Here is a 115,343-nt window from a genome sequence, read left to right as displayed (position 1 = left end):
AATTGACGAGGAAAAAGCTGCCGACCGTTTTGCCGGGGCATTTTTGCTTCCAACTCATGCGATACGGCATGAGCTTGGGGAACATCGGAACTTTATAGAAATCCGTGAACTAGGGCTATTGAAAACCGAGTATGGGATCAGTATGTTGGGAGCAGTGATCCGAGCATATCAAACAGGGATCATCGAGAAGAAAACCTATTCGGCGGTGTGGGAGATGTTCAAGCGAAATGGATGGCTGAAAAAAGAGCCGGGTGATCAGTACCCATCCGAAAAACCTCATGTGTTTGAGCAACTTGTTTTTCATGCATTAGCTGAAGATTTTATCGGTGAATCTAAGGCAGCGCAGTTTATGGGAATCAGTACCATCGAATTTTATAATATACGTATGATGAGTGCGTAAACGTGCAGCTGCTTATCAGTGACAGCAATATCCTGATCGATATGATGGTAATTGGACACATCGAGACGATGTTTCGACTCCCTTATACATTTGCTGTCCCTGATATTTTGTATTTCGAGGAATTACAGGCACAACACAGTGAACTTCCGGATTATGGACTGGAAGTACTGGAGCTAAGCAGTGAAGCGGTAGGTTATGCGATGTCATTGTCTGGTCGTTATAATGGCCCTGGTATGAACGATTTGTTTGCCCTCGCGTTGGCACGAGAGCATACATGTCCATTACTGACGGGAGATAATGACCTTAGACGTGCAGCGGATGAAGAAGGGGTGGTCTTATATGGGACGATCTGGATCATCGAACATATGGTTCGGCATCGATTCGTGACCATCGCGGAAGCTCACAGATTGATCGAAGAATTGAAAGAAAAGAAACGGCGTTTGCCGTGGGATGTGGCCAGAGCGCATCTATATGAATTTGAGAGGGAATTGGGGCTGGAAACATGAGCTACACCGAAGATTCAATCGTTGAACAAAGCGCGCTAAGTATTTTTCATGAGATGCAATGGCAGAATCTAAATGTCTACAAAGAAGACTTCGGTGAAAACGGAACATTGGGACGTTTTAATCGTAGCGAAGTCGTTCTTCGTCCGCGACTCCTCCATGCTCTCGAAAAATTAAATCCTTCTATCTCTAAAACCTCCCTCTCTGAAGCTGCTGATATGATTATGCGGGATCGTTCCGCTATGAGCCCGATCGCAGCAAATCAAGAAGTCTATAAAATTATCAAAGATGGTTTAAAACTGGGTGTCCATAATGAAGAGGGAGAAAGCGAAGATGTGACCCTTCGAGTGATCGACTGGGAACAACCGGAAGAGAATGATTTTCTGCTGTGTTCACAGTTTTGGATTATGGGGGAAACGCAACCTAAACGGGCGGATCTGATCGGATTTGTGAACGGACTTCCACTCGTATTTATAGAACTTAAATCATCACACGCGAAACTCTCCAAAGCCTATAACGAAAATCTCAAAGACTACAAATCATCCATCCCTCAGCTTTTCTGGTACAACCAGCTCATTATCCTCTCAAACGGTATTGCTTCTAAGATAGGGACGGTTTCGAGCAGCTGGGATCATTTCAGTGAATGGAAAAAAATTGAACGTGAAGATGAGCCGCGACGGGTAAGTTTGGAAGTTATACTACGGGGAACCTGCGAGAAAAACCGCTTGCTTGATTTGATCGAAAATTTCACCCTCTATATCACGAAAAAAGAGACCGTAAAGATTGTTGCAAAATACCATCAGTTCCTCGGTGTCAACCAATCATTAAAAGGTATCGGACATATCAAGGAGATCGAAGGAAAGCTCGGGGTGTTCTGGCACACGCAGGGGAGCGGAAAGAGCTTTTCGATGACGTTTTTTGCTCAGAAAATCTTTCGTAAGCTTCCGGGTAACTGGACGTTTGTTATCGTGACCGATCGCAGTGATTTGGATGATCAGATATACAAAGGGTTTCACAGTGCAGGTGTATTGGCAGAAGAGTGCCAAGCAGATTCAGGGGATGATTTACGATGGCTACTCAGCGAAGATCACCGGTTTGTCTTTACCCTAATTCAAAAATTCCGTGCACCTCTTGGTGAGACATATCCGCTGCTATCAGAACGTGATGATGTCATTGTCATCACCGATGAAGCTCACCGTAGCCAGTACTCATCCATGGCGATGAATATGCGTTCTGCATTGCCTAAAGCATCTTTTATCGCGTTTACAGGAACACCATTACTTTCAGGGGAAGAGAGAACTAAAGAGGTATTCGGTGATTATGTCAGCGTCTATAACTTTTCAGATGCGGTTGAAGATGGTGCAACGTTACCACTCTATTATGAAAACCGTGTACCAGAAGTAGGATTGAAGCGTGATGATTTGGGCGATGCGATTCTCGAACTCCTAGATGAGGCTGATCTGAGTGATGAACAAGAATCGAAGATGGAGAGGGAGTTTGCAAGTGCCTACCATATCATCACTCGAAAAGAGCGTTTAGAGACGATTGCACATGATATCGTAGAGCATTTCATGGGGCGAGAGTATATGGGTAAAGCGATGATGGTTTCTATCGATAAACCAACTGCTGTCAAAATGTATGATTTGGTACAGACAGCGTGGAGAGTAAAAATAGAGCATCTTGAAGCCGAAGCAAAAACGGCAAGAGGCAGTGTATTATCCAAATTGCAAAACGATATCGAGTATATGCGTCAAACGGATATGGCAGTTGTCGTGTCGGGTGGTGTAGGTGAAGAAGATCGACTGCGTTCACGTGGTGTGGAAATCGCGCCGCATCGATACCGTATGGAACATGAAAAGCTTGATGAGAAATTCAAAGACCATGATGACCCGTTGCGTATCGTATTTGTATGCGCTATGTGGCTGACCGGATTTGATGCCCCTGCTGTTTCGACACTCTACCTTGATAAACCGCTTAAAAGTCATACCCTCATGCAAGCCATAGCAAGAGCCAATCGACTTTTCCCCGGCAAGCCTAATGGTCAGGTTGTCGATTACATCAGTATATTTGGAGCACTGAGAGAAGCTCTGGGGCTGTATGGAGCAACACTGGACGGATCAAAGATTGATCTGCCGGCTATTGATAAAGAACGTTTGTATGAAGCACTAATGGTTGCAATGTCCGAAACTAAAAACTTTTTAGACGGGCATGGTGTTTCGTTGCAGGCTATTATCAATGCAACGCAACTTGAAAAGCTTCGATTGCTCGATGCTGCCAGTGAAATGATGCAAGAGCCTTCTAATAAAGAAGCATTTACATCTTATCTGCGTCAAATCAATCGTATCTTCAAAGGAATCTTACCTGATGTACGCGCGGAAGCGTTTATAGCAGAGCGTGTAGCGATCAATGTCATCTATCAGCAAATGCGGTTGAAGGCTGGCGAAGACATCGATGATGAAGAGGTGTTGCAAGTTATTCGTGATCGAGTAAATATACTACTGGATGATGCCATTGAAACGGTAGAAATCAAATCGCATCTGCCTTCTCCGGTAAACATTTCGCAGATTGATTTTGAAGCATTAATGAAGATGTTAGAACAAATGGCTTCACCAACACGTTCAGACGCGGAACGACTCAAGAATATTATTGAGCGCAAATTGAATGTCATGATCGAGCAAAACAGTTCACGTTTGGATCTCAAAGAAAAGTTCCAAGAGTTGGTTGAGCGGTATAACCTCGGAGCGGCTAATGCCGAGGTATTTTTCGAAGAACTAAAACGCTTCATCAAAGAAGAACTCAATCCCGAAGAGAGACGTGCCGCGCGAGAAGAATTGAGTGAAGAAGAGTTGGCAATTTTCGATTTGATCGCGTCAGGTGTTGAACTGACCGAAAAAGAGCGTAAAGAGGTTAAAAAGGTTGCGCATGATTTGTTAGAGACTTTGAAACTACTTCTGGTTATCGATTGGCGTAAGAAGCAGCAGACTAAAGCAAAAGTACGTTTAACGATAGAAGAAGTGTTGGATCGATTGCCTCAAAAATACGATGAAGAGTTATGGCCGCGTTCGGTTGAACTGGTGTATCAGCATGTGTTTGATAGTTTTGGCGGATTGAGGGCGTCGTAATAATTACAATATTTTTTATTAAAGTCCTGAAATGTAGATATTTAATTTGGAATAATCATGACAAATTGTCATGTTTTATAAAATGAAATAATCAATGTGATATCGTATGATAAAAAGGAGTAGAAAATGGATCAAATTTTCAAGATATTAGAACAAGGAAATTACAAAGTAGCTATTATCATGATTTTAGTATTTGGATTGTTTAATATACGAAAAATCTATGATTTCTATGATTTTATTCGAATGAATAAATTAAAAAAGAATTTGGATCATATGTCAAACGAACATATAGAACTATCTATGAAAACTTTACTTCAAGATCAAATACATAATGAGCTTTTTCGATTAACTACTGGAATTAATGTCGAAAATTTTTTTAGACAACAACTGATGCAACTTCATGAAAATTCGAAAGGATTTATTACATATAGACAATTAAAACATGCTCTCCCATATTTAAAACTATATAAAAATGAGCTAGCTGTTTCAAGTAATATTGATCTATTCTTTTATGCAGTCATTAATATATTTTTCTTTTTTGTATTTCTTGCAATTGGTAGTGAAGTGATAAAAGTGCCTTTTTTGATGAAACCATTTTCATACTATAACTTGCTTGGCGGGTTTTTTGTAGGTTTTATTATTTATTTAATTGCATCGTATTATTTATTAAAAGCATATGCAGTGTTGGATGCAAAAAAGATTTCATTATATTTAAATAGCCCAAATCGTGTAAAAGAATAACGAAGATTTTACTCTAAAAACCCTCTTCACAAACTCCTTTTTAACTGCTAAAATTTTCCCAGTCGCGACTGAGAGCATTCTCACTATTGGAAAAGAGCCGTGTAATACAAACGCACTCTTTTCACCTTACAGGCAAAGATCTTGATCAGATGTTTGTAACTGTTGTATCCTAAAAAAATGGCCCAATCTTTCATATGGCATGAAAAATCAATTGATTGGTAACGGTGCATTTACTGCACCGCTATCTATAATTTTTGGAGAATAACAATGGAATTTCTAAAATGTCTTTTTAAATCAAACAAAGTATGTTTATCACACCAAGAGATATGTGATTTTATCGATGATCGTATCGCATTTCACACCCGAGGCGATGAGATGGAGCAAATTATTTTCGGTGGTCAGGATAGTGTTTGGAACGCTCCGCACTACGCCAAGCTCAAAGGTGAAGTGAACGAGCATCTTCGTGAAGCGGAACTGGATAGTGTCATAGTGTTGATCGAGCATCAGCGATTAAAAAGCCTTCAGATCGAGGAGTTAAAACTGCGCCTTGAACTGCATGAGAAAGGAGAACGATTATGAGTTTAGAGCACTTTTTCGTCTATTTAGTAGAAGTCAGTATGTTGATGCTTGGAAGCGTTATGCTATGGACTCATACCAAAAAGAAATCGCTTCTTGCGCTCTTTGTATTGCTTACCCTCACAACGGTAGCTATGGGGTGGTTTATGAACTATGCAGCTCATAAAACCATTCCACTCATCATGATTTATACCATTGTGGCAGTTGAGTACTCTATGGTTCAGATGGACCGACGTATCGATGCCTTGATAAGTACAGGAGTTAAGTCTGTGAAACCCCCATATAAACTGATTCTCTTTATCTTGGTAGTACTCAGCGGCGTTGTGGGAGGTTTATTGACGTCACCGCCATCGGCAATGCAATCACATATTGAATTGGTCATAGCCATTGTTCTTATCGCAGTGGCACTTGTGAGCAGAATCATCCGTATTATCTTAAGAGGGTATCAAGCAACCCCCAAAGAGAACCTATAAAACGGCTCATTATTTGGGGAGGATTCTACCTCCCCGCACTGGTGTTAGCATGGCGCGCTCAAACACTCACCGACTATCTGCAAAGCATTGTCGGCGTAGTGCTGGGAGCACTGCTGTGTTATATCCTCACCCATAGAAATACTCCGTGGGTGAGAAGTCTACTGGAGCGGTTTTAATCGCTCTAGCAATAAAAAGAAAGTTTTACAAACAATGAAACAAAAAAGGAAAAAAGATGCTAAAACTATTCGTATTGATCGCACTGGTCTATCTGTTTATTCGCATGCTCCTAAATTACAAAGCGTCACTATCTACTACGAAGACATGGGAGAAGAACAGCTGGAACTTTATCAGCGATTTCGATCTCTTCACCCCCAACGAGAATTCGTTTGGATCTCACCAGGACTGCCAAGGAATTGAGATTAACCCCGCAACCGGTTTGCCTATGATGGGGTGTGTTGATGTCTGCGGTAACCCTTATGGGTTTGATATGCACCACTGTGGCAGCAGTCATGGTTTTAGTGACCATGGAAGTAGTTTTGGAGGATATGGTCATGATGACTAAAGCCAAACGTATTGCCAGAGTATTGGTCCTGATAGATGTGATTGTATTTGGTTCAGGCTCTCTCTATGCACTATTCATGAACACCTATGGAGGATGAAATGAACATTGTCCTCACCCATCATGCTCTCAAGCGTTTAAAAAAACGGTTCGGGATTAAATCTAAACCAACGGCGGTGCGTTATGCCGAAACGATAGTTCGCGGAGGTAAGTCCTTTGTGTTGGAGAACGGATGTGTCCGCTATCTCTATCTGGGGCACAGCTATATTTTTACGAACACGACCAATAGTGAGGACGAGCCGGTATTACTGATGCTTACCGCGTGCAATGATGAAAAAAGCAGTGAATACTCTATTTATCGCCAAGGGGAGAGAAAGAAACACTCCACCCCAAAGAGGTCTCACTTACAGCGATACATCGCCTAAAGAGAAATCAATAGACTTTAAAAAAATCGGTGATGTCGCATTCGAGAATATGGGCGATCTGATAGAGGTGCTTGATATTAAAGTGCTGTTTATCGAGATAAAGTTCACTCTGAGAGATAAGACCCGGGGATTTGAGATTCATCGCAAATGAGAGATCAAGCTGAGTCAAACCGTTGAGTTCACGAAGCGCTTTGACATTTCTTCCGATACGTCGGTACAGCTCATCAACATCCTCTTGGGTAAGATCTTCCAGTGTTCTCAATACGGCTCCAAATAATTAGTAATTACTATTTAGAGTGTACTTATGTTATACTCCTTCACACAAATAGTAATAGCTATGCAAGCAGAAAAAGAAAGGAAAAAACTGCACTATGAATTCAAGAAATATACTTATAGCCTTAGCGCTAAGCAGCGCGTTATACGCCGATCAACAACCCATTTCTAATGCTTTTATCGCAGGGATGAAAGAGATGAAAATCGAAGTAAAAATGACTGATGCGTCCAATACCATTGAAGTAGTCACACCGATTGAAGAACTTCCCCTTATAGGAGGGGGAGTAACGTATAAAACCCGAAGTGAAGATGCTAAAGATATGCTGGAACGTCAATGCTTCGCATATGGGGGAGATGTCTATTTTACAATCAAGGACAGTTTCGGCGATACGGTAGAGGCACATAGTCTTGATCATGCTAAGGTCAAAGCGCTATCCGCAGAACAGCGAAATGAATACACCAAACTCAAACCCGAAGATAAATACTTCTTTGTTAAATCACGTAGTGACTTTCGAGAGTTCTTTACCGATCAGCGTCTCAAACGAGGTTTCATCGCCGATACTGATGCTCTACGACCTCAGAACTTTTATTACGATACGACATGTAAATCAATCGATACCGGTAAAACCATCTATACGGCTAAAACCAAACGCTATCCCGACACTATGGTTGTCACGTTTAGTGAAGCGGTAGCGGTGGATAACTTTGCAAAGCCGAAGATCTCTAAAACAATCGAGTCCCTATTTGCCGAATATGTAACGGAGCAAAAAGGGAATAAATACCTAATTAAGTACGCTCCATTCAAAAGTCAAACAGAAATGGCAAGAGCATTCTGTGAAGAGGCATCAGGTAAACTCATAGTCGATGGCGGTGAAACGAATATCTATAGCAAACCGGTGATAATGAAAAGAGAGATGGGATGTGCTGATATCGAACATCCGTTTGTATTTCGAATGATTGAACCGTTCAAATTTATGCTTCTTGCCGATACGACTCCAACCTATGCAAAAAACAACCTCGTCATTGATCAAAGTGACGTATCGAATATACAGATGCAAGGTCTTGCTCTCTCAACCTCAATGCTTCCACTTGGTGCTCAAAGTGAAAATAATATCGGCAACCGTAAACTGGTCTCTACACTCTACAGCGATAACGGTATGAGCAAGCTAGTGAATATCCAAGAGGTAGGTGGAAACAAGACCTACAGAAACTATAAAGTTCAAAACAATGAAGCACGAGATATTACCGATGAGCGGTTTGTTTATTCCAACCTAAAACACCCTCAATCGATCCAAAACGCTAAGAGCTCATTAGTTCAGCAATGCAGCCAATACGGTGCTGGTAAAGTATCGATTGATGGTTATACGGCAACGTGCAGCAGACAAGCCTATGGGAATCAATGCAGTGTCAATTTGATCTATATGCGTAATGATCAGTTTGCCGGGCGTGAAGTGTCTGGGTGTAAATAAAAGTTTTTTAAACAATAACATAAGGAGCTAAAAATGAAACTAAAAACTATCCTAGCAGCTATGCTGCTCACAACTACTTTTATCCATGCCGATCCTTCACCGTTTGGTTTAGAAATCGGCAAATCAACAATCGGTATGATGAAAGAAAAATATGATTCCAAGTTTGTTGGAATCAATAATATTAGTCAAGGTGACGTATATGATCTTGACCCGAGTGAATTAGGAATTGAAGGGATGCAATCAGCACGAGTAATTTACGATAAAAACGGAAAGTTGACGGGAGTCTTTACTACCTTTTCAAAGGAGAAATTTCAATACCTTTTCGGACAAATGAAAAGTAAATATAAACTGGTCACTTCTAATATTCCGTTTGTTGGAGATACTTCCGCCAAATTAACCAATGGTAATACCGAAATACAGCTCAATGCTCCACACATGAGCTTTGAAATGGAATTGAATTACGTCGATAAAAATTTGCTCAAAGCTGCAAAACAAAAAAGTTCGAGTGATACTCAACGTAAATCAAAACAAGAAGCATCGCATTTATAAGGAGAAAATAATCGTGGAGAAATTCTTTGCCATTATGGCGGTATTACCGTGTTGGCGATTATCACGAAAGCAGCATATTTTTATTTGTATAAGATGAATCAGACGAAACATTGATAGTATCATGTATTATATTTCGTAAATTTTACATGATTAGGCATAATAATGAAAATATCGGCGTCAAATGGGTATTATCTTCCTTCTTATTTTTTTATGAAAATTGAATCTAATGAAGACATTTTAACAGTTGTTGAAAATAACGAGCAAACTTTTGTCCATGAATATCTACACTTTCTTCAGGATTTGATACTCCCTTACAATATTCGAAATACGCTAGTCTCAAATAGGAATTTTGCCATTATCAACGCCACCGGTTTTCATGACAAAGAAATAACACGCCCATTTGATAAATGGGATGATGATGCTAAGTTAACTATGAAACAACTGCATTATACATGGGGTGGTAAAGAATTTAAAAATGAAAAGGAAAAAATAGCTTCTATAGATACCGAATATTTTGAAATTGAAACTGGCGCGAAAGTATACGGATATATTTTAACTACTGAAACAGGATATCAGTATCATGTTGGGTCTAGAGACTTTTTAGAATACATAGCGCATAAAATTGAGGCTAAGAATTGGAGTGTGTCACATCCTGTATTTCCATATGAAACAATTGATCTTATCTTTGAGTATTATTCTCTTCAGTGGATTACCGATGATGTTAAATTGTGTTTAGTAGAATTTTCATTATATAACGATAATCCCATGAATCAGCTGATATTTATAATAAAAAATTTGGTAATTGACCATCCTGACCAGTTTGATACTTATGCTAATTGTAAGGCTACTTTACTCAGTCTGCAATGGAACGCTAGTGGTGGTTTTCAAGAAACATTATTTACTAAAACAGAAAGAAGATTAATTGATTTAAAAATATCACTCTCTGAGAAATATGATAATAGCAATTTTAATAGTATCAAGATGTGGATTGATCATGTAATCCAATTTTCTAAAGTTGAGTTATCGAATAGATTTATATTTACTGAACTATATATACTGAATCATGCTGAATTCAAAGAAAAAATATCTTATTTTGTAAAGGAAATTGGAATTCCAATGGTGTTTAACCAAAAAGAAGAATCTATATCGTTATTGCCGGAAATCTATAATCACAATGATTTTATTCAGCTTTATGCAGCGAATAAATTTATCGAATTTACAGAATCAACTGCTAAGAAGTGTGGAATGTTGGAATTTTGTAACGTGAGTCGTCCTGAAATTGTTGATGACAAATGTGTAAATAATCCAATATTACGCGCTAGATGCACAGAATTATGTCCTTTTGGATTTTTTATCAAGAGTTATGGATTACATGAGATAGAGTGGAAGTGACTAAAACAAACTTTGAGTTAGACAATAATGTTTTTTACCTTTCTCCTGTACTCTAAAGTAAAAAATTTGTACTTCAATACTTTGATTTGTCAAAAACAAATATGCATTGATGGAAAATAAATGATTTTAGCATGATTCATCGATGGCAAACTTAATAGGTTAAAATGGACGATTTATACGTAACACTCCTCGTATAAAAGTTATTCAAAAATATTTTTTACGCCATAATTGCACAAAACATTACTAAATAAGAGATTATATGAGTTTTATTCCGGATCATGAAAAATTATTTTTATACTATAGATATATTTTATCAATCGAAAATATTTTGGCTGCGAAACCAAAGAAACACGAGATAAATGAACCAATAGATTTGTCCAAAAAAATTGAAAAGAAGTGGGACGAATATAGAAAAAAGCTTTTGAACAAGAGTGACACAGCGGATTTACCACGTTTCTATGAAAAAGATATGTCTCCGTCATTGTATTTACATAAAGATGCTTGTAAGTTTTTTGAAGAAATGAATTTTATCGAATGTTTTAGCAATTTGAAAAATAAAGGTGACTCGAAATTATTAAAAAAGCCTCTTGCACAGTCTATTAAAGATTTCGACGATTTTACGTATGGACAAGAATTTACATATGCGTATTGCATTATTGTAAATTTTGCGCGGTTAGATAAATCAGAAGCGACATATTTTCCAATGGCTGCCCTAATGTTGCCGTCACTTGATATGCAAAACAAGCCGATACCATTTAATAGATTGGCTGAACTTGCAAAATTTATTTTAGGCTTAGAGCCATTGTCTAAAGATTTTGACATCGAGCCACAGCCTATTGATGTAGTTGTAAATCCTAAGCTTCTCGAATTTAATTTGTCTCCAGATGAGCTATTCGATATCAAAGCTGAAAATGCAAAGGAGCTACAAGAAAAAGTTGCAGCAGTTATTAAAAAAATCAGAGAGAATCTTATTGATGGAGATAAACTTATTGAAGGAACATTTGTCGGAGCGGTTTCTCAAAATTATACTCGTGGCCTTTTGACGATGTATGATTCTCTACATGAAACAGGGTTCAACGATCTCTTAATACAATATTTTTCAATTCATGCAACTAAAGGTTTTGGGGGCATCAACAATATCAACGTTAAAGACATTATAACCTCCAAGCAGATTGTGGATTCGTTTGAAAGTCATTTTGGAAGTTTTGATAGTAAATTTTCCTTAATGAACTCGCAGCGAAAAGCCATGGCCTGTTATTTGCAAAATGAGAGATCTATTATTCCAGTTAATGGAGCACCAGGTACAGGTAAGACTGCACTTCTACGAGCTATCAGTGGTGACTACATAGTAAAATCAGCATTGGATGCATTTGAACATTTTCGAAAGACAAAAAGCGTTACATTCGCAACACCGATTCTTTGCTCTTCGACAAATAATCAAGCGTTATACAATATTTGCGAAGGTCTTGAATCGGGTTTCAAGGAAACACTTCAATTAAAACGATTGCAATTTGAGAATAAAGAAGCAATTCTATATGAACGGTGGATCAAGGCAACGTTCGAATTCAAAGATAAATCCAAATCTTCCAATGATGACATTGATGAAAGTGATGTGAATGAAGTTCCTGAGAGTGTTAAAAATGACAATGTAATTGACTTTTCAAAAACGCTTTATGCCCCTGTAGTTAAAAATTCATCCGACAATTACTTTGTTATGAGAAAAACTATAATGACTACTATATTGGCAAATGCATCAGAAGGATACGATTACTATCTGAATCAATTTGCCTTGTCATTTCCGGATATTAATATTGATGGTAAAACTGTTGTAGAACAATTACTGAAATGTGCTGAATATTTCAATGAATGTATCAAAAGTAATATTACCCAAATCAAAAAGAGACAACTTTCCCAAAAAGATTTGCAATCACTCGCGGACTGCGAGATAAATGCAATAATCAAAAATAAAACAATAGCTCCTGAATTACTAAAAAAGATTTTATCTTCAACAATAAGATCCGATCAAAAACTTCTTGAGGCTGTGAACAATATAGCGGTGAAAGATCCATTATATTTGCCAAATTTGCAATCTCAAATAGATGCTCTGACGAAAGACATTAACGCAATCATTTTTGATATCAATGAGAATCAAGTCAAAATTTTGTCATTGGAGATGATCATTGCCAAAAATAATGATCAGATTGACATTTTAAACGATATGGACCCATTAACACATTCTGAGTTTAAATCAAAAGAATCTTGGTTCATTCAAGAGATGTTGCGTAAAGAAATTAAGTTTATTGAAAGTGAACGAGATGAAGCGTTACGTAAAGAAATCATCGTAGCATGGTTTCTTGAGAAGCTTTTCTATAAATTTTTTAATATAGGTAGTCTCGCAAGATCATTGAACCGCATAAATAAACGGTTCGATGAGGATATCTTTGATTTAAAAAATAATTACGACAGACAATCAAAGTTAGTAAAAGATCAAGTTCTTGAAGCAATATATAAACTGATTGTGGCAGAAAAAGCTCAGATCAATGAGGAAAGTTTCAAAATTCAGCAGAAAATTAATGATCTTATCAACAAAAATCAGTCACTTTCAAATAGAATCAATAGCTTAGAAAAAGAAAAAAAATCAAATCAAGCTATTCATGCTGAAGGTACAAAAATACTTCAATTCGTGCATCAGTCAATAGATGAGATGGGAATAGTATTAGACGTTCAAAGTATTATTGATCTTTTACTATGTAACAAAACTATTTTGGAAATTCAGACTTATGAAGAGCAAAAAGGGCAATTAGACAAGTCCTTACGTACTGATAACTTTTATTATGCTTTACATTTACTTGAAGCACTTTTCTTTATCCATTTTTTTGATGAAGGCAAAGGAGATGTAGGTAGTTATAATTGCCCGGCTTGTGGCAAAGGCACAATGAACAAAAATAATCATGGCAATTTTATTTGCTCTAGTTGTAATGCAACCTGTGCAAAAGCGAATTACAGTTATTTTGAAGCATTACCATATCAGTCCGATAAATGGTTTGCAGGGTTATTTAAAAATAAAACAGCATTTTGTAAGTCAAGTAAAGAAAGCTATTCTCTTATTTTTAATATAGCTGACAGTAAGCAGACATATATTAATGTAGTACGTTCTAACAACGATTGGAATTTACTTTTACCAATTTTTCCAGTCATCAGTATGACTTGTAATTCCATGGGTAGTGTAATTGCTGAAAAAAAAGGAAATAAGAAAATTATTGAGCCCAGTTTGTTTGATTTTATGTTGATTGATGAAGCAGGCACAATTCCACCATCGAAAATGGTTATTTTGCAAGCAGCAAAAAGAGCAATGTTTTTTGGTGACGTAAAACAACTCAAACCTGTATTTGCCTTTGATGTTAACTTCGAGCATAAAGTGCTTGGACGATATTGGTCTGAAGAAAAACAGATTAATGAAATTGTTGATAACTTTAGTTGTGCAGCAGATATTTTTACTTTTAACTCTAAAAACAGTCCTCCAAAAAGAACTAATGATGCTATGAGCATTGCGAATGCATCAACTATTTTCTTTCTTCCATATAATCCAAGTAAGCTAGAAGGAGATATTTGGCTCAAAGAACATTTCAGATGTGCATTGCCTATTGCATCTATTGCTAATGAACTAACATATTTTAATGAAGTGATTCCAATGAAAAAACAGGAATCATATAAACACCTGTATTTTGTTGAACGAGACGGAGAAAGAAACGAAGACTACGTAAATACCATAGAAGCTGAAGCCATAGTAAAGTTTATAATAGATAAAAAAGAGATTTTTAAGGCGATGCTTAATATCCAAGTGGATAACGAATTTTATAAGGGTATTGGTATTGTTACTCCTTTTAGTAATCAACATTACTATATTGAAAAACTTTTGAACGAAACAGAAAAGAATTACAAAGGAATCAATCTAATAAAGGTTGGAACAGTGCATAAGTATCAAGGTTCAGAACGGCGAATTATTATTTTTGCATCAGTATATGGGATGAGGCATGCTGGTAAAACACCAATAATGTTTTTCAATCGAGATGAAACTGAAATGATAAATGTTGCTGTAACAAGAGCCAAGGATATTTTCGTTTGTTTCGGAAATAAAGAGGCTTTAAAGCAAGAAGGTACCTATTCTGGATTAATGTTGAACCATATTCTAATGCATAATCCCGATATTCTTAAGATGTGAATGTAGTGATCAGCAGAGTCTCTAGCGATTATTGTTGTGCTGTCGCCTACATTGCTATTCACCCAAATAATGTTCACTAATAGACGCGCGATTATGTTTCATTTCCCAGCTAACTGCTTGAAGACTTTGCTCATATGTGTAACTGGCACGAGCATATTCTATCATACGACGCTTCGCAAAATTCCATCTAAATGCATGGGATGATTCTGGCGGAATACCTAATTTTTGACAGGTTTTTCGAATGTCTGTAGAATATTTTTGACGATCAATTTTGAAGTGTTTGTGAATAGAAATATGTTCTTGAAGTTCTGCATAAATTTCATGAGAAATTAATATGTCTGATCCCTTCCCTCCTTTTTCTTTAGTAAAAATAGCTGCTTTGTTTGTAGAGGTGATTGGATCAAATTGAAAACCTTGCAACTGGTCAATTTTTATTAAGCTTACCCCTTCGAGTCTACAGCCTCCACTTAGTTGAATTTTTGCAGCTAAACGATGTAAAGGTTTGGATAGTGATTCGATCAAAAGTTCAGGATTTTCATAAGCGCGGTTGTGATAATTATCGGCTACTAAATCCAAATTTCTTGACTCGTTTAAGATGAATTGTCGTACTGAAAAATCGTATTCTTTTGCTGCGCCATATTTGTTTTGAGTATAAAATTTTAATGCTCTTTCTAAGGCACCTAAAGATGCTGATATTTTTTCTAAGTATTGCTTACTTGGATGATAACTTACCTTGTAATCCATATAGGAACCGACCATATCGCCTGTTATTATTTCAGGGTCTTTGACTAACCAATGTTCGCGTAAATAATGAAAAAAATTCTCCCAAACGTCGCGATAAGTTTTAGCCGTCCCATACGATGCAATCTTCTGAAAGTTTGGATGATTCGGATCGATACGTTCGGTCTTTTTTGCACCTTGAACTAGTAGAATTTTTATGAGTTCCGCTGATTGGTAATAAACACTTCCGCGCATATAACTTCCTCAATTTTAAAAAAATATAGTGATCGGATTAAGCCGCCGTCCGGCAAATGTGGATGAAAAGATTCCACTGAGTTAAGTCGATCTACGTTTTTGACGAGTTGCGCTGAACCTCGGCTCTTTTGATTACGATGGTGTGATTTCCCCGTAGGTAGATCTGAGCTCCACCGATTTTTCACATGTATATGTATAAAAACAAAAGATTATCGATGATTTTAAATTTAGGAGGTGAAATTTTTTTGAGGGCATATTTGCGACGTTTTCTACGGTTTCTATTTTTGCAGGTAAAGAGCTGAAAACCCCCGTAAAACGGGGTATATAGTATGCTGAAAATCTCTTTCGAGAAAACACTTCAAAAAACAAAATGAAAACATGCAAGAAAATGATTTCAAAACTATCTTACGCATGTTTTTTTGTTTTTTTTTCAAGAATTTGATATCTTTGTAGAAGTTTTTGAGCATTTTCTGTAGAAAAAATATACTTTTCATACAGCTTTTTTGAATCACTATCGGCGTAAACTCTACAAATATAATCGTGCAATTGTCCAAACATCTGAATCTCAGAATCTTTTATTTTTGACATGTCATGATTGCTATTTCTTGCCATTGAAAAAATATTATTTGTATCGGATAAACAGGAGGTGTCCCGAGCTTTTAATGCTTGATTCCAGTCCATAATCATTCCTACGATGTCCAATTCTTGCAAATAAATTGGCTTAACCGTATTAGGAAAAGTGCACTTCAAACCTCTAAAGGTTTTATCATTTTCAGTCTTTTCTACTATCTGATAATAATCAGTCGGATACTCTTTTTTCATTCGTCCTTGAGTATAATAATCCAGCCCGGATTTTATTTTATGTACCTGTGCTAAATTTTCCGAACAAAAAATGTCAGTGAGCTCTATCATCTCATTAATGATAAAACTATTGCCACGCATATCGTCAAGAGAAGCGATATGTAGTATCGTTTTTCCACTCTCGCCAAGAGGGTAGGAGTGCCATTTGAAAAGTGGTTTTTGAAGTCGCCAAAGTATTTTTATCGCATCCATTTATTTCTCCTGTTTTGTTTCATGTTTTAATTCAAGTTCGTGCCACAATTTTTGAATTGTGGAAGGTGCAAGTTTCTCTAATTGCAACTCTTTTTTTACAATCATGGCTAGCTTTTTATATGACAATGGTTTGTTGCTTTTTTTGACAGGAGTGTTGCGTAGTGACACTATCAAAGGCCATTTCTGAATAAGTTTTGAACGCACTGATTCTTGGTCGGTATGGTTATCAAAGAAGCGTCGTATTTTCATCTCTGAGAGTTTTTCAATCTCTTCCAAACTCATCTCTCCAAAGTTCTTTCGACGTATTGAATCACGATCATTCATGAGTGATCTTATTGCTTTTGTTAGAGCGATGTATGACAGTTCTTGAAGTGATAGCTGATCAACATTTGTTGATCGAAGTTTGTGAATCAATCTTCCATGTCTTTCCATGATTTCTATTTGATCCGCTATTGGACATCGTGCGTAAAACAGATACGTCTGTTTCAACTCTTCGTTTGATAATTTGAGATGTTTTATCATCTTTTACTCACTTCATGGTCTTTTAAAACTTGAAGAAGAATAGTATTTTGAACATCCATATTTTTTCCATCTTCAAAAAAAACACGACACATTGTCTCTCCTTTTACTACGTAATCAATTGTTCTGTGAACACCTTGTACGCTCACACCAAGCCCAATCAAACAATTCGCATCAAAATCAATAGTTATTGGATTCTGAAGTTGTTTTGTAAAATGATCATTCATGAAATCATCCCAGTTTTCTAGGGTTCGTTTATGCCCATTTTGTAGGCGCGAGAAAATAGTTTTTTTCCATAATCTTTCCGATTTTTTGGGAGTTAAACCATCCAATTTCAGCCATTTAATGAATTCATCAAAAAGTTCATTTTTAACATCCATTCTTCTTCCTCTTCTTTATTACTATCTATATTGTGTTAACTTTTTAAACAGTAAAAAATGTACTGTTATACAAGGTGTATAATTTCTTTACACCCTATGTTTCTTCAATTCGAACATTACAAAATGCTCGTACCATAACTGTGTAGTTCGTAAATAGTCAGTTTCAAGATTAATCTCAATCAAACCTTTTTTTTGGAGTTTTTTGACTATATTAATAACAGTCAATCTGCTTATTCCAAAAAATTTACCCAATGTTTCTCTGGATGCATAGCACCAACCAAATACAGCCCCATTTGGATTATGTGATAAGTGATATATGGCATCACATACACAATAGTCATTATTCGAAAGTTCAAATCGAATCCTCGGATCATGCTGAATCGTTGTAAATCCAAGCTTGACCTTTTTATCGTCACCATTTTTCATGCTGTTTGAATATTTGACTGCACAATAAATTCAGCTACCGCATCTATTGGATAGCGTATCTTTCCATTTTTCCCTGACTGACCATCTTTTTGATATTGGACTCCAACGCCATTTTGCTTCATTCGATCAAGTGAGGCAGTTGAGATATTAAGCACTTCAGCAACCTGCTCTCTTGTTAACAGTAGACTCCCATATTTTTGAAAAAGTAGCTGAATCAACTCTCTTTTACGTTCCATATTTAGCATGACATTTCCTCTTATTTGATATTCGAAGCGCTTCTTGTCGTTATTATTACTGGAAGAAATATTCATGTAAAGAGCCCATAAACTGGTATTTATGGAACCATATGGAACTATTTGGAATCATATGGAATAAGAAATATGTTAAAGATAGAAATTGAAAAATCGAAATATTGTTACTTTACGAAACATTTGTATAAATTTCTATACTTGTGCTAAAATTTCATTATCATCTAAATGGGATAGATGCGCTCTTGAGTGGATAAACCATAAGCAGAAAAAAATATGCATATTTACCAAATGCGTATTAAAGAAAGAACAATTTTATACTTGACATGAGCAGAAGTTTCCCATTTTAGGTAATCCGCTTTGTTGATAATATTCGACGTAAATGTCATCAATAATATTTGTTATAACAATAGATAAGTAGACGATTCATTCTTTTGTATTTCAGGGGAATGCATACGCTCTCTAAGCAAGATCTCTTGCTTAGATTTATTCGCAATAATTTTTACTGAATGATTTCGTTTAAAAAATTATTGCTAACCTAAAAAGTTGCGACAATGTGTTCAGCAACTGAATAACAATACAATAAATTGTATATTCTACCTGTTGAGAGCAATGCTTTCCGGGAAGCAATGCGATTCTATTTGCAAGAATGTACACATAAATACAAATTTTCAAAATACCTATGTATCGCTAGGTATAAATTATTTTGCAGTGTTTTTTTGAACAAAAAAAATGCACAAATTGAGAAAAAAAATGCTGGTCGTCCTCAAAAAAAACTTAAAGATAAAGTAGATAAATGCTTTTCAATTTCAGGAATAAATTTTTCTGGAAAAGATACATTAACCCGTAATGAAGTAATGATCTATCTTGATTGTGGACACGAATGGCTAAACCAGCAATACAAAGAAGGAGGTTTATTTATGCAATACCCAAAATGCTTTTATAAAGATAAACGCCGCGTTTTTTTTCTCAAAAATGAAATAGACAAAGCAATAAAAAGCTTAGCTTATTCAAAAGCTAAGTAATTTTTTATCATCCACTCATTCTTGCTCTATTTGAGCAAGAAAATTCTTTCTATAATTCACAATATTTCAACAATAATACAGCGTATGACAGAGAACCAACATGGAAGGTAATTTTAGTATTTTAAGTTTTTATTAATATAGATAATATGTTTTTATCATATTATTTGTTAACTATTTAACTGAATATTATAGAAATACGCAATCTTCTAACAAACACCATCTTTACTTATGACACACTAAGTAGTGTACAAGAGAATCATATTAAAAAATTTCAATATCACCATACAATTAAGTCATATTTGATTAAATATTAAATAAATAGTACAATATTAATCATATTTGATTAGAGGTTTCACCATGGACAGCTTCGAGCTTCATTCTTCCATAGAAATAGCGCATGAAATAGGTCGCAGAGCTAAAGCATTACGAAAAGCTACCAAAATGACCCAAAAAGAGTTTGCCGAATTTTCCGGTATACCCTTCGGAACCTATATGCGATTCGAACAAAGTGGAGAGATCTCGTTTCAAAATTTTATCATTATCATGCAAAGACTCGGACGCATCGAAGAACTTGAATCGATTCTTTTGCCTAGAAAGGCGATTAAATGGTAAATGATACACTTATAGTCAAAGCATGGGGTGAAACCGTAGCCAAAATTATCGAGAACGATAAGGGAACCTATGATTTCATCATGAATCCTACGAATACGCTTCCGTTCTCTCCGATTAAAATCACGAAGATGGGTGAACCGTATAATTTTTCTCATCTTGAGCACCAATACGGCCTACCTGGACTTATCAGTGACAGCTTACCGGGAAAATATGGGAACACTTTTTTGGAAGAGTTTTTTATCCGTCATTTTAAAAAGAGTCCGACAACTATTGAAAAATTACAAATTCTTGGCAGCAATACGATGGGAGCACTAACTTACGAGCCAGAAAAATTGCATGAGCGCTCCAAAAATACTCAAGCTATTTTTCAGATGGCAGAACTCTACGAAGAGACCAAAAAAGCACTCTTCGGTGAAAGTGAATTTGAGCTTGAAAAAATCATCGCCCTATCCAACTCGGCAGCCGGCGGTGCTCAACCCAAAGCGATCGTCGGATTGAATCCAAATCAAAAAAACATGTATGTCGGCAAAAAAAGTGACCCATTACCTAATGGATTCGTCCACGCGATCGTAAAATTTGATAATTTACTCTATACCCGTGAAGCGCAATCTAAAACGTTTTACGATGAACTTAATCTTTCGAAAACGGTAACGGAATATATATACGCCATCCTCGCGCGCAAATGCGGAATCACAATCTCTGATACCTACCTGATCGAAGACGGCAATGGCGGTATCCATTTTGCTGTAGAGAGATTCGACATTCTGAAACAAAATGACAATGTAGAACGATTGCATATGCATTCCCTCTCAGGGCTCATGCATCATAATCCCGCTGAAACGACATTTGATTATAGCAATCTTTTCCGAGTCGGATTGAAACTCAACATTCCCCATTCAGATATGGAAAATATGTATCGTATCATGATCTTTAACATTGTTTTCGCCAATAGAGATGATCATTCAAAAAACTTTTCGTATCTCATGGATAACAACGGTACATGGAGAGCGGCACCGGCCTATGATCTGACATTTGCCCCATCGGCAAAACATCAGATGCTGTTCGATTATAAACCAGTGAGTGAAATCAACCGCAAACATTTGATTAAAATCGCCGATGAGTTCAATATTCGAAATGCGGGTGACATTATCGATCAAACCATTGCTGTAAAAAATAATGATTTACCTCTTTTGAGTGCTGAATATCGAATTACATCTATATGGCATGAACGTATATTAACATTGACGAAAAGTGTCGATAAATCGATCAGTATATAAAATAATTAGTGGTAAGCATTTTAAAATTCTTTTAGTATCTAGACTACACAAGTCACTGTATTACTCTCAATTTTCGAACAAACAAATAGATATGGTGTAACATAGGTGTAACAAGAAGAATTTCTATTTACTAGAAGAAGCTTTAAAGTTCGTATTTTAGGGGATTTTTTGAATAAAAAAGTGGTACCAGTGGGCGGACTCGAACCGCCACGACTCGCGCCACCGGATTTTGAATCCGGCGTGTCTACCATTTCACCACACTGGCATGTCTTGTGAAGAGGTGGAATTATAGGGATACTTAGCTTAAAAATACGTAAAAGTGCTTTTACTCATGATTTTTTGATTTTTGCCGATATTAGAGTATGGAACTTTTCTTGCTTTATAACGCATAAGCTTACACAAAAGGATTTGAAGTGAGAGTTACTTCAGGATCGTATTACAATAATATTTATGGCGAAAACAACAAATTAAATAAACAGTTATTTGATGTCAACAAACAAATTGCATCCGGGATGAAAATCCAATACGCTCATGAAGATCCAAGTGTTTTTGTCGATACCCTTCGTTTGGACAATGAGATCACAATGCTTACACAAGTAAAAAACAGCGCGCAAAACGCCTATAAAATGTCTACCCAAACGGATACTACGATCGGTGAGCTCGTAAAAACGTTGGAATCGATGAAAGTCAAGATGATCAATGCCGCAAGCGACGCCCATTCCGATACTAGTATTCAAGCGATTGCAAAAGAGCTGCGCGGACTTCAAAATCATCTTTTTGCTCTAGCCAACACCTCAATTGGAGGGCAATATATCTTTTCAGGAACAGCGACATCCGTCAAACCGATCGGAAACGATGGAAGCTATCAAGGAAACGATAAAGATCTTCAAGCGTTTCTAGGCTCAGGCATAAAACAAAAATACAATATCAGCGGGTCACAGCTTTTTTTAGGCGAAGAAAGTAAAATTAACCGTACGGTAAGTTCCAATGTGGCGCAGATGAACTTAACCGATTTATACCCGGATATTATCCAAAATGCGGCAATGCCGCGTAGTACCTCGAAAGAGACCTACATTACGGGTTCCAATACGATACGCGATCTGATGGGGGATAACGATACCGACACGGCCAATGATGCCACGCGCCAATCATATTTTTACATTCAAGGTACCAAAAGTGACGGGGAAACTTTCAAAAGTAAAATTGCTCTGAATATGGACGCTACCGTAGATGATTTAATGCAGCAGATTGGTGATCTTTACGGCAATAATCAAGTCAATGTATCCCTTAATGCCCACGGACAAATTGAAATTGCCGATAAAAAAGCAGGGTCAAGCAAACTTGATTTTCACATGGTAGGGGCAGTTGATTTCAGCGCAGGAGGAGGTGCTAACGTAACCGATATTGACCTCTTGCAAAGCGGCAATATCGATTTTGAAACAGCAGCCGTTACAGCACCGGGCCTTTATGTCAAAGAATTTACAAAAAGCGGTTTTACCACCCCAATAAGTGTTCCCAATACGATTGAAGGAATTAATTACGATCGGACGAATTTTGAAACTGTTGGTGCGAAATTGTCCTCTAATATTTCGCAAATTGATAAAACAACTAACAGCTACGCGACGGCAAGTAGCAAACTTGTTGATGTAGCCGGTATCAGCAGCTTGAACGGTCAACGGCTTATCATCGAGGGAACAGATATCACAGGAACTGCATTCACCGCACAAATTAACTTAGCTTCGGGAGGATCGACTTTTTCGTTGAATGGCGGCACAAGCTACAGTATCTTCAACACGGATAGCACTCTGCGAAGTGCCGTGAATGCTGATGAAATGACCTATCAGCAACTTATGGATGTCGTTAACATGGCGATGAGCGGAACCCTTCCCGCTACCAATAGTGCTACCGATTATGATGCCGCCATCGCAACTTCCAATACTCTCGCGGCAACTTCCCTTGATAATACAGGACGAATGGTTTTCGAAGACAAATTGAATCCGGTAACCAATGCGGCAATCTCCCTTTACGATTCGAATTCATTCGATTACAGCAATTCCAACGGGGCGATTTTAACCTTCAATGCAAACAGTGCCATAGCCGTCCGTGATCCAAAAACAGACTTTTTCACCCAAATTGAGGAAATGATCCGATCCGTTGAAGAAGGAAAAAAACATTCTGATGGTTCAGACAACCTTGATCCTCGTAATCTCGGTATCCAGAATTCCATTCAAATGATGGATGATTTGAGTGATCACGTCAGCCGACTTCAAACGGAAGCAGGATCCTATTCTCAAGTCCTGCAACTTTCATCGGATCGGACCGATATGCTGATTCTAAGTACCAAAACGCTTCAATCGGATGTTATCGATACCGATATTGCCGAAGCAACTCTGCGTATGCAGCAACTTAATCTCAACTATCAAGCAATGCTCTCCAGTATCAGCAAAGTATCCCAACTTTCACTTGTCAATTATTTATAGCAATCTGCAATAAAAGGGGTTTCTCTCCCCTTTTTTGCTATAATCTACCTCCTTTTCAACCTGATTTCAAGGATTTACTATTTTACGCGATACACTCTTTATTGCCGTTTTCGGTATTTTATTTTATTTAGGAATCGCCACGATCATTGGTGATGCAGCAATAATCGGTGCTTACGGGGCATCTTTCGCACAGACAAATGTCCAGGTATTCGGCTATGTTTCCTACATCTATCTACTGCTTCTGATGGTTCCGCTGTTTTATTGGTATAAATTTGAGGGGGAGATACATCGCCGTTTCGAAATGGCCGGTGTTTTCAGTCTGCTGTTTTTTTCACTCCTCTTTTTTCAGGCCATAGTCGTAGAGGGGATCTACCGAGGGGCCTTCGGTGGAGTAATCGTTGATTTTTTATCCGTCTATATCGGCACATTCGGATTGTGGATATTATGGCTGATGATGGTAGCCGTATCTGTCATATTGGTGATGGAGCAAAGCTTGTCTGAGCTTGCCAAACCGGTCAACGAGTACATGAAAAAACCGTTAACTGCTCCAAAACCGGTTCAAACTACACCACCGTCCCCTATGATTAAAACACTCCCCCTTGAGGATACGTCAACTCTCAGCAAAACAAATCTCTACGAAGAGCCTTTTTCGCTGTATGAAGAGGAATCTTTACCTGCAGTGAATGAAACTTCCCCACTCTTTCCTGAGCCTGCTTTTGTTGAAACAGCCACTCAACCAGTTCCATTAGCTGAAGAAACCCCAATTGCTGTCACACCGATTGAGAGCGTCTCAAAAGAGTCCACGATTCTCAGTGTAGCCAAAAAAGTCAAAGAGTCCAAACAACATGCCCTTGTCGTTGATGAACTGGAAGAGAACAAAATGCTTTTGGAACAAATCGACAAAGGGGTAAGTGAAAAACCGAAAAATTTCAAACTCCCTTCTGTTGAATTTTTCCAAAATCCTCCGAAAAAACAAACCTTGGTCGATGAAGCCGAATTGGACGACAAGATTCGTGATTTGATCGAAAAATTGGGCCATTTCAACATCGACGGTGATGTGGTCCGTACCTATGCAGGACCTGTCGTTTCCACTTTTGAGTTTAAACCTGCCGCCAATATCAAGGTTTCTAAAATTTTAGGCCTCCAAGATGACCTTGCTATGGCACTGAAAGCCCAAACGATACGTATACAAGCTCCCATTCCTGGTAAAGACGTTGTCGGGATTGAGATTCCGAATAAAACCGTGGAAACGATCTATCTTCGTGAAATGCTGGAGAGCAAGCTTTTCCAAGAGGCGGCCTCCCCCCTCACTCTCATTTTAGGTAAAGATATCGTCGGAAAACCTTTTATTACCGATCTCAAAAAGCTCCCTCACCTCCTCATTGCTGGGACAACGGGAAGCGGGAAAAGTGTCGGTATCAACTCGATGATTTTGAGTTTGCTCTATAAAAACTCCCCAGATCAACTCAAACTGCTGATGATCGACCCGAAAATGTTGGAATTTTCTATCTACAATGATATTCCTCATTTGCTCACTCCGGTTATCACCAAACCCAAAGAAGCGATTTCTGCACTCAATAACATGGTCTATGAGATGGAACGGCGCTATCAGCTGATGTCTGAAACTCGTACTAAAAACATCGAAAACTATAATGACAAAGCAAAAGTGGAAAAACGCGATCCGCTCCCGTATATTGTTGTCATTATCGATGAGTTAGCCGATTTGATGATGACAAGCGGCAAGGATGTCGAGTATTCGATTGCCCGTTTAGCACAAATGGCACGTGCGAGTGGTATCCACCTCATTGTTGCGACCCAGCGCCCGAGTGTTGATGTCGTAACGGGTCTCATCAAAGCCAACCTACCATCACGTATCAGCTATAAAGTAGGACAAAAAATCGACAGTAAAATCATTCTTGACGGAATGGGGGCAGAGTCGCTTCTCGGACGTGGGGATATGCTCTTTACCCCTCCGGGGATGAGCGGTCTTGTACGGTTGCATGCGCCATGGAGTACCGAAGTTGAGATCGAAAAAGTGGTCGATTTTCTCAAAGCGCAACGTGAACCCGAATACGACCGCAAATTTTTACGGGATAAAGAAGATATTCCGAAATCTGAGGGAGGGAACGGAAATGATGAAGAGACTGATGAACTCTATGAGGAAGCTAAAAACATCATCCTAAGTGAGCAAAAAACTTCCATCAGCTATTTACAGCGACGACTTCAAATCGGTTATAACCGTTCAGCCCGTCTGATCGAACAACTCGAAAACAATGGCATCCTCTCCGCCCCCAATGCCAAAGGCAATCGCGACATCATCGCAAATGATCCTTTTTAATTCTCCCTTTCGGAGGATTCATCCCCTGTAGATCAATCTGTAACTTTTTCTCTCATTCTTTTATTTACTCACCACCTGATTATTAATCATGATTTTTAAACATGTTACCTTTATACTCATATTTTCACAAAACAAACAAAAGAATTGAGTAGAATAGTAACATTGAAATAAAACTGATTTTTACTTCTGATATAATCATTCAAAATTAACAGGCACAGGAGTCACTATGGCTTTTATGGACGAATACAAAGCACACGTAGCGGAACGCGCAGCACAAGGAATTCCCCCATTCCCACTTACCAAAGAACAAGTTACTTCTCTTGTTGAACTCATCACAGCAGAGAGTTCTAAAAATGATGAACTGGTCACTATGTTGGCAGAACGTGTTAATCCGGGTGTTGATGACGGTGCCCACGTTAAAGCGGCATTTTTGCACCAAGTCGTCCAAGGGGAAGTAAAAGCATTCTTGGCTGACAACAGTGATATTAACAGTGACGATCACAAAAAAGCGGCAATCAAAATTCTCGGTAAAATGGTAGGAGGTTACAATGTTAAACCTCTTATCGATGCTCTAAGCAACGATGCTATCGCCAACGAAGCGGCGCATGAGCTCAAACATACCCTTTTGGTATACGATGCGTTTAATGACATCGTTGAGCTTTCAAAAACCAACAGCTATGCAAAAGAAGTTCTCCAATCATGGGCAGATGCAGAGTGGTTTACAAGCAAAAAAACGTTGGCTGAAAAATTCAGTGTTGTTGTTTTCAAATTCCCGGGTGAAACCAATACCGATGATCTCTCTCCTGCGAGCGCGGCATTTACCCGCTCTGATATCCCGCTTCATGCAACAACGATGCTTAGCGCCAAAATGCCTGAAGGTATCGCTAAAATCGCTGAACTCAAAGAAAAAGGGATGCAAATCGCTTATGTCGGTGACGTTGTCGGAACAGGTTCTAGCCGTAAATCAGCTGCAAACTCCGTTCAATGGCACATGGGTGATGATATTCCGGGGATCCCGAACAAACGTACGGGCGGAGTAGTTATCGGTAGCATCATTGCTCCAATCTTCTTTGCAACCTGTGAAGACTCCGGTGCACTCCCTATCGAAGCCGATGTATCACAAATGGAAACCGGTGATGTATTGGACATCGATACCAAAGCCGGAACCATCACTAAAAACGGTGCTGTAATCGCTAACTTTAGCCTTCGCCCGAACACGATCGAAGACGAAGTACGTGCAGGTGGGCGTATCCCGCTTATCATCGGTCGCGGATTGACAGCTAAAGCACGTACTGCTTTGGGTATGGCACCTGCTACGATCTTCGCAACGCCGATCCAACCGGCTGATACCGGCAAAGGGTATACTCTCGCGCAAAAAATGGTAGGTAAGGCATGTGGCATGAAGGGTGTTCGCCCTGGTATGTACTGTGAGCCGATCACAAGCACGGTAGGAAGCCAAGATACTACTGGACCAATGACACGTGATGAGATTAAAGAACTTTCTGCTCTTGGATTTTCGGCTGATTTCGTTCTTCAGTCGTTCTGCCATACCGCGGCCTATCCAAAACCGTCCGACGTGAAATTGCACGCAACGCTTCCGGCATTCATCAGCTCACGCAGCGGTGTTGCTCTTCGCCCGGCAGATGGTGTTATCCACTCATGGTTGAACCGTATGGTTCTCCCTGATACTGTAGGTACAGGTGGCGATAGCCATACTCGTTTCCCGATCGGTGTGAGTTTCCCTGCAGGTTCAGGACTCGTAGCGTTCGCAGGTGTTACAGGTGCTATGCCGTTAGAGATGCCGGAATCGGTTTTGGTACGCTTCAAAGGTGAAATGCAACCGGGTATCACGCTTCGTGACTTGGTTAATGCGATCCCTTACTATGCAATCAAGGCAGGTCTTTTGACTGTTGAGAAGAAGGGCAAGAAAAACATCTTCAACGGACGTGTTTTAGAGATCGAAGGTCTTCCGAACATGAAAGTGGAACAAGCGTTTGAACTTTCCGATGCATCGGCTGAGCGTTCAGCGGCGGCATGTACCGTTCGTTTGAACAAAGAGCCGGTTATCGAGTACCTAAAATCAAACGTTACCTTGATCGAAGCGATGGTTGCCGATGGTTACGAAGATGCTCGTACATTGCAACGCCGTGCTGATAAAATGAAAGAGTGGTTAGCTGCTCCAACATTGATGGAGCCGGATGCGGATGCAGAATACGCGGCAATCATCGAAATCGATCTCGCAGAAGTAACAGAGCCGATCTTGGCATGTCCAAATGATCCGGATAACGTTAAATTGCTTAGCGAAGTAGCAGGTGAGAAAATCGATGAAGTATTCCTCGGCAGTTGTATGACCAACATCGGTCACTACCGAGCAGCGGGTGAAGTAATGCGCGGCGAAGGTAAAATCGCCGTTGAGAAATTCTGGATCGTGCCACCGACCCGTATGGATGAGCAACAACTTATCAACGAAGGGTACTACGACGTTTATAAAGCAATCGAAGCACAAACGGAAGTTCCGGGATGTTCACTCTGCATGGGTAACCAAGCGAGTTCACGTGAGGGTTCAACCGTATTCTCAACTTCTACCCGTAACTTTGACAACCGTCTAGGAAAAGGGACACAAGTGTATCTCGGTTCTGCTGAACTTGCCGCGGTCTGTGCTAAACTCGGACGTATCCCGACAGTAGCGGAATACATGAGTATCGTTCCTGAAAAATTGGCCGGAAAAGCGGATGATGTTTACAAATATCTCAACTTTAACGAAATTTCAAACTATTCACTCCAAGCACGTAACGTTGCTGAAGAAAAATACGGCGTTACGATTAAAGCCGTATAAGCAACCCTCTTTTTTCCCGTCATCCTCGGACTTGATCCGGGGATCCATCTTCAAAAAAACTTTCAAATTGCTAGTAGCTGAATTCCCGCCTACGCGGGAATGACATAAGGCTATGCTATAATCCCTTATCTATATTATAAAGCGACACAATGTCCTCATTCGACACCTTAGCACTACGCATACCTCTCAAAGAGGCGTTAAAACGTCTAGAATTCACTACAATGACTTCTATTCAATCCACTGCTCTACCTATCATCTTACAAAAAAAAGATTGCATTGCCCAAGCGGCTACGGGAAGCGGAAAAACATTGGCATTCGGACTTGGAGTATTGGATCAAATCAACCAAAAAATGTTTGGTACCCAATCACTCATCCTCTGCCCTACCCGTGAACTTGCTGAACAAGTCGCCAAAGTGATCCGCTCTTTAGCTTCCGAAATCGGAAATATCAAAGTGCTCACCCTCTGCGGCGGTGTCCCGATGAAAGGTCAAATTCACTCTCTTAAACATGGTGCCCATATCATCGTCGGAACTCCTGGACGTGTTTTGAAACTCCTTCAAATGGAAGCCTTTGATCCCTCCGCGATCCAAAGCGTCGTACTCGATGAAGCCGATCAGATGATCGATATGGGATTTATCGAAGACATCACCTCTATCCTAGGCTTTACCCCCCCATCACGGCAAACACTCCTATTTTCAGCCACGTTTCCCGAATCGATTCAAACCATCACTTCCGAGTTTATGAAAGATCCGGTAATGCTACAAGCCGAACACGCGATCAGTAAACCCTTAATCGAAGAAATTGCCTATCTATGCAACGATAAACTCCCCGCCATTGCAAAAGTGCTTCACCTTCACGGTATTACCAATACCATCATTTTTTGCAATACCAAAGTCGATGCAAACGCCTTATGCGAAGATCTCAACGATATGGGCATCCACGCCTTAACCCTGCATGGGGATATGGAACAATTTGATCGCAATGAAGCCATTATCCAGTTTCGGAACTTAAGCGCTCCGATCCTTGTCGCCACCGATGTAGCCGGACGGGGAATCGATATCGAAGGACTCGATGCCATCATTAACTACGAAGTACCGATCCAAAACGAACGCTATACGCACCGCATCGGTCGGACGGGACGTGCCGGAAAAAACGGAATCGCCATCACGTTGGTCAACCATCATCAATATGAGCGTTTTCTCGATTTAAATCGTTCCGTAACCCCGATAGAGCTTCCGAGCACCAAAGATGCATCTGTACTCAAAACTTTAATGCGCACCATTTGTATCGATGCCGGAAAAAAAGAAAAACTCCGCGCGGGAGATATTGTCGGAGCCCTGATCAATGAATGCGGATTAACGAAAGAGGAGATTGGAAAAATCGATCAACTCGACCATTTGAGTTATGTTGCGATTCCTCGTAACAAAGCGGAAAATGTTTATCAAAAACTCGTAAAACGCCCGATAAAAGGGAAAACATTTAGGAAATGGCTGTTAGACTAACATAAACGGTTACTGGTATTTTTGTAATATAGAGAAGGATTTTTATGCCAAATCAAGAATTAGCGTTTGGAGATGAGGAATTTATTGTCTCCAAAACCGATTTAAACGGTAAAATCACCTATGGTAATTACCTGTTTATTAAAATGTCTGGGTACACTGAACTCGAACTCATAGATCAGCCCCATAAAATTTTACGGCATGAAGATATGCCTGCCATTATTTTTAAACTTCTTTGGAGTCGTATTAAAGCGGGCAAAGAGATTTTTGCTTACGTTAAAAACAAAACCAAAAATGGAGATTACTATTGGGTATTTGCCCATGTCACCCCCTCTTTTAACGCTAACCGTCAAATCTGCAGTTACCATTCGGTACGCCGTAAACCGACACAAAAAGCGCTGAGCGTCATCACACCATTGTACGCGACATTGCTCCAAAGAGAAAAAAGCGGCGGCGTGAGCGCTTCCGAAGCTGCATTAAACCAAATACTAAAAGACAAAGGGCAGTCATATGACGAATTTATCCTCTCTCTCTAAAGTCCAATATGCCAACATTATCTCTATCGCGCTGTTTGTCATAGCGTTGTTGGTGGAAATATTTTTATACGGATGGAGCTGGATAAAAGTTATAAATATTGCCAATTTTGCTCTGGCCTGGTTTATTTTTATCAACATACGAAAAACACAAAAAACGGTCAGTGAAGTTGCCGCCGTTATCAAAGGTGCGGAAAGCGGTAATCTTGAAAACCGTGTTACCTATATTCAAGACCATGGAGAACTCTATAATCTGTGCTGGAACACCAACAACATGCTCGATCAAACCGAAGTATTCATCCGCGAAATACGCGCCAGCGTCGAGGCGGCAAGTCGTGATGAATTCCATCGAAGAATCTTAATCCAAGGACTTCAAGGAGAGTACAAAGAGGCGAGCAACTTTGTTAATATCGCGATCGGATCAATGCAAGCCACTTATCTTCACATGCAAAAGTCGATTCTGAACAGCGCCTTGGGGAAAATCGGTTCCGGTGTCGGCGGCGGCTTGGAAGTAATTCAGCAAGATCTTCAAAACACCATACAGCGCCTTCACACCATCGCCGCCATCAGCCAGACAACGTCTGAAAAATCCTCCAACAGCGTTAATGAACTTGAAGAGATTATTGCAAAACTCAGCCGTCTTATTGAATTGGTTCAAACGTCTGCCGATGCCATCAACTCGCTTAACGAGAAAACGGGAGAGATCAGCTCCGTTGTCAATTTGATTAAAGATATTGCCGATCAAACCAATTTACTCGCACTAAATGCCGCTATCGAAGCTGCGCGTGCAGGTGAGCACGGCCGAGGATTTGCCGTCGTTGCCGATGAAGTGCGTAAACTTGCCGAGCGGACCCAAAAAGCGACCGGAGAGATCGGCATTGCCGTTCAAACGCTTCAACAAGAGACGAATGAAATTCACTCCAATTCGGAAGACATGAACGATATTGCTCAAGAATCCAGTGAAGCTATCGGCGAATTCCGTCAAACACTGCATATGTTTAATGAAGATGCCAAAAAAGCAGCAGCGCAAACCACAGCGATTGAAAACACCACCTTCATTACCCTGGCTAAGATTGACCACATCATCTTCAAATCAAACGCCTACAAAAGCATTGCTAATGGGAAATTAGAAACTGTATTTTCCGACCATCACAGCTGCCGATTAGGCAAATGGTACGATACCGGTGCAGGTAAAGAGCGTTTCTCCCATTTACCAAGTTACAAAAATATGCAACAGCCTCATGCCGCCGTCCATACCATTGTCCTTGCCAATATGAAATATATCGAAAATGAAGACCGATCTATCTATCATAAAGAGAGCATTCTCGATAGTTTTCAAGAGATGGAAAATGAAAGTCAAACCCTCTTTGCATTAATGGATTCCTTGAACAAAGAATCGGAAGAATATTTGATGAAGCAAGCTTAGGCATTCATGCCTAAGAGATTTTAGCGACTAAAATAGGTCTCTAAAATCTTTTTACCGATTTCAACGCCCGGCTGATCATACGTATTAATTTCTAAAAGTGCTCCGCTCAATGAGGTAAGTAACTCATAATAGAGTATCATTTCCCCTACCGATCTTTCATCGATTTGTTTCCATGCTATATCATCGACACTGACACCGCTTTGCAAAACACTCTGCATCGTCGCCTGACATTGTGCATTAATAAGATCGTTAAAACTTTTACCGTTTACAAAATCGCTTTTTTCCAAATAGTTGAGAGAGAGTTCCGGAATCATCAAATGCTCTTCCGAATGCTCAATATGCATAAACGTAACCGTTTTATTAAGGGGCCCCTCAATAATTAGCTGTAAAAAAGAGTGCTGATCTACCGATCCGATCAAAGAGATAGGAGTTAATCCTACCCGTTCACCCCGACGATTTCGCTTCCCAAGCGATTCACCCCAGATCTGAACGACCCATTTTCCGAATTCTTCAAACGTATCAGAATAGGCGAAGAGTACATTCATCGGATATTGATCTCTATGGATCACATAAAAAGCAGCTTTTTGAAGCATATGCTCTTCTTGGCGGTTCCAAAATCTCTCCAAAAATATTTGGGCGCCTGTGAGTATGGCTCCCGTATCAAAACCGGCCAAAGTTAGGGGGACCATCCCTACCGCGCTTAAAACCGAAAAACGGCCGCCCACATTGGCAGGAATCACAAAACGGCGGAGGTGATTTTCATCCGCAAAGCGAGAAAGGATCGAATCCTCGTCACTCACAACAAAAATCTGATCCGAGTTTTCCAACGGTAATTCGAAACTGACAATAAGGCGCTTAAAAATAGAAAGGGTCTCTACGGTCCCCCCCGATTTGGATATCACCACAAAAAGGGTCCGAAACTTGTCGATCTGCTTCATTTCGTGCATAATACTGATGGGATCGGAGTTTTCAAGATAGATGAGTTTTTTGGCGTTCGGGGTGCTGGGGCGCAAAAGTCTTTCAATCGCTTTTATTCCTAATGAAGAGCCCCCTATCCCAACGATAGCAATGGTATTAAAACGGCGGTCAATAGTATGATATATCGTTTGAAGCTCTTCAACAAGTAGTTGCGATGAAAGAGGGAGATGATAATATCCGATTTCTCCCGAAGCCGCTTCATAACGAACGGCCTCAAATCCTTTTTCCAAGGTAAAAGGATCGAGGCTCTTGGTATCGAAATAGTTCGTATACTGCAGCATTAATGGGTTCCGACAAGAACAGTCATATCGACAAGACGACTGCTGTACCCCCATTCATTGTCATACCACGCTAAAACTTTGACTGTCTTCCCATCGACAACACTCGTCATATCGGGAACATATGTTGAACTGTAGGTAGAACCGATAAAATCGCACGATACACGTTTATTGTTATCCACTTCGATAATCCCTTTAAAGTTCCCCTCCGCTGCCGTATTGAACGCGGCATGAATATCCTCTTTGGTAACCTCTTTTTTCAAATTCACCGTCAAATCGACAACCGACACATCCGGAGTCGGGACACGCATCGCATATCCGTTCAATTTACCGAGCAAGTGGGGCATAACTTTTCCGATTGCTTTAGCCGCACCGGTAGAGGTAGGGATCATATTTAAGGCCGCGGCGCGTGCACGTCGCGGATCTTTGGAATGTTTAACGTCCAAGATATTTTGGTCGTTGGTGTACGAATGAATCGTCGTCATTAATCCATTTTCAATCCCAAACGCATCATCCAACACTTTACAAATCGGTCCAAGACCGTTGGTCGTACAACTGGCGTTGGAGATAATCGCTTCACCTTGATAACGGTCTGAATTCACACCAATCACGTAGGTTGGCGAATCATCTTTCGCAGGTGCGGACATAACAACTTTTCGAACGCCGTTTTTCAAGTGTTTTTGACAGCTCTCTTGATCTAAAAAGACCCCCGTACATTCGATAACCACTTCCGCGCCCGTACTTCCGAAATCAACTTTATCGATATCGCGTTCGCGAAACATACGGATATTTTTTCCGGCAATGGCAATCGTATTTTCATCCACCACTTTCGCGTCAATACCGCGATGAACACTGTCAAATTTGAGCAAATATTCGAGCATTTCGGGTTTTGCGGTTGTATTGAGAGCAACCAACTCGATGTCACTTCGTTCAGCAATAATTTTAGCTACGATAATTCCAATTCGCCCCGTACCGTTAATCGCCACTTTGAGTGCCATAGAGACTCCTAAAAAATAAGATAATAAGACTTATTTTAACAAAAAAACTTTAAAAAGATGGTTAGTAGAAGAGAAAGAGAGCCCCTTTTACGGGGCTGGAAAGAAACTAATAGCTGTAAGTAACAGTAACGGGAATTTGCGAAAGGGAATGATCACTCTCTACACTGATCTCTTTGCCTTTAAATTTGGCAAAATTCGTATAACCGCTCAATACCTGCCGCGAACGTACGGTATTGAGCGTTTCACATCTGCGAACCGTTTGATAAGTGGGAGCGGTATTGCCGCCCGAACTGTTGGCAACATGCTGACCTGCCAGGGTTCCCAAAATAGCCCCCCCCACCGTGGCAACGGTTTTACCTCTACCGCCGCCGATCTGATGCCCAAGAACACCTCCAAGAGCTCCGCCGGCTACCGCACCGATGACATTATTGTTAACACCGCCGGAATTTACCTGCTCTTGAACCTCGTAACATTTTTCATTCGGTATCTCTTCTTGTATCGTTGAAAAAATCGGTGCCGACTTTGTCACTTTGATGTATTCTACCGTCGAAAAACTTTCACCCATAACTAAAGATCCGGTAAACAGCAATACCAGAGCGAAACGTGAACTAGAAGTCATTAACATAACTCTATCCTTTAAAATCTTTTATTTGAGCACATTCTAGATAGCTATTGTTAATCAATAGTGAATTGTTTATTTGTTGCCATATAAAAGGGCATTTATTTTCTCGTATATGTCTAGAATTTCACTTTTTTTCTCAAAAAAACTGTTTTTATTGGCAATCAAATGGGTTGTCGATTCCATAATGGTTTCGACAACCTCCAACCCGTTTTGTTTCATGGTACTGCCCGTCTCAACGACATCCACGATCATATCCGCCAAACCGACAAGCGGTGCAAGTTCAATCGACCCGTAAAGTTTGATAATATCAGCCGCAACGGCACGCTCGGCAAAATAACGCTTAGTGATATTGACCATTTTCGTCGCGACCTTGATCTCACTTTTCGTAAAATCAGGCTTTTCTCCTGCGCGCATCCCAATCGCGACACGGCATTTCCCTTTTTGCAAATCGAGTAACCGGATGACATCCAGCCCCTGCTCTTCGAGAGTGTCGAGTCCTACGACACCGATATCGGCAGCCTGATGGTAAACATAGGTCGCAACGTCTTGGTTGCGCACCAATAAAAATTTAAAGTTTTCGGTTTGAAGGATCAGTTTGCGATCGTCAAATTTAAAACTGCTTCCGAAAATCGTTTCGAAAATTTCCAGCGTATCCTCGGCAATTCGCCCTTTAGGGAGTGCGACACTTAGCATTTAACACCTTTTTCAATCAACTTTTTCATCCCTCGAAAGATTAAATCTTCCTCTACTATCGCCTCGGTCAAAAAACAAGACAACAGCCGTGCATCGCCTCCGGTTAGATAAATAGGTTTTCCGAGACTCTCGATCTTATGAATAAGCGGAGCCAAAAAACCGACCGTAAGGGCATCGGGAGTATTTTTCGCCATTATAGTCAAATCAACCTCAAAGTTAAATGACACGTCCAATGCAGGAGAGAGTCTCGCATAGGCTTCCTGCGCCGCACGAACTCCCAAAGCAATAAATCCCCCCTGGTACACACCACCGCTCATCACGTCGACCGTGATGGCGCTCCCCGCATCAACGATGACGCCCTCTTCTATCGCTTCGCATACCATAATGCGGTCAATTCCCATCGTGGGATAGTATTTCTTCCAGTCGATAAGTTCACGCAGATCATGCCAATGGGAAAACGTTTTAATACGCTCGTTAAAAACCCCGTTTACGCTCACAAAATAAATCTCACCCTGAAGGGCAGCGGGGTCAAAAAGGTCTACACTCAATTTGGTGCGATTCCCCTCACAAAACAAATCAACCGAAGTATTGCCGATGTCACAGTATATCATGCGCGTATTATAGCTGAAGTACGCCCCTCCGCCGTTTACGGATGTGCCATGGGATGATAATTCATCACCGTCTCTTGAAGATTTTGCTTTTGGACATGGGTGTAGATTTGGGTTGTCAACAGCGACGCATGCCCTAGCAGCTCTTGAACAACACGCAAATCTGCCCCGCCGAGGATAAGGGCCGTAGCATAGGAGTGGCGAAGCGCGTGGGGGGAGACACCCAAATACTTTTGGGTGATTTTAAAGGCCGAAATACGGCTGAGAGACTCACCCCGATAATTGAGCCACAGATGGGGACGGTTATGATAGGGAGAGGCTTCCTGATAAGCACGAAGCGCATTTAACGCCTCTTTAGCAATAGGAACGTAACGCTCTTTTTCCCCTTTGCCATGACGTATACGAAGCCACTCACCCTCGATATCTCTCTCTTCGACTGCGAGACATTCGCTTATCCTTACTCCCGTTGCATATAAAAATAGGAGCATCGCATAATCGCGCAATCCGATCCACTCACTCCGGTCAACCAATCCAAGACCCGATTGAATCGTTTCAAAGGACAAATATTTAGGGAGATTCTTCGGTACTTTTGAAAGAAGAAATTTTGATGACGTGTGATCAAATCGGTTACGATGGCAAAAGTCCAAAAAAGAGTTGAATGCAGAGAGTTTTCGATTTAAGGTGCGTTTGTTGCTAAGGGTTCCGAGGAGTTGAAAAACCGTGTTCGAATCGATTTCGGTGAGGTTTTTCTGAGATGAGATTTCAATATCACTCAAATCATAGCTGTAGGCCTCGATGGTTCGAGGACTAAGCGCTTTAATAACGGTGATATATTCGATAAAAGCTTCAAGCTCCTTCGACATTATTTGAGATTGATATAGCGATCGTCAAAATAAAAACGCCCGTCTCCAACAAAAATTTTATTATTTCTGTCCAAATCGATATCAAAAACATCATAGGTCAGGAGGTTTTTACTCAAGGCGATCATATATCCCTCTTGCTCGAGGGCATAAACACGGTCATTTTGAACACTGATTCCTACGAAATGGGCAAACGGAAATTTCTTTTTCGCTTTAAATTCCAACGTAGGGCTAAGGGCAATAATCTCACCTTGCTTGGTGGTTAGCCATACACCATCGGCTGTATAGGCAATGTTGCGAATCTCATACTTCTCACGTGCCTCTTTTTGAGACAAGGCCAAAACGGCACTGCCGGTCGCTGCCAGCAAATTGTTATCAATAACGTTCATATAGGTAATATTGTTAAAAAACTCATCCGTGCTTACAACAACCGAACGCAAAACCTGTTTTGTCTCCGAGTTGACAATCACAATTTTTCCATCCAGTGTTAAAAACAATACCAGCTCTTTCAAAAAATAAGGGTTGGCGATACGGGCATCCACCGCAATCGGTGCATTGGAGGGTTCTTTAAAAAGGAGTTTTTTACTCTCTAGCGAATAGAGGGCCATTTCGTTATTGGTAAATAAAACGGCTACGGTATCGTCTTGGATACTGACGGCAGCAACACCGCGCTTGAGTTCAAACGTTACTTTGGCATCGGTTCCGTCCTCCGGGAAAAGAACCAAATTCCCTTCCGGACTTTCGGTCATAATCCAGGTATCATTGGCATTAATAAGACGGTATTCCTTAGGAATTTTAATATTCTTCTCCCCCTCTTTGGTCAATAAATGGCCATTATCCAACAAAGCGGCCGAATGTGTCGAGTGAATGATCGACGCACTCACATGTCCGGCACTACGCCATTCCCCTTTGACATTTTCAGGTTTATAAACCTCTTTATGCGAGCATCCGCTAAAAAGGAGTGCCGCACCGAGGGAGAGCGTCATTGTGAAGAGTTTCATTATTTTACTCCGTAATGAGCGAGGGCTTGAGCAACTTGATACAACGGTGAATCTTCACCGATCAAAGCAATTTTTTGATGGGCTGCCGCAACATCACCTTTTTCGATGGCCGCAACGGCGAGTTCCAATAATGCTAAATCTTTATAGAGAGCACCCTGCTTTTTGGTGTACTGTTCCAGGGCTTGGAGATCCCCTTTAATCGCAGCGGCTTCATACGAAGCGATATCCGAAACACCGAATGCTTCAGCATTTTTAAGCCCTTCGAGAATTGTTACATCATTTTGCGCAATTCCACGGGAGAGTTTCCACACATCATACAATTCAGGGTTGTCGTTTTTAAGGGTTTGTTCTGCTGCTGCATCCTTGGGATTCGAAAGCAAAACATTAAATGCCGCATTTGAACTCTCTATTTTTGCAGTCGTATACGCTTGGTATCCGATAGCTCCCCCTACGGCTAACAACGAAGCAGCTATCACGGCGATTAAAGGTTTTTGATACCGCTTGACAAAACGTTCTGTACGCACGGCACTTTCAAAAAATTTCTCTTCAGAACTCAGCTCTTCTTTAAGGGCTTCCATATTCTCTTTTAGACTCAAAACGGCTCCTGTCTTTTGCTACTCATTAATGGGGCAATCATATCTCACCCTATGTTAAAGTTTAGTAAACCTCTTTTTAGGGTACAATTATTTTTATAAATTTACCACGAGTTAGGTTAACCATGCAAATTGATGAGACTCTCTTACAACGTTTAGAAAAATTATCGTATCTCCAAATTCCGCAAGAGGATCGTGCAGAGATGATATCCCAACTCAGCGAAATTGTCTCCTTTGTCGACAATCTTGCTGAACTCAATACCGATGGGGTGGATGCAACCTTTGCGATGTCGGATGCGGCGACCCCCCTTCGCCATGATCTCGGAAACGTTGATCAGGCAATCAATGATGATATTTTGGCACATGCGCCCCATTCCCAAGACCATTTTTTCATCGTTCCCAAAATCATCGAGTAAATGATGGTCCATATCTACGGAATTAAAAGTTGCGGCAGTGTCCAAAAAGCGCTCCGCTTTTTAGATACCCATGCTGTTGCCTATGCGTTCCATGATTTTAAAACGTCCCCCGTTTCACGTGAAAAAATAGAATCCTGGGCCCGACAGACCCCGCTCTCCGTCCTTTTAAATACCAAAGGGACAACCTATCGAAATTTGGCTCTTAAGAGCTATGATTTGGATGAAAACGGTAAAATAGAGTGGATGAGCAACCACAACCTCCTCATTAAGCGTCCGGTAATCGAGTATGGCGATCAGCTGATTGTAGGATATGACGAATCTCACTACGAAGGAATATTTCTCACATGAATGCAGGACTAGACATTTATAAACTCCTCAAAAGCGTCGTTGCCTACAAAGCGTCTGATCTTCATCTCGTCAGTCGTTCTGAACCGCAAATTCGTATCGATGGTCGGCTTGTTGCTCTCAATTTACCGGTTCTGAACGGACAAGATATTGAAGAGATGGGCTATTCCCTCCTCACTGAAAAACAAAAAAAAGCATTTGAAGAAAACAACGAGCTTGACTTTTCGATTGTTATTCCGGAAGTCGGCCGTTTTCGTGCCAACTACTACAAGACAATGGACGATGTGGCGTGTGCGTTTCGTATCATTCCCGTGATCATCCCCTCACTTGATGATTTGAATGCGAAAAAAATTTTTAAAGAACTCATTAAACGCGAAAAGGGGCTAATCCTCGTCACTGGTCCTACCGGCAGCGGTAAATCAACAACCTTGGCGGCAATGCTCAATGAAATCAATTTGAATGAAGCACGTCATATTATTACCGTTGAGGATCCGGTCGAGTTTGTCCATATGAACAAAAAATCGCTGTTCTCTCATCGTAACATCGGTACCGATACCAAAAGCTTCTCAGCAGCCCTCAAATATGCCTTGCGTGAAGACCCCGACGTGATTCTCATCGGGGAGATGCGAGATCGTGAAACCATCTCAGCGGCATTAACCGCTGCCGAAACGGGCCACTTGGTTTTTGGTACTTTGCACACCAACTCCGCTCCGCAAACGATCAACCGTATCATTGACGTATTCGCAGGAGATGAGCAGCCTCAGGTACGGGCACAGCTCTCTACCTCGCTTATTGCCGTCATTTCGCAAGCCCTTTTACCTAAAATCGGCGGAGGGCGTATTGCGGCGCAAGAGGTGATGATTACAAACCCTGCGATTGCGAATCTCATCCGTGAAGATAAAGTTCACCAGCTCTATTCTCAAATGCAGTTGAACCAGCAGGGGACCAATATGACAACCCAAACCCAAGAAATCGTCGAATTCTTGCGTAAAAAACTGGTCAGCAAAGATACTGCATTGCAGTATTCCAATAAACCTGATGAGCTGATTCGAATCATCGAATCGATGTAAGACTTTCCCCTCAAGGGGAAAAATCTTAAAGTTTATTTCAATACTCTCCCCTTCTCCTCTTCTTTATGAAACTTGGAACCTACAATCGTTTATAATAACGAATTATGAAATATGAACACCTATTAAAGAATCATCAGCTCAAAGCTACTCCTCAGCGCCTTGCAATCATGCAGCTGATGTCTCAGGCAGGACATATCAGTATTGAAGATTTGTATCAAGAAATTCGTGAAAAATTCAGTTCTATTTCATTGGCGACACTCTATAAAAATGTCCATACGATGATGGATGTCAGTCTGATACGCGAAGTGAAAATCTCGGGGCAAAAAACAAAATATGAGATTGAAAAAGAGGCTCATGCCCATGTGATGTGCAAATCATGCGGTGAGCTTAAAGACATTCCGTTTAATCCCCTCTCCTTGCTTCAAAAATCGATTGAGATGAGTCATTACACGGCGGATGAAGTATCTATTGTGATTTCGGGAATTTGTCCTGAGTGTCAGAAAAAGTAGTAATCCCGTCATACCCAAAATTCAAAGCTGGATTTACCCGCAGGGGGCATAATGCCCGCCTACGCGGGAATGACGAATTAACGATGCGCTTCTTTCAACGTATCGGCGATCAAAAATGCCAACTCAAGCGACTGGTCTGCATTGAGGCGCGGATCACAATGGGTGTGGTAGCGGCTTTTTAGATTTTCAGAAGTAATCTCAAACGATCCCCCTAAGCACTCGGTTACATTCTTGCCCGTCATCTCCAAATGGACTCCCCCCGCATACGTTCCTTCCGCTTTATGAACCTGGAAAAACTGCTTCATCTCTTTGAGAATCGCATCAACAGGACGCGTTTTGTAGCCGCTGCTGGTAATCGTATTCCCGTGCATCGGATCGCAGCTCCACAACACTTTTTTCCCTTCACGCTCAATCGCACGGATCAATGCTGGCATACCGTCTGCCACTTTATCCGCACCCATACGGACGATAACATTCAACCGCCCTGCTTCATTCTTTGGATTGAGAATATCGCACAAACGAAGCAAATCTTCCGGATCCATAGAAGGTCCCGCTTTCACGCCGATCGGGTTGTTGATACCGCGCATAAATTCGACATGGGCACCGTCCAGCTGACGTGTACGATCCCCAATCCAAAGCATATGGGACGATACATCATACCACTCCCCCGTCATTGAGTCTTGGCGTGTAAATGCCTCTTCGTAATTCAGCAGCAACGCTTCGTGCGACGTGTAGAAATCCGTTTCGCGCAACGTACGGTAACTATCAGAAGTGATACCGCACGCCGCCATAAAACGGAGAGAATCATCGATTTGACGAGAAAGCTCATCGTATTTTTTCGTCATTTCATTTTGTCCGACGAAGCCCAAATTCCACGCATGAACCTGATGCAAATCAGCCAAACCGCCCGAGGCAAAAGCACGAAGAAGATTTAAGGTTGCTGCGGATTGGTTGTACGCCTGAATCATTCGATGCGGATCAGGGATACGGGCCGCTTCATTAAAATCGACACCGTTGATGATATCCCCACGGTAGCTCGGAAGACTCACGCCATCAATCGTCTCCATGTCCGAAGAGCGGGGTTTGGCAAATTGTCCGCCAAGACGACCGACCTTAACAACCGGAACACCTCCGGCAAACGTCATAACGACCGCCATTTGCATAATTACTTTAAAGGTGTCACGAATATTGTGCGCGTGAAATTCTGAAAAACTCTCGGCACAGTCACCCCCTTGGAGTAAAAAAGCTTTCCCTTCACAAACGTCTGCCAAATTTTTTTTGAGGGTACGTGCTTCGCCCGCAAAAACGAGAGGAGGATAATTACGAAGCTTCGACTCAACCTCTTCTAAAATCCCTTGGTCAGGATATATCGGCTGTTGTTTAATTGGCTTTTCTCTCCAGCTTGATCGGCTCCATGTGCTCATATCGTCTCCTGCGTGCTCTCGCACCTTATTGTTAGTGGACGAATTTTATCCTTTTATCCTAAAAGAGGACTGATTAAGAGAATCAAAAGTTAGATTTATGTTTGAAAAAGTATAATGGCATTACTTTTATAGCGTTCAATTTTGCCCTTTTTTTGTAATAAAAAAGGCTTTTTTCGAACGTTCAGAATTCACACGACAAGGCAAATAGTGGAAACCAATCAGCTTAACCCTTTACTCATCCACTTTTGCAAAGAACTCTCTGCCCAGATGGAGTCACTGGGGCAACGCCAAGCGACTATAGAACCTGCAGAATTTGCCGAACTCATCGCAACGGCAACCCATGAGGTCCTTGAAGCGTACACATCAGGTGAGTTTGATCTCCTTGACTATCACAATTCTATGACCCAAGAGTACAAAGAGCTTGCCCAAAAAAGTATCGAATCCTATTCGCGTACCAACGAAAAAATAGAAGCCATCAGCGAAAAACATGCGGAATTGATCGACGAAACGAATTCGTGCTCTTTAATTGACTTAGGAAAAATTACCGAAAAATTCAGCGACATACAGATCCATCTGAGCGATGAAGTATCTCGTGCTAACGAGGTCATCCAGGGACTTTTAGAACAGGTCAAGACTTTGGAAGTGAAAACCTATCTTGACCCTCTGACAAAGGTCTACAACCGCAACGCATTGCATGAACATTTAAAAGCGATTCTTGAAAAAGAAACCTTTGATTTTGAGATTTTTGCATTGATGGTTGATGTCGATAATTTCAAAAGTATCAATGATCGTTTCGGTCATATTGCGGGAGACAAAGTACTCATCTTCATTGCCAAACTACTCAAAAAAGCGTTACGTGACGGAGATCGCGTTTATCGATTCGGCGGTGAAGAGTTCATCATTATTCTCAACCGTACGGATCTGGAAGGGGCAACGCTCGTAGCGGAACGTCTTCTGAGTCTCTGCCGCAATAACAAACCGCTCTTTCAAAATCAGCAGATTGCAGTAACTCTCAGTATCGGTTTGACAAAAATGGTTGAAGGCGACTCGATGGATACGATTATTGAACGTTCGGATACGGCTTTGTATCAAGCAAAAAAGAATGGCAAAGACCGTTTAGAAATGGAGTTTTAATGGATTTGAATTATTTTGACGTTGCGGTTGGATCGATCGTTTTACTCTTAGGGCTAAAAGGGTTGTTAAACGGTTTTTCCAAAGAAGTTTTCGGATTGGCGGGAATTGTAGGGGGTGTTTTTGTTGCCTCCCATCTCGGAGGAATCATCGGAAAATTTTTAAGCGATACCCTTTTTCATTTTGAAACCGTTACCGCCGTCAATTTAGTCGGATTTATTTTTGCATTGGGAATTTTCTGGCTCCTTATGGTTGCCTTGGGGTCAGGATTCAAAAAACTCAGTGCTTTAAGCGGCTTGGGACCGTTGGATCGGATCTTGGGATTTGTCATCGGGAGCAGTAAATTTTTCTTTATCCTTTCGATTATCGTGTATGCCCTTTTTAGCGTTACGGCAATCCGAGAAAACTTTGAAGAAAAAATGGCAGACAGTTTCTTTTTTGAGCCGATGTTTGCTACCGGAAATTTTATTTTGCACATCGAAACCGATGATGTTACCTCACTGATAGATGATGAGAATGAAAGCGATACGAATACTTCCGTTCATGAAGAAGCAAGTCGCTCAGAAGAATCATCCGATGCGAAAAAAGGGAAATAACCCATGAATACGTATACCGATTTTACGGAAAGAACTATTGAATATAATAGACTTTTAAGTGATTTTAAACAATTATTAAAAGCAAACGGACTGAAATTTACGATTCAGCGCGAAGTGATTTTAGAGATGCTCTACAATTCCGATGAGCATCTCACTCCTGAGGGGCTCCATCATCTGATTCAGCAAAAACATCCTGAACTGGGTACCGGCATTGCCACGGTTTACCGAACCCTATCGCTCCTCGAAGATTCGGACATGGTCACGTCACTCTCTTTTGGTGCGCAAGGGAAAAAATATGAACTGGGGGCAAAAGATCATCACGATCACATTATTTGTACCCAGTGCGGAAGCATTACCGAGTTTGTCGATGATGAGATCGAGCTGCGTCAAAAAAAGATTGCCGAAGAATTGGGCTTTATTATGCAAGAACACTCGATGCAGATTTACGGTATTTGTAAAAGCTGCCAAGAAAACCCTAAAAAATAAACTAAGAAAGGAAAACCATTGGTATTTGAAAATCAATACGTACAGCAACGAATCGAAAAAGCCGATGCACTGCGAGCGATCGGAATTGATCCGTATGCAAACAACTCGTGCCGTAACACAACGATTGAGAAGTTTCACAACGTTAACTCCGATTTGTTCCAGAGCGAGGAGAAACGCGATGAACATCGGCACTACACCGTAGCCGGCCGTATCAAACTCTATCGTCTTATGGGGAAAGCAAGTTTTCTAAAAATCGAAGACGAGAGCGGAATGCTCCAAATCTACGTTGCCCGTGATAATTTGCCCGAGAATTTTTACAATGATGTGTTTAAAAAACTCTTTGAGGTAGGAGATATTATCGAAGTGAGCGGATATCCGTTCGTAACGCAGCACGGAGAGCTGTCACTGCATGCTGATTCTCTTAAAATGTTGACCAAAGCGATCTCTCCTCTTCCTGAAAAATTTCACGGAATTGTCGATAAAGAGATGCGCTACCGCCAGCGTTATCTCGATTTGATTATGAATTCCGAAGTACGTAAAACGTTTCATATTCGCTCGAAAGTGATCAGTTTGACGCGCCGCTTTTTCGAGGACAAAGGGTTTTTGGAAGTCGAAACGCCGATGATGCATCCGATTGCGGGGGGAGCGAATGCAAAACCGTTCGTTACCCATCACAATGCACTGGGGATTGACCGCTATTTGCGTATCGCCCCCGAGCTTTATCTCAAACGCCTTATCGTCGGCGGATTTGAAGCGGTATTTGAAATCAACCGCAACTTTCGCAACGAAGGGATGGATGCAACCCACAATCCCGAGTTCACTTCAATCGAGTTTTACTGGGCCTACAAAACCTACAAAGATTTGATCGCCATTACCAAAGAGTATTTTGAGTACCTCTTCGATCATTTGAATCTTCCGAAACGTCTCCCTTACGGTGAGTTGGAAGTTGATTTTGATCAGTTTACCGAAATCGAACTGGTCAAAAGCCTCAGCGTCATCGGCGGCGTTCCCGAAGAGATCGTCAATGACAAAACAGCCATTTTGGCCTATTTGAAATCCAAAAATCTGGAAGCCAATGCGGCAATGAATCTGGGACAGCTCCAAGGTGAACTCTTTGATGAATTTGTCGAAGCCAAGCTGATCAATCCAACCTTCATTACCCACTATCCGGTAGAGATATCTCCGTTGGCACGCCGTAACGATGAACGCCCGGAGTTGACCGATCGTTTCGAACTTTTTATCGCCGGACGCGAGATTGCCAATGCATTTAGTGAGCTCAATGATCCTGTCGATCAACTACAGCGTTTCGAAGGGCAAATGGCTGCCAAAGATTCAGGAGATGATGAAGCGCATGAAATGGACGAAGATTTCGTCATCGCCCTCTCCTATGGGATGGCACCGACAGCAGGCCAGGGAATCGGGATCGATCGCCTTGTCATGATGCTGACCAATCAACACTCGATCCGGGACGTATTGCTCTTCCCGGCAATGAAACCACACCAAACAAACCAAAACCAACACGGAGAAGAAGAATGAGTTTCCTCAAAGAATTCGATAACGAAATTTACACCCTGTGCGAGAAAGAGCTTGAACGCCAAACCGACCATCTTGAGATGATCGCTTCTGAAAACTTTACCCTACCTGCCGTTATGGAAGCGATGGGATCGGTATTTACGAACAAATACGCGGAAGGTTACCCTGCTAAACGCTACTACGGCGGATGCGAATACGCCGACGGCGTAGAGCAACTCGCAATTGACCGTGCGTGTGAGCTATTCGGATGCAAATTTGCCAACGTACAACCCCATTCGGGTTCATCGGCAAACGGTGCCGTTTATGCGGCGTTGCTCCAAGCGGGAGATAAACTCCTCGGTATGGATCTCAGCCACGGCGGACACTTGACACACGGTTCCAAAGTAAGCTTTTCAGGTAAAAACTACCACAGCTTCTCATACGGTGTAGAGCTTGACGGTCGTATCAACTATGAGCGTGTCATGGATATCGCTAAAATCGTTCAGCCAAAAATTATCGTCTGCGGTGCGTCAGCGTACGCTCGTGAAATCGATTTCAAAAAATTCCGTGAAATTGCCGATGCGGTCGGAGCACTTTTGTTCGCCGACATCGCCCATATCGCAGGACTCGTCTGTGCGGGTGAGCACCCTAGTCCGTTCCCGTATGCGGATGTCGTTACGACTACAACTCACAAAACACTTGCAGGTCCTCGCGGCGGTATGATTATGACCAATGACGAAGAGATCGCGAAAAAGATCAACTCAGCTATCTTCCCTGCTCTTCAGGGAGGACCGTTGGTACACGTTATCGCGGCAAAAGCGGTTGGATTCAAATACAACCTCTCTCCTGAGTGGAAAGTGTACGCTGCGCAAGTAAAAGCCAATGCAGCCGTACTGGCAAAAGTATTAATGGAACGGGGATACGATATTGTCAGCGGCGGAACCGATAATCACCTCGTTCTCGTATCTTTCCTCAACAAACCGTTCAGCGGAAAAGATGCAGATGCGGCTCTCGGACGTGCAGGGATCACGGTCAACAAAAACACCGTTCCGGGTGAAACACGTTCTCCGTTCGTAACCAGCGGGGTCCGTATCGGAAGTCCGGCATTGACTTCACGCGGGATGAAAGAGAAAGAGTTCGAAATCATCGCGAATAAAATCGCCGATGTCCTCGATGATATCGAAAATGAGACGAAGCAAGCCGAAATCAAAGAAGAGCTTAAAGCTTTGGCCAAAAATTTCGTAATGTACACCCAATCAACGTATTAAATTTCTCCCCTAAAAAGGCAAACGCAGTTTTGGGGGCTTTGCTCCCGAAGCGTATCATATTATAAAATAGAGGTCCCTATGACATCGATGGATATGAAACTAATCAAAATGATTTCAGATCATTATTGGCTGAAGCACGATAATGTCGTTAATAAAATCGATTTCAAAGGGCGTACGTTTTTCAACAAATATGAAAAAATTGATAAATCTCTGACGCAATCCATCATCGATCAACATCTTAAAAAACAAATCACCGTTGCCCATTCGCTTATTAATCAATTTAACAAAGTCGAAAATATCGTCATCGATTACAACGGTACCGATCCACAGCGTTTTTACCATAAAACACAATTGTTGCTCCGTGAAGAGGGATTTATCAATTTCACAGCATTTGAGACCAAAACGCCGGGACATTTGCACGTTTATATCCACAAAGGGCATACGACTTTCCAAGAAGCGATACAATTAGGTAAAATGCTTTCTCTGAAATTAGCCGCAAAACAACCCAAACAGTGGAGAATGTTTCCTACGGATGAGCTGCCGCCGGAATATAATATTCTCAACCTTCCCTACGAAGTCTACGCAAAAGAGCGCGGAGCTTCGTGGTCAAAACATATGTAACGTGATATACTGAAAATTAACCTAAGGAACGGGACAAACATGGAAGAAAAAAACGAACTCAACGACATTATCCTCAATAAAAGCGGATCAGGATCCAGTACAAAAAAGCTTTTATTGGCTATCGCTGCGTTAACGCTGATTTTAATCATCGTTTTGGTCATTATGAATTCACTCAAAAGTGAGAATAATGAACAAGCTCCGCATGCCGCAGTAGTACCGGAACCTTCTGCCCCTACCGAAGTGATCGACGATCCCCTTTTCGAACCGGTAGAAGTGATCCAAGAGGGTGGCAATGAGAGCGCGTCTGCCGATTTGGGACAAATTGCCCAAAAAATCAAGCAGGAATCCTTTCAAAACGCCCCTGCATCCGAAACCGTTGTGCAACCTGCCCTCCCGATTGTTGCACAACCAAGCGCCATCCCTGCAGCGCAGATTAAACCGAGTGTACAACCTGCTCCTGCACCGGTAAACGTTCCAAAGGTGCAAACCAAACCGGCAGCGAAACCTGCTGTTGCGGAAACCAAAGTTCAAACGGCTCCGAAAGTTTTCCAACCGGTAGTGAACACACCGACGATTAAAACGGCAAAACCGGCTGAACCGAAAAAAGTAACTGCAGTTTCAACCAAACCTGTTACTGCACCGGTACAAAAAACAGCGGAAAAACCGGTTGCCAAAACGGTTGAAAAAACATCCAAAGAGAGTGCAGCGAAACCTGTTGCAAAAACAGCAGAAACGGGCGGCACGTATTACATCCAAGTCGGTTCTTTCAGCAAAGAGCCAAATAAAGCGCTTTTTGATCGTCTCAATGCCAGCGGCTTGAAATATACGACCATCCCTAGCGGAACGTCTACAAAAGTAATGGTCGGACCATTCCAAGGTGAAAAAGCGGCACGAGACGTTCTTGGTACCGTTAAACGCAACATCGAATCCGGCGCATACATAACAAAGGGGTAACGTGATCACTTCACGCCATTTTTCTCTCGATCAGTTCGCACCCATCGCTGTCTACGAAAAGGCCAAAAGCCTTTTCCCCACCGAAGTCAGCTTTTTATTGGAGAGTGCCGGAAACAGTGAAGGAAACTACACTATTATCGTCATCGGCGCTCGTGAACGTCTCACCTACAATGAAAAAATCACCACCTATATCGACGCTGAGGGCAACGCCAATCGCCTCGATATTTCCCCTTTTGATTTTTTAAAAGAGTATTACCGCAAACTCGATCAGCATGCCTATCGTGAACGTGCACGTGAACTGGGGATCGGCTATATCGACGGCTTTATCGGGTATATCGGATACGATATGGTGCAGGTTTTCGAACATGTGCTCGAAGAATCGATGTCCAATCTGACCGATCAAACCCATATTCCCGATATGGATTTGATCCTCCCGAAACTCACCCTCGTCGTTTCTCATAAAAATGCGACCATTACGATGCTAAGTTGTGTCGAGAGTATGGTTGGAGATTTCGAAGAGATAGAGAGCGTTCTCAAAGCTCCCTATAGCTATACGCCTCTCAAGCCGATCAGCAATGACAAAGGGGGAGAATTCATCTTTACCAAAGATCAATTCTTCACCATGGTCGATAAATCCAAAGAGATGATTAAGAGCGGTGATGTTTTCCAAATCTTGATGACCAACCGCTATATCCGTCATGCACAGGTTGACCCATTTAGTTTTTATCGTGTTTTACGTCTCAAAAATCCATCCCCTTATATGTATTTGATGGAATATGAAGATTTCAGTATCGTCGGAAGCTCGCCGGAAGTGATGGTACGCCTTAGTGAGGGCGATATCTTGCTCCGACCGATTGCGGGGACTCGTAAGCGGGGTGGAACCGCCCAACGCGATGCAGAACTCGAAGAGGAACTCCTCTCAGATCCCAAAGAGTTGGCAGAGCATTTAATGCTGATCGATTTGGGACGTAACGATGTCGGACGGGTTGCTAAAACAGGAACCGTCAAAGTTAAAGAGATGATGCATGTTGAGCGCTACTCGCACGTTATGCACATCGTCTCGGATGTCCATGCCCAAATCGCTGATGATAAAGATATGTTTGATCTTCTTGCCGCGACTTTTACTGCCGGAACCATGACCGGAGCGCCGAAAATTCGTGCAATGGAGCTGATCGCCGAGTATGAAGGGGTCAAACGAAGTTTCTATAGCGGAACGATCGGCTATTTCGGATTTGATGGAAATATGGACAGTGCGATCACGATCCGAACGGCGATGATTAACCCTGACACCGTTATCTTACAAGCAGGTGCAGGGATTGTTGCCGATTCGGTACATGAGCTCGAATACCTCGAAGTAACCAACAAACTCGGTGCCCTCACCAGTACCTTAGACGATTTGGTCAATCCGAAATGAAAATCTTTAGTATCTTCGGTGATCCGGTGAGCCATTCACGTTCACCGCTGATGCACAACAGCGTTTTCAGCGTGTTGAATATCGATGCGTGCTACAGCCGCAGTCAACTCACCGACGGTTCAAAACTGCGTGACGTTTTTTTTGCCAAAGGTCTCAGCGGCGCTAATGTTACCGTCCCCCATAAAGAAGCAGCCTACCAACAATGCGATGAAGTACGCGGCATCGCTAAAATCATCCAAGCCGTCAACACTCTGGTATTAGAAAATGGAAAGCTGATCGGGTATAACACCGATGCGGATGGTTTTATGAATGCGATACAGTCGTTTGGGCCGATCCGAAATGCCCTTGTTTTAGGGGCAGGAGGAACCGCAAGGGCTCTATCCATCGCCCTTCGTCGCGGAGAAATCACCCCAACGATACTAAACCGTTCAGCACAGCGGTTGGATTATTTCACCTCTGAAGGTTTTGATGCCTACGTATGGGATGATTTTACCGCTGCACCCTATGATCTCATCATCAACACCACGTCTGCCGGGTTGAGCGATAATGAACTCCCTATCCCCAGAGCGCTGCTCACAGAACTTTTATCACGGGCTAAAGGGGCGATTGACGTGATATACGGCAAAGAGACCCCGTTTTTGCAAGAAATCAAAATCAGCGGTCTTCCCTACAAAGACGGTTCCGATATGCTTTTAGCCCAAGGGGTTCTCGCCTCCTATCTTTTTTTAAACGGTGCATTTTCGCTGGAGAACATTGAAGCACCGATGAAACACAGTTTTTCCCTCTAATGAAGATCGACGGACGTTTTTGGCTCACCAAAGAGGGGCAAAGCTTTTTGGGCGCGGGACGGATCGAACTGCTGGAGAGGATTGATCAGACCGGCTCCATCAATGCCGCCGCCAAAGAGATGAAAATGAGCTATAAAGCGGCGTGGGAGCGGATTAATGGGATGAATACCCTCGCCGATCAGCCGCTTATCGAGCGATTAACGGGCGGCAAGGGGGGCGGCGGAACGAAGCTCACCCCCTACGCCCGCGAACTGATCGCGACCTTTCACCGCTTCAACGAACTCCATCGCCAGTTCATCGACCGTTTTTCCGAAGCGGGAGACGATCCTGAGCGACTTGCCCGCATCCTTAGCCGCACGTTTCTCACCACCAGTGCGCGAAATCAACTCCCTTCAGTGCTCAAAGAGATTTATACAATTGGTTTGCATTCTACATTGACATTAGCGTTACAAGGTGAAGATACGCTCCGTTCTACCATTACTGCAAAATCGGTCGAGAATATGGGGCTAACCCTCGGATGTGACACCTATGCGATTATTAAATCGAGCGATATCAACATCGTCTCCGCACAGCCCTCTTCTGACACCGATGACAATGTCCTCACCGGAACAGTTGAAACCCTTGAAATATCAGGGGATAATATCGAAATAGCACTTCGCTTGAGTGGAGGAACCCTTCTGATTGCTCTCGAAAAACAAGGTGCTCTGCAAAATCTTCAAGTGGGTATGACTGCCTATGCTGTTATCTCACCGCTGCATATTATCATCGGTCTGTAACACTTTTTTCTCACTCTCCTACAAACTTTAAGCCTTTTTCTCTATAATTTCGTTATATCTTACAAAACATAACGAAATTGTCGTACTTTTTGCGAACCGTTTTTGCAATGTTTGATTTGTGTTTATCGTTATATCAAAACAGATACAAAGGAATTCTACATGTTAACTTCTGCTCGAAATACCCTCTACGGTACGGTCGATTCGCTCATAACCGGTGCGGTCAATTCCGAACTCGTCCTCTCAATCGGAAATGAAAAAATCGTTGCCACAATTACGAACGAGTCGGCCAAAAACCTCGATATTGCTATCGGAAGCAGTGCCTATGCCCTGATAAAATCAAGTTCTATCATTTTGGCGAAGACCAAGCCGTTGCGTATCAGCGCCCGAAATGTCCTGCACGCTACGGTCAGTGAGGTTGTCAAAGGGGCGGTAAACGCCGAAATCAAAATGACCATCGGAAATACGACCCTCACCTCGATTATCACGAACGAATCGTGTGAAGAGCTGATGATGAAAAAAGGGGACGAAGTCTATGCGATTTTCAAAGCCTCAAGTGTCATCATCGGTATGTTATAAAAGGAGCCTCTATGAAACTGTTAAAACTTGCCCTCGCCTCTCTCGCTTTTGCTTCGGCACTGGCAGCCCAAACGATCACAGTTGCCGCTGCAGCCAATCTCAAGTACGCCCTCGATGACATCGCACGCGAATTTACCAAAGAATCGGGAATCGGTGTCAAAATCATCACCGGATCTTCAGGTAAACTGACACAGCAGATCATGAGCGGTGCCCCCTACGATGCGTTTCTCTCTGCCGATGTCGAGTACCCTGCCAAACTCTCCCAAGGGGGATACACCACAACCCCGGCTCAAGTGTATGCTTTCGGGAGACTCATCCTTTGGAGCGCTACGGGTGCCGATCTCTCCAAAGGGGTTGCCGTTGTAGCCGATCCCTCGGTCAAAAAGATCGCCGTGGCGAATCCTAAAACAGCCCCCTACGGTATCGAAGCGATGAACGCGATGAAATACTATAAAGTTGCCGGCGACGCGGCACCTAAGATCATTACCGCCGAATCGATCTCCCAAGTGGGTGCCTATGTGACAACCAAAGCAGTGGATGTCGGATTTATGGCAAAATCGATTGTCCTCTCTCCCGAGATGAAAAACGTCGGCAAATGGGTCGAAGTCGATGATAAAGCCTACAACACCATCGATCAGGCGATGGTGGGACTCAAAAACGGCTCACCCGAAAATCAGATCGCCGCTAAAAAATTCCTCCGTTATATGGGTTCACCAAAAGCGATTACGATCTTAAAAGCCAACGGGTATGGCATACCTGCTAAAAAATAAGGATTAGAAATGACAAAACTTAGTCTTGCTACGGCACTATTTTTAGGAACGACGATAGCGGCTACCGCAGCGGATGATTTGGCATCGGCGTTTAAAGAGGGGAAATTTGACGGACGACTCCGATCTCAATACTTTGTGACAGATTGGGATATGCATGACGGCGTAAACAAAGATGCTACGGCAACCGGATTTGCATTCGGGGGGAGTTTGCTCTATAAAACAGCCCCCTTGTATGGAATCAGTGCCGGAGGCGGACTCTATACGACCCAAAATCCAGGTGGATGGACTAATGAAGATGATGGTCGAAACATGACGAATCCTTCGAAGTTTAATGCCACCACCAGCAACGACCTTTTCCTGCGTGAAGGCTCTGGTGCAACGCCTCTCTCGGGTACCAATCCCTATTATCTAGTTCCGTACGGTGAAGGGTACGCGGTACTTGCACAAGCATACCTGCAATACGATATCGCGAAAACCAAAGCAACGGCAGGTCGCTTTTTAATGACTAACCCGTGGATCACCCCTAATGATACAAAAATGATCCCGATTGCCATCGAAGGGGTTCAAATCAAATCGAACGATTTAGCGAATACGACGATCCAAGTCGATTATGCCGACAAGATCAAAGAGCGGGGGATGACCCATTTCGGGAATATGGCCGATACGGGCGATACCCCCGATGCCATCAAAGCCTACTACACCACCACCTATTCAACAGCGGGAACCCACGGCGATGCACCGGATGTCGTGATCGCAGGGGTTACCAACCGTTCAATCGATAATCTGGAACTCCAAGGATGGGTGATGCATTGGCCGAATCTCGTAGACCAAGGGCTGATCGAAGCCAATTATGCCATCGAAGCGGGAGATGCGATTATCACGCTGGGAGGCCGTTTTATCCAACAGCGCGATCAAGGGGCCGGAGCCATCATCAAACCTCAGACAAATAACGGCGATACCGATCAAAGTATCGACTCATACCTGTGGGCGGTGCGGGCGGTAACCAACTACGGCCCCGCGAAACTGCTCCTCTGTGCATCCCATACCGATGAGGGTGCGGATATGATCGCTCCGTGGCGGGGATTTTTGACGCAGGGATATACCCGCAGCATGACGCAAACGGACTGGAATGCCGATACCGATGCCTATAAAGTACAACTCGACTATGATTTCAACCGCTATGTGTCAGGAGTGAGTGCTTTTATCAGCTATTCGTACTATGATCGTAATCCGGTGAAAAAACCGTATCAGAGCATGACCAACCGTGCCTTCCAAAACGGTGACACAACCCAATGGAACATGGACATAGCCTATAAATGTTCGGGGAGTTTAAAAGGGTTGGAATTCCTGGCTCGATTTATGGATCAGAACAATGACATCGATAACATTAAAACAACGGGTGCAATAGACCCGCTGGCTACCTTTGATTCATCTAACCGAGAAATGCGTCTCGAAGCGAACTACCGCTTTTAAGTCTTGGCATAAAGAATGCAGTATAATTAACGAATAATTGAGGAGCTTTTATGTTTTTAGAACCTATCGACTTTGCGGCGATGTACCGTGCCCATAAAGCCTCCACAGACTTTAAAGCCAAAAATCGTGACGATTGGGACGAAAAATCGGCCGACATGGCACAATCAACGATCAACAGCCCTTACGTCAACGATTTCATCTCCCGGATGGAACTCTCGGGCGACGAGGTGATCCTCGACATCGGATGCGGGCCGGGAGCATTGAGTATTCCCCTGGCAAAGCGGGTCAAAGAGGTGATCGCCATCGACTTCTCAAAACGAATGCTCGAAGAACTCGAAGCCTACGCCGCACGCGAAGGGGTAACTAATATTAAAACATATCATATCGGATGGGAGGATGATTGGAGCGCTTTACCGCCAGCCGATATCGTCGTCGCATCCCGTTCGATGGAAGTTTCCGATGTCGAAGCCGCACTCTCCAAAATGTCCGCCCATGCACGCAAAAGGTGTTATCTTACCTACAAGGTGGGGGGAAGTTTTGTGGACATGAATATCCTCGACTATATCGGCAAAAAGGTGAAAACCAAACCCGACTATTGGTACATCCCGATCATCCTCTACACTCAAGGCTACCTCCCCCGTATCGATTACATCGAAACAGGGCGGGGAAGTGTCCGAAGCGGAAGTGAGGAGGAATTCGTCGAATCGCTGATCTGGAGCATTGGAACTCTTGAGGAGGAGTATCAGGAGAAAGCACTAGAGTATTATCGAGAGGTTATCATCGGACAAAGCCGCCCTCCCCGCCCGGTTAACTGGGCGTTTATCGGATGGGAGACGCACCTATGATTATCCTAAATGATTTTGAACTCGAAGCCCTGTTAAGCGAAGACGTCCCCTACGGTGATCTGACCACGGCATCTTTGGGAATTAGCGATCAGCGTGCCCGTATCACTTTCTCGACCCGTGAACGTCCCCTCGTCGTCTCGTGCACCGAAGAGGCGGTACGATTGTGCGGACTGTACGGATTGGAGATCGACGGGTTCGTCAAATCGGGAACTTTGGTTCCGCCCAAAAGTATCTTTCTCGAAGCCCACGGCGAAGCGGGCAATATCCACCGCATCTGGAAAAGCGTCCAAAACCTCCTCGATTACGCCAGCGGGATTTCCACCTACACCCGCGAAGCGGTACTCTTGGCTCGTAGTATCAATCCTGATATAGTGGTCGCCACCACCCGCAAAACGACCCCCTTTACGAAGAAAATTGCCATCAAAGCGGTCGAATCGGGAGGCGGGGTAGCCCACCGTCTGGGGCTTTCCGAATCGATCCTGATCTTCGATTATCACCGCGTATTTTTCCCGGCCGAGGAAGCGTTTAGCGATGCCCTGCGCAAAACCAAAAAAGCAAACCCCGAGAAAAAAATCGTCATCGAAGCGGGCGACATCGCCGAAGCGCTCACATTTGCCCGTCTCGGAGCCGACATTCTTCAGCTGGAAAAATTCCCCCTCAGCAAGCTCGCCGATGCCGTCCGGATCCTCCGTGCCGATTACCCTCACATCACGTTGATCGCGACGGGGGGAATCAGTGCCAAAAACATTGCTGAGTATGCGAGCACGGGGGTCGATATGATCGTCACCTCATCACCCTACAACGCTCAACCAGCCGATATCAAAGTGAGAATTGAGCCTTTATGAAAATAAAAGTTAAATTATGACTATTTTTTGCTACAATATAGTCATATTGACTAATGAGGTAATAGTATGACTAAAATAAACATTGCTGAAACCAAAGCTCACCTTTCAAAATATATCAATATGGCAGAATTTGGGGGGGAAGAAATTGTTATCCAAAAACATGGTCGTCCCGTCGCCGCATTGATTAACATTCAGATGTACGAGAAACTCAAGCAACTCGAAGAACCTATTCAAGAGGGAAAACTTGTTTATAAAAAACTGGACTATCGAGATCATATCGTCAAATCCTCTTATAGTATCGATGAGATGTTATTATTAGTAGGTGATGATGATACGGATACAAAGCCCTTTGCCGATGTAGAGGATGTAGTTGCATTTTCCAAAGAGCTTCGTAACAATGCGTGGAGACGATAATGGTGCGTTTGATCGACACCTGCATTATTATCGATTATCTACGTGGAAACTCCAACATTGATTTTTCGCACGGAGAGATTTTGATTAATCCTGTCGTAGAGCTTGAAATCCTGCAAGGGGTTCGAAACAAACGGGAACAAAAAGATGCCCTCCGAACTATGGAATATTTTCAACGTATCGAATACTCATCCGAATGTTTCAATCTTGCCAAAATACTAATACTCCGTTACTCGCTTTCTCATTCATTGAAACTCCCAGATGCTCTAATCGCCGCGTCTTGTCTTATTTATGATCTACCACTGTGGACGTACAATATTAAAGACTTTGCTTATATCGAAGGGATGAAAATCTATCCACAAGGATTGAATGATGACTAAAGAAGAAAAGAGTAGAGAATGAGCGTACTTAAATGGATCAAAGAACGATATATATACCCTGAATTCGATGGAAGAAAAATTAGAAATATTCTCCATTTTTCCCTTGTTTGGAATATTTTTGAACGAGAATGCTGTCAATGTAATGCCCAGATTAATACACATTCCAATCAAATTGCTTTAGCTTTACAGAGTGACACAATCCCTTCGTTGGAAAAGACTTGGTATTACTTCCAGAATCGATATGTTGCAAATGCTCAAACGACGGAAGTTTTCAACTCTTTTGAATTCAACTCTGGTCGTAGAGAATTGGTCAGTGCTATTCTACGTTCTCAATCACCTTCACAGGCAGAAAAAACTGAAGCCTTGTTACGAATCATTTTTAGATTGCGTAATAATTTAATGCATGGGGATAAAGAACCAAATATGTTTTATGAACAAGATATAAACTTTAAACACGCCAACGCTTTTTTAATGGATATTTGTAACCTATATCATGGGCAAAGATGCCCAGAGTACTCCCAAAATAGAAATAACTCATGAACACCCTACCCGCCACCATCACCGCCGTGACCACCTCCGAGTATATGAGCATCCTCACCGTTTCCGTCGGCAATGAGCCGTTTCACCTCCTCCTCGCCGAAGCATCCGATGAAGCGATCGGGACAAATGTCACCTTAGCCTTTAAAGAGACCGAAGTAATCCTCTCCAAAACCTCCTCTCCCACTACGGCAAACAGTGGACGTGCCCTAGTGCAAAAGATCGAGAAAGGGGTCGTCCTCTCTCAGATCACCCTCACCTATCATGAGACAACTCTCATCGCATTGGTGCCGACACTGACGTTTAACACCCTCATGATCGTTGAAGGGGACGAGGTTAGCTGGATGGTACAGCCCTCTGAAATATCACTCCTGAGAGGTACCCATGGAATCTGAATTTTTGAGTACGATGGCGCTGACCTTCAAACTCGCCGCCGTAACGACTCTGATCCTTTTACTCATCGGAATTCCCCTCGCGTCGTTTTTGGTATTCAGCCGAATGCGGTTCAAAAGCATCATAGAGACGATCGTCTCTATGCCCCTCGTATTGCCCCCCTCGGTTTTGGGCTTTTATCTCCTCCTCGCCTTTAGCCCCGCCTCCGCACTCGGGAGTTTTTTGACCGAGCACGGCATCCGATTGGCGTTCAGTTTCGAGGGACTGGTGATCGGCTCCGTCCTCTTTAGTCTCCCGTTTATGGTCCATCCGATCCAATCCGCCCTCGCCCAAGTCCCGGTATCGATCTTCGAAGCCTCTTATACCCTCGGTAAATCGAAGCTGGAGACGATGCTACGGGTAATTCTCCCCTCAATCCGTCACGGTCTCATTTCAGGGATCGTCCTCGCGTTCGCACACACTGTCGGAGAGTTCGGGGTCATCCTGATGATCGGGGGAAATATCCCCGATGAAACACGTGTCGCCTCGATCGCCATCTATGACGAGGTCGAATCACTCAACTACACCATGGCGCATCAATACGCCCTCACCCTCTTTGTCGTGACGTTCGCCATCTTGCTTCTCGTCTATACCCTCAATAAAAAATCACTCGGAGGGATTAGATGATATTGATCAATATAAAAAAGCATCTCGATACCGCCGAGGGGGCGTTGGAAGCCCATTATGAGCTCGACATCACCGACGGTGAGTTTCTCACCCTTTTCGGTTCATCCGGAGCGGGGAAAACGACTCTGCTGCGTATGATTGCGGGATTGGAAATCCCCGACAGCGGTGTGATCGACGTGGACGGCGAAGTATGGTTTGACAGTGCCCGCAAGGTCAACCTCCCCCCACAGCGTCGAAGCATCGGATTTGTTTTTCAAGACTACGCCCTTTTTCCGACGATGAGTGTTCGTGAAAACCTCCTCTTTGCTGCCGAAAATGCGCAGCAGCGTCATAACGTCGATGAACTGATTGAACTGGTCGAACTCTCACAGCTCGCCTACCGCCTCCCCACCACCCTTTCAGGGGGACAAAAACAGCGGGTTGCCCTCGCGCGGGCATTGGTACGCCATCCGAAGATACTGCTCCTCGATGAACCCCTCTCTGCGCTTGATCCCTCCATGCGCTCCAAACTCCAAGATGAGCTTTCCCTCATCCATGAGCGGCTTGGGGTAACCACCCTGCTGGTAAGCCACGACATTGCCGAGACGGTCAAACTCTCCGACCGTCTTGCATCGGTGGTATCGGGACGGGTAGAACGCCTTTGTCCTCCGATGGAGTTTTTCTCTCCCCAAACCCTCAGCGGTAAACTCCAGCTTATCGGAGAGGTTCTGAAGATCGAGGAAGATTTCCCCGTATCGGTCGTCACCCTCCTCGTCGGTTCTTCCATTGTCCGCACTGTCCTCAGTTCCAGCGAAGCTTCAGCCCTTCAGGTAGGGAAACGGGCCATTATCGCGTCCAAAGCGTTTAATCCGATTGTTATGCCGCTTAATCAATCCTAATTGCTCTATCATTTGTTATAATCTATCGATATATTACGATTTGATAAGGGTGAAAAAAGGATGATCGCTAAAACGCTATTTGCAAAACCTTTGCAATGGATCGTCTTTTTATCCTTGATCGCGGCAGGTTATATCGGACTGGGAAAATTTAGTATCTATTTTTCCACTATGCCCGAGGGGATAGCGATTGCATGGCTTCCGAACGGTCTGTTGCTCACGTTGTTTTTACTTCGCCCGATTCGTGAATGGGTGCGGTATGCATTAGTCATCATCCCTGCTGAAATAGTTGCCGATATTCCTGATTTCACCCTTTTTCAAGCGATTCAGTTTGCCCTTATCAATCTGGCAGAAACGATGTTTTCGGCATTTTTAATCCGCCGTTTTTCACCGGATGGCCATAATTTTCACAACCTCCGCTATTTCCTCTTATTTGTCATTGTAGCCCTCACCCTCTCCCCTGCGTTAAGCGCTGTCTTAGGTGCGTTTGTTTATCACACCCAGATTGAAAGTCAAAGCAATTTTCTCGCCTTTTGGCGTATTTGGCTCTTTGGTGACGCACTGGGGATCTTACTGATTACCCCATTGCTGGTCTCCTGGTATGAGATGAAAAAACAGCTCTCTTGGCGATTTTCATCCTGGGAACAGGTTGTTATGATCCCCTTGACCCTGATACTGGCTTATCTCCTCTTTTCGAGTGAGTTTACCCCAAATCTTCTCCCGATGACTCCGATCATTTTCATACTCGCTTTATTATGGATGAGCTACCGAAGAGGATTAATGGAGAGTGTGACGATGAGCGTACTGCTCAGTATAATTGCTATCTATTTTACCGTCCATAAACAAGGACCGTTTTCGGTGTTTAATGGCGTTCAAAATACCCTCTATCTCCAGGAGTTCATCGCTACATTGGTTATAACAACCCTCTTTTTCAGTGTCCTGCTACGACAAGTGAATGAAAAAACAATCCTACTCGAAAAACTTTCTAAAAATTTGGAAGATCAGGTTAGGGAAAAAACGAATGCATTGCAAATGGCCAATCAAAAACTGTTCGAACTCGCCACAACCGATCCGCTTACCCATATCTATAATCGCCGCTTTTTAGAAGAGAGGGCCGAACAAGAGGTGAGCAGAGCCATACGGCATAAATCTCATCTTTCCCTCATTATGTTCGACATCGATTTTTTTAAAACCATTAACGATACCTACGGTCACCATGCGGGAGACGATGCCCTTATAGCTCTGACACAGACGGTTATTTCACGAATACGACAGGATGACATTTTTGCCCGTATAGGAGGGGAAGAGTTTGTTATCTTGATGCCGAACACCATGTTGGACGAGGCAGTGATATTGGCCACAAACCTCAAAGAGATGATTTCGCATCTCACGATTACGACCGAATACTCAACCATTTCATTGACTATCAGTATCGGAATATCAGCTTTATCCGATAAATGTGACTGCTATGAAACCCTTTTAGATCATGCCGATACATTACTCTATCAGGCCAAAGAGGCCGGACGAAATCGTATTGTTTGGCGTGACAATTCCGCCAAGACGCATATAAAAAATTAATCTCGATTATTAGTACCGTTGCGGTTTCAGAGCGATGTGTGGGAGGACGCGCTATAATTTTACTCATATTTATCCATATTCTAATACCACTACCCTAAGGAACACCATGACCATTACAAAAAACTGTATCGTTACCCTCGATTATCATATCAACGATACCGAAGGAAACCTTCTCCACGAAGAAGAGGAATCTCTGGTTTACCTACACGGTAATTATGGTCATATCTTCCCAACCGTTGAGGCAGCTTTGGAGGGTAAAAGTATCGGAGACGCGTTCAAAGTTACACTGACAGCAGATAAAGCATTCGGAAACTATGATCCTTCCCTCGTTGTGACTGAAGCACTCAGCGAATTGCCGGTAGAAGTAAGTGTCGGAATGGAACTGGATGGCTATTTTGAAGAGGATTCCGATGATGTCATCATCTATACCGTCACCGAGATTAACGGCGATCATGCTACCCTTGATGGGAATCACCCTCTTGCGGGGATGGATCTCATTTTCGAAGGGACGGTGTTAGATATTCATGAAGCGACCCCCGAAGAGATCAAAGAGGTGTTGGAGTTTCACCACCATCATTGATAATCATCAATAGAGTTCTTGGCTAGCTCTATTGAATATCACGTTAGCATGATTACAAAAGTAATCTTACCCCTCTCCGCCCTTCACCTTCCCCCGCATCTTCTTGATATTCCCATGCTTCGTTTTACTATCCATCCGCCGTTTCTGCGAGTTGCGGGTCGGTTTGGTCGGCTTGCGCTTTTTTTGAACGATGGTAACGCTTTTGATAAGCTCTTTGAGCCTCTCCAGCGCTGCTTCTTTGTTCTCTTCCTGAGAACGGGACTCTTGGGATTTGATGTTGACGATACCGTCTTTGGTGATACGGTGATCAGTAATCTCTAGTAACCGTTCTTTGTAAAAGTCAGGGAGTGATGAGGCGTTGATGTCGAAACGGAGGTGTATCGCGGTGGAGACTTTGTTGACGTTTTGCCCGCCTGACCCCTGAGAGCGGATGGCGGTTATCTCGATCTCAGAGTCGGGGATGCTAACGGTGTGGGAGATTTGCAGCATGTCAGATTTCTAGGAGAAAAATTATCTCCCCCGTCCGCCCGATTTTTTAGGAGAAGGTTTTTTCGTGTTCCCAAAGGCGCTGTCTCTGCCTGAAGCACCCTTACCGGCTAGATCGTCACGGGCAAGACGAGGTCCCCGTTTACCGGCAAATTTCGGCTGAACCGGCTCTTTTTTGCGCTTGTTACCAAATGCTCCGGCCGTTTTCCCTTTTTTCTCCCCCTCTTTGGAGAGACTTTTACCTCGTGTTTTTACGAGTGCGTTATCGGCGGGCGGTTCAAATCCCGGAACCAGGATCGTCTCGACGTTTTTCCCGAGCATCGTTATGATTTTTTTCCATGAGATATGCTCTGCGGATGAGAGGAGCGTAATCGCCAGCCCCTCATTGCCTGCACGACCCGTACGTCCGATACGGTGAAGGTAATCGGTGCTAATGTGAGGGATATCGTAGTTGATCACCACATCCAGCCCTTCAATGTCCAGTCCCCGTGCGGCGATGTCGGTCGCAACAAGGATGCGGGCAGAGCCGTCTCTGAATTCGCTGAGGGCGCGATCGCGCGCGCCGTGTTTTTTGTCGCCGTGAATGACGACATTTTTCAGCCCGCTGGCGGTAAGCTCGGCGCTCACCTCATCGGCTTCGGCTTTGGTTCGGGTAAAGACGAGGACTTGGGGATAGTTGTTGGAGCCGATTAAAAAAGACAACAGCTCTTTTTTACGCTCTTTTTCGACCGGATGGACGACTTGACGAAGCGTCATATCGGCGGCTTTGAGGTTATCGATCTCGACAAGGAGCGGTTTTTTGAGAATTTTTTCACTCAACTGTTTCACCGCACCCGTCATCGTTGCCGAAAAAAGCATATTTTTGCGGTTCAGCGGGAGGAGATCGATGATCTGTCCCACTTCGCGGATAAATCCCATATCGAAAATCGTATCGGCTTCGTCAAATACCAAATACTCGATTTTGGACAACGGTACATGCCCCTGTTTGTTCAGCTCGATCAACCGCCCCGGAGTGGCAACGATGATATCAACTCCCTCGCCCAGTTCTTTCGCCTGACGTGCCATATTCGCCCCTCCGTACAGGGCGATACAGGTGATCTCAAGACCCTCCGCATAAGAGCGAATCGCTTCTGCCACTTGGGAAGCAAGTTCGCGTGTCGGAACGATCACCAGAGCTCGGGCACTGGCATGTTTACCTTCCGCATTGCTGATCAGTTTATGAAGGATCGGAAGGGCAAATGCAGCGGTTTTCCCTGTCCCTGTTTGCGCCGCTCCAAGGACATCTCGTCCGCGTAAAACGAGAGGAATGACCTGTGCCTGAATAGGGGTGGGTTCACTGTACCCTTTTTCAGCGAGGGTGTCGAGTAGGTGGGGACTAAGCCCTAAAGTCGTGAATGACATTTAAATATTACCCTTTTGGTATCTTATTATTATATATTAACATTTTAAGGCTTCAGAACTCATATTATAAACGCCAAAGCAATAAAATCACGTAGACTATTTCTTTCATAACTTATTATGAAAGAAGTCTATTTTGGACTATTTTTTGCTACGATACGGCAATTGATCGAAGAGGGAGAAGAGAGTGAAAGCAATCGTGCTTTTAGCAACACTGGCTGCGTTAACATGGGGGGCTGCGACAAGCGGTATCGTACTCGATAAAACAACCCAAAAACCGATTGCCAATGCGATCGTCATATCAGAGGGGAAAGAATACCGTACCGATAAAAACGGGACCTTTACCATCCCTTCATCCACATATATCGGGGTCCGCGCCGTAGGGTATGAACGCAAATTCTACAAAAGCGGGGGGAAAATGTATCTGGGCTCGGTTATCCCCAAAGCCCTCTACCTCTCCAGTTTCGGTGCAACCCACGGCGGCATCATGGGCAATGCCAAACACCTCATCCGTACGACCGAAATCAACGCCCTTGTCATCGATATCAAAATGGATCGGGGGCAGATTGCATTTAAAACGGCCAACCCCATCGCCAACAAAATCGGTGCGCAGGAGGTCATCCTCTTTAAAGACCTCCCCAAATTTATCGCTGATCTCAAAAAAGAGGGGATTTACACGATCGCACGTATCGTCTCCTTTAAAGACTCACCGCTGGTAAGCGCCTATCCGCAATGGGGAGTCAAAAAAACCGACGGTACCCTCTTCAAAGACAAAGAGGGGCTGTACTGGGTCGATGCATCACGTAAAGATTCCTGGAAGTACATCATCGATATCGCCGAAGAGTCTGCCAAAGCGGGATTTGATGAGATTCAGTTCGACTACGTCCGCTTTCCCGACCGCAAAGGGATCCAATTCTCGGTTGAAAATACCCAGGCCGAACGGGTCAAAGCGATCAGCGGCTTTTTGGAGAGCGCACGGACCCGTCTGATCCCGTACAACGTTTTTATCTCCGCCGACATCTTCGGATACGTCAGCTGGCATGATGCCGATATCGAGATCGGACAGCGTGTAGACGCCCTCGCCCCGTATGTCGATTACCTCTCGCCGATGCTCTATCCGAGCGGATTTAATGCCGGTATTCCGGGATATGCCAACCCCGTGGCGGCCAATTACGAAATCGTCAAACACTCTCTCGATAAAGCGCTCCAAAAATCGGGAGGGTCCCCTCTGGCGTATCGTCCATGGCTCCAAGCGTTTCGTGATTATGCGTTTGACCGCCGGATTTACGGCGAAAAAGAGATTCGGGAGCAAATACGCGCCAGCGAAGATTTTGGAAGCTGCGGCTGGATACTCTGGAATCCCCGCAACGTCTACAGTGCCGCAGGGCTGATTCGCCTGGAACGTACGGCTGCCAAAAAAGTGGAAAAACCTGCTTCGTAAGTGAACACGCTCCCCATACATGAGGTTATCGGGGAAATCCGAACCTCCCTCACTTCCGGTAACCGCCTTATCCTCCAAGCCCCTCCGGGTGCCGGAAAAACAACCGCAGTCCCTCTTTCCCTCTTGGAAGAGGCGTGGTTAGAAGAGAAACAGATCATTATGTTGGAACCCCGCCGTATCGCGGCGCGAAGTGCCGCATCTCGGATGGCTCAACTGCTGGGGGAAAAAGTGGGGATGCGGGTCGGATATCAGATCCGCGCCGAAAAGCAGCTGAGTTCTCAAACCAAAATTCTCGTCGTCACCGAGGGGATTTTGACCCGAATGATCCAAAATGACCCTTCCCTCGAAAACATTGCTCTGATCATCTTCGATGAGTTCCATGAACGCCATCTGCATAGCGATCTCTCTCTCGCTTTTGCCCTCCAGTCTCAGGAAGTGTTGCGTGAGGATCTTAAAATTCTGGTGATGTCGGCGACGCTAGATACCCAATCGTTGCAATCTTTACTGAAAGATTCTCCCCTGATCACCAGTGAAGGACGGAGTTTTCCCGTTACAATCGAACATTTGCCCCCCAACACCCCTTCCATCGAGCCAAAAAAAATCATCCCGGCGATTATGGGGATTCTTCAAGATCTCCTTCAAAAGGACGAAGGGAGCATTCTCGTCTTTTTGCCCGGTACCCGAGAGATCAAATCGCTCGAATCATCGCTCCGTGAGTATTGCCGCTCCATGGATATTGTGATCGCTCCCCTGTATGGCGAACTTTCCAAAACGGACCAAATAAAAGCGATTGAACCCTCAGAAAAGCGCAAAATTGTCCTCGCCACCAACATCGCCGAAACCAGCCTCACCATCGAGGGGATCACAATCGTCGTCGATTCGGGTTTGGAAAAAGTGCTCACCTTCGATTCGCGTAGCGGTATGCAACGACTTGTCACCCGAACCATCTCACGTGCCTCCGCTGATCAGCGTGCCGGACGGGCAGGACGGTTAAGCAGAGGGAAATGTTACCGCCTATGGAGTGCCCTTTCCCATCACGCTCTCGCTTCGCATAAAGAACCTGAGATCCGGATGTGTGACCTCACCCCGCTCTCTTTGGAATTAAGCGCATGGGGGAGTTCGGAGCTTTCATGGATTGATCCGCCTCCCCCAAAAGCACTCGAACACGGGGCGTCTTTGCTTCATGTCTTGGGGGCTACCGATATGCGTGGCCACATTACCCCTCATGGCAAAGAAATCATGAGACTTGGAGTTCATCCCCGTCTGGCACACATGATCCTGAGTGCCCGCTCGCTCGGATATCAAAGCGAAGGGGTTCTCCTCGCCGCCCTCCTCAGTGAACGTGACATTTTTCCCCGCCATGATTATCGCACCTCCGATATGCGGGAGCGGTTTTGGAGACTTTCTGAGCGTCTCACACGTCACCCCAATAACCGTTCTGAAGCAGAAGATACCGTCCTTAAAACAGCGCGGGAGCTCTCCGGCCGACTAGGTGCTTCTCTAGAGTTATCGAGTGATTTTCCAGACCCTATGATCGGACTCTTGCTTGCCCTCGCCTACCCCGACCGAATCGGACGTCTGCGCAATGCAAAAGGGGATAAATATCTCCTCAGCAACGGCAAAGAAGCGATCCTCTCGCGTGAGGATGCTCTCAGCGGCGAAGCGTGGGTTGTCATCGCTGAGAGTGACGGAAATCCGACGATGGCACGGATATACCGATGTGCACCGTTGGACAGCGATCTCTTGAAACACCATGCACCCGATCTTTTCACAACCAAAGAGTCCATTTCCTGGAACGCGGATGCGCAGCGCGTCGAAGCCCGAGAGATCACCTCACTAGGGTCTATCGTACTCGAATCTTCTCCCCTCTCTGCACCCGATCCCGTACAAATGAAGCGGACCCTAATCGAGGGGATTCGTTCACACGGTTTGGAAGCTCTTTATTGGTCGCCCAAATCCCTCGCGCTGCGCTACCGGCTTCAAGCCCTGCGCCATCATTCTCCCGATCTGTCGTTCGGTGATTTCAGCGATGAAACGCTTCTCGCTTCGTTGGAGAGATGGCTTCTGCCCCATCTGACAACCCAGAGTTCGCTGCGTGAATGCGAAAGCCTCGATCTGTATACGATCCTCGCATCACAGCTCACATGGGAGCAGATGCAGCGTCTCGATTCCCTGTTGCCGACCCAATTTACCGCTCCGACCGGAAACCGGATTTCGCTGGATTATTCCGACCCCGAAGCGATTGTTTTAGCCGTACGGATACAGGAAGTTTTTGGGTTGGAGAGCCATCCGAGTGTGTTGGAAGGAAAAGTTCCGCTATTGCTCCATCTCCTCTCCCCCGCACGCCGTCCGATCCAGGTAACCCGCGATTTGCCCGGGTTTTGGAAAGGCTCATACAATGAGGTTAAAAAAGAGCAAAAAGGGCGATACCCCAAGCACTACTGGCCGGATGATCCGCACAAGGCCGAGGCAACGAGTAAAACGAAGAAATATATGCAGGGTTAAATACTCACCCGATCTTCCATCGCTTTGGTCAAGGAGAGGATGTCAACATTTTCCAGACTTACCCCCGTCGGAACCCCCTGGGCGATGCGGCTGAAGCGGACATCGCAATCCATAAGCTTGTCTTCGATATAGAGCATTACCCCCTGATTGGCGATGGAGGGGGTCAGGGCAAAGATAACCTCTTTGATACCGCTTTGAACGACCCCCCGCAGATGGGAGATATCCAGCTCTTCGATAGAGTCCAAAACAAAATAACGGCCGTCAAAAAGGGCGTTCTCTTCAAACGTCAAAATATCTTTGGCATTTTCGACGATACAGAGAAGCTCATGGTTACGGCGCTCATCGCTGCAGATCGAGCAAAGTTCATCTTCGCTCAGTCCACCGCACGATCGGCATTTTTTCAGACTTGTAATCGCATTTTCGATCGCATGCGCCAGTTTGAGTGCGCCGAAACTGTCATGCATCACCATATGATAGGCTAGACGCGTAGCAGACTTTTGCCCGATAGTCGGGAGTTGCTGCAAGGCATCGACGAGGCGGTTGAATTTTTCTAAGGAACGTTTCATATGTTTATTATACTATAAACACCGATGAAGCAAAGCTCCATTCGTCTACGCTAGCGCTGTGTTTACCTCAGCGATATGCCCAAGATATATTTAGTGTTGTGCTGTAAATAGTTTAGTCTATATGACTCAATTAAGCTAACACTCTTTTTGACATGGTATAATTGCGCGAAAAATATGTTTTTGGAGTTACAGCGTGGAAGAAATGAGCTATTATGAGATTTTAGAGGTCACCAAAAGTGCCAATGGTGACGAAATCAAAAAAGCGTACCGTAAAATGGCAAAACTCTACCATCCCGACCGCAATCCGGATGATCCGAGTGCGGAGCATAAATTCAAACTCTGCAACGAAGCCTACCAAGTTCTCAGCGACGATCAGCAGCGTGCCGTCTATGACCGCTACGGCAAAGAGGGGCTCCAAGGGGGCGGTGGACGACGTCAAAGCGGCGGATTCGATGATCTCGGAAGTATTTTCGAAGAGATGTTTAACGGATTTGCCGGAGGCGGACGCAGACAATCACGCGCACCATCAGATAAATTTCCGCTCGATATGGGCGTCGAGATGCGCGTCAGCTTCAAAGAAGCGGTGTTCGGATGCGAAAAAGAGATCACCTTCACTACCAAAAATTCGTGTAAAACCTGTAAAGGGACCGGGGCCAAAGAGGGCAAAGTGACCAGCTGCAGCCAATGCGGCGGCAAAGGGCAAGTGTACGTCCGCCAGGGATTTATGACCTTCTCTCAAACCTGTCCCGCGTGTCACGGCGAGGGGACGATGGCGAGCGAAAAATGCGGTGACTGCAAAGGGAAAAGCTATACCGAGACCAAAGAGAGCGTCACAATCAAAGTTCCGGCCGGAATCGATACGGGGAACCGTTTGCGTGTTTCGGGTCGCGGCAACACAGGTAAAAGCGGTGTGAGGGGGGATATGTACGTCACGTTTGAAGTGGAAGAAGACAGCCATTTTATCCGTAACGGCAACGACATCTACCTTGAAGTTCCCGTATTTTTCACCCAAGCGGTTCTCGGTGAAGATATCACCATCCCTTCGTTAAACGGCGAGGTGACGCTAGAGCTTGAAACGGGAACCAAAGACGGCCAGCAGTACCGATTCCGCGGTGAAGGTATTGCGGATGTCCACGGACGCGGAAAAGGGGATTTAATCGCCCAAATCCATCTCACCTACCCTAACCGCCTCAACTCCGAACAAGAGGAGCTTTTGCAAAAACTCCAAGAGAGTTTCGGCATCGAGTCCAAGCCTCATGAGTCTCTTTTCGAATCAACATTTGAAAAAGTAAAAGGGTGGTTTAAATAATTGAGCAGATAGCCCTTCGCCTTAGCTCAGGGTTGATCGTAGGGGAAGTCCCCTACTTTGTACTTCTTTTCGAATAAGCCATCGCGATCACAATCGCAATGACGGCATAGGTCCACGGTACAAAATCAGGAACCGGAACCGGATCCCCCTTCGCATACGAATGTAATCCTGCCAGATAATAGTTTACCCCGAAATAGGTCATCAATACCGACGTAAACGCCAAGAGCGATACGACACTGAAGATATAATCACTGTATGCCCCTTTGATCATACGCAAGTGGATAACGACCGCATAGACAAGAATCGTCACCAATGCCCATGTCTCTTTCGGGTCCCATCCCCAGTAGCGTCCCCAGCTCTCATTCGCCCAGACCCCGCCGAGGAAGTTACCGACGGTAAGAAGAACCAAACCGACGATCAAACTCATCTCATTGATCGCATTGAGCTCTTTGATCGCCAGATTGAGACGCTCAGAATTTTCCGGTTTTTTTAGGATAAAAAGGATGAGGGTGATCATCCCCAGCAATGCCCCAAGCCCCAAGAAACCGTAACTTGCCGTAATCATCGAGACGTGAATGCTGAGCCAGTACGATTGCAGTACCGGAACGAGGTTTGTCACCTGCGGGTCCATCCAGTTGAGATGGGCGACGAAGAGGATAAGCCCTGTCATGATCGCCGTAGCAGCCATCGTCATCACCGAGCGGCTGGAGAAGATAAATCCGGCCAACACGCTTGCCCATCCGATATAGATCATCGACTCATAGCCGTTTGACCACGGCGCATGCCCTGAGATGTACCAGCGCATGGCAAGTCCTGCCGTATGAGCTGCAAAAAAGAGGATCAGAAGGCCGAATGAGACTTTGCTCAACCACTCCGCACGAACAGCCGGTTTGATTATTTTAATGAACGACAGAATCAGGAGGGTAAATCCGACCACAAAGTACAGAGGCCACAACTGCTCGAAAATATTGGCTTTGTTGTAGAGAATCTCTACTTGCACTTTGGTGTCACTCGGATAAACACTCGCACCGACAAAACGCTGATATTTGTCGATACGCGCCAACGCTTCATCGGCTTTCGTCCAATCGCCGCTTTTCATCGCTTCATCGATGGAACCGAAGTAGCCGATAGCGAGGAGACGGACCATTTCCGATTCTTTCGGGGTGAGGGTTTGCAGCGCTTCAATCGTTGCATCCCATTTATGATTTTTATCATTCGGTTTCGGCCACATACGTACCAATGAGCCGGTATAGACCATATAGGCAACATTGACCCGTTCATCGACTTGCAACAGCGCTTTGTCGAACTTATCGCGTTTCCCCGGAGCTTTGCGGTTGGCTTCATCCACCAGCTGTGCTAATTTGTATCCGCCGATCTCATCGGGAAACTCAAAAAACTGCGAGAATGCGGCCGTTTTCGCGCTCTCAGGAAGTCCGATGCGTTTGTTGATCTCTTTATCTCCGGTTCGGATGATCGCGATCTCACGCCATGCATCGGGACGAAGCATCATCCCCAAAACAACCTGATTGGAATTAAGCCCTAAAAAGGTGTCGTTACGGTTGAGTTTCGCCAAAATCTCATGACTTAGGGTATCCATCGGTTTCATACGGCCACTGGCATCTTGTACGATCAAATGACCGAATTTATCGGCATGTGCTTTGTCAAACCCTTTTGCCGTCGTAATGACCGGATTTTCACTCTCCGAGGCGATACTGTTCGTCGTCCCCAGTGTCAACATCACCATAGCGAAAGCCGCTACCGCTTTTTTAGCATCCAAAGATTTGAGTTTTTCACCCAAAGCGGCAAAACGGCCGTTTTTCACGATTAGTACTCCAAACATTCCGATAGCGAGTAACAAATACCCGATATACGTAATCAATGTCCCCGGATCTTTATTTACCGAAAGGACGGTCCCCATCTCATCTTGATCAAATGAGGATTGGAAAAATCGGTACCCTTGATAATCGAGGATATGATTCATGTAGATACGAAAATCAAATTTTTCCTGATTAGCAGGATCAAGCACACTCACTTCACTCGCATATGAAGCCGGAGACATTGATCCCGGATAGCGCTCCAACTCAAAATCGCGCAGTGCGACAGCAAATGGAATCTTCCGCTCAATCGAGCCGTACGCTGCTTCTACGACGGTATTATCCAAGGTTATTTTTTTTGCTTCACCGATCTCTCCCGGTGTACCCAATACGACGGCTGTCTCTTTTTTATCCCCGCTTGAAAAGCTCAGTGTCAAAGCATCCTGCCCACCCTGCTGCATCATAGGCCCTTTTTCTTTGGCAGAGCCGGAAACCAATTTCATCGATGCTTTGGGCAAGAAATCACGCAATACAAAACCGCTTTGTGCGCTTTGGAATAAGGTACGTTTTGTCATTTCATGTTTGCCGGACGCTAAAGCAGAACTTTGCTGCGTGTCCATACTGAGCGTTGCCAAAGCCGAAGGGGTAGTGATATACGCTTTTTCCCCTTCCACACTGAGGGTGATAACCGGTTTATCAAACGTCTTGTTGGAATCAAAATCGATGACAATATCATTCGCTTCTACAAATTCCCCTTTTTTAAGAGAAACCTGCTGTGCTCCCTGCGCTCCGGTCACCATCAAGTTAAACAAAGGTTCACCCTTGGGATCCGCAGATGCTTCATAGCGTGCATCTCCCATATAGTTCTCTAATGTAATGTGAATTTTTTCACCCTCAACCTCTAACGTTCGCTCAAAATCATTCGAGGTACGTTTGGAGAGAAAAAGCGTTTCTTTAAAGTCATACGTTTTTTCCCCTTTAGTGACCTTAAAAGTGACATACGGCTCAGCGCTGAGGATCACATCACTGCTCTGCCCTTCACGGATATGCATGACACCCTCATAACCCATATAACGGGTTACCGCGGCACCGACAAGGATAATCAAAAAAGCGACATGAAACATTAATACGAGTATTTTGGAACGACGTGCCATATTGAACTTGATGATGTTCAACGTTAAATTAAGAGCCAACAGTGCCAAAAGAATTTCGAACCAGCGAGCGTTATAAATGTCTGCTTTCGCAGTCATCGAGCCGTAATCGTTTTCGATAAACGTAGCGTAGCCGATTGAGACGGCAAAAATGAGCATGAGAACCGCCATGGTTTTCATGGAACTCAAGAGAGAGTGAAGTGTATTCATTAAAAGACCTGTCTAAATAATATGGTGCAATTGTAGTCGCACATTGGTAAATATTTGTTAATTCACTATTAACAATCAAACCCCTTCTAATATCATGGCTTCGGCAACTCGTTTAAATGCCGCAATATTGGCGCCGTCAACAAAGTTGCGTTCACATCCGTACTCTTTTGCGGTCAAGGCAACCCGCTTGTAGATTTGACGCATCAACTCATCGAGTTTACGATCCACTTTATCAAAATCCCATTTCTCCATCGAGGCGTTTTGGGACATCTCGAACTCGCTTACCGCAACTCCTCCGGCATTGGACGCTTTTCCCGGAGAAAAGAGGACCCCTTCGCGCTGAAGGAGTTCAATCGCATCGGGGAAGGTTGGCATATTTGCCCCTTCCACGACCGCGACACACCCGTTTTCGATCAGCTTTTGGGCATCGTTGAGGGTCAGTTCGTTTTGGGTAGCACACGGAAATGCCGCAAAACACGGAATCTCCCATACGGCATGAGCCTCTTTGGGATAATCTGATTTTTGAGTATAAAGGGCATGAGCGTGGCTGTTTTTATACTCTGCGAGTGAGATCCGTTTTCCCTCGTCTTTAAGATGGCGCAAAAGTGCCAAATCGATACCGTGAGGATCGTAGATTGCCCCCTCGCTGTCACTGCACGTCACGACAATAGCCCCCAACTGCTGGAGTTTTTCAATCGTATGAATCGCTACGTTGCCCGCACCGCTTACCGTGCACACTTTCCCGTCCAACGACTCTTGCAGCTCCTCTTTAAGCATTTCACGGGCGAAATAGACCACTCCGTACCCCGTCGCCTGAGGCCGCATCAACGATCCGCCGAACGCATAGGGTTTGCCGCTGAGCACCCCGTCGTAATTACGGGTGATACGCTTGTACTCTCCGAAAAGATATCCGATCTCCCGGTTCCCTACCCCGATATCCCCCGCAGGTACATCGACACGTGCTCCGATGTACTGATGGAGTTCGCGCATGTACGCCCGGCAAAATTTCATGATTTCAAAATCACTTTTTCCTTTGGGATCAAAATCCGATCCCCCTTTCGCTCCGCCGATGGGTAATCCGGTCAGCGAATTTTTGAAAATTTGCTCGAAAGCCAAAAATTTCAAGACTCCCGTCGTGACGCTGGGATGGAAACGAAGCCCCCCCTTGTAAGGTCCCAGAGAGTTGTTAAACTGGATCCGATAACCGTTGTTGATATGGACACAGTTATGATCATCTACCCATTGTACTTTAAACTGGATCACCCGATCCGGAGTAACGAGACGCTCTAAAATCGCAAACTGCTCATAACGGGTGTCACTGTTAACGATCGGTTCTAACGAATGCAATACTTCACTCACCGCTTGCAAAAACGTATCATCGCTCATACAGTTGGATTTTTCGAGATTGGCTAAAATTTTTTCGATCATTGTTATTTCCCTTATTTCAACTCGCCCCAGTGGTTCCCGATATGCATCGACGTTTTAAGCGGAACGCGGAGTTTTAAAATATGCTCCATCGCATCGACAAATCGTACGGCATACTCTTCGGCGACATCCTCGTCCACCTCAAAAATCAGTTCATCGTGAATTTGAAGCAGCATTCGGGCACGTAACCCCTCTGTTCTAATCATTGCATCAATCTTATTCATTGAGAGTTTGATGAGATCAGACGCACTTCCTTGGAATACGGTGTTGACCGATTCGCGCTCATATGCCGCTTTGAGCATCGGCGTGGCACTCGCAAAATCAAAATAGCGGCGGCGGTGCAGAAGCGTCTCGACATACCCCATCTCTTTAGCCTGCTCGACAATGCCGCTAAAGTACCCTTTCACACTCGGAAACGTCTCGAAATAGCGCTCGATAATCGCTTTGGCCTCTTTCGTGGTGATACTAAGGGTATCGGAGAGTTTTTTCTGCCCCATACCGTACAACAGACCAAAATTGACCGTTTTGGCGATGTTACGTTTACCTGCCGCTTCGGCTTCGCCGAACAACGCTATGGCCGTTTGCATGTGGATGTCGTGCCCTTCATTAAAGGCATTGACCAACACCGTGTCTTGGCTGAAATGGGCAAGGAGACGCAATTCGATCTGCGAGTAGTCGATCCCGATCAATTTTTTCCCCTTCGGCGCGACAAAAGCCTCACGGATACGCATTCCCAACGCCGTTTTAACGGGGATATTCTGGAGATTCGGATTTTTCGAACTGAGCCGTCCCGTCGCCGTCCCCGTCTGAACAAACGAGGTATAGATACGCGATGTTGGATCATTTTGGGCCAATGCAATCAAAGGCTCGATGTACGTTGAATAGAGTTTGTGATATTCGCGATACTGTAGCAGCATCGGAATAACCGGATGCTCATGGCGCAATCCTTCCAAGACCTGCTCGTCGGTACTGTATCCCGTTTTGGTTTTTTTGCCGTGGGGCAATCCAAGCGTTTCAAATAGGATCACTCCCAGCTGTTTCGGAGAATTGAGATTAAAGACCGTACCGCTCGCGGTGTGGATTTGTTCGGTGAGGGTGGCGATCTCGTGCGCTACCTCTTTTTTAAACGTCTCCAACACCGCCGTATCGACGGCGATCCCGTAACGCTCCATCCCCAGCAGTGTCAGGGTAAACGGAAACTCGATAGTAAAGGCTTCATCAAGAGCTTCCTGTCCCCCTTTTAATAGGAGTTGTTCGCTAAGTACCTTATAGAGTTGGAAGGTGATATAGGCATCCTCTCCCGCGTATTTACACGCATCTTCGATGGCAACGGAGGCGAAGTTCTCCCCCTTTTTCACCGTATCTTTGAAATGGATCATCTCATGATGCAAAAGATTTTGGGCAAGATTATCCATTGCAAGTGAACGTGCCGAATCGGTAAGCCATGCCATGACCATCGTGTCTGCATGAATATTTAGACGCTCGACCTCTAAGAAACGGGTAACAAAATGGAGATCGAATTTAATATTATGCCCTATGACACGACGCTCAAAAATCGCTTTGATCGCTTTTTTTGCTGCTTCTACACTTACTTGATCCCCTACACCCAGATAACTGTGCATCATCGGAACGTAATACCCTGTTTTTCCGTCGATACTAAAACTAAAACCAACCAAATGATCGTTTGAAGAATCGAGCCCCGTCGTTTCGGTATCAAAGGCGATAAGCGTATCATGCGGAATCGAAGCGATAAGCTGTTCGAGGGATTCGTCATTGTCGATCAAAACACTGCACCCTTGCGTACTTTCACATTTCGGAAGTTCATTAATCTCACTCTTCATCGAAGCTGCAACCGGTTGTGACTCTTCAAACAATGCTTTTGCTTTGAGGGTACGGAGCACCGCATTCATCTCATAATGGACCAGATCATCATAAATCGGGAGGAACGGATTCTCAAAATGCATCGAAAATTCACTGAAATCCAGGGATTCCAATACATCGTCTTTAAGACGGACGAGTTCACGTGAACGGAACGCATCCTCTCGATAGGTCTCTAACAGCCCACGAATACGAGGAGGGGTTACCTCATCCAAACGCGCATACATGTCATCGAGTGTCCCGAACTGGGTAAGAAGCTTCTGCGCCGTCACTTTCCCGATCCCCTTGACACCGGGTACATTATCGGCCGTATCCCCGATGAGAGACTGGTAATCGATAAACTGGCGCGGATGTACCCCGTATTTTTCATCGCAATGGCGCTCGTTCATTACCTTCTTACTGATGGCATCGACCAAAACAACCCGATCATCATCGATCAGCTGATAGAGATCTTTATCATGGGAAACGACACGCACCAAAAATCCGTGGGCGCGTGCTTGACGAACGACGGATGCGATCATATCATCCGCTTCATAACCGCTCTGTGAGAGCGATTTATACCCCATTTTATCGATCCAATCGATCGCAATAGGAAGCTGTTTCACCAACTCTTCGGGGGCAGGAGAGCGGTTCGCTTTATACGCAGGATCGATCTCGGCACGAAAACTAGGTCCCTTCGCATCGAGGGCAAAAATAAGATAATCACTGCTGTGATCTTTATGGAGCGAGGCGATAAAATTGACAAATCCGGTCAACAGACCGGTAGGAAACCCATGCTTGTTGGTAAGAGGGGGAAGGGCATAAAAACTACGAAAGAAAAATCCAAAAGTATCGATGATTGTAACAACAGGTTGTGCCATCAATCCACTTTAATGCGTACGGGTTTTTTCAAGGATCGAATCAATCGCCGCTTGAAGAATAGCGACATCATATCCTGCCGCCTCTGCTTTTTTAAGCCCATACGCCATACCGTGTTCGCCGAACGGATCATTAATCGGAACAATCGTTTTAATGATATTGAGCGCCGTAGAGAACTCTTTGACCTCTTCGGGAGCATTTTCAGGAAGATCGGAGTATTCGATCATCTCAACAAACTCTTTATCAAAATTCCAATGGGTAAAGATAGCTGCTGTCACCGTTGCCGTAGTTTCCTGAACGTAGGAGCGCTCTACACCGGCGATATCGATAGCCGTATCGATATCGGCTTTAAAGTTCGTTGCCAAATCTTCCTGAATGACGTCGCTGGCAATAATGATTTTCCCGGTCTCTTGCAAAAATGCAGCCAAAAAGAGCTTATCGGCTTTCGCACGGTCAATCTTCCCATACCAGCTGTGCATCAAAGCCGCCTGCATCGACGAAATTTCAGCAAAACGTTCCGAACTGATTCCGTAAGGCTCCATATCGACATTCAGAAGTTTGCGAACCGAATTTCCAAGCCCGATGGAACGGGTCATACTCATCCCAAACAAGGAAACGGCTTGTCCGACATTGATAATTTCCCGACGGAAACTGTATAGGGGAGAATTCGCGGCTTTCAATAAGTTCGCAACAATCATCGGGTCCGTCTCGACCGTTTTGACCAAATCATGGATCGATGAGTTCGGATCATTGCACACACGCTGCATATCCACAACTGTTTTCGGGAGGGGAGGCAAAGATTTAATACTGTTAATAATTGAGCTTTTCATTCATAATCCTATCATCAAGCAATTGGGGTTATTATAACCTATTTAGCTCATTTGCCAAATATTTTCCGGTAAAACTTCCCGTTTTTTCCCACTCTCGGGCAACACTTTCAGGATCTCCCTGGGCGACCAGCAATCCGCCGCCGCTCCCCCCTTCAGGCCCCATATCGATGATATAGTCGGCGTTTTTAATCATATCGAGGTTGTGTTCAATTACGAGAACCGAGTTGCCCAACTCGACAAAATTATGGAGCACTTTGGTAAGGCGGTTGACATCATCGAAATGGAGACCCGTCGTCGGCTCATCGAGGATATAGAGAGTATTGCCCGTATCGCGGCGGCTCAGTTCTTTGGCCAGTTTGATCCGCTGTGCTTCCCCCCCGGAGAGGGTGACGGCGTTTTGTCCCAGCGTAATGTAATCGAGCCCCACATCGCTCAACGTATGTAAAATCGCTTTGATCTTCGGAATCGGGGCAAAAAACTCCAACGCTTCCCCGACCGACATATTCAGGACATCAGAGATCGTTTTCCCTTTGTATTCCACTTGGAGGGTTTGGAGGTTATAGCGGCTCCCGTGACACGCGTCACATTTAACCATGATATCGGGTAAAAAGTGCATCTCAATCTTGATCTCCCCTTCCCCCTGACACTTCTCACATCGCCCCCCTTTGACGTTGAAGCTGAAACGCGATGCCGTATAGCCTCGAATCTGCGCCTCTTTCGTTTTAGCGAACAGATTACGGATTTCGTCCATTACCCCCGTATAAGTGGCCGGATTGGAACGTGGTGTCCGTCCGATCGGACTTTGATCGAGATAGATTACTTTATCCAGCTTCTCCAATCCTTCCACCTCTACCCCTGCAACGCGATTTATTTTTCGGGCATGATTAAGAATTTCACGAGTGACGGGGAGAAGCGTTTGCAAGATCAGCGAACTTTTCCCGCTCCCGCTCACTCCCGTTACGCACACAAAATTGTGAAGGGGAATTTGTACACTCAAATTTGTAATATTATTTAATGTTACATTATTGATATTCATCCACTCTTTTTGGGCCCTGCGGTAAAAATACTCGATTTTTTTCCGTCCGGAAAGATAATCGGCAGTAAGGGTATTGCTTTTTTTCATCTCCTCCAGGGTTCCGGCAAAAACGACATTCCCTCCGTATTTTCCGGCTCCAGGACCGATATCGACGATAAAATCGGCATTCTCGATCGTCTCTTTGTCGTGTTCGACGACGATAACCGTGTTCCCTTTTTCCTGCAATGATCGGAGCGTTCGGATCAGTTTGAGGGTATCGCGTTCATGCAATCCGATACTCGGTTCATCAAGAACGTACATCACCCCGGTCAAGCCGCTTCCGATCTGAGAGGCGATCCGGATACGCTGGGCTTCACCCCCGCTGATGGTACGGGCATCTCGGCTCAGAGAAAGATATCCCAACCCCACATCATAGAGGAAGAAAAGACGCTCGCGTATCTCATTAAGAATCGAAGCGGCAATCATCGCGCTTTGATCACTCAATCCCTCAAACGTTTTGGGATCGGCAAACCATGCATACGAATCTTTAAGCGGCATCGAGATCACTTCACCGATCCCTTTATCCACAACACGAACGGCGAGCGATTCCCGTTTAAGGCGATGAGAATTACAGATGTTACACGGTTTTTCGGACATATAGTCGGCAAGGTCTTTTTCATCTTTAAAAATATCGTAGGCGATGCGTACAATCCCCGGCCACGTTCGGCGAATCGGATGGTCTTGCCATTTGAACTCCACTTCGTCGATACTGCCGTGTAAAATCGCTTTTTTCTGATACTCTTCGAGAGTGTAGAACGGGACCGTGATATTGATCCCCTCTGCGGCGCAAAACGCTTTCAAAAAAGTAAAATAATACCCTTTATTAAAACCGTAAACGATTTTGATCGCCCCTTTTTCGATGGGAAGTTCGGAGTCGATAATTTTGTCGTAATCAAGTGCGTACCGTATCCCCAAACCGTCACATTCGCTGCACGCCCCCTTGGGAGAGTTGAACGAAAATGAGAGGGGTTCGAGCGGATCAAAACTCACTTTACAGTCAAAACAGGCACTGTGTTCGCTGTAGTGGATCAGTTTCTCCTCCATCCCCACCTCATCGTGATTTTGGATTTCGATCTCCACCTCTCCGTAAGACTCTTTGAGCGCCTTTTCAACATCCTGCGCAACACGGTCATGGTTGTCGTCTTTGATAATGAGGCGGTCAATGACTACTTTTAGAGTATGTTTTTTGGTTTTGGAAAGTTCGATCTCTTCATCAAGGCGCACCATGACCCCATCGATCATTGCACGAACGTACCCTTTGTGACGGAGCGATTCTAGGATGTCGGTGAAGGAGCCTTTTTTCTCCCGAACCAAGGGTGCCAAAATAACGATTTTCGCCCCTTCAGGGAGTTTAAGCACTTGATCGATGATATCCTGCGCCGACATTTTTGAGATTTTTTTGCCGCACAGATGGCAGTGCTGTACCCCGATACGGGCATACAGCAACCGCAAATAGTCATAAATTTCGGTAATCGTCCCCACCGTAGATCGGGGATTTTTAGAGGTGGTTTTTTGATCGATCGCGATTGCCGGGGTCAGCCCTTCGATTTTATCCACATCAGGCTTTCCAACACGATCCAAAAACTGCCGCGCATACGAGGAGAGCGACTCGATGTAACGGCGCTGCCCCTCAGCGTAAAGGGTATCAAATGCCAGCGTCGATTTACCGCTTCCACTGATTCCCGTACAAACAACCAGTTTGTTTTTTGGAATTTCTAAAGAAATATTTTTGAGATTGTGCTCGCGCGCTCCGATAATTTTAATCATGTCCATACGTGTTTACCCCGCGATCAATTTGTATGCCGTAACAGCAAAAATAAGAGTGTAAAAAACAACTAATACCTGTTTGTAATGGGCCACTTTGACCCGGTTCAGGAGCCAAATCCCCATCATAATCCCTAGCAACGATGATAGTGCCATGATTAAACCGGCATGCAGGTTGATCATCCCCAGCCACAATAAGGTTCCAAAAGCGGAAACTGAAGTGAACATGACAAAAAACAACCCTACCGCTGACGCTTTTTTGAGAGGAAAGCCCATAAAGCTTACCAGTATCGGCGTCATCAATATCGACCCGCCGACCCCAAGCATCCCGGAAAACATCCCGATGCCCCCGCCGATTATACTGTAGAGGGGACGGTTCACCACTTCGGAGCGTGTCGGTACCGGCGAAGAGAGTGCCAAACGCCCCAGGGTAAACGCAACAATACTCAAAAAAAGCCATTCCAATACCGTTGAATCAAGGATTTTAACCAAAAATCCTCCGGCTATTGCTCCGAAAACTCCACCGTATCCAAAATATTTAACATCCCTTACAACATAGGTCTGCTTTTTATGATGAATCCATGCCGCCATCAAAGAACCCGCGACCATTTGCGTTACCGATATACCGATGGCCTCTTTGATGCCAAAACCCAAATAAAGCAATATGGGAATACTCACCGTACCCCCTCCGATTCCGAAAAATCCGGAGAGAGTGCCGACTCCGATCCCCAAAAGAGCTAATTCAATGGTCATCGTCTCTACTTTACAATTTTTTGTGTCGCGCGATTATACTCGCTTCGTCCTTCAAGTAACCCCCTTCTAGATCCCGTAATTTTACGGTATAATCAATTCTCATACTATGTGTTAAGCACTTTCTGGGCAAAGCCCCTAAAGTGGCAGGGACAAATCTCCCTGCAACCCCCTAAAGCTTCCTGCATCTTCCGGATACAGGAGAAATTAATGAGAGTGAGGATGCGATGTTACCGATCATTGTCCAGGCAGCTGAAAATTTTTGCCTTCATCAATTGTGTCTCCCTTTTGAACGCACCGCTCCCTTTTCTCAAAAGAGAACACTTCTTGCTTATATTGATATTAAAGCGGTGGACGGAAGCGTGCACAGAGCCTTTATCGGATGCGATACGGTTCTCATGCAGGCCATTGCCGAAACGTTTTTGGGCGAAGATGAGAGTGATGAGCAAACACTCATTGACATGCTCTTGGAAACGACCAACATGATTGTCGGAAGCGCAAAAGTATTGGCTGAAGAGTTATATGAAACATCGATAAGCATTATGACCCCTTTTTTCATGTCAACCACGATAAGCGAAGGGGACCTCGAAGAGAGACAACATCTCAGTGTTGAAAACGGCGAAATGATTATTGCAGTGCAAAGGCTTTAAAAGATGGATGAAACATTAACGACACCTGAACTTTCTCTCTCTAAAGATCATCCGTTTGATGCCGATAAAGAGCTTTCATGGATGGATTATGAAGGGTTGCTCGATATGGAGGTGGAGTTTGTTGCCGATTTGGGACAAACCAGCCTCTCTCTCGGAGAGATTCTCAAACTCGAAAAAGGGTCCGTTATCGATCTGGGCAAACCGGCCGGTGAGAGTGTCGAATCTTACGTTAACCGTCGCATTATCGGCAAAGGCGAAGTTATGGTGTATGAAAAAAACTTAGCCATCCGGATCAATGAGGTACTCGATTCGAGTGCCGTTCTTTACTACCTTTCAAAAGAGAGACTATGAGATACTTAATCCCTTTACTCCTCCTCCCGTCATTTTTGTGGGGGGCCAAAATTCTAAGCTACAACGTCTATGATCGCAACGATCGTGTTGATGTCATGCTGACATTCGATACCCCCTATGAAGGGGTACTTCGCCAAAACCGGCAGGGTGATACCGTTGTCATCAAACTCGAAGAGGCTTTTATCGAAGCTCCTAAAGTTAAAAATGTCAATTCCAAATACCTCGGAAAACTCACCATTGCACCGCAGGGCGAAAATATTGAAATCACCGCGCAGGTTTCCTCCGATGTGAGTATGCAGGCATCCAAAACCTCCGATTCGTATGGTTTGCGGCTCCGTTTTATGCACCCGGTATCGCCTGATACCCTAGAGCAGCCCACTCCTGTTGATGAAACGGCCGTTTCCGGTCTTCCCACCAAAAATGACAATGAATTCGAACAAAGTTATTATGTCGTTATCGCTATTTTACTCATCGGGATTGCTATTTTATTCTGGTTAAAACAAAATATTGCCAAACGGGCCGCCACCATTCAAAATGAGCCGAAAACTCCGTGGCTTTTCAACAAATCCCCCTCTGAGGCCAAACAACCCGCACCCGCATCACCGATAAAAACCGCTACAGATGCAGGAGGGGTTCATATACGGTTCCAAAAAACGCTTGACCCGTCTCATACCGTAGCCATGCTCGATTACGGAACGATGAGTTATTTAGTCCTCTTAGGGAACAACACCCTCTTGCTCGATAAATTCCAAGATAACATCCCCATCACACAAAACGAATTTGAGAGCCTTTTACACTCCAAACACCGTGAACTCGACGGCTACTTCCAACTGGTTCCGACACAAGATGAGGCTTTTGATTCTTACAAAGAAAAAGCCTCAGGGGTATATTAACATCTGATGTTACGCACTTTCTGGGCAAAGCCCATAAAGTGGCAGGGACAAATGTCCCTACAACCCCCTAAAGCTTCCCGTAGCTTTCGGATACGGGAGAAAAACTCCCCTTGACGCACTTGTTCAACTTAAGTGCGTAAGGTCAGTTAATATTTTTAACGCCAAAGGGATAAAATCCTTTTGGCTACCCTTGCCGCTTCGGCACTGAAGATTGCCTCTTCGAGGCAGAAGATGTTATTTTACATTGCCTAAATCATAGCGGCTGTAAACATCGTAGGCCTCTTCGCCTCCGGTAGTAGCAAGGACTTCACGGATCAGTACGGCCGCCTCTTTACGACTCCCTCCCGCAAACCCTTTTGCATAAATCTCGGCTAACGTCACCTTTGCTGCCGGTTCACCCTTCTCCACAGCCATTTTGAGATAATAGGCCGCTTTATCGAAATCCTCAGGAACGCCCATCGCATTCGCATACGCAAATCCGGCGCTTACCTGAGCCGGCAAAATTCCCGCGTCGGCCGCTCGGGCATAATAGTCCGTCGATTTTGTGAAATTACGCTCCACTCCCTGCCCGTTATAATAAAGGGTAGCCAACGCAAACATACAGCGGGGGTCCTCTTCCCCTTTCATAAACCATTCATACGCCTCTTCAAAACGTTTTGTACTGTACGCATTCATCCCTGCATTGTAAAAATCGATTCCCAAAACAATCCCCTTTTTGATGCGATTGTAGCAAAAGAGGCTAATGAGAATCTATAAGAAGGAGGTTATATGAAAAATGCGAATTACACTAAAGATCAATCGGCTCGTCTATAAGATACGGTTTAGGCTCACCCAGATAATACCCCTGAGAATGCTCAATTCCCATCGCGATAACAGCTTCCTGGAGTTCCTTTGAACTGACGAACTCCGCAACGATTTTCATGTTCAGTTCTTTGGCCATAGAAACGATTGTTTTGGTCAAAATTTGCGAATTTCGATCCTCTAAAATATTTTTTATGATAGAACCGTCGATTTTGATCGTATTCGCTTCGAGTTCAAGCAGATGCATAAAATTGGAATAACCCGATCCAAAATCGTCTATAGCAATCTGGGCACCGTATTTCTTTGCCTTTGCGACAAACTCTTTAACGATTTTATAATTATCGATCCCTTCGGATTCGATGATTTCGAAAACAACATTCCCCGGTTTTGCAAAAGTGCTGAGCATATCAAAGATATATGCCTGCGTATTGCTGTTGCGAATGTCTTCAATGGAAAGATTGACGGTAAAACGTATCTCTTTATCTTGAAACATCGTAAATGCCTTGCGGAGGATGGCTTTGGTGAGTTCAGGATAAATTTTTACCTTATGTGCCACATCCAGAAAGAAAAAGGGGGAAAGGACACTCCCCTCTTCATTCACAATCCGCATAAGGGTCTCGTATTTATCGATTTTATGCGTTATGTTATTGTAGATAGGCTGATAATACGCAAAGACAAGATCGTTGGAGAGGGCATATTTCAGCGTTTTTATCATCTCCTGATTGTTGGCATAGTGCTCTTTTTCATGCTTATGCGCATCATACAACTCATACGGCAATTTATTCCGTTTTGCATTTTTCAAAGCAATGTTGGCATTGATGAGCATCTCTGCACCGTTTCCGCAGCTCATCCCCGCCGTTACACTCAGATAAATCTCGTGCCCTCCGATAAAAAAACGGTGAGAATCCAAGGTATGGATCAATCGGATGACAATGTGTTTGAAAACCTCTTTCTCCAATGCAAGCTTAGAGAGAATGGCAAACTCATCGGAGGGGAGCTTGTACAGATAACACTTCTCTTCATTCAGGTTCTCCCTGAGATAGACCGCAAAATTTTGGAGAATCTCATCTCCGATTTTATGCCCGTACAAATTGTTAAGTTCCTGAAACGCATCAAGATTTAACAATCCGATAGCAACGAATTCACCGCTTTCCACATCTTCCATAAGTTTCACACGGTTCGGCAAGCCGGTGAGACGGTCGCTCAACTGCTGAGCAATACGCTCTTCTTGTTCAATCAGTTTTGTAATATCATGACGAAGCGCAAGAAATTTTACAATATTGCCATCAGGATTCAAAATAGGAGTAATCGTCGTATCTACGTAATAGGATGTACCGTCTTTAGCAAGGTTTTTTATTCTACCCTGCCACACTCTCTTTTCACGTATCGTCTTCCACATGTGCTGAAACATTTCAGGGGGATTTTCCGGATGACGGATGATGTTGTGGGGGCGTCCTATCAGTTCATCGGCATTGTATCCGGATACGTTGATGAATGCCTTGTTGACATAGGTTATAATACCCTTTTCATCACTGATTGAGACAATGGTACTGTAATCAACCGCTTTTTTGTATTCTTTAAGAAGTTCAATCTCTTGACTGGAAGTGTATTCGCATTCAAGAGATTCATGAAGAAAATCCTCTTTCTTCTGTAAGATACCCTCTGATAAACATTCGTACTCTAACGGAGAAACACTCATTGAACTCCCTTTTTCAGCAGACAAGTTGACGAAAAAAAAACCATTATAACCAATCAAAGTAAAGAAAGTAAATAGAAAATCAGAAAAATATGCAGGTAATATAAAGCGGAGTTACACGCCAAATCAGAGAAGCTTAACTCCACCGCCATTTTTCGGCAGTGAATAAGAAAAATTAATGCAGATTCAGTTTGTTACACCTATCATGGCATTGATGATTTTATAAGAAATCCCATAGCTGACTAGCGTCTTGATCTCTTCATTCGAAAACTTTTTATACGGTAGAGCGGCTTTTGTGATATGAAGAATAATCTCTTTTTCACTTAGGTGTTCTTTTTTTCGTTTTTCAATAATATCAAGCACTCGCCATCCCTTTGGCCCAACATAACGAAGTTGTTGTTTGGGATCGTCAATCAATGCTAATGCGTGAGGGTGCTCATTCAGATAGGCGCGAATCCCTTGCGTTTCATATCGACTGATCATCTGTTTCAACATTGCGGAAGTATCTGTAGAGAGAGCATTATCAGCGCTTTTAAAAGGTAGATTTTTGATCCCGTTCTCTTTGGCGGCTACGGCCAATGCAGGATCGGTTTTTTTCCCTTCCGCCGGAGACAATTGAAGTGAAGAGAGCTGCGGCTGGGGTACGTCAATCGTCTTCTCTTCCACCTTGAGCGTGGCGGCTTCTTTTTGCGGGGCGGTTTCGCTCATCATTCGAAGAATCTCTTTATTAGTAGCGTTGCGTGCCAAATCCAGCGGAGTTTTTCCCTCTTTATTGGGGATACTTAGTTGAGCATTCCGTTCAAGGAGTATCCGGATCAGTTGCGTGCTCCCTTGCAATATGGCATGATGCAACGGAGTATTGCCTGCCGTCGTGTCCGCAGCATTACTATCTGCCCCATCTTCCAAAAGTGCGATAACACTCTGTTTCTGATTTAAATTAACCGCTCGGATAAGAGGGGTAATCCCCTCTTCATTAATCGCATTCATATCATTGCCTTCACCGGAAAGGCGATGAATAGCATCAATATTTCCTTTGGCAGCCGCGGTATGAAGTGTGGTACACCCCGTTAAAAAAAGAATCCCGCCAAGCAGTAGGGATAGTCTCATTGCCGTTTTCATATTGCCTCTCCTTAACATTCACATGCCATATCAGAGGCTTTGAACCCCTCGGAAATCTGACGGTGGGTCAGAAAAAATTCATCGACTACCGCACGGAAATGGACAGGATCCTCAATCCGATTGACCAAATCACGCAGTGCAGATGCCCCCTCATATCCTTTCGAATAGGTATGGACATGTTTGCGAAACGTTACAATACCGCGCTCCCCGTAAAAGCTCACCATACCATCGAGATGTTCCATGATAATGGCATGTTTAATGAGGGGATCGACCGTAGCGCTTCCGGTTTTGAGCTGGTGAAAAATCCACGGTGCTCCGACGGCTCCACGCCCGATCATCACACCATCGCATTTGGTATGTTCCAAAACCCATTGCGCTTTTTCAAAAGAATCAATATCTCCGTTCGCAATAACAGGGATGGATACAGCCGCTTTGATCTCAGCAATCGCGTCGTAATCGACGGGAGCTTTAAACTTTCCGGCTCGAGTGCGTCCGTGGACTGCAAGAAAATCGGCACCGCAAGATTCGACGAGTTTCGCAATCTCAATGTGATTTTTCGACTCAAAACCCAGTCGAATTTTGACACTAAGAGTGGATTTGTTGGAAGTCTTTTTAATGGTTTCAATAATCCGTGCCATACGGGGCAAATCGTTCAGCAATGAGCTTCCGGATCCGTGACATACGATTTTCGGAACGGGACACCCGCAGTTAAGATCGATGATATCAATCTCCTCTTGCGTATTAAGGACCTCTACGGCACGGCGGACAATCTCTTCTTCCGAACCGGCAATCTGTACCGAATAAGGGTTCTCGTTCGGGCTTCGTTCCAGCATACGGAGTGTTTTTGAGGAACCGTAAGCGAGAGCATTGGAACTGAGCATTTCGCTCACCGTCAAATCGGCCCCGAATTTTTTAACCACATTGCGAAACGGTAGATCGGTGTATCCGGCTAATGGGGCAAGGGCATATACGGGAGTAGCAAAAGAGAGTTTTGGCGTCATAAAAATTACCTTGAAAGAGAAGGGAACCGGCGTTAACCGCCCTTCGTGTTAATTAACAGCTTCGATGAAGGAAGATTGCAATGTCATAATGCTTATTGGCACGTTTGAGATCTCGGTATGCTTTGAAAATCTGATAATCGCTATGTGCGGTATTGTTTAGAATTTCGTTTGCCGTGTCGATCATTTGCAAATCATAAAGGGTATACAAATACCCTTCCATCGCGTCGTCACAATTTTCACTGAGCATCTCAAAAAGACGGATGCGTTGTTCAGGAAGCATATTTTTCGCCATTGCTTCGGAGAGATCAATCCAGTCATTGCGTTCGAGCTTAAGGGTTCCAAAAATAGCCGCCAACTCTTCATTGGTGATTTGGATCCCGTTTTCGCCAGCGTTGATACGTTGAACAAAATCAATCAGAGAGGCTTTGGTAAAAAGATGTTTAAATTTCATCACCGCTCCGACCGACGCGGTTTTAACATACGACTCATACGCTTTCGCGCACACAATATCCCCATAGCTGTCCGGACGTGAGAGGATGCTGTCCGCATCGATCTCGCCCCGTTCAAAACGGTTCAGATTGTTTTGAATCACGATCGATGTATTGGCCGCCAGGTGGAATCGTTTTATATCCACTTTTTTCTTCTCTTTGACATCACGCATCAATTCAAGCGCTTCGTCAATTTTTTCATTTCCTACCGAACGGAGTGTTTCATACGGGAGGATCAGAGCATGATCAACCAATTTACCCATCAGTTTATAGGCATCGCTTTTATATACATAATTGCGGTCATGAACACCGAGCAGAGAATCACGGAGAGCATCGATCATTTTATCATGGTCTTTGCTCAAACGGCGCAGTTTGAAATTCCCCATCAGTGCATAGACACCCATGTGAAGCAAACTGGCAAAATACATGATGAGAAGAGGAACAACCACCCAAAATGCAACCGGAAGATTTGGAAAATGCATCCCTAACAAATCAAAGGAAATTGATCCGTTATCAATAGAATAGACCGCAGCAGCGACTAAAATCATTAAGATAAGTGATGCGATGGTATACCGTTTTAGTTGCATTTTCTCTCCCTTTTAGTGTTTATTTTTTTCAACGATTGGACGGCATACGATACAATATTTTGCATGCGGTTTCACTTTCAAACGTTGAAAGCCAATATCGTCTTCACACATTTCACATATGCCGTATTGTTTGAACTTTATTTTTTGGAGAGCGGCTTCAATCTCTTCAAGCTCATGCATCTGTTGTGAACCTATGGCATTTTCGACCATGTTATCATTACTCGCAGAGGCATAATCACCTTCATCATTGAGTTCCATCTCACGCAACTGATTCATTTCGCTTTCGACACCGGTAATATTTTTAATAATCTGAGTTTTACGTGTCAGCAATATTTCCTCGAAATACTGCACCTCATGGTCTCTCATCAATGCTCCTCATTTGTGGTACGGATGGTTTGCTAACAATGAATAGGCGCGATAGATCTGCTCTAACAGCACCGCTTTTGCGATTTTGTGACTCATCGTCAATTCAGATAAACTGATAACACTGTCACATTGCTCAACAAAACTTTTTTCAAAGCCGTAAGCTCCGCCTATAAAAAATTGCAACGAAATTTTATCACTTATAAGCTTACTAAATGCAAAACTGTCCAGTTTTTTCCCCTCAGGATGTAACGCAATCGAGTAATTTTTACCCAACATCGGTGATAGGAGTTTTGAATAGGCCGCTTGCGATGCTTCAGCGCTGATACTGTGGGCTTTAACGATTTCTTTGGGAAACAGTTCAATGTCGTCCACTTTTGCAAAACGGGAGATCATTTTCATCTGTTCTTGATAGAGGGGATCGTATAAAGAACGTTCTTTTTTAGCAATTGTGATTATGGAAATGTTCATAGTTCTGCCTTGCAAGAGGCAAGCGTTTGCCTGCACTTCGTTAGACTTTCCGCTATCGCTGCATGTGCCATAGCGGCAAGCGTAGGCAAATGGGTTTTACTCATTTGACGTTCTCATTCGTAATAAGTCCGCTTCCCATTACTTTATACGCAACATGGTTAAAGGTATCATCGAATTTCACTCCGCCGATGGCGGCAACGGGATGTGTGGAGAGAGCGGCTATCTCATCAAGACGTTCCCCGAGCACTTTCGCTTCCGATTTGGTCGACGTGGCACGATACGCCCCCAATCCAACGTAGCTTACCTTCAAGGTGTTCGCAATTTCAATCTCGTGAGTATTATGGGTAGAGAGACCGATGATTTTATCCTCGCCGATCGTCATTTTCAAAATCTTAACCGCACGGATAGGATCAGGGTCAATCGCATAAAGATCCTCCTGCCCGATATGGACACCATCACAAAACGGGGCAAGTTCATAATGATCGTTAATAAGCAAAAATCCGTCCCATACCTGCCGCAAAGAAATCAAATCGCTTTTAACGGTCGCAATATCACTCTGTTTGTTACGGTATTGGAGGACGCCGGCTCCTAATGATTTGGCGCGCTGCGCAAAAAAAAGGAGATCGACTCCGCTTTGGCGAAGCATTTCAGCATCACAAAGAGCGTAAAGCTGCATATTTACGGGAGGAGGAGTTTGAGCATATCGCTCAGAGTCTCTTTGAGTTCGCTGCGCCCTACGATCATATCGATGGAGCCTTTTTCAAGCAAGAACTCAGCGCGTTGAAACCCTTCAGGGAGATCGCTTCCGATGGTTTGTTTGATAACGCGCTGACCGGCAAATCCGACCAATGCACCCGGCTCAGCGATGATAATATCCCCAAGCGTTGCAAAAGAGGCACTTACTCCCCCCATGGTCGGATCGGTGAGCAAGGAGATATACGGAAGCTTCGCATCGGCGAGTTTTGCCAATGCCGCAGAGGTTTTCGACATCTGCATCAAAGAGAAAGTACTCTCCTGCATTCGTGCTCCCCCGCTCGCACTCACAATGATCAAGCCCATACGTTTGGCTAAAGCACGGTTTACCGCACGTACGATTTTTTCTCCCTCAACCGAACCAAGAGAACCGCCCATGAAATTGAAATCAAATACGACGAGTTGTGCCGGAACATTGTTGATCGTACATTCACCGCTCACGACGGATGAGTAAGTACCGTTTTTAGCATACCCTTCTTCTACACGGGCTGCATAGCTCTTTTTATCCACGAAATTAAGCGGATCAACGGGGCGAAGGTTAGCGTCAAATTCGACAAAACTCCCCTCATCCGCGATCAAAGCAAGGCGTTCTTTGACTCCGATACGGAGGTGAAACCCGCATTTAGGGCATACATGATTCTGTTTTTCAATCTCTTTGTAGTACATTAACGACTGGCAAGAGGGGCATTTTACCCAGTGAGACGGTGCTTCACTTTTGGTGGGTTGTTTTTTCTTTTCGGAGTCACCGAATAGGTTAAATAGACTCAAAAATACTCCTTTTCTACAATCAAACGTATCTGCTCAAAAAGCTCTTTATCCGCACTTATGAGGATATACCTATCGTCTTGAAACACATGCAGGTGTTTACTGAGATAGAGTCCGGCTTGGATATCGTAAGGGCGCATTGTACCCAAAAATAGCACATATTTCACATAAGGCGCATACGCCAATGAGAGGGCAAGTGCACCCGGTGAACGAAATTTCAGCTTTTTTTCCATCAATTTTCGAACCAATTCCGGATGTTCGGGGCCTTTTTCAAAAAGACCTATTTTTGCCGATGGGTTGGTCAAAATCGGCTGTTTAAGAGAAGGATTTTGCAGGGTTGCAGTGTAATAGTCGTCTGAAGTACGGATAAACAGATCACCGTTTGCGAGATTGCAAACGAGCGCTTCCGTTGTTTTTCCCTCCGTGATACGGGCAATGGAAACACCGTAATACGGGAGCCTAGAAACAAAGTTATCGCTTCCGTCAATCGGGTCGAGGAAAATAGTGATAGCGGATTCAGGGCTCATCCAGCCGCTCTCTTCGGAAAAAATCGATCCGAAAGGGGAGAGATGAGAAAAACAGATTGCTTCAGCTTTTAAATCGATACCGCTGCTGATATCTCCGCCTGCACCTTTTTCATGGACGCTAAATAAAGAGGAGCTCCCCTCCTCTACCAACGCTTGTATCTCTTGGCAGGCAAGAATGGAGGCTTGAATAAAGCCTTCCATCAACCCAGCAACGATTTTACGATGGAACGTGCCGCTTCACGGCCGTCATATGCCGCCGTAACTACCAAATCGGCACCGCGATAGCAGTCTCCCCCAGCGTAAATGCCGGCGGTCGTCGTTTCATGTTTATCGTTGATGATAATACCGCCCCACGAGTTGACTTCAATTCCATTTTCGGCTAAAAATGGGGGAACACACGGATCGAAACCGAGTGCCATAATAATGACATCGGCATTGACGTTAAAATCTCCCCCTTTGACCTCTTCCATTTTTTGACGACCCGATTCATCTTTGCTACCAAGGACGGTTTTGGCCATATGTATCCCAACAGCTTTGCCTCCCTCTCCCAAAATGATCTCTTTTGGAGAGGCGTGGAAACCAAAATCCACCCCTTCTTCGATCGCATTTTTGTACTCTTTGACCGATCCCGGCATATTATGGGCATCACGGCGATACAAACAGGTCACATTTTTTGCCCCTTCGCGTTTTGCCGTACGGACACAGTCCATTGCGGTATCACCACCTCCAACGACGACAACATCGAGGTCTTTGAAGTCGAATTTTTTATCATACGAGAGGGCGAAATTTTTACGCTGAATCGCCGTAAGATATTCCATCGCAACATAAACATTCGCAGCATTCTCACCCGAAATTTTTGCCGTTTTACTTTTAGTCGCACCGATGCCGATAAAAACCGCATCATGCTTGTCCGCAATGGCATCAAATTCGATATCTTTTCCCACTTCGCAATTGTAGACGATTTTCAATCCTGCTTCTACCAGTAAATTAACCCGACGATCTACGATTTTTTTATCCAGTTTAAAGTTCGGAATGCCGTAAGTGAGCAGTCCCCCTGCACGGTCTGATCGCTCGTACATCGTTACCGCAATTCCGGAACGCAGCAGATAGGTAGCTGCAGAAAGTCCTGCAGGACCTGATCCGATAATCGCTACTTTTTTATCTGTCGTAATACCGGGAAAGAAAGGTTTTAGACCCTGTTTGAATCCCTCTTCGTTGATGAAGGTCTCAACCGAACCGATCGTAATCGCTCCATGTCCGTCGTTCAGGGTACAATCCCCTTCACACAACCGATCGTGCGGACATACACGCCCCATCACTTCCGGAAACGGTGAGGGCTCATTGGAGAGGTTAAACGCAAATTTAAGATCTTTTTCCGCAACCGCTTTGAGCCATTGAGGAATGTAGTTATGCAACGGACATTTATTCAAACAAAACGGATCGCCGCATTGGATACAGCGGTCACTTTGTGAACCGGCATCGCTTGAATTCATCGGCTCATAAATTTCACTAAAATCTTTTAGGCGCTGTACAACAAGACGCTTCGTGGGGTCGATACGCTCAATCGTTAAAAATTCTCTCATAATACTTAGTCCCCTTTATCCGGATTGAGTGGCAATTTTGTTAAATTTTTCGGGCGAACAAGCCAGAAATTTCGGATTTCGACACGGAAATTTTTGAGTAAGTTTTGGGCCATTTCACTCTCCGTTTCGGCAACATACTCTTTCAATAGACGTTTCAGATAATGCCGGGCTTCATCCCCCTCGTCGGTGTCGATACGAAGTGCATCAATCAACTCGCGGTTGACGTTTTCGACAAAGCTGTGATCTTGGTCATAAACGAACGCAAAACCGCCCGTCATCCCCGCACCAAAGTTGATACCCGTTTTACCGAGAATAACAACAACCCCGCCGGTCATGTATTCACACGCGTTGTCTCCGGTCCCCTCTACAATTGCAAGAGCACCCGAGTTACGTACCGCAAAACGCTCTCCGACCGAACCGGAGATAAAGAGTTTACCGCCCGTCGCACCGTACAGACAGGTGTTACCGCCGGCAGCAAACGCTTCTCCCTGATTTTGAGACCTGATGACGATTTTACCGCCATGCATCCCTTTCCCGATATAGTCGTTCGCTACACCATCCAAATGGATCGAAACACCGTTAATCAAGAACGCACCCAATGCCTGGCCGGCAATCCCTTTAAGCTGGAGACGAATCGTATCGGATTTCAGACCGCTATCCCCGTAATATTGTGCGATTTCACCGCTGATTCGGGCACCGAAACTGCGATTAAGATTACAGATATCGCGGACAATGCGAATCGAACGTTCCGGATTTTTAATCGAATCCATCGCTTCGGCAAGTACCAGTTTTTCAAATTCATTAGAATCAAACGGCTCATTGCTCGGAGCTTGACAGGTATCAAACCCAGCTTCACGGTGCAACACAGAGCTAAAATCGAATTTTTGTGCAAATTCCGTATCGATTACGCTCAGCAAATCACTCCGTCCGACCAGCTCTTCCATCGTTTTATACCCGAGCTGTGCCATGATGCGCCGAACATCTTCTGCCAAATAGGTGAAATAGTTGATAAGCTGCTCTACCGTCCCTTTGAAATACTCACTGCGAAGTTTTTCATTTTGGGTTGCAATCCCTACCGAACATTTGTTGACGTGACAGATACGGAGCATTTTACATCCGATAATGGTTAAGGCACCGGTACCGAAAGCGTAGCTCTCCGCCCCCAAAAGTGCCGCTTTTACGATGTCTGTACCCGTTTTAAGTCCGCCATCCGTTTGTACATGTACCAATCCACGGAGGTTATTTACTTTTAATGCATTATGGGCTTCGGAAAGTCCGAGTTCCCACGGATTCCCCGCAAATTTGATCGACGTAAGCGGTGCTGCACCCGTTCCGCCGTCCCCGCCGGAGATGATGATTTTATCGGCATAGGCTTTGGCAACACCTGCCGCAATCGTACCGACACCTGCAGAAGAGACGAGTTTAACCGCTACTTTTGCATTCGGATTGACCTGTTTCATATCGAAAATCAGCTGCGCCAAATCTTCGATCGAATAGATATCGTGGTGCGGCGGAGGTGAAATCAGGGTCACACCCGGCATTGTATAGCGAAGGCGCGCAATAAGACCGCTGACTTTATGTCCCGGAAGCTGCCCCCCCTCACCCGGTTTTGCCCCTTGGGCCACTTTGATCTGAATCTCTTCGGCTGAACGGAGATACGCCGGAGTTACCCCGAAACGTCCCGATGCTACCTGTTTAATTTTAGAGTTCTTAAGGGTACCGAAACGAGCTGCATCTTCTCCCCCTTCCCCCGAGTTGCTTTGGGCACCGATCGTATTCATTGCAACGGCCAGACATTCATGTGCTTCCGGTGAAATCGATCCTAATGACATCGCGGCTGACGCAAAACGTTTAAAGATTTTTTCTTTCGGCTCTACTTCAGCAATATCGATAGGGGATCTATCGGATTTAAACTCGAAGAAATCACGAATGAATTTTTGTCCCCGCCCGTTAATCAAGGCACTGAGTTTATCAAAATCTTCACGCTTGCCGGTTTTAGAAACACGATGAATGGCATGGATCACGTCCGGATTGAAATCGTGGTGTTCTTGGCCGTTGTAAAATTTATAATATCCACCGATTTTAAGCGGGAATATACGGTTAAAACCACCCACTTCGAATGCTTCTTTGTGATTGCGCTCCAACCGTGCGTCAATGTCTTCATAGGAGAGTCCCGGGATCATCACATGGGACTCTCCGAAACATTCATGAACGATTTCACGGCTCAATCCGAGGACATCGAAAAGGCCTGAATTCCGATACGATGCGATTGTTGCGATCCCCATTTTCGACATAATTTTCAAGAGTCCCGCATTGAGCGCATGGTGAACCGATTTAAAGGCTTCCGAACAGTTAATTTCATTAACGCTGTTTTCAGCACGCGCCGCTACGGTTGCAAATAACAAGCTAGGATATACGGCACTCGCACCGTATGCGATCAAGGTTGCCGCACCGTGAGAATCGGTTACCTCAGAGGTACAGGCAACGATGGAGGCCAAATGACGGATTTTTGCGTCCAGCAATGCACGGCTGATGCGCCCTACCGCCATCAACATCGGGATCGTTTTGTGCTCTTTGTCAAATCCGCTGTCTTCGAGTATAACGATTCGGACACCCTCTTCTTTGACCGCTTTAATGACGTTTTCAACCAAGGTTTCAAGGGCTGTTTTCAATGAGCCTTTATACGCCGTTGAAAACTCTTGATTCGCGTAAAAAGATTGATATCTCGGTGATTTTTTATCTCCGAACGATTTGAGAACTTCGAGTTTTTCACGAATAATGATCGGTGAAATCGCTTTAAGACGGTTTGCATGCGACGGAATTTCATCAAGAATATTATGGATTTCGCCGAATCCCGTGTTAAGACTCATGACCACTTTTTCACGGATAGGGTCAATCGGAGGATTGGTTACCTGTGCGAAACGCTGTTTGAAATAGTCGCTGAAATTACGCTGTTTTTCACTGAATGCCGCAAGAGGAGTATCATCACCCATCGATCCGACAGCCTCTTTGCCATCGCGCATCATCGGTTCAATCACCTGCTCAACGACCTCTTGCGTGATGTTGAAATAGCGTTGACGCTCGATCAAATCAGAAGCGTCGTAATCACAACTGACGACATACTGCTCTTCAACATGCTCTTGAAGATAAATCATATGTGTATTCAGCCACTTCATATAAGGGTTGGAGGATTTGATATACTGATTGATGTCTTCGTCTTTGAGCACTTTCCCGAATTTTAAATCCAGACCGATCATCTGGCCTGACTGGAGACGTCCCCGCTCTTTGATCTGATCTTCGGGAATATCGATAACCCCGTATTCGCTCGCAATAAGAAGGGTATCGTCGTGGGTGATAATGTATTTGGAAGGGCGAAGACCGTTGCGGTCAAGTACACATCCTATATAGCGTCCGTCGGTGAGAGAAAACGCCGCAGGGCCATCCCATGCTTCGAATACCGTCGAGTGGTATTCATAAAATGCACGAAGTTCCGGGTCCATATGAGGTGCGTTCTGCCACGGTGCAGGGATAACGGCACGCGCCGCTTTGAAGAAATCCATCCCGTTGATGATCAAAAACTCGAAAAAGTTATCGGCACTCGCACTGTCCGAACCGCCCGGCTGAAGGATCGGCAAAAGACGTGCGATCTCTTCGTCCGTGAACACTTCACTTTTGATCGATTCAGATTTTACCGCAACGTTAAAACGGTTGGCTTCGACCGAGTTGATCTCACCGTTGTGAGCAACCGCACGAAACGGCTGAGCCAAACGCCATTTTGGAAGGGTATTGGTCGAAAAACGCTGATGAAAAAGGGCAAATGAAATTTTGAATTTTTCATTTTGCAAATCAGGGTAGAACTCTTTGATGTGGGTAGGCATGATCAGCCCTTTGTACGACACCACCGTTGTCGACATCGAAGCGATATAAAATTCCTCATCGTTAACCAATGCATGTTCGATCTCTTTACGGCTGAGATACAAGAGAGCATCAAAGCGCTGTGACGCCATCAAAGAGTTGGGAGTAATAAAAATATGGTGGATTTCAGGCAATGTCGCCAGCGCCTGCTCACCCAATGCATTCGTATCGATCGGAACCAAACGGTCCAGCACCACTTTTAGATCATTCTTCGCACACACCTGTTTTAAGATGGCAAGCTGAGCCGGATCGCGCGTAAATATAACCGCGACAGCGTACATTTTAGGAAGCTCTACCCCCTCTTCTGCCGCTGCGGCACGCATAAACTCACGAGGAAGCGATAAAAGAAGTCCGCTTCCATCCCCTGTTTTACCATCAGCAGCAACCGCCCCGCGGTGCATCATTCTCTCTAACGCGGTAATGGCGTTTTCCAAATTTTCATGCGAAGGACGGTTTTTGATGTTCGCAATCAAACCAAATCCGCAGTTATCTTTAAATGATCGTAATAGGTCTTGGTATTCCACTCTAATCGTCACCTTTCACCAGAAAATTTCGGCAAATTGATATTTTTTAATCTCTTTTTAAACATAAGTAGTTTAAAGAGAGATGAAATTTCCTTATTTTAACAATAGTTAGGTTAAAAGAGGTTAAAATAACACTCATATATGAATAATTTGAAAAGAAACGTGTAGAGTAGAATCAGAAATGCAGGGCTTTATCATCAAACTTTCTCGAGCACGCGAAGAAGATATGATTGTTACTATCATAGCCGAAGAAAACTTACAGACCCTTTATCGTTTCTACGGGGCGCGTCACAGCCCGATCAATATGGGGTTCAAAATCGACTTTGAAACGGAACATTCCCTCAAATCCTCCATCCCAAGATTACGCGATGTGATCCATTTGGGGTTTCCCTGGATGGGAGAGTATGAACGACTTCGGCTGTGGCAGCAATTCATTGCCCTCTTTCATCCCCATCTCAAAGATTCCGAATCTATCGGAGAATTCTATTTTGCCCTTTTGAACGATGCGGCGCTGCGATGGAAGGATCAAAACCCAAAACGGGTGGCCGTCGAATCGTATGTCCGCCTTCTCGATTATGAAGGACGGCTCCACAAAGAACTCAACTGTTTTTTTTGCGACCAATCGATCGAGGACGATATTTCGCTGATACGAGCATTTTTACCCGCACACCAAAACTGCTCGCATACCCTCTCCATCAATCCGAAAGGGCTGGAATGGCTTTACCGCCATGCTTCAACCCTTTTCCTGGAGGATAAAGAGGTTGAACGGTTATGGTATGTGCTCAATGAGGGATTCTAGGTACAGATTTTGCTTGTATTTACCTGACTGAAAATAAATAATATAATGAGACAACAATGCGCATGAATAAAGCAAGAGAAACGGTATTGGCCAAGTATATCCCGTCTTCCTCACCCAAAGAAAAACCCTACAAATATGTCCATGTCAAAAGCAAACGTTTGACGCTCGAAGAGTTTTATCATGAAGTGCATGCCAAAAACAATCTTCATCAAGAGCACGCTTACCATAACAAAAACGCTCAGGAAATCGAATCCATTATGATGCAAAACCGCCGCCTCATCGACGCCAAACGTAACCCCAGAAGATAAAGGAACTCCATGTCCAATCCGCAAGCCATCGCAAAAGGCACCGATGGATTTCTCACCCTCCTCCCTACAATGGCCAATCGCCACGGCCTCATAACGGGAGCTACCGGAACCGGCAAAACCATCACCCTTCAAAAACTTATTGAGTATTTTTCCTCTATCGGGGTGCCGTGTGTCGTCAGTGATATCAAAGGAGACTTGAGCGGAATCGCACAGATCGGCGGAGACAATGAAAAAGTAACCGAGAGGCTCGTGAGCATGGGGTTGGAAGCTGCCTATACTCACTATCCCGTTACCTTTTGGGATGTGTGGGGGGAAATGGGGCATCCTATCCGTGCAACCATCAGCGACATGGGGCCACTGCTTCTCGCTCGTCTGCTGGGTCTTAATGAAACGCAAAGCGGTGTTTTGAATCTGATTTTTAAAGTTGCGGATGATGAAGGGTTGGGATTGCTTGATCTCAAAGATCTCCGGGCTATGGCCCAAAATGTCGGAGAACGTTCAAAAGAGCTGAGTCTAAGCTACGGCAATGTTTCCGCCGCGTCAATCGGTGCGATCCAGCGCGCCCTCCTCTCGCTCGAGTCCCAAGGTGGCGATAGGCTCTTTGGCGAACCGATGCTCAATATTCATGATCTTATTCAGAGTGTGGAGGGCAAAGGGGTCGTCAACCTCCTCGATGCCACCAAACTGATGAACACCCCGAAACTCTATGCCACCCTTTTACTCTGGATTCTCTCCGAATTATTCGAGACGCTCCCCGAAGCGGGTGACACCAAAACGCCAAAACTTCTTTTCTTTTTTGATGAAGCCCACTTGCTCTTTAATGACGCTCCGGAAATTCTCGTCGAAAAAATCGAACAGGTGGTCCGACTGATCCGCTCCAAAGGGGTGGGGATCTACTTTATTACCCAGCATCCGAACGATATCCCCGAAAAAGTTGCGGCACAGCTCGGTAACCGCGTTGCCCACGCGCTTCGAGCCTTTACCCCAAAAGATCAGCAGGCCGTACGTGCTGCAGCTGAGACGATGCGGGATAATGAAGGATTGGATGAGAAAACGGCATTGATGGAGCTGGGAGTCGGCGAAGCACTTATTTCCTTTTTGGATGAAAAAGGGATACCCTCTGTTACCCAGCGCGCCCTTATCGTACCGCCTCAATCGCATATCGGGCCGATCCCTGCCGAACTGCGCCGCGATCTCATCCGTACGTCGATCATCTCTAATACCTACGATCAAAATATCGACAGCCTCTCGGCATATGAACTTCTCACGCGCAGACTCAACGAACAAGCGGCACAAAAAGGGGAGGAAGAGGCGTTAAAAAGAGAAGAAAAAGAGGAAAGAAACCGTAGTCGCGGAAGAGAGAGTACTGCCGAATCACTTGCCAAATCAGCGGCCCGTGCTATCGGTTCGCAACTGGGTCGAGCCATCATCCGGGGAATTTTAGGAAGTATCTTTAAAAAGTAAAGGGACTCATCTCCCTATATTTCATAATAATGAGGTTGGTATGCCCGATCGAGCTCGGAGAGTTTCATCCCAAAAAGAGCACGCATTTTTTCTTCAATGTCCCCCCAGAAATACTCTAAAATCAGACTTGACCCTGTATTGCCTTCAATTTTGTAAAACGGCCCTTCCAGAGCCTCGATAATCTCTATCACTTCGATTTCGTGAGGCTGTCGTGAGAGTTTATACCCGCCCGAAGCACCGCGGATACTGCTCACGAGATTATTGCGGCGCAAAATCGAAAGGAGCTGTTCGAGATAACCGTGTGAAATCTGTGTCATAGCCGAAATTTCGCGCACCTGCATCGCTCGGGAATAGGGAGCATGGGAGAGGACATGCATGGCGGCAAGTCCATAGATCGCTTTCGAAGAGAGGGCCGCCATTACACATCCTTCTTCGGATAGATTTTTTTTGCCAGATAGTAAATTTTACACGCGATGCAGTAATTAAAAAGGAGATCAGGTGCGGCGCACAAGAGATAAACCGCCGCGGTAACAGTGACCGCTACAGGTAAACCGAACCAAGAAAAAACTCCGATGGCGGTTATGAATCCGACACCGAACAGCGCAGCCAGCCGTTTGGCTCCGGCATCTTCCATTTTGCTGGGAAGCGAAAATTTTTCTTGAATCATCAAGGAAAGATTTTCGATTGGGCTCAGTTTTTTATATCCGTACAATCGGAGGATAAAATCGACAATCAAAACCATTAAAATAGCTAAATATTGGGTCATTAAAAATGCGACAACCCCGGTCATTACAAATAAAGTATTAATTCTAATCACGGTCGCATCGACTTTACGAAAAAGTAAAGGGCATTGTTGAGCCATGGATATCTCCTATATTTTTGCGCATATTAATATAGATTTTTCTTATTGTCAACTATTCATACTGAATTACTAATATATAAAATTTTAGAAAGATATAATCTTCTTAAGATACACTTCCGCCTACCATTTCCAGAGGACTGAATTTATGAAAAAACTGCTATTCGTATTACTCGCATGTATGGCTTTGAATGCCGATGATGTATATGAGGGAGATCTCACCGCTGCAGAAGCCCATGAGATGCAAAAAAAGGGTGAAGCGATTATTGTCGATGTCCGTACAACGCTTGAATTTATTTATACCGGCCATGGTGAAGGATTTATCAACATTCCGGCGTATGAATGGACCTACATTCCCAAATCGGTCGAAGAACGGGTCAAAAGTTCCGAATTTGAACTCAAAACCGACAAGCCGAAAGGACATGTTGAAATCCAAAAACTCTACGATGCCAAAGAGGTATTTAACAAAAACTTCGTCACGGATGTGATGAAAGCGATGAAACTGCGCAATACCGATTCCGTTATCCTAGTATGCCGCAGCGGCCCTCGATCAAAAGCAGCGGCCAATCTTCTCGCCAAAGAGGGGATTAAAGCGTACAATCTCGATAATGGTTTTATGTTTGGATGGAAAGAGGCAAAAATGCCGTGGGACGGGTTTTAATTTCCGTCCCTTCCCCCTTTATTCCTCTTCCCCTATTCATCGTCTGAACGAATCTTTAAGGATACACTGTATACTATAAGGGTGAATGCTTTAAGGAACAGTGATGAATTTTCATGAAAAAATCATACCCGATGAACGGCTAATCGCCCTTTTGCTCCTCTCGATCTTTGCCCTTGGTCTACTGACCCTTTTCGTTCGGAGCGGCTATTTGTCCCATATCGATCAGCTCATCCTGAGCGGATTTCACAAAATTAAAACCCCGGCCCTCGACCATTTTTTTTCGATGGTCACATGGCTTGGCTCTTTGTGGATTTTATTGCCGCTGTATCTCATTCTCGTGTTATCGCTGTCGCACCGCTTCGACTCTTTTGAGCGGATTATGGGAATCGGTTTTTTCGGTGCCGTCATCACGACCTACGCCATCAAATTTATGATGGAACGCAAACGTCCCCATTTTTTTTCTACGATTAACGAACTCCCCCTTGACCCCGCTTTTCCGAGTGCCCACACAACGCAGATCGTTGCCTTTACCCTTCTTTTATGGCTTATCCTCTACAGCGGCCCTTCATTGCTTAATATCATTTTGACACTCACACTGAGTCTCATAGCGGCCTCGGTGATCCTCTCTCGGATGTACTTGCAGGTCCATTACCCGACGGATGTCGCTGCAGGGGTTCTTATAGCCTTGATATGGTCATCTATTGCCGTGTTATCGGTCAGTTGGGGAGGCAGCAGATGAAGAATAAATTTCTGGGGACGGGGGAACGGGGCTACCACCCCCTGAAAAAATTCAAAATCATCCTCTCGGGACTCCGATTTGCCTTCATATACGATTTCAGCGTATTGTATAAATTCGTTATATCGGTTGCCGTGCTGATACCGGTGCTGATTTTTAACGACAAGGTCAATGCATCGTTGATTATCCTTGCCACCGGCGTTATGCTGGCTGCGGAGGTGTTCAATACAGCTATCGAAGCGATGTGCGATTACATGGAAACCCGCTACAACGAAAAGATTCTCATCATTAAAGACATTGCCGCCGCTGCCGCAGGGATCAGCATATTCGCATGGCTGGCGGTTCTAGCGTTCGAAATCATCGAACTCCTCCCGTCGCTCTTAAAATACATCCCGTGAAAAAGAAAATCCGATCAACGCCTTGGTCGTACTGCGATCGTAATCAATCAGACTCTCTCCGTATCCGGAAAAAACTTTGACATACCAAAACGTATTCTCAGAGTTTAAAAACGGATAGGACCAGTGAAAATCGATTGCTCCTCTCGCTTTTCCCCCCGCACCGAAGTTGTAGCGAAACAACGAACCGATCTCATGTTCTCCGTACAAATAGGTTAATTTGACATCCCCGTAACCGAGATAATTTTCGATATCAGGGTTATCATCGCCCTCTACGTCGGGTTCATATTCACCGGTTGCTGGATTGGGTTCCCCCTCAAAATAGCCGTCGTATTTTTTTCTTTCAGCCATTTTGTGCCATACCCGTGTTGTGAGAAAGAGATTCTCCCACTGCCATATTCCGCTGAGATAGATGCGGTTCCACGAACGCGAACGATATCCGTCCTGTCCGTTTGATTCATGCATGATCCCTAGTTTTGCCAGTTTTAAGCCGTATTCCTGTCGAATTGACTCTGACAAAGGGATGCCAATAAACATTTCGGGCAGATAATTTGTCTCCCGAAACGGATTCGAAGCGCTGTAACACTGCCACCACACTTTTTGAGTATAGGCAAAATTCAGATACTCATTCCAACCAAAAAGGTTGTAGATCAGCATTTTGGTCAGACTGATCTGAAATTCCGCCTCGATATTTTTGTCATAATATTCGGAAGGATAGTAATTCGGATGGAGGGTCGATGATAAGCGGGGATATTTATGTGTCGAATACCCAAAAGGCGAAATGTAGTTGGTCTCATACGGACGGAGACCGAAAAAGCCGCCATAACGGGAGACCTCGACTAATTTATAGGTTTCCGGGGTATCCGTATCGATCGTACGCAAGATAGTGGCAGCACCTTCTCTATTGGTTTCCGGGTTCATCTGATCATTGAGATTCTCAAAAAAAGATTTTTTTTCTTTTTTCGCTTCACTCTCCATCGCGAGCGTATAGCTGTAATCCGAGGCCGCCTGCTGAAACCAAAACGCCGCTTTTTTATAATCTGTCCTAACACCCAACCCATTCTGATACATATGGGCCAATCGGTAGATGGAAGGCTTTAACCCTTTGATCGCTTCCTCTTCAAGCAGTGGGAGTGCTTTGGCGTACTCTTGGTTATTAAAATATACTTCGCTGCTGTGATCCCCCTCTGACGTCCCTTGTGCGGCAATGGCAAGAACCGAACAAGAGACAAAAAGCATCAAGGCAATAAACGTTTTAGTAGGCAGATATCCGCCATCTCTGACACACCGGTATTCATCGTTCATGCACACTCCTTATTTTCGGATAATGTCGCTCTCTTTTACCCACAGTTCATCTTCACGCGGCAGCCCTAAACTTCTCACGACAGCCCTTTCTTGGTTAGTTTGACCCCCATCTCAAGATGGTGGGTATAAGGAAACTGGTCAAACGCGGCCATCGCCTCAATCGTATGGGTTTTTGAGAGGATCTCCAAATCGCGCAGCAAAGTTTCCGGATTGCACGAGATGTACAGAAGATGGTCGAAACGTGCGGCAAACGCACACGGCTCTTCTCCCAAGCCTGCTCGCGGAGGGTCGACGAAGAGCGTTTTCAGGTGATAATCGGCCACTTTCAGCCCTTCCAAGCGACGAAATTCACGTACCCCATCGAGTGCCTGGGTAAACTCTTCGGCACTCAGGCGGACAAATTCGATATTCTCGACACCGTTAAGGGCCATATTTTGCTTCGCGGCGTGGATGGATGCTTTGGAAATTTCGGTAGCGAGTACCCGCTCAAATTTCGTCGCAAACGGAATGGTAAAATTCCCGGCACCGCAATAGAGTTCAAGGAGATCGCCCCCCAGTCCATCGAGCTGAGAGAGCGACCACTCGATCATCTGTTCATTCACTCTCGGGTTGGGCTGGGTGAAACTGTTTTCGATATGGATATAACGGTAAATGCGCCCACCGATGTGAAGTTTCTCGGTCACATAGTCTTGCGAAAGGATCAGTTTTTGCTTCCGGCTTCGGCCGATGATGTAGATTCCAAGCCGTTTTTCCAGTTCGAGCGCTGTCGTTTTCCACTCCTCATCCAATGGGCGATGGTACAGCATACTTACCGCAATTTCCCCCTCTCCGGAGGTTAAAAAATCGACACCGAACAGCTTATGCCCCATCCCGAGATCACCGATTTCAATCAGCAGTTTTTCCATAACCGCCGCAATAAAAGGGGAGACAATTCCGCACCGGGTGATTTTAAGAGGACCCTGCCGATCCACTCGGCTCATTGCGTACGACATTCCGCCATCATCATGATAAATTTTAAATTCGGCGCGGGAACGGTATTGCTGCGTCGGGGAAGGACAAATCGTAATATCCCCTGCATACAGAGGCTCAAACATTGTTTTGACAGCTGAAAGTTTGTGGTTTAACTGCCCCTCATACCCCTCTTCATAATCACGGCAGCTGCCGCAAATTCCAAAATATTCACACTGCATAATCAATCCTATTTAACGCTGGCGATCAGATTGCCGATCAGCAGATTCCATCCATCGACCATGACGAAGACCAGTATCTTAAACGGCATCGAAATCATGACGGGAGGGAGCATCATCATCCCCATCGACATCAGAATCGAAGCGACAACCATATCGATGACCAAAAACGGCAAGAAGAGCAAGAACCCGATCTCAAACGCTGTTTTCAGTTCGCTGATAACAAATGCAGGGATCACAATCGTCAAAGGTACCTCTTTAATCGATTGAGGGTTTTCCATGTGGCGAATACGCAAAAAGAGGGCCAAATCTTTCTCGCGGGTGTTGCGAACCATAAAATTTTTAAACGGTTCGGTCGTTTTCTCGAAGGCTTCGTCGTAACTGATTTTCTCTTCGCTGTAAGGTTTGATCCCCTCATCGTACGCTTTCGTTGCGACCGGTTCCATGACAAATACGGTCAAAATAAGGGCAAGCATCACCAGCAGCTGCGTCGGAGGAACCTGCTGGGTCCCCAGCGCCTGACGCAGAAATCCAAAGACGATGACGAAACGGGTAAACGTCGTCATCACCAGAACCAGACTCGGAGCCAAGAAAAGAACCGTCAGTACCAATAAAACATTTAAGGAGCTGACCACTTCCGCCGGAGATTCGGGAGCGGTAAGATTGAAATTCATCGCAGGAACCTGCGGATCGGCACCCAAAAGTACCAGAGGGATCATAAAGAGTAAAAAGGCTAAACGACCCAAACCGGACTCCGTACATAAAAATTTATAGATTTAAAGAGGCGATAATACCACAACCTAAGGGTGTATCTTGATTAAATTCTGATAAAATTGCAAGAAATAATCTCAGGAGCCTTCATGTTCAACTCTCTCTCTATCGTCATTTTAGCCGCCGGAAAAGGGTCTCGCATGAAATCGCCCACAGCGAAAGTCCTCCATGAAATCTGCGGCCGTGAGATGCTCTATTACAGCATTAAAGCCGCATTAGAGATTACCGATGATGTCATCGTGGTCGTCGCCCATCAAAAAGAAGCCGTCATAGCAGCGATGGAAAAACATTTCGACAACCTCACCTTCATCACCCAGGATGCCGAAAACTTCCCCGGCACAGGGGGTGCTATGATGGGGATTACGCCGAAATACGACGACGTGCTGGTACTCAACGGGGATATGCCGCTGATACAACGCTCTTCCATCGAAAAATTCCTCGCCAACCCTGCCGATATCGTTATGTCGGTCATTCCTCTCGATAACCCGAGCGGATACGGCCGTGTCGTCATCGAAAATGAACGGGTAGAGCGGATTGTCGAAGAAAAAGACGCTTCGGAAGCCGAAAAAGAGATCAACACCGTCAATGCGGGGGTCTATGCGTTCAAACACCATGTGCTGCAGACCTATATCCCCCGCCTTTCCAATGCCAATGCCCAGGGGGAATATTACCTGACCGATGTGATCGAAATGGCCCATAAAGACGGATTGGAAATCTCCCCTCTTTTTGTGGAAGAGGTCGAGTTTAAAGGGGTAAACTCCAAAAATGATCTTGCCAATGCCGAGATGATCATGATGGATCGCCTCCGAAAAACGTGGATGGATGCGGGGGTCATTATGCAGCTTCCCGAAACCGTCTATCTCGAAGAGGGGGTCAGATTCGAGGGAGAGTGTATCGTTGAAAACGGGGCCCGCCTCTGCGGGAATAGCCTCATCGTCAATTCCCACATCAAAGCCCACAGCGTCATCGAAGACTCTATTGTCAAAAACTCCGATGTCGGTCCCTTAGCCCATCTGCGTCCTTTGAGTGTTTTGGAAGATACCCACATCGGGAACTTCGTCGAGGTAAAAAAATCGACCCTCACGGGGGTAAAGGCGGGGCATCTAAGCTATCTCGGGGATGCCGTGATCGATGAGGGGAGCAATATCGGGGCGGGTACGATCACCTGCAACTACGACGGGGTGAAAAAATACCAGACGATCATCGGCAAAAACGTCTTTGTCGGAAGCGATACGCAGCTAGTCGCCCCTGTCGAAATTTCCGACAACGTCATGATCGCCGCAGGAACGACGGTCACGTCCGGCAAATACGAGAGCGACATCCTCATCCTCAGCCGTACCCCGGTCAAAAAAATCTCCGGCTTTTTCACCAAATTTTTCGGAAAAGGGAAATAATGCATATCCCCTCCAACCTCCTCTCCGGCAAAAAGATCCTCCTTGGGGTGAGCGGATCGATTGCCGCGTACAAATCGCTTGAACTTCTTCGCCTCTACATCAAAGCGGGAGCCGAAGTGCGTGTCGTGATGACCCCTTCCGCCAAAAAGTTTATCCAGCCGCTGAGTTTTGAAACCCTCAGCCGAAACCGTGTCCTCGATGACACCAATGAATCGTGGGCCGATGATTTCAACCACATCAAAATAGCCCAGTGGGCCGATTTACTCGTCATCGCCCCCGTCACCGCCAATACCATCGCCAAGCTTGCCAACGGGATTGCCGACACGATCCTCACCCAATGCGCCCTCGCCACTCCGGGAATCAAACTCATCGCCCCTTCGGCGAATACTGCTATGATCCAAAATCCGATGATTCAGGCATCGATGAAGATGCTGGCCATTGCCAACTACGAAATCATCACTACCCAAACCAAAGAACTGGCATGCCAAGTCGTAGGGGACGGCGCCATGGCGGAGCCGCTCGATATCTTTTTTGAAACGGCAAAAGTATTGCTTAAAGACGATTTTTGGGAAAATCGACGTGTGGTCATTACCGGTGGAGGGACACGAGAAAAGATAGATGAAGTACGTTATATCTCTAACTTTTCTTCAGGAAAAATGGCGAAAGCTATCGCCCTTTCTCTTTATCTCAAAGGGGCAGATGTATGCTACATCACCACTAAAGGTAACGAGGGCCTTCCTAAAAGTATCTATACGATAGACGTAGACGATGCAAAAGAGATGTTAGAGTATACTCAAGATGCACTCCGCATTGCCAAAAAGGGAAAATTGAGTAAACCTTCACTCACTACATCTGATGCAATTAAACTCATCCAAAAACGCCCTTTTTTGTTTATGGTTGGAGCCGTGGCGGATTTTACCCCTAAATTTCCGCAGCAAGGCAAGCTCAAAAAATCGATGTTAGGAGAAAATTGGCAGATCGAACTCACACAAACATCGGATATTTTAAGTACCCTCACCAAAGATAGAGAGGGGGTTACCACTATCGCTTTTAAAGCGGAAATGGATAACAAAGAGGGACTTAACAACGCGAGAGAGCTTTTGACGAAAAAAGAGGTCGATGCGGTTTGTTACAATCTTCTCGAAGATGCCAAAAGTTTTGGCGGAGAAGAAAATAGTATTACCTTTATTACCAAAGAAGATCAAATAGATTTAGGTCGCCATAGTAAATTTGACCTTGCAGAAAAAATAGTACATTACGCTAAAGCGTGCGCATTATGAGTAACCGCCCAAGCCATATCGCGATTATCATGGACGGGAACGGCCGATGGGCGGAGTCCCAAGGGAAAAGCCGTACCAACGGACATGAACGGGGTGCCGAAACCGTCCGTACCATGACCACTTTTTGCTCGGATCATCCCGAAATCGATCGTCTGAGCCTTTATGCGTTCAGCACCGAAAACTGGAAACGCCCCAAACTTGAAGTCGAATTTTTGATGAAACTGTTGGAACGGTATCTCAAAAACGAACTCCCGACCTATCTGGACGGAAATATCCGTTTTGAACCGATCGGTGATCTCACCCACTTTTCGAAATCGCTCCGCAAGGTTATCGACACTGTTCAAAACGAAACGGCAAACTGCAACGGCTTGGTTCAGAGTTTAGCGCTCAATTACGGGGGGCGTGACGAGATTGTCCGTGCGGCAAACGCGCTTCGGGAGAGCGGCCCCCTATCGGTAGAATCACTGGGAAATGCCCTCGATTGTCCCTACGATATTGATCTGCTGATCCGCACCGGAGGGGATCATCGCCTCTCCAATTTTCTTCTGTGGCAAGCATCGTATGCGGAGCTTTTTTTTACCGATACCCTCTGGCCTGAATTCAGCGTCAACGAACTTGAGTCGATTATCAAAAAATTTAAAACGGTCGAAAGACGCTTCGGAGGATTAAACTGATGGAACTGCTGTTTGTTTTTATTTTAGGAGCGGCAATCGGTTCCTTTTTAAACGTCGTGATCCTCCGTACACCGCGTGATGAAAGTGTCTCTTTCCCAGCTTCCCACTGCATGAGCTGCAACACCCCTTTACGGATCTGGCACAATATCCCGATCTTTTCATGGCTCTTTTTACGGGGAAAATGTGCTTTTTGCGGCGAAAAAATCTCCATGCAATATCCTCTTGTTGAAGTGCTCAGCGGCCTTATCTTCCTCTTTAGCGCAATGAAAATGGGGATCAACTTCCCATCGTTCACCCTCGCTTTAACCTTCGATGTGCTTCTAGCCCTCTCCGTCATCGATTTTCGCTACAAAATGGTTCCCGACAGCCTTAATCTTTTTGCGTTGACAACGGCGATGATCAGCGCCTCTTCATTCGGAGAGTTTGGGTACAACGTCACCAACGCGCTCCTCTTTGCCGGAGGGTTTACACTCTTGCGTTTTTATCTCTCCTACGCCATCAAAAAAGAGGCGATGGGGGAAGCCGATATCATGATCGCCGCGACGATGGGGGCGCTGCTGGGAGTGAAACTGGGATTGGTAGCGATTTTTGCCGGTGCGGCATTGGCCCTTCCGGCATTGCTCCTCACCCAAGGGGAGAGTGAAGAGTCTAAACAGCTCCCTTTTATCCCGTTTTTAGCGATGGGATGCTGGATCGTCTGGATGTTTGATACCTATGTAACGGCTTATTTGGCGGGGCTGTATGGATAAATTACACAGCTACATCTTATCCAACCTGTCGATTATCTTTTTCTCGATTTTTCTCCCTATTTTTGCGATCGCTTCGGTCATTTTCATGATCAAACTCGCAACCTATACGGCGGTCATTCAACTCACCATTGCGGAGATGGGAAAACTCTACCTTTTCGTATTGCCGGAGCTCTTGTTTTACACCCTTCCGATCGCTTTTTTGGTCGGCGGAGCGCTCACCCTCTATCGCCTCTCCAACGATAACGAAATGGTGGTCATTTTCTCCCTCGGGATTTCTCCTTCGTTTATCGCTCGGGTTTTGGCAAAGCCCGCTCTGATCCTCTCCGTCCTCCTTTTCGTTGATTTTGTGGTGGTTACCCCCTATATCAAAATCATTTCCAGCAACTTTTTAGAGGAAAAAAGGGCCGAAGCGAAGTTCAACCTGACCGCTTCGGAATTCGGCCATAATTTCGGGGATTGGATGCTCTTTATCAACAAAAGCGACTCAGACGCACGTGCCTTCGGGGATGTCGTCCTTTTTAACAAAGAGATGAAAAACGAAATCCTCATCACCGCCAAAAAAGCGGAACTCATCAACGAGAACGGGGTATTGCAACTCCGGTTGGATAACGGCGAAAGCTACAGTTACGATGACAACCTCCTTAAAACCGTCCTCTTTAAAACCGCTTACATCAACGATATGCTCAACAGCGAAACAACGCTCTACCGCGATACCCTCGATTATTGGACCAATGATGAACTGCGGGAGAGGAAAGATCAGCGTCTGACGACGAACACCTTGCTCAGCCTTTTTCCCATCCTTTCGATCTTTTTGATTGTCGCTCTGGGAGTCGTCCACGCCCGTCACCAAAAACGGTGGATTTATCTGTGGCTGTTTCTCTCCATCGTCGGATTTTATTCGGCCGCGATCATCCTCCAGCAATCGATCGGCTTTCATACGATCTGGGTGGTCGCGCTTGCCTGGGTTTTCATCACCTACGGATTCTATAAACGCCTCGTAGGAAGCCGCTTTTGAACCGTGCGAAGATTACGATGAGCTACAACGGCTCAGCGTTTATGGGTTCCCAGCAGCAGCCCACCACCCATGAGACTGTCATCGGAACCCTCATCATCGCCCTCAAACGGCTCAAAATCAACTCCGCCCCCAAAGGGTCAGGCCGTACCGACCGCGGCGTCCACGCCACCCATCAGGTGATGCATATCGACCTCCCCCATTTTTGGACCGACCTGCAGCGCCTCAAAGAGATGCTCAACCTCCAACTCCCGAACTCTTTGCGGATATTGCGTATCGAGTTTGTCGATCACGATTTCCATGCCCGCTACAGTGCCAAACGCCGCGTCTACCGCTACGTCATCAAAGAGGGGACGACCAATCCGTTCGAAGACAACTTCATCACCTTTGTCCCCACCCTCAACCGCGAAGCGATTGCCGATGCCATTCCCTGTTTCGTCGGAACCCATAATTTCGAGTTTTTCAAAAAAAGCGGCAACGATATGGACCATTTCATACGGATCATCTACCGTGCCTACGCCTACAGCCACAAAGGGTACTTTATCCTCGTTTTCGAGGGGAACGGATTTTTACGCTCCCAAATCCGCCTGATGGTCGGTTTTTTGCTCCGTATCTCTGCGGGGAAAGCGACGAAAGAGCAGTTGATCGAGCAGCTGAGCTGTATCAAACGCCACTCTACCGATATCGCACCCCATAACGGTCTCTATCTAACTCATATCAAATATTAGTACATACTTTTCTGTTTAGTCAGAAAAGTATCAAAAGATCATACCGTGATCCAAGAACGCTCATTCCTCTCGGCACTACTGCCAACGGAGCGGCTCTAGGTAATGGATCACGGGAATTTGTTTAACTATTTTCGCATACGCGAAAATTATACAAATAAAATATTTTGCCCTCACACCACACCAAGAGCAAGGTCGCGTGCCGTAGGGCACAAGCGTACCGCCAGCGTCCTGGTGTGAGGGCGCTTTTCTTTTCGTTCTTTTCTTTTCTAAAAAGAAAAGGACATAGAAAGTATCAAAGAAACAAGTAAGTTTAGTCATTGACACTAAACTTACTTGATACTTCTTGCATTATTAAAACTATTTCGTTACAATCACAGCTCAAAAATTTAACCTAAAAGGATAGCTTCATGGCAAAACATCAGTTCCAGACTGAAGTCTCACAAATCTTACATCTCATGATCCACTCTTTGTACTCCAACAAAGAGATTTTCGTCCGCGAGTTGGTTTCCAACAGCTCCGACGCCCTTGATAAACTTAACATGCTCGTCCTCACCGACGAAGCCTACAAAGGGGTCAACTTCGCCCCTCGTATCGATATCGTCATCGACAAAGAGGGCAAAACCCTCAGTATCTCTGACACGGGTATCGGGATGAACGAAGCCGATTTGGTCGAAAACCTCGGAACCATCGCGAAATCGGGAACCAAAGCGTTCTTGGAAAAACTCTCAGGCGATCAGAAAAAAGATTCCAAACTCATCGGTCAGTTCGGAGTCGGTTTCTACGCATCGTTCATGGTAGCCGACAAAGTCGAAGTGATCAGCCGCAAAGCGGGTGAAGAGCAAGCGTACAAATGGAGTTCAATGGCGGGATCAGAATACGATCTTGAGCCAGCGGAACGCGATAGCCACGGTACAACCATCATTATGCACCTAAAAGACGATGAGAGCGAGTTTTTAGAAGCTCACCGCATCGACACCATCGTCAAAAAATACTCCAACCACATCCCCTTCCCGATCTACATGGACAAAGAGGAGTGGGTAGCCCCAGCCGAGGGTGAGGAAAAAGGGCATAACGAGATCGTCAACAAACAGATCAACAAAGCCAACGCATTGTGGACGATCAGTAAATCAGAGATCAGTGATGAAGAGTACAAAGATTTCTACTCCAGCATCGCCCACGACTCGAGTGAGCCTCTCGCATGGATGCACAACAAAGCCGAGGGTGCGCTCGAGTACACTACCCTCTTCTACGTTCCTTCCAAAGCGCCGATGGATCTCTATCGCGTCGATTACCAAAGCGGTATCAAACTCTACATCAACCGTGTCTTCATCACCGACGATGAAAAAGAGCTTATGCCGACCTACCTCCGTTTCTTGCGCGGGGTGATCGACTCTGCCGACCTTCCATTGAACGTCAGCCGTGAAATCCTCCAAAGCAACCGCGTTATGGCGAAGATCAAAAACGCATCGGTTAAAAAAGTGTTGGGTGAATTGGCGAAAATCGCCGAGAACGACACAGAAAAATACGACGCGTTCTACAAAGAGTTCGGAAACGTCCTCAAAGAGGGACTTTACAGCGACATGGGCAACCGTGAGCGCATCCTAGAGCTTCTCAAACTCAACACCCTCAACAGTGCCGAGCCGGTCATGTTCAGCAAATTCGTCGAGAGTGTAGACGCCGAGAAAAAAGAGATCTATTACATCTCTGCGAAAATGTCTCTTCAAATGCTCAAAAACTCTCCTGCGCTAGAGCGTTTCAAAGCCAAAGGGATCGATGTCCTCGTCCTCAACGAAGAGATCGACACGATCGTATTCCCGATGGTAACCGAGTACAACGACTATAAATTCGTCAACGTCACCGACGCGAAACTCGAAGAGTCCGAAGAGGAGAAAAAAGAGCACGAAGAGAAAGCTAAAGGGCTAGAATCTTTCGTAGGTCAGCTCCAAAATGCTTTGGGTGAGAACGTATCGAAAGTTGAAACGACGTTTGATCTCACCGAGTCAGCCGTATGTCTAAAAGTCGACAAAGAAGACCAAGGGTACATGATGGCGCAGATGATGAAGCAATTCGGGCAAATGGGCGGGGATTTCCCGGCTCCGAAACCGATCCTCCAAATCAACCCGAACCATGAGTTGATCAAAAAACTCAGTGACTCAGCAGATATGAACCTCATCGACGATGCGGCGCATGTGTTGCTTGATCAGGCGAAACTGTATGAGGGTGAAACGTTGGCGGATACCGCAGGGTTTATCGCACGTTTGAATCGTATTATGGCGAAAGCGCTCTAAGTCATTCCGTACTTGATACGGAATCTAGCTCTGTCATTCCCGCGAAAGCGGGAATCCATCTTTTTGTATTTCTACTTCTTAACATAAATATTACAATTTCAATAAACGTCAGCTAAAATACACACCTAATAATTTTAAATGTTAAAAGAGAAAAAATTCATGGCAAATAATTGGAATATTCCTGCTTGGCTAGAACAAGAAGTCAGGGGAAGAGATAAAAAATGCGTTTACTGTGGTATTGAGTTTACACCTGCAAAAGTTTCAAAAAAAACTGCTGCAAGCTGGGAACATATTATCAACGATGCTAAAATAATTACACGGGAAAATATTGCTCTTTGTTGCTGTGGATGTAATGCGAGCAAAGGACAAAAACAACTTTCGTTCTGGCTTCAATCCAAATATTGTCAAGAAAAAAACATCAACCCAAATACCGTTGCGCCGATCATCATACAAGCTATCAAAAGCGGCTTATAAGAAATAGGAGTCAGGTGATAATTATCACCTAAAGTATTCAAACTTTCTCTCTACTTTTCTGTTTAGCCGAAAAGTAGCAAAAGAGCATACCGCGATCCAAGAACGCTCGTT

Annotated in this window: 110 protein-coding genes and 1 tRNA gene (1 of these 111 only partly in view); 69 read left to right on the top strand and 42 right to left on the bottom strand. The window is 44.6% G+C overall.

Going from position 1 to position 115,343, the window contains the following annotated elements:
* From WB308_RS10970 to WB308_RS10930, 9 genes are all read left to right on the top strand, one after another.
* On the top strand, positions 1-400 hold the 3' end of the coding sequence (locus WB308_RS10970) for a helix-turn-helix domain-containing protein (RefSeq protein WP_424191438.1). It extends 650 nt beyond the left edge of the window; only the last 400 of its 1,050 coding nucleotides appear in the window; its start codon lies beyond the left edge, outside the window; its stop codon occupies positions 398-400.
* Positions 401-402: 2 nt separating this feature from the next.
* On the top strand, positions 403-906 hold the full coding sequence (locus tag WB308_RS10965; RefSeq protein WP_424191436.1) for a PIN domain-containing protein: 504 nt from the start codon (positions 403-405) through the stop codon (positions 904-906).
* Positions 903-4,025: a type I restriction endonuclease subunit R gene (locus tag WB308_RS10960; RefSeq protein WP_424191434.1), complete on the top strand. Its 3,123-nt coding sequence runs from the start codon at positions 903-905 to the stop codon at positions 4,023-4,025. Before WB308_RS10965 ends, WB308_RS10960 begins: the two co-directional genes overlap by 4 nt.
* Positions 4,026-4,151: 126 nt before the next feature.
* Complete coding sequence (locus WB308_RS10955; RefSeq protein WP_424191432.1) at positions 4,152-4,766, top strand: hypothetical protein; 615 nt, start codon at positions 4,152-4,154, stop codon at positions 4,764-4,766.
* 267 nt (positions 4,767-5,033) lie between these two features.
* The gene (locus tag WB308_RS10950) at positions 5,034-5,345 is read left to right on the top strand and encodes a hypothetical protein (RefSeq protein ID WP_424191430.1); all 312 of its coding nucleotides are present in this window, start codon (positions 5,034-5,036) and stop codon (positions 5,343-5,345) included.
* Positions 5,342-5,815, top strand: coding sequence for a hypothetical protein (locus tag WB308_RS10945; protein WP_424191428.1), 474 nt, complete (start codon positions 5,342-5,344; stop codon positions 5,813-5,815). The genes WB308_RS10950 and WB308_RS10945 overlap by 4 nt, the downstream gene beginning before the upstream one ends.
* A 41-nt stretch (positions 5,816-5,856) precedes the next feature.
* Positions 5,857-5,991: a hypothetical protein gene (locus tag WB308_RS10940; protein WP_424191426.1), complete on the top strand. Its 135-nt coding sequence runs from the start codon at positions 5,857-5,859 to the stop codon at positions 5,989-5,991.
* A gap of 56 nt (positions 5,992-6,047) precedes the next feature.
* The gene (locus tag WB308_RS10935; protein ID WP_424191424.1) at positions 6,048-6,377 is read left to right on the top strand and encodes a hypothetical protein; all 330 of its coding nucleotides are present in this window, start codon (positions 6,048-6,050) and stop codon (positions 6,375-6,377) included.
* Positions 6,378-6,475: 98 nt separating this feature from the next.
* A complete protein-coding gene (locus WB308_RS10930) occupies positions 6,476-6,799 on the top strand; it encodes a hypothetical protein (RefSeq protein WP_424191422.1) in 324 nt (107 codons plus the stop codon).
* Positions 6,800-6,806: 7 nt separating this feature from the next.
* On the opposite strand, the gene WB308_RS10925 is transcribed toward WB308_RS10930, so the two are convergent.
* Positions 6,807-7,061 (bottom strand): helix-turn-helix domain-containing protein, encoded by a 255-nt coding sequence (locus tag WB308_RS10925; RefSeq protein WP_424191420.1) that lies wholly within the window; start codon positions 7,059-7,061, stop codon positions 6,807-6,809.
* A gap of 109 nt (positions 7,062-7,170) precedes the next feature.
* Here WB308_RS10925 and WB308_RS10920 point away from each other — a divergent pair, with 109 nt between their 5' ends.
* The 4 genes from WB308_RS10920 to WB308_RS10905 all read left to right on the top strand — a co-directional run bounded on the left by WB308_RS10920 (position 7,171) and on the right by WB308_RS10905 (position 14,704).
* On the top strand, positions 7,171-8,541 hold the full coding sequence (locus WB308_RS10920) for a hypothetical protein (protein ID WP_424191418.1): 1,371 nt from the start codon (positions 7,171-7,173) through the stop codon (positions 8,539-8,541).
* Between the two features lie 33 nt (positions 8,542-8,574).
* Positions 8,575-9,090, top strand: a complete 516-nt coding sequence (locus WB308_RS10915) for a hypothetical protein (protein ID WP_424191416.1) — start codon at positions 8,575-8,577, stop codon at positions 9,088-9,090.
* Positions 9,091-9,252: 162 nt separating this feature from the next.
* Positions 9,253-10,482: a hypothetical protein gene (locus WB308_RS10910; protein WP_424191414.1), complete on the top strand. Its 1,230-nt coding sequence runs from the start codon at positions 9,253-9,255 to the stop codon at positions 10,480-10,482.
* Between the two features lie 259 nt (positions 10,483-10,741).
* On the top strand, positions 10,742-14,704 hold the full coding sequence (locus tag WB308_RS10905) for an AAA domain-containing protein (RefSeq protein ID WP_424191412.1): 3,963 nt from the start codon (positions 10,742-10,744) through the stop codon (positions 14,702-14,704).
* 54 nt (positions 14,705-14,758) lie between these two features.
* On the opposite strand, the gene WB308_RS10900 is transcribed toward WB308_RS10905, so the two are convergent.
* The 5 genes from WB308_RS10900 to WB308_RS10880 form a co-directional block, all read right to left on the bottom strand.
* On the bottom strand, positions 14,759-15,679 hold the full coding sequence (locus WB308_RS10900; RefSeq protein WP_424191410.1) for a hypothetical protein: 921 nt from the start codon (positions 15,677-15,679) through the stop codon (positions 14,759-14,761).
* Positions 15,680-16,084: 405 nt separating this feature from the next.
* The gene (locus tag WB308_RS10895) at positions 16,085-16,732 is read right to left on the bottom strand and encodes a hypothetical protein (RefSeq protein ID WP_424191408.1); all 648 of its coding nucleotides are present in this window, start codon (positions 16,730-16,732) and stop codon (positions 16,085-16,087) included.
* Complete coding sequence (locus tag WB308_RS10890; protein ID WP_424191406.1) at positions 16,733-17,056, bottom strand: hypothetical protein; 324 nt, start codon at positions 17,054-17,056, stop codon at positions 16,733-16,735.
* Positions 17,057-17,250: 194 nt separating this feature from the next.
* Complete coding sequence (locus tag WB308_RS10885; protein WP_424191404.1) at positions 17,251-17,631, bottom strand: hypothetical protein; 381 nt, start codon at positions 17,629-17,631, stop codon at positions 17,251-17,253.
* A gap of 422 nt (positions 17,632-18,053) precedes the next feature.
* Positions 18,054-18,368: a hypothetical protein gene (locus WB308_RS10880; RefSeq protein WP_424191402.1), complete on the bottom strand. Its 315-nt coding sequence runs from the start codon at positions 18,366-18,368 to the stop codon at positions 18,054-18,056.
* A gap of 656 nt (positions 18,369-19,024) precedes the next feature.
* Here WB308_RS10880 and WB308_RS10875 point away from each other — a divergent pair.
* The 3 genes from WB308_RS10875 to WB308_RS10865 all read left to right on the top strand — a co-directional run bounded on the left by WB308_RS10875 (position 19,025) and on the right by WB308_RS10865 (position 21,219).
* Positions 19,025-19,330: a hypothetical protein gene (locus WB308_RS10875; RefSeq protein ID WP_424191400.1), complete on the top strand. Its 306-nt coding sequence runs from the start codon at positions 19,025-19,027 to the stop codon at positions 19,328-19,330.
* 357 nt (positions 19,331-19,687) lie between these two features.
* Positions 19,688-19,942 carry a helix-turn-helix domain-containing protein gene (locus tag WB308_RS10870; protein ID WP_424191398.1) on the top strand — a complete coding sequence of 85 codons (255 nt, stop codon included), beginning with the start codon at positions 19,688-19,690 and terminating at the stop codon, positions 19,940-19,942.
* Positions 19,936-21,219 carry a type II toxin-antitoxin system HipA family toxin gene (locus tag WB308_RS10865; protein ID WP_424191396.1) on the top strand — a complete coding sequence of 428 codons (1,284 nt, stop codon included), beginning with the start codon at positions 19,936-19,938 and terminating at the stop codon, positions 21,217-21,219. Before WB308_RS10870 ends, WB308_RS10865 begins: the two co-directional genes overlap by 7 nt.
* A gap of 181 nt (positions 21,220-21,400) precedes the next feature.
* Here the strand turns inward: WB308_RS10865 and WB308_RS10860 are convergent.
* Positions 21,401-21,484 (bottom strand) — tRNA-Leu (locus WB308_RS10860).
* Positions 21,485-21,632: 148 nt separating this feature from the next.
* Between WB308_RS10860 and WB308_RS10855 the strand changes: the two genes are divergently transcribed.
* The 6 genes from WB308_RS10855 to WB308_RS10830 all read left to right on the top strand — a co-directional run bounded on the left by WB308_RS10855 (position 21,633) and on the right by WB308_RS10830 (position 32,331).
* Positions 21,633-23,699 carry a flagellar biosynthesis protein FlgL gene (locus WB308_RS10855; RefSeq protein WP_424191394.1) on the top strand — a complete coding sequence of 689 codons (2,067 nt, stop codon included), beginning with the start codon at positions 21,633-21,635 and terminating at the stop codon, positions 23,697-23,699.
* Between the two features lie 79 nt (positions 23,700-23,778).
* A complete protein-coding gene (locus tag WB308_RS10850; protein ID WP_424191465.1) occupies positions 23,779-26,037 on the top strand; it encodes a DNA translocase FtsK 4TM domain-containing protein in 2,259 nt (752 codons plus the stop codon).
* Positions 26,038-26,263: 226 nt separating this feature from the next.
* On the top strand, positions 26,264-28,873 hold the full coding sequence (acnB, locus tag WB308_RS10845) for a bifunctional aconitate hydratase 2/2-methylisocitrate dehydratase (RefSeq protein WP_424191392.1): 2,610 nt from the start codon (positions 26,264-26,266) through the stop codon (positions 28,871-28,873).
* 149 nt (positions 28,874-29,022) lie between these two features.
* On the top strand, positions 29,023-30,375 hold the full coding sequence (gene dbpA, locus WB308_RS10840; protein ID WP_424191390.1) for an ATP-dependent RNA helicase DbpA: 1,353 nt from the start codon (positions 29,023-29,025) through the stop codon (positions 30,373-30,375).
* A gap of 44 nt (positions 30,376-30,419) precedes the next feature.
* A complete protein-coding gene (locus WB308_RS10835; RefSeq protein ID WP_424191388.1) occupies positions 30,420-30,908 on the top strand; it encodes a PAS domain-containing protein in 489 nt (162 codons plus the stop codon).
* The gene (locus tag WB308_RS10830) at positions 30,883-32,331 is read left to right on the top strand and encodes a methyl-accepting chemotaxis protein (RefSeq protein ID WP_424191386.1); all 1,449 of its coding nucleotides are present in this window, start codon (positions 30,883-30,885) and stop codon (positions 32,329-32,331) included. The genes WB308_RS10835 and WB308_RS10830 overlap by 26 nt, the downstream gene beginning before the upstream one ends.
* Before the next feature lie 20 nt (positions 32,332-32,351).
* Here the strand turns inward: WB308_RS10830 and WB308_RS10825 are convergent, their stop codons facing one another.
* The 8 genes from WB308_RS10825 to WB308_RS10790 form a co-directional block, all read right to left on the bottom strand.
* Positions 32,352-33,590 carry a glucose-6-phosphate isomerase gene (locus WB308_RS10825; protein ID WP_424191384.1) on the bottom strand — a complete coding sequence of 413 codons (1,239 nt, stop codon included), beginning with the start codon at positions 33,588-33,590 and terminating at the stop codon, positions 32,352-32,354.
* A complete protein-coding gene (gene gap / locus WB308_RS10820; RefSeq protein ID WP_424191382.1) occupies positions 33,590-34,585 on the bottom strand; it encodes a type I glyceraldehyde-3-phosphate dehydrogenase in 996 nt (331 codons plus the stop codon). Before gap ends, WB308_RS10825 begins: the two co-directional genes overlap by 1 nt.
* 106 nt (positions 34,586-34,691) lie before the next feature.
* Entirely contained in the window at positions 34,692-35,210 is a 519-nt protein-coding gene (locus WB308_RS10815) for a glycine zipper 2TM domain-containing protein (protein ID WP_424191380.1), read from the bottom strand.
* Between the two features lie 69 nt (positions 35,211-35,279).
* Positions 35,280-35,900: an ATP phosphoribosyltransferase gene (gene hisG / locus WB308_RS10810; RefSeq protein ID WP_424191378.1), complete on the bottom strand. Its 621-nt coding sequence runs from the start codon at positions 35,898-35,900 to the stop codon at positions 35,280-35,282.
* Positions 35,894-36,511 carry a type III pantothenate kinase gene (locus WB308_RS10805; RefSeq protein WP_424191376.1) on the bottom strand — a complete coding sequence of 206 codons (618 nt, stop codon included), beginning with the start codon at positions 36,509-36,511 and terminating at the stop codon, positions 35,894-35,896. The genes hisG and WB308_RS10805 overlap by 7 nt, the downstream gene beginning before the upstream one ends.
* Before the next feature lie 35 nt (positions 36,512-36,546).
* Complete coding sequence (locus tag WB308_RS10800; protein WP_424191374.1) at positions 36,547-37,371, bottom strand: tyrosine-type recombinase/integrase; 825 nt, start codon at positions 37,369-37,371, stop codon at positions 36,547-36,549.
* Positions 37,371-38,369, bottom strand: coding sequence for a hypothetical protein (locus WB308_RS10795; RefSeq protein WP_424191372.1), 999 nt, complete (start codon positions 38,367-38,369; stop codon positions 37,371-37,373). The genes WB308_RS10800 and WB308_RS10795 overlap by 1 nt, the downstream gene beginning before the upstream one ends.
* Positions 38,369-38,965, bottom strand: coding sequence for a hypothetical protein (locus WB308_RS10790; protein ID WP_424191370.1), 597 nt, complete (start codon positions 38,963-38,965; stop codon positions 38,369-38,371). Before WB308_RS10790 ends, WB308_RS10795 begins: the two co-directional genes overlap by 1 nt.
* Before the next feature lie 122 nt (positions 38,966-39,087).
* Here WB308_RS10790 and gatC point away from each other — a divergent pair, with 122 nt between their 5' ends.
* From gatC to WB308_RS10770, 4 genes are all read left to right on the top strand, one after another.
* The gene (gene gatC / locus WB308_RS10785; RefSeq protein WP_424191368.1) at positions 39,088-39,378 is read left to right on the top strand and encodes an Asp-tRNA(Asn)/Glu-tRNA(Gln) amidotransferase subunit GatC; all 291 of its coding nucleotides are present in this window, start codon (positions 39,088-39,090) and stop codon (positions 39,376-39,378) included.
* Positions 39,379-39,726 (top strand): arsenate reductase family protein, encoded by a 348-nt coding sequence (locus WB308_RS10780; RefSeq protein WP_424191366.1) that lies wholly within the window; start codon positions 39,379-39,381, stop codon positions 39,724-39,726. It abuts the gene before it with no gap.
* Positions 39,723-40,793 carry a type IV pilus twitching motility protein PilT gene (locus WB308_RS10775; RefSeq protein ID WP_424191364.1) on the top strand — a complete coding sequence of 357 codons (1,071 nt, stop codon included), beginning with the start codon at positions 39,723-39,725 and terminating at the stop codon, positions 40,791-40,793. The genes WB308_RS10780 and WB308_RS10775 overlap by 4 nt, the downstream gene beginning before the upstream one ends.
* Before the next feature lie 104 nt (positions 40,794-40,897).
* Positions 40,898-41,302 carry a Fur family transcriptional regulator gene (locus WB308_RS10770; RefSeq protein ID WP_424191362.1) on the top strand — a complete coding sequence of 135 codons (405 nt, stop codon included), beginning with the start codon at positions 40,898-40,900 and terminating at the stop codon, positions 41,300-41,302.
* A 77-nt stretch (positions 41,303-41,379) separates the two neighbouring features.
* Here the strand turns inward: WB308_RS10770 and WB308_RS10765 are convergent, their stop codons facing one another.
* The gene (locus WB308_RS10765; RefSeq protein WP_424191360.1) at positions 41,380-42,726 is read right to left on the bottom strand and encodes a class II 3-deoxy-7-phosphoheptulonate synthase; all 1,347 of its coding nucleotides are present in this window, start codon (positions 42,724-42,726) and stop codon (positions 41,380-41,382) included.
* Positions 42,727-42,933: 207 nt separating this feature from the next.
* Here WB308_RS10765 and WB308_RS10760 point away from each other — a divergent pair, with 207 nt between their 5' ends.
* The 23 genes from WB308_RS10760 (at position 42,934) to WB308_RS10650 (ending at position 62,201) form a co-directional block, all read left to right on the top strand.
* Entirely contained in the window at positions 42,934-43,860 is a 927-nt protein-coding gene (locus tag WB308_RS10760) for a GGDEF domain-containing protein (RefSeq protein WP_424191358.1), read from the top strand.
* Positions 43,860-44,453: a CvpA family protein gene (locus WB308_RS10755; protein ID WP_424191356.1), complete on the top strand. Its 594-nt coding sequence runs from the start codon at positions 43,860-43,862 to the stop codon at positions 44,451-44,453. Before WB308_RS10760 ends, WB308_RS10755 begins: the two co-directional genes overlap by 1 nt.
* A gap of 3 nt (positions 44,454-44,456) precedes the next feature.
* Complete coding sequence (locus tag WB308_RS10750) at positions 44,457-44,939, top strand: Fur family transcriptional regulator (protein ID WP_424191354.1); 483 nt, start codon at positions 44,457-44,459, stop codon at positions 44,937-44,939.
* 18 nt (positions 44,940-44,957) lie between these two features.
* Positions 44,958-46,475, top strand: coding sequence for a lysine--tRNA ligase (lysS, locus tag WB308_RS10745; protein ID WP_424191352.1), 1,518 nt, complete (start codon positions 44,958-44,960; stop codon positions 46,473-46,475).
* The gene (locus tag WB308_RS10740) at positions 46,472-47,719 is read left to right on the top strand and encodes a serine hydroxymethyltransferase (RefSeq protein WP_424191350.1); all 1,248 of its coding nucleotides are present in this window, start codon (positions 46,472-46,474) and stop codon (positions 47,717-47,719) included. Before lysS ends, WB308_RS10740 begins: the two co-directional genes overlap by 4 nt.
* Positions 47,720-47,797: 78 nt before the next feature.
* Positions 47,798-48,340 (top strand): DUF1882 domain-containing protein, encoded by a 543-nt coding sequence (locus WB308_RS10735; RefSeq protein WP_424191348.1) that lies wholly within the window; start codon positions 47,798-47,800, stop codon positions 48,338-48,340.
* Between the two features lie 39 nt (positions 48,341-48,379).
* Positions 48,380-49,294 (top strand): SPOR domain-containing protein, encoded by a 915-nt coding sequence (locus tag WB308_RS10730; RefSeq protein WP_424191346.1) that lies wholly within the window; start codon positions 48,380-48,382, stop codon positions 49,292-49,294.
* 1 nt (position 49,295) lies between these two features.
* On the top strand, positions 49,296-50,708 hold the full coding sequence (locus WB308_RS10725) for an anthranilate synthase component I family protein (RefSeq protein WP_424191344.1): 1,413 nt from the start codon (positions 49,296-49,298) through the stop codon (positions 50,706-50,708).
* Positions 50,705-51,496, top strand: coding sequence for a shikimate dehydrogenase (locus tag WB308_RS10720; protein WP_424191342.1), 792 nt, complete (start codon positions 50,705-50,707; stop codon positions 51,494-51,496). The genes WB308_RS10725 and WB308_RS10720 overlap by 4 nt, the downstream gene beginning before the upstream one ends.
* On the top strand, positions 51,496-52,272 hold the full coding sequence (locus WB308_RS10715) for a TOBE domain-containing protein (protein ID WP_424191340.1): 777 nt from the start codon (positions 51,496-51,498) through the stop codon (positions 52,270-52,272). The genes WB308_RS10720 and WB308_RS10715 overlap by 1 nt, the downstream gene beginning before the upstream one ends.
* A 159-nt stretch (positions 52,273-52,431) precedes the next feature.
* Positions 52,432-52,848 (top strand): TOBE domain-containing protein, encoded by a 417-nt coding sequence (locus WB308_RS10710; RefSeq protein WP_424191338.1) that lies wholly within the window; start codon positions 52,432-52,434, stop codon positions 52,846-52,848.
* A gap of 11 nt (positions 52,849-52,859) precedes the next feature.
* Positions 52,860-53,618, top strand: a complete 759-nt coding sequence (modA, locus tag WB308_RS10705; protein ID WP_424191336.1) for a molybdate ABC transporter substrate-binding protein — start codon at positions 52,860-52,862, stop codon at positions 53,616-53,618.
* Positions 53,619-53,627: 9 nt separating this feature from the next.
* A complete protein-coding gene (locus WB308_RS10700) occupies positions 53,628-55,091 on the top strand; it encodes an OprD family outer membrane porin (RefSeq protein WP_424191334.1) in 1,464 nt (487 codons plus the stop codon).
* A gap of 50 nt (positions 55,092-55,141) precedes the next feature.
* Positions 55,142-55,936, top strand: coding sequence for a class I SAM-dependent methyltransferase (locus tag WB308_RS10695; protein WP_424191332.1), 795 nt, complete (start codon positions 55,142-55,144; stop codon positions 55,934-55,936).
* A complete protein-coding gene (gene modD / locus WB308_RS10690) occupies positions 55,933-56,781 on the top strand; it encodes a ModD protein (RefSeq protein WP_424191330.1) in 849 nt (282 codons plus the stop codon). Before WB308_RS10695 ends, modD begins: the two co-directional genes overlap by 4 nt.
* Positions 56,782-56,847: 66 nt before the next feature.
* Positions 56,848-57,195: a type II toxin-antitoxin system Phd/YefM family antitoxin gene (locus WB308_RS10685; protein WP_424191328.1), complete on the top strand. Its 348-nt coding sequence runs from the start codon at positions 56,848-56,850 to the stop codon at positions 57,193-57,195.
* Positions 57,195-57,572 (top strand): type II toxin-antitoxin system VapC family toxin, encoded by a 378-nt coding sequence (locus WB308_RS10680; protein ID WP_424191326.1) that lies wholly within the window; start codon positions 57,195-57,197, stop codon positions 57,570-57,572. The genes WB308_RS10685 and WB308_RS10680 overlap by 1 nt, the downstream gene beginning before the upstream one ends.
* An 18-nt stretch (positions 57,573-57,590) precedes the next feature.
* Complete coding sequence (locus WB308_RS10675) at positions 57,591-58,112, top strand: hypothetical protein (RefSeq protein WP_424191324.1); 522 nt, start codon at positions 57,591-57,593, stop codon at positions 58,110-58,112.
* Positions 58,109-58,504: a TOBE domain-containing protein gene (locus tag WB308_RS10670; RefSeq protein WP_424191322.1), complete on the top strand. Its 396-nt coding sequence runs from the start codon at positions 58,109-58,111 to the stop codon at positions 58,502-58,504. The genes WB308_RS10675 and WB308_RS10670 overlap by 4 nt, the downstream gene beginning before the upstream one ends.
* Positions 58,494-59,168 (top strand): molybdate ABC transporter permease subunit, encoded by a 675-nt coding sequence (modB, locus tag WB308_RS10665; RefSeq protein WP_424191320.1) that lies wholly within the window; start codon positions 58,494-58,496, stop codon positions 59,166-59,168. Before WB308_RS10670 ends, modB begins: the two co-directional genes overlap by 11 nt.
* Positions 59,165-60,046, top strand: a complete 882-nt coding sequence (locus tag WB308_RS10660) for a sulfate/molybdate ABC transporter ATP-binding protein (protein ID WP_424191318.1) — start codon at positions 59,165-59,167, stop codon at positions 60,044-60,046. Before modB ends, WB308_RS10660 begins: the two co-directional genes overlap by 4 nt.
* A 60-nt stretch (positions 60,047-60,106) precedes the next feature.
* Positions 60,107-61,621 (top strand): sensor domain-containing diguanylate cyclase, encoded by a 1,515-nt coding sequence (locus WB308_RS10655; RefSeq protein ID WP_424191316.1) that lies wholly within the window; start codon positions 60,107-60,109, stop codon positions 61,619-61,621.
* A gap of 106 nt (positions 61,622-61,727) precedes the next feature.
* Entirely contained in the window at positions 61,728-62,201 is a 474-nt protein-coding gene (locus WB308_RS10650) for an FKBP-type peptidyl-prolyl cis-trans isomerase (protein WP_424191314.1), read from the top strand.
* Positions 62,202-62,267: 66 nt separating this feature from the next.
* Here WB308_RS10650 and arfB read toward each other — a convergent pair whose 3' ends face one another.
* Together arfB and WB308_RS10640 are read right to left on the bottom strand one after the other, a co-directional pair.
* On the bottom strand, positions 62,268-62,690 hold the full coding sequence (gene arfB / locus WB308_RS10645) for an alternative ribosome rescue aminoacyl-tRNA hydrolase ArfB (RefSeq protein WP_424191312.1): 423 nt from the start codon (positions 62,688-62,690) through the stop codon (positions 62,268-62,270).
* A gap of 21 nt (positions 62,691-62,711) precedes the next feature.
* Positions 62,712-64,088 carry a DEAD/DEAH box helicase gene (locus tag WB308_RS10640; RefSeq protein WP_424191310.1) on the bottom strand — a complete coding sequence of 459 codons (1,377 nt, stop codon included), beginning with the start codon at positions 64,086-64,088 and terminating at the stop codon, positions 62,712-62,714.
* A 184-nt stretch (positions 64,089-64,272) separates the two neighbouring features.
* Between WB308_RS10640 and WB308_RS10635 the strand changes: the two genes are divergently transcribed.
* Together WB308_RS10635 and hrpB are read left to right on the top strand one after the other, a co-directional pair.
* Complete coding sequence (locus WB308_RS10635; RefSeq protein ID WP_424191308.1) at positions 64,273-65,526, top strand: putative glycoside hydrolase; 1,254 nt, start codon at positions 64,273-64,275, stop codon at positions 65,524-65,526.
* Positions 65,527-68,031 carry an ATP-dependent helicase HrpB gene (gene hrpB, locus WB308_RS10630; protein WP_424191306.1) on the top strand — a complete coding sequence of 835 codons (2,505 nt, stop codon included), beginning with the start codon at positions 65,527-65,529 and terminating at the stop codon, positions 68,029-68,031. It abuts the gene before it with no gap.
* Here hrpB and recR read toward each other — a convergent pair.
* On the bottom strand, positions 68,028-68,597 hold the full coding sequence (gene recR, locus WB308_RS10625; RefSeq protein ID WP_424191304.1) for a recombination mediator RecR: 570 nt from the start codon (positions 68,595-68,597) through the stop codon (positions 68,028-68,030). The two genes, hrpB and recR, sit on opposite strands and share 4 nt — an antisense overlap.
* Before the next feature lie 193 nt (positions 68,598-68,790).
* On the opposite strand from recR, the gene dnaJ reads away from it, so the two are divergent.
* Positions 68,791-69,906 (top strand): molecular chaperone DnaJ, encoded by a 1,116-nt coding sequence (dnaJ, locus tag WB308_RS10620; protein ID WP_424191302.1) that lies wholly within the window; start codon positions 68,791-68,793, stop codon positions 69,904-69,906.
* Between the two features lie 52 nt (positions 69,907-69,958).
* Here dnaJ and ccsA read toward each other — a convergent pair whose 3' ends face one another.
* The 6 genes from ccsA to WB308_RS10590 all read right to left on the bottom strand — a co-directional run bounded on the left by ccsA (position 69,959) and on the right by WB308_RS10590 (position 81,664).
* Positions 69,959-73,081, bottom strand: coding sequence for a cytochrome c biogenesis protein CcsA (gene ccsA, locus WB308_RS10615; protein ID WP_424191300.1), 3,123 nt, complete (start codon positions 73,079-73,081; stop codon positions 69,959-69,961).
* 75 nt (positions 73,082-73,156) lie between these two features.
* Positions 73,157-74,509 (bottom strand): NADP-specific glutamate dehydrogenase, encoded by a 1,353-nt coding sequence (gdhA, locus tag WB308_RS10610; protein WP_424191298.1) that lies wholly within the window; start codon positions 74,507-74,509, stop codon positions 73,157-73,159.
* Positions 74,510-74,520: 11 nt separating this feature from the next.
* Entirely contained in the window at positions 74,521-77,244 is a 2,724-nt protein-coding gene (gene polA / locus WB308_RS10605; protein ID WP_424191296.1) for a DNA polymerase I, read from the bottom strand.
* Positions 77,245-77,253: 9 nt separating this feature from the next.
* Positions 77,254-78,072, bottom strand: coding sequence for an HDOD domain-containing protein (locus tag WB308_RS10600; protein ID WP_424191294.1), 819 nt, complete (start codon positions 78,070-78,072; stop codon positions 77,254-77,256).
* A gap of 31 nt (positions 78,073-78,103) precedes the next feature.
* Complete coding sequence (uvrA, locus tag WB308_RS10595) at positions 78,104-80,920, bottom strand: excinuclease ABC subunit UvrA (RefSeq protein ID WP_424191292.1); 2,817 nt, start codon at positions 80,918-80,920, stop codon at positions 78,104-78,106.
* Between the two features lie 6 nt (positions 80,921-80,926).
* Positions 80,927-81,664, bottom strand: coding sequence for a sulfite exporter TauE/SafE family protein (locus WB308_RS10590; protein WP_424191290.1), 738 nt, complete (start codon positions 81,662-81,664; stop codon positions 80,927-80,929).
* A 224-nt stretch (positions 81,665-81,888) separates the two neighbouring features.
* Between WB308_RS10590 and WB308_RS10585 the strand changes: the two genes are divergently transcribed.
* The 3 genes from WB308_RS10585 to WB308_RS10575 are packed head-to-tail and all read left to right on the top strand — an operon-like array spanning position 81,889 to position 83,555.
* Complete coding sequence (locus WB308_RS10585) at positions 81,889-82,311, top strand: chemotaxis protein CheX (protein WP_424191288.1); 423 nt, start codon at positions 81,889-81,891, stop codon at positions 82,309-82,311.
* 3 nt (positions 82,312-82,314) lie between these two features.
* The gene (fliN, locus tag WB308_RS10580) at positions 82,315-82,662 is read left to right on the top strand and encodes a flagellar motor switch protein FliN (protein WP_424191286.1); all 348 of its coding nucleotides are present in this window, start codon (positions 82,315-82,317) and stop codon (positions 82,660-82,662) included.
* Positions 82,659-83,555 carry a hypothetical protein gene (locus WB308_RS10575; protein WP_424191284.1) on the top strand — a complete coding sequence of 299 codons (897 nt, stop codon included), beginning with the start codon at positions 82,659-82,661 and terminating at the stop codon, positions 83,553-83,555. Before fliN ends, WB308_RS10575 begins: the two co-directional genes overlap by 4 nt.
* 234 nt (positions 83,556-83,789) lie before the next feature.
* Here the strand turns inward: WB308_RS10575 and WB308_RS10570 are convergent, their stop codons facing one another.
* The 12 genes from WB308_RS10570 to gltB all read right to left on the bottom strand — a co-directional run bounded on the left by WB308_RS10570 (position 83,790) and on the right by gltB (position 98,148).
* Positions 83,790-84,257: a tetratricopeptide repeat protein gene (locus WB308_RS10570; protein WP_424191282.1), complete on the bottom strand. Its 468-nt coding sequence runs from the start codon at positions 84,255-84,257 to the stop codon at positions 83,790-83,792.
* 85 nt (positions 84,258-84,342) lie between these two features.
* A complete protein-coding gene (locus WB308_RS10565) occupies positions 84,343-86,055 on the bottom strand; it encodes an EAL domain-containing protein (protein WP_424191280.1) in 1,713 nt (570 codons plus the stop codon).
* 183 nt (positions 86,056-86,238) lie between these two features.
* Positions 86,239-87,171, bottom strand: a complete 933-nt coding sequence (locus tag WB308_RS10560; RefSeq protein ID WP_424191278.1) for an ankyrin repeat domain-containing protein — start codon at positions 87,169-87,171, stop codon at positions 86,239-86,241.
* Between the two features lie 11 nt (positions 87,172-87,182).
* Complete coding sequence (gene dusB, locus WB308_RS10555; protein ID WP_424191276.1) at positions 87,183-88,172, bottom strand: tRNA dihydrouridine synthase DusB; 990 nt, start codon at positions 88,170-88,172, stop codon at positions 87,183-87,185.
* A 52-nt stretch (positions 88,173-88,224) separates the two neighbouring features.
* Entirely contained in the window at positions 88,225-89,247 is a 1,023-nt protein-coding gene (locus WB308_RS10550) for a hypothetical protein (RefSeq protein ID WP_424191274.1), read from the bottom strand.
* A 12-nt stretch (positions 89,248-89,259) separates the two neighbouring features.
* Positions 89,260-89,613 carry an RNA polymerase-binding protein DksA gene (gene dksA / locus WB308_RS10545; RefSeq protein ID WP_424191272.1) on the bottom strand — a complete coding sequence of 118 codons (354 nt, stop codon included), beginning with the start codon at positions 89,611-89,613 and terminating at the stop codon, positions 89,260-89,262.
* Between the two features lie 9 nt (positions 89,614-89,622).
* On the bottom strand, positions 89,623-90,081 hold the full coding sequence (locus tag WB308_RS10540; RefSeq protein ID WP_424191271.1) for a 23S rRNA (pseudouridine(1915)-N(3))-methyltransferase RlmH: 459 nt from the start codon (positions 90,079-90,081) through the stop codon (positions 89,623-89,625).
* 100 nt (positions 90,082-90,181) lie between these two features.
* Positions 90,182-90,757 carry a thiamine phosphate synthase gene (locus WB308_RS10535; RefSeq protein ID WP_424191270.1) on the bottom strand — a complete coding sequence of 192 codons (576 nt, stop codon included), beginning with the start codon at positions 90,755-90,757 and terminating at the stop codon, positions 90,182-90,184.
* 2 nt (positions 90,758-90,759) lie between these two features.
* Positions 90,760-91,602, bottom strand: a complete 843-nt coding sequence (accD, locus tag WB308_RS10530; RefSeq protein ID WP_424191269.1) for an acetyl-CoA carboxylase, carboxyltransferase subunit beta — start codon at positions 91,600-91,602, stop codon at positions 90,760-90,762.
* Positions 91,599-92,327 (bottom strand): inositol monophosphatase family protein, encoded by a 729-nt coding sequence (locus tag WB308_RS10525; RefSeq protein WP_424191268.1) that lies wholly within the window; start codon positions 92,325-92,327, stop codon positions 91,599-91,601. The genes accD and WB308_RS10525 overlap by 4 nt, the downstream gene beginning before the upstream one ends.
* Complete coding sequence (locus WB308_RS10520; RefSeq protein ID WP_424191266.1) at positions 92,327-93,709, bottom strand: glutamate synthase subunit beta; 1,383 nt, start codon at positions 93,707-93,709, stop codon at positions 92,327-92,329. Before WB308_RS10520 ends, WB308_RS10525 begins: the two co-directional genes overlap by 1 nt.
* A 5-nt stretch (positions 93,710-93,714) precedes the next feature.
* Positions 93,715-98,148 (bottom strand): glutamate synthase large subunit, encoded by a 4,434-nt coding sequence (gene gltB / locus WB308_RS10515; protein ID WP_424191264.1) that lies wholly within the window; start codon positions 98,146-98,148, stop codon positions 93,715-93,717.
* Between the two features lie 181 nt (positions 98,149-98,329).
* On the opposite strand from gltB, the gene recO reads away from it, so the two are divergent.
* From recO to WB308_RS10500, 3 genes are all read left to right on the top strand, one after another.
* The gene (recO, locus tag WB308_RS10510) at positions 98,330-98,947 is read left to right on the top strand and encodes a recombination protein RecO (protein ID WP_424191262.1); all 618 of its coding nucleotides are present in this window, start codon (positions 98,330-98,332) and stop codon (positions 98,945-98,947) included.
* 62 nt (positions 98,948-99,009) lie between these two features.
* Complete coding sequence (locus WB308_RS10505) at positions 99,010-99,255, top strand: hypothetical protein (RefSeq protein ID WP_424191260.1); 246 nt, start codon at positions 99,010-99,012, stop codon at positions 99,253-99,255.
* Positions 99,256-99,264: 9 nt separating this feature from the next.
* Positions 99,265-100,719 carry a helicase HerA-like domain-containing protein gene (locus tag WB308_RS10500; RefSeq protein WP_424191258.1) on the top strand — a complete coding sequence of 485 codons (1,455 nt, stop codon included), beginning with the start codon at positions 99,265-99,267 and terminating at the stop codon, positions 100,717-100,719.
* Between the two features lie 14 nt (positions 100,720-100,733).
* On the opposite strand, the gene WB308_RS10495 is transcribed toward WB308_RS10500, so the two are convergent.
* Positions 100,734-101,138, bottom strand: coding sequence for an RrF2 family transcriptional regulator (locus tag WB308_RS10495; RefSeq protein WP_424191256.1), 405 nt, complete (start codon positions 101,136-101,138; stop codon positions 100,734-100,736).
* Complete coding sequence (locus WB308_RS10490) at positions 101,138-101,581, bottom strand: DUF4395 domain-containing protein (protein ID WP_424191254.1); 444 nt, start codon at positions 101,579-101,581, stop codon at positions 101,138-101,140. Before WB308_RS10490 ends, WB308_RS10495 begins: the two co-directional genes overlap by 1 nt.
* A gap of 145 nt (positions 101,582-101,726) precedes the next feature.
* Between WB308_RS10490 and WB308_RS10485 the strand changes: the two genes are divergently transcribed.
* The 3 genes from WB308_RS10485 (at position 101,727) to WB308_RS10475 (ending at position 103,373) form a co-directional block, all read left to right on the top strand.
* Entirely contained in the window at positions 101,727-102,239 is a 513-nt protein-coding gene (locus tag WB308_RS10485) for a rhodanese-like domain-containing protein (protein WP_424191252.1), read from the top strand.
* Between the two features lie 103 nt (positions 102,240-102,342).
* A complete protein-coding gene (locus WB308_RS10480; RefSeq protein WP_424191250.1) occupies positions 102,343-102,978 on the top strand; it encodes a phosphatase PAP2 family protein in 636 nt (211 codons plus the stop codon).
* A complete protein-coding gene (locus WB308_RS10475; RefSeq protein WP_424191248.1) occupies positions 102,975-103,373 on the top strand; it encodes a diacylglycerol kinase in 399 nt (132 codons plus the stop codon). The genes WB308_RS10480 and WB308_RS10475 overlap by 4 nt, the downstream gene beginning before the upstream one ends.
* Here WB308_RS10475 and WB308_RS10470 read toward each other — a convergent pair.
* From WB308_RS10470 to fliP, 3 genes are all read right to left on the bottom strand, one after another.
* Positions 103,356-104,675 carry a phospholipase A gene (locus WB308_RS10470; protein ID WP_424191246.1) on the bottom strand — a complete coding sequence of 440 codons (1,320 nt, stop codon included), beginning with the start codon at positions 104,673-104,675 and terminating at the stop codon, positions 103,356-103,358. The two genes, WB308_RS10475 and WB308_RS10470, sit on opposite strands and share 18 nt — an antisense overlap.
* 74 nt (positions 104,676-104,749) lie before the next feature.
* On the bottom strand, positions 104,750-105,865 hold the full coding sequence (trmA, locus tag WB308_RS10465) for a tRNA (uridine(54)-C5)-methyltransferase TrmA (RefSeq protein WP_424191244.1): 1,116 nt from the start codon (positions 105,863-105,865) through the stop codon (positions 104,750-104,752).
* Positions 105,866-105,873: 8 nt separating this feature from the next.
* The gene (gene fliP, locus WB308_RS10460) at positions 105,874-106,581 is read right to left on the bottom strand and encodes a flagellar type III secretion system pore protein FliP (RefSeq protein ID WP_424191463.1); all 708 of its coding nucleotides are present in this window, start codon (positions 106,579-106,581) and stop codon (positions 105,874-105,876) included.
* A gap of 141 nt (positions 106,582-106,722) precedes the next feature.
* Between fliP and glmU the strand changes: the two genes are divergently transcribed.
* From glmU to WB308_RS10420, 8 genes are all read left to right on the top strand, one after another.
* Positions 106,723-108,027 (top strand): bifunctional UDP-N-acetylglucosamine diphosphorylase/glucosamine-1-phosphate N-acetyltransferase GlmU, encoded by a 1,305-nt coding sequence (glmU, locus tag WB308_RS10455; protein WP_424191242.1) that lies wholly within the window; start codon positions 106,723-106,725, stop codon positions 108,025-108,027.
* Positions 108,027-109,307, top strand: coding sequence for a bifunctional phosphopantothenoylcysteine decarboxylase/phosphopantothenate--cysteine ligase CoaBC (gene coaBC, locus WB308_RS10450; protein ID WP_424191240.1), 1,281 nt, complete (start codon positions 108,027-108,029; stop codon positions 109,305-109,307). Before glmU ends, coaBC begins: the two co-directional genes overlap by 1 nt.
* Positions 109,304-109,981 carry a polyprenyl diphosphate synthase gene (uppS, locus tag WB308_RS10445; protein ID WP_424191238.1) on the top strand — a complete coding sequence of 226 codons (678 nt, stop codon included), beginning with the start codon at positions 109,304-109,306 and terminating at the stop codon, positions 109,979-109,981. The genes coaBC and uppS overlap by 4 nt, the downstream gene beginning before the upstream one ends.
* The gene (locus tag WB308_RS10440; protein ID WP_424191236.1) at positions 109,981-110,730 is read left to right on the top strand and encodes a prepilin peptidase; all 750 of its coding nucleotides are present in this window, start codon (positions 109,981-109,983) and stop codon (positions 110,728-110,730) included. The genes uppS and WB308_RS10440 overlap by 1 nt, the downstream gene beginning before the upstream one ends.
* A complete protein-coding gene (locus WB308_RS10435; protein ID WP_424191234.1) occupies positions 110,723-111,745 on the top strand; it encodes an LptF/LptG family permease in 1,023 nt (340 codons plus the stop codon). The genes WB308_RS10440 and WB308_RS10435 overlap by 8 nt, the downstream gene beginning before the upstream one ends.
* Positions 111,742-112,470, top strand: coding sequence for a tRNA pseudouridine(38-40) synthase TruA (gene truA, locus WB308_RS10430; RefSeq protein WP_424191232.1), 729 nt, complete (start codon positions 111,742-111,744; stop codon positions 112,468-112,470). Before WB308_RS10435 ends, truA begins: the two co-directional genes overlap by 4 nt.
* Before the next feature lie 407 nt (positions 112,471-112,877).
* Entirely contained in the window at positions 112,878-114,758 is a 1,881-nt protein-coding gene (htpG, locus tag WB308_RS10425; RefSeq protein ID WP_424191230.1) for a molecular chaperone HtpG, read from the top strand.
* A 138-nt stretch (positions 114,759-114,896) separates the two neighbouring features.
* Positions 114,897-115,232: an HNH endonuclease gene (locus WB308_RS10420; RefSeq protein ID WP_424191228.1), complete on the top strand. Its 336-nt coding sequence runs from the start codon at positions 114,897-114,899 to the stop codon at positions 115,230-115,232.
* Positions 115,233-115,343 lie beyond the last annotated feature (111 nt).

The organism is Sulfuricurvum sp., from assembly GCF_049587615.1.
GTDB lineage: Bacteria > Campylobacterota > Campylobacteria > Campylobacterales > Sulfurimonadaceae > Sulfuricurvum.
Note: the sequence above shows the minus strand (reverse complement) of the source record. Positions and strands in the feature narration are given on the sequence as shown.

Coding starts and splice junctions, on each gene's coding strand:
- WB308_RS10960 (WP_424191434.1), top strand. CDS start 903: ATGAGCTACACCGAAGATTCAATCGTTGAACAAAGCGCGCTAAGTATT.
- WB308_RS10955 (WP_424191432.1), top strand. CDS start 4,152: ATGGATCAAATTTTCAAGATATTAGAACAAGGAAATTACAAAGTAGCT.
- WB308_RS10950 (WP_424191430.1), top strand. CDS start 5,034: ATGGAATTTCTAAAATGTCTTTTTAAATCAAACAAAGTATGTTTATCA.
- WB308_RS10945 (WP_424191428.1), top strand. CDS start 5,342: ATGAGTTTAGAGCACTTTTTCGTCTATTTAGTAGAAGTCAGTATGTTG.
- WB308_RS10935 (WP_424191424.1), top strand. CDS start 6,048: ATGCTAAAACTATTCGTATTGATCGCACTGGTCTATCTGTTTATTCGC.
- WB308_RS10930 (WP_424191422.1), top strand. CDS start 6,476: ATGAACATTGTCCTCACCCATCATGCTCTCAAGCGTTTAAAAAAACGG.
- WB308_RS10920 (WP_424191418.1), top strand. CDS start 7,171: ATGAATTCAAGAAATATACTTATAGCCTTAGCGCTAAGCAGCGCGTTA.
- WB308_RS10915 (WP_424191416.1), top strand. CDS start 8,575: ATGAAACTAAAAACTATCCTAGCAGCTATGCTGCTCACAACTACTTTT.
- WB308_RS10910 (WP_424191414.1), top strand. CDS start 9,253: ATGAAAATATCGGCGTCAAATGGGTATTATCTTCCTTCTTATTTTTTT.
- WB308_RS10905 (WP_424191412.1), top strand. CDS start 10,742: ATGAGTTTTATTCCGGATCATGAAAAATTATTTTTATACTATAGATAT.
- WB308_RS10900 (WP_424191410.1), bottom strand. CDS start 15,679: ATGCGCGGAAGTGTTTATTACCAATCAGCGGAACTCATAAAAATTCTA.
- WB308_RS10895 (WP_424191408.1), bottom strand. CDS start 16,732: ATGGATGCGATAAAAATACTTTGGCGACTTCAAAAACCACTTTTCAAA.
- WB308_RS10890 (WP_424191406.1), bottom strand. CDS start 17,056: ATGAATGATCGTGATTCAATACGTCGAAAGAACTTTGGAGAGATGAGT.
- WB308_RS10885 (WP_424191404.1), bottom strand. CDS start 17,631: ATGGATGTTAAAAATGAACTTTTTGATGAATTCATTAAATGGCTGAAA.
- WB308_RS10880 (WP_424191402.1), bottom strand. CDS start 18,368: ATGAATATTTCTTCCAGTAATAATAACGACAAGAAGCGCTTCGAATAT.
- WB308_RS10870 (WP_424191398.1), top strand. CDS start 19,688: ATGGACAGCTTCGAGCTTCATTCTTCCATAGAAATAGCGCATGAAATA.
- WB308_RS10865 (WP_424191396.1), top strand. CDS start 19,936: ATGGTAAATGATACACTTATAGTCAAAGCATGGGGTGAAACCGTAGCC.
- acnB (WP_424191392.1), top strand. CDS start 26,264: ATGGCTTTTATGGACGAATACAAAGCACACGTAGCGGAACGCGCAGCA.
- dbpA (WP_424191390.1), top strand. CDS start 29,023: ATGTCCTCATTCGACACCTTAGCACTACGCATACCTCTCAAAGAGGCG.
- WB308_RS10835 (WP_424191388.1), top strand. CDS start 30,420: ATGCCAAATCAAGAATTAGCGTTTGGAGATGAGGAATTTATTGTCTCC.
- WB308_RS10830 (WP_424191386.1), top strand. CDS start 30,883: ATGACGAATTTATCCTCTCTCTCTAAAGTCCAATATGCCAACATTATC.
- WB308_RS10825 (WP_424191384.1), bottom strand. CDS start 33,590: ATGCTGCAGTATACGAACTATTTCGATACCAAGAGCCTCGATCCTTTT.
- gap (WP_424191382.1), bottom strand. CDS start 34,585: ATGGCACTCAAAGTGGCGATTAACGGTACGGGGCGAATTGGAATTATC.
- WB308_RS10815 (WP_424191380.1), bottom strand. CDS start 35,210: ATGTTAATGACTTCTAGTTCACGTTTCGCTCTGGTATTGCTGTTTACC.
- hisG (WP_424191378.1), bottom strand. CDS start 35,900: ATGCTAAGTGTCGCACTCCCTAAAGGGCGAATTGCCGAGGATACGCTG.
- WB308_RS10805 (WP_424191376.1), bottom strand. CDS start 36,511: ATGATATACTGTGACATCGGCAATACTTCGGTTGATTTGTTTTGTGAG.
- WB308_RS10800 (WP_424191374.1), bottom strand. CDS start 37,371: ATGTCGAAGGAGCTTGAAGCTTTTATCGAATATATCACCGTTATTAAA.
- WB308_RS10795 (WP_424191372.1), bottom strand. CDS start 38,369: ATGAAACTCTTCACAATGACGCTCTCCCTCGGTGCGGCACTCCTTTTT.
- gatC (WP_424191368.1), top strand. CDS start 39,088: ATGCAAATTGATGAGACTCTCTTACAACGTTTAGAAAAATTATCGTAT.
- WB308_RS10780 (WP_424191366.1), top strand. CDS start 39,379: ATGATGGTCCATATCTACGGAATTAAAAGTTGCGGCAGTGTCCAAAAA.
- WB308_RS10775 (WP_424191364.1), top strand. CDS start 39,723: ATGAATGCAGGACTAGACATTTATAAACTCCTCAAAAGCGTCGTTGCC.
- WB308_RS10770 (WP_424191362.1), top strand. CDS start 40,898: ATGAAATATGAACACCTATTAAAGAATCATCAGCTCAAAGCTACTCCT.
- WB308_RS10765 (WP_424191360.1), bottom strand. CDS start 42,726: ATGAGCACATGGAGCCGATCAAGCTGGAGAGAAAAGCCAATTAAACAA.
- WB308_RS10755 (WP_424191356.1), top strand. CDS start 43,860: ATGGATTTGAATTATTTTGACGTTGCGGTTGGATCGATCGTTTTACTC.
- WB308_RS10750 (WP_424191354.1), top strand. CDS start 44,457: ATGAATACGTATACCGATTTTACGGAAAGAACTATTGAATATAATAGA.
- WB308_RS10740 (WP_424191350.1), top strand. CDS start 46,472: ATGAGTTTCCTCAAAGAATTCGATAACGAAATTTACACCCTGTGCGAG.
- WB308_RS10735 (WP_424191348.1), top strand. CDS start 47,798: ATGACATCGATGGATATGAAACTAATCAAAATGATTTCAGATCATTAT.
- WB308_RS10730 (WP_424191346.1), top strand. CDS start 48,380: ATGGAAGAAAAAAACGAACTCAACGACATTATCCTCAATAAAAGCGGA.
- WB308_RS10720 (WP_424191342.1), top strand. CDS start 50,705: ATGAAAATCTTTAGTATCTTCGGTGATCCGGTGAGCCATTCACGTTCA.
- WB308_RS10715 (WP_424191340.1), top strand. CDS start 51,496: ATGAAGATCGACGGACGTTTTTGGCTCACCAAAGAGGGGCAAAGCTTT.
- WB308_RS10710 (WP_424191338.1), top strand. CDS start 52,432: ATGTTAACTTCTGCTCGAAATACCCTCTACGGTACGGTCGATTCGCTC.
- modA (WP_424191336.1), top strand. CDS start 52,860: ATGAAACTGTTAAAACTTGCCCTCGCCTCTCTCGCTTTTGCTTCGGCA.
- WB308_RS10700 (WP_424191334.1), top strand. CDS start 53,628: ATGACAAAACTTAGTCTTGCTACGGCACTATTTTTAGGAACGACGATA.
- WB308_RS10695 (WP_424191332.1), top strand. CDS start 55,142: ATGTTTTTAGAACCTATCGACTTTGCGGCGATGTACCGTGCCCATAAA.
- modD (WP_424191330.1), top strand. CDS start 55,933: ATGATTATCCTAAATGATTTTGAACTCGAAGCCCTGTTAAGCGAAGAC.
- WB308_RS10685 (WP_424191328.1), top strand. CDS start 56,848: ATGACTAAAATAAACATTGCTGAAACCAAAGCTCACCTTTCAAAATAT.
- WB308_RS10680 (WP_424191326.1), top strand. CDS start 57,195: ATGGTGCGTTTGATCGACACCTGCATTATTATCGATTATCTACGTGGA.
- WB308_RS10675 (WP_424191324.1), top strand. CDS start 57,591: ATGAGCGTACTTAAATGGATCAAAGAACGATATATATACCCTGAATTC.
- WB308_RS10670 (WP_424191322.1), top strand. CDS start 58,109: ATGAACACCCTACCCGCCACCATCACCGCCGTGACCACCTCCGAGTAT.
- modB (WP_424191320.1), top strand. CDS start 58,494: ATGGAATCTGAATTTTTGAGTACGATGGCGCTGACCTTCAAACTCGCC.
- WB308_RS10660 (WP_424191318.1), top strand. CDS start 59,165: ATGATATTGATCAATATAAAAAAGCATCTCGATACCGCCGAGGGGGCG.
- WB308_RS10655 (WP_424191316.1), top strand. CDS start 60,107: ATGATCGCTAAAACGCTATTTGCAAAACCTTTGCAATGGATCGTCTTT.
- WB308_RS10650 (WP_424191314.1), top strand. CDS start 61,728: ATGACCATTACAAAAAACTGTATCGTTACCCTCGATTATCATATCAAC.
- arfB (WP_424191312.1), bottom strand. CDS start 62,690: ATGCTGCAAATCTCCCACACCGTTAGCATCCCCGACTCTGAGATCGAG.
- WB308_RS10640 (WP_424191310.1), bottom strand. CDS start 64,088: ATGTCATTCACGACTTTAGGGCTTAGTCCCCACCTACTCGACACCCTC.
- recR (WP_424191304.1), bottom strand. CDS start 68,597: ATGAAACGTTCCTTAGAAAAATTCAACCGCCTCGTCGATGCCTTGCAG.
- ccsA (WP_424191300.1), bottom strand. CDS start 73,081: ATGAATACACTTCACTCTCTCTTGAGTTCCATGAAAACCATGGCGGTT.
- gdhA (WP_424191298.1), bottom strand. CDS start 74,509: ATGATCGAAAAAATTTTAGCCAATCTCGAAAAATCCAACTGTATGAGC.
- polA (WP_424191296.1), bottom strand. CDS start 77,244: ATGGCACAACCTGTTGTTACAATCATCGATACTTTTGGATTTTTCTTT.
- WB308_RS10600 (WP_424191294.1), bottom strand. CDS start 78,072: ATGAAAAGCTCAATTATTAACAGTATTAAATCTTTGCCTCCCCTCCCG.
- uvrA (WP_424191292.1), bottom strand. CDS start 80,920: ATGGACATGATTAAAATTATCGGAGCGCGCGAGCACAATCTCAAAAAT.
- WB308_RS10590 (WP_424191290.1), bottom strand. CDS start 81,664: ATGACCATTGAATTAGCTCTTTTGGGGATCGGAGTCGGCACTCTCTCC.
- WB308_RS10585 (WP_424191288.1), top strand. CDS start 81,889: ATGTTACCGATCATTGTCCAGGCAGCTGAAAATTTTTGCCTTCATCAA.
- fliN (WP_424191286.1), top strand. CDS start 82,315: ATGGATGAAACATTAACGACACCTGAACTTTCTCTCTCTAAAGATCAT.
- WB308_RS10575 (WP_424191284.1), top strand. CDS start 82,659: ATGAGATACTTAATCCCTTTACTCCTCCTCCCGTCATTTTTGTGGGGG.
- WB308_RS10565 (WP_424191280.1), bottom strand. CDS start 86,055: ATGAGTGTTTCTCCGTTAGAGTACGAATGTTTATCAGAGGGTATCTTA.
- WB308_RS10560 (WP_424191278.1), bottom strand. CDS start 87,171: ATGAAAACGGCAATGAGACTATCCCTACTGCTTGGCGGGATTCTTTTT.
- dusB (WP_424191276.1), bottom strand. CDS start 88,172: ATGACGCCAAAACTCTCTTTTGCTACTCCCGTATATGCCCTTGCCCCA.
- WB308_RS10550 (WP_424191274.1), bottom strand. CDS start 89,247: ATGCAACTAAAACGGTATACCATCGCATCACTTATCTTAATGATTTTA.
- dksA (WP_424191272.1), bottom strand. CDS start 89,613: ATGAGAGACCATGAGGTGCAGTATTTCGAGGAAATATTGCTGACACGT.
- WB308_RS10540 (WP_424191271.1), bottom strand. CDS start 90,081: ATGAACATTTCCATAATCACAATTGCTAAAAAAGAACGTTCTTTATAC.
- WB308_RS10535 (WP_424191270.1), bottom strand. CDS start 90,757: ATGCAGCTTTACGCTCTTTGTGATGCTGAAATGCTTCGCCAAAGCGGA.
- WB308_RS10525 (WP_424191268.1), bottom strand. CDS start 92,327: ATGGAAGGCTTTATTCAAGCCTCCATTCTTGCCTGCCAAGAGATACAA.
- WB308_RS10520 (WP_424191266.1), bottom strand. CDS start 93,709: ATGAGAGAATTTTTAACGATTGAGCGTATCGACCCCACGAAGCGTCTT.
- recO (WP_424191262.1), top strand. CDS start 98,330: ATGCAGGGCTTTATCATCAAACTTTCTCGAGCACGCGAAGAAGATATG.
- WB308_RS10505 (WP_424191260.1), top strand. CDS start 99,010: ATGAATAAAGCAAGAGAAACGGTATTGGCCAAGTATATCCCGTCTTCC.
- WB308_RS10500 (WP_424191258.1), top strand. CDS start 99,265: ATGTCCAATCCGCAAGCCATCGCAAAAGGCACCGATGGATTTCTCACC.
- WB308_RS10495 (WP_424191256.1), bottom strand. CDS start 101,138: ATGGCGGCCCTCTCTTCGAAAGCGATCTATGGACTTGCCGCCATGCAT.
- WB308_RS10490 (WP_424191254.1), bottom strand. CDS start 101,581: ATGGCTCAACAATGCCCTTTACTTTTTCGTAAAGTCGATGCGACCGTG.
- WB308_RS10485 (WP_424191252.1), top strand. CDS start 101,727: ATGAAAAAACTGCTATTCGTATTACTCGCATGTATGGCTTTGAATGCC.
- WB308_RS10480 (WP_424191250.1), top strand. CDS start 102,343: ATGAATTTTCATGAAAAAATCATACCCGATGAACGGCTAATCGCCCTT.
- WB308_RS10475 (WP_424191248.1), top strand. CDS start 102,975: ATGAAGAATAAATTTCTGGGGACGGGGGAACGGGGCTACCACCCCCTG.
- WB308_RS10470 (WP_424191246.1), bottom strand. CDS start 104,675: ATGAACGATGAATACCGGTGTGTCAGAGATGGCGGATATCTGCCTACT.
- trmA (WP_424191244.1), bottom strand. CDS start 105,865: ATGCAGTGTGAATATTTTGGAATTTGCGGCAGCTGCCGTGATTATGAA.
- fliP (WP_424191463.1), bottom strand. CDS start 106,581: ATGATCCCTCTGGTACTTTTGGGTGCCGATCCGCAGGTTCCTGCGATG.
- glmU (WP_424191242.1), top strand. CDS start 106,723: ATGTTCAACTCTCTCTCTATCGTCATTTTAGCCGCCGGAAAAGGGTCT.
- coaBC (WP_424191240.1), top strand. CDS start 108,027: ATGCATATCCCCTCCAACCTCCTCTCCGGCAAAAAGATCCTCCTTGGG.
- uppS (WP_424191238.1), top strand. CDS start 109,304: ATGAGTAACCGCCCAAGCCATATCGCGATTATCATGGACGGGAACGGC.
- WB308_RS10440 (WP_424191236.1), top strand. CDS start 109,981: ATGGAACTGCTGTTTGTTTTTATTTTAGGAGCGGCAATCGGTTCCTTT.
- WB308_RS10435 (WP_424191234.1), top strand. CDS start 110,723: ATGGATAAATTACACAGCTACATCTTATCCAACCTGTCGATTATCTTT.
- htpG (WP_424191230.1), top strand. CDS start 112,878: ATGGCAAAACATCAGTTCCAGACTGAAGTCTCACAAATCTTACATCTC.
- WB308_RS10420 (WP_424191228.1), top strand. CDS start 114,897: ATGTTAAAAGAGAAAAAATTCATGGCAAATAATTGGAATATTCCTGCT.